Source organism: Saliniramus fredricksonii, assembly GCF_900094735.1.
GTDB lineage: Bacteria > Pseudomonadota > Alphaproteobacteria > Rhizobiales > Beijerinckiaceae > Saliniramus > Saliniramus fredricksonii.
In genome coordinates, this window is sequence record NZ_FMBM01000001.1 from 801088 (window position 1) to 916430 (window position 115343).

94 protein-coding genes and 2 pseudogenes (1 of these 96 running past the window's edge) are annotated in these 115343 nt (G+C 64.2%); 48 read left to right on the plus strand and 48 right to left on the minus strand.

Translation table 11 applies throughout. The annotated features are described in order from the left end of the window. Positions 1–16: 16 nt before the first annotated feature. The 5 genes from GA0071312_RS03685 (at position 17) to GA0071312_RS03705 (ending at position 5979) form a co-directional block, all read left to right on the plus strand. Positions 17–877 carry a shikimate dehydrogenase gene (locus tag GA0071312_RS03685; RefSeq protein WP_074444189.1) on the plus strand — a complete coding sequence of 287 codons (861 nt, stop codon included), beginning with the start codon at positions 17–19 and terminating at the stop codon, positions 875–877. 4 nt (positions 878–881) lie between these two features. Then, positions 882–1505: a dephospho-CoA kinase gene (coaE, locus tag GA0071312_RS03690; protein WP_074444190.1), complete on the plus strand. Its 624-nt coding sequence runs from the start codon at positions 882–884 to the stop codon at positions 1503–1505. A gap of 72 nt (positions 1506–1577) precedes the next feature. Further along, positions 1578–2282 carry a DNA polymerase III subunit epsilon gene (gene dnaQ / locus GA0071312_RS03695; protein ID WP_074443653.1) on the plus strand — a complete coding sequence of 235 codons (705 nt, stop codon included), beginning with the start codon at positions 1578–1580 and terminating at the stop codon, positions 2280–2282. A 177-nt stretch (positions 2283–2459) separates the two neighbouring features. Beyond that, entirely contained in the window at positions 2460–3968 is a 1509-nt protein-coding gene (locus tag GA0071312_RS03700; RefSeq protein WP_165603944.1) for a ferredoxin reductase family protein, read from the plus strand. A 241-nt stretch (positions 3969–4209) separates the two neighbouring features. Then, on the plus strand, positions 4210–5979 hold the full coding sequence (locus tag GA0071312_RS03705) for a hypothetical protein (RefSeq protein WP_074443654.1): 1770 nt from the start codon (positions 4210–4212) through the stop codon (positions 5977–5979). A 54-nt stretch (positions 5980–6033) separates the two neighbouring features. Here the strand turns inward: GA0071312_RS03705 and GA0071312_RS03710 are convergent, their stop codons facing one another. The 4 genes from GA0071312_RS03710 to GA0071312_RS03725 all read right to left on the minus strand — a co-directional run bounded on the left by GA0071312_RS03710 (position 6034) and on the right by GA0071312_RS03725 (position 8610). Continuing rightward, the gene (locus GA0071312_RS03710) at positions 6034–6267 is read right to left on the minus strand and encodes a hypothetical protein (RefSeq protein ID WP_074443655.1); all 234 of its coding nucleotides are present in this window, start codon (positions 6265–6267) and stop codon (positions 6034–6036) included. Positions 6268–6497: 230 nt separating this feature from the next. Further along, positions 6498–7166 (minus strand): heme exporter protein CcmB, encoded by a 669-nt coding sequence (gene ccmB / locus GA0071312_RS03715; RefSeq protein ID WP_074443656.1) that lies wholly within the window; start codon positions 7164–7166, stop codon positions 6498–6500. Beyond that, positions 7163–7864 carry a heme ABC exporter ATP-binding protein CcmA gene (gene ccmA / locus GA0071312_RS03720; RefSeq protein WP_074444192.1) on the minus strand — a complete coding sequence of 234 codons (702 nt, stop codon included), beginning with the start codon at positions 7862–7864 and terminating at the stop codon, positions 7163–7165. The genes ccmB and ccmA overlap by 4 nt, the downstream gene beginning before the upstream one ends. A gap of 56 nt (positions 7865–7920) precedes the next feature. Next, the gene (locus GA0071312_RS03725) at positions 7921–8610 is read right to left on the minus strand and encodes a YggS family pyridoxal phosphate-dependent enzyme (RefSeq protein ID WP_074443657.1); all 690 of its coding nucleotides are present in this window, start codon (positions 8608–8610) and stop codon (positions 7921–7923) included. A gap of 189 nt (positions 8611–8799) precedes the next feature. Here GA0071312_RS03725 and leuS point away from each other — a divergent pair, with 189 nt between their 5' ends. Genes leuS through holA form a run of 3 tightly spaced genes read left to right on the plus strand, consistent with a single transcriptional unit; the run spans position 8800 to position 13038 of the window. Continuing rightward, positions 8800–11418 (plus strand): leucine--tRNA ligase, encoded by a 2619-nt coding sequence (leuS, locus tag GA0071312_RS03730; RefSeq protein ID WP_074443658.1) that lies wholly within the window; start codon positions 8800–8802, stop codon positions 11416–11418. Beyond that, complete coding sequence (gene lptE / locus GA0071312_RS03735) at positions 11405–12010, plus strand: LPS assembly lipoprotein LptE (RefSeq protein WP_083204279.1); 606 nt, start codon at positions 11405–11407, stop codon at positions 12008–12010. Before leuS ends, lptE begins: the two co-directional genes overlap by 14 nt. After that, positions 12010–13038, plus strand: a complete 1029-nt coding sequence (gene holA / locus GA0071312_RS03740; RefSeq protein ID WP_074443659.1) for a DNA polymerase III subunit delta — start codon at positions 12010–12012, stop codon at positions 13036–13038. Before lptE ends, holA begins: the two co-directional genes overlap by 1 nt. 9 nt (positions 13039–13047) lie before the next feature. Here the strand turns inward: holA and GA0071312_RS03745 are convergent, their stop codons facing one another. The 5 genes from GA0071312_RS03745 to GA0071312_RS03765 form a co-directional block, all read right to left on the minus strand. After that, on the minus strand, positions 13048–13944 hold the full coding sequence (locus tag GA0071312_RS03745; protein ID WP_074443660.1) for a ParB/RepB/Spo0J family partition protein: 897 nt from the start codon (positions 13942–13944) through the stop codon (positions 13048–13050). A gap of 114 nt (positions 13945–14058) precedes the next feature. Further along, complete coding sequence (locus GA0071312_RS03750; protein ID WP_083204280.1) at positions 14059–14940, minus strand: ParA family protein; 882 nt, start codon at positions 14938–14940, stop codon at positions 14059–14061. Positions 14941–14959: 19 nt separating this feature from the next. Beyond that, positions 14960–15622: a 16S rRNA (guanine(527)-N(7))-methyltransferase RsmG gene (gene rsmG / locus GA0071312_RS03755; protein ID WP_074443661.1), complete on the minus strand. Its 663-nt coding sequence runs from the start codon at positions 15620–15622 to the stop codon at positions 14960–14962. Continuing rightward, positions 15619–17484 carry a tRNA uridine-5-carboxymethylaminomethyl(34) synthesis enzyme MnmG gene (mnmG, locus tag GA0071312_RS03760; RefSeq protein ID WP_074443662.1) on the minus strand — a complete coding sequence of 622 codons (1866 nt, stop codon included), beginning with the start codon at positions 17482–17484 and terminating at the stop codon, positions 15619–15621. Before mnmG ends, rsmG begins: the two co-directional genes overlap by 4 nt. A 106-nt stretch (positions 17485–17590) precedes the next feature. Beyond that, positions 17591–18283, minus strand: coding sequence for a zinc metallopeptidase (locus GA0071312_RS03765; RefSeq protein ID WP_074443663.1), 693 nt, complete (start codon positions 18281–18283; stop codon positions 17591–17593). A 217-nt stretch (positions 18284–18500) separates the two neighbouring features. On the opposite strand from GA0071312_RS03765, the gene GA0071312_RS03770 reads away from it, so the two are divergent. The 3 genes from GA0071312_RS03770 to trpA are packed head-to-tail and all read left to right on the plus strand — an operon-like array spanning position 18501 to position 21273. Next, positions 18501–19193, plus strand: coding sequence for a phosphoribosylanthranilate isomerase (locus tag GA0071312_RS03770; RefSeq protein WP_074443664.1), 693 nt, complete (start codon positions 18501–18503; stop codon positions 19191–19193). After that, a complete protein-coding gene (trpB, locus tag GA0071312_RS03775; RefSeq protein ID WP_074443665.1) occupies positions 19190–20440 on the plus strand; it encodes a tryptophan synthase subunit beta in 1251 nt (416 codons plus the stop codon). The genes GA0071312_RS03770 and trpB overlap by 4 nt, the downstream gene beginning before the upstream one ends. Further along, the gene (gene trpA, locus GA0071312_RS03780; protein ID WP_074443666.1) at positions 20437–21273 is read left to right on the plus strand and encodes a tryptophan synthase subunit alpha; all 837 of its coding nucleotides are present in this window, start codon (positions 20437–20439) and stop codon (positions 21271–21273) included. Before trpB ends, trpA begins: the two co-directional genes overlap by 4 nt. 12 nt (positions 21274–21285) lie before the next feature. Here trpA and GA0071312_RS03785 read toward each other — a convergent pair whose 3' ends face one another. After that, entirely contained in the window at positions 21286–22116 is an 831-nt protein-coding gene (locus GA0071312_RS03785) for a pyruvate, water dikinase regulatory protein (RefSeq protein ID WP_074443667.1), read from the minus strand. A 533-nt stretch (positions 22117–22649) separates the two neighbouring features. Between GA0071312_RS03785 and hemE the strand changes: the two genes are divergently transcribed. The 4 genes from hemE (at position 22650) to mnmE (ending at position 27001) form a co-directional block, all read left to right on the plus strand. After that, positions 22650–23702 (plus strand): uroporphyrinogen decarboxylase, encoded by a 1053-nt coding sequence (hemE, locus tag GA0071312_RS03790; RefSeq protein ID WP_074443668.1) that lies wholly within the window; start codon positions 22650–22652, stop codon positions 23700–23702. Positions 23703–23718: 16 nt separating this feature from the next. Next, entirely contained in the window at positions 23719–24153 is a 435-nt protein-coding gene (gene hemJ / locus GA0071312_RS03795) for a protoporphyrinogen oxidase HemJ (RefSeq protein ID WP_074443669.1), read from the plus strand. A 219-nt stretch (positions 24154–24372) separates the two neighbouring features. Continuing rightward, positions 24373–25638 (plus strand): transcription termination factor Rho, encoded by a 1266-nt coding sequence (gene rho / locus GA0071312_RS03800; RefSeq protein ID WP_074443670.1) that lies wholly within the window; start codon positions 24373–24375, stop codon positions 25636–25638. A 46-nt stretch (positions 25639–25684) separates the two neighbouring features. After that, complete coding sequence (mnmE, locus tag GA0071312_RS03805) at positions 25685–27001, plus strand: tRNA uridine-5-carboxymethylaminomethyl(34) synthesis GTPase MnmE (RefSeq protein WP_074443671.1); 1317 nt, start codon at positions 25685–25687, stop codon at positions 26999–27001. 46 nt (positions 27002–27047) lie between these two features. Here the strand turns inward: mnmE and GA0071312_RS03810 are convergent, their stop codons facing one another. Then, positions 27048–30617 carry an error-prone DNA polymerase gene (locus GA0071312_RS03810; RefSeq protein ID WP_074443672.1) on the minus strand — a complete coding sequence of 1190 codons (3570 nt, stop codon included), beginning with the start codon at positions 30615–30617 and terminating at the stop codon, positions 27048–27050. A gap of 115 nt (positions 30618–30732) precedes the next feature. Continuing rightward, complete coding sequence (locus tag GA0071312_RS03815) at positions 30733–31626, minus strand: TIGR01459 family HAD-type hydrolase (protein ID WP_074444195.1); 894 nt, start codon at positions 31624–31626, stop codon at positions 30733–30735. A gap of 472 nt (positions 31627–32098) precedes the next feature. Here GA0071312_RS03815 and GA0071312_RS03820 point away from each other — a divergent pair. Continuing rightward, positions 32099–33330, plus strand: a pseudogene (locus GA0071312_RS03820) (IS481 family transposase). A 637-nt stretch (positions 33331–33967) separates the two neighbouring features. After that, a complete protein-coding gene (locus GA0071312_RS03825) occupies positions 33968–34909 on the plus strand; it encodes an IS110 family RNA-guided transposase (RefSeq protein WP_074443674.1) in 942 nt (313 codons plus the stop codon). A gap of 75 nt (positions 34910–34984) precedes the next feature. Here GA0071312_RS03825 and GA0071312_RS03830 read toward each other — a convergent pair whose 3' ends face one another. Both GA0071312_RS03830 and GA0071312_RS19545 read right to left on the minus strand, forming a co-directional pair. After that, positions 34985–35392 (minus strand): hypothetical protein, encoded by a 408-nt coding sequence (locus GA0071312_RS03830; RefSeq protein ID WP_074443675.1) that lies wholly within the window; start codon positions 35390–35392, stop codon positions 34985–34987. Then, the gene (locus tag GA0071312_RS19545; protein ID WP_131817696.1) at positions 35385–35615 is read right to left on the minus strand and encodes a hypothetical protein; all 231 of its coding nucleotides are present in this window, start codon (positions 35613–35615) and stop codon (positions 35385–35387) included. The genes GA0071312_RS03830 and GA0071312_RS19545 overlap by 8 nt, the downstream gene beginning before the upstream one ends. A gap of 374 nt (positions 35616–35989) precedes the next feature. Here GA0071312_RS19545 and drt3a point away from each other — a divergent pair, with 374 nt between their 5' ends. Both drt3a and drt3b read left to right on the plus strand, forming a co-directional pair. Continuing rightward, positions 35990–37267 (plus strand): antiviral reverse transcriptase Drt3a, encoded by a 1278-nt coding sequence (drt3a, locus tag GA0071312_RS03835; RefSeq protein WP_083204281.1) that lies wholly within the window; start codon positions 35990–35992, stop codon positions 37265–37267. After that, positions 37260–38750 carry an antiviral reverse transcriptase Drt3b gene (gene drt3b / locus GA0071312_RS19550; RefSeq protein ID WP_131817698.1) on the plus strand — a complete coding sequence of 497 codons (1491 nt, stop codon included), beginning with the start codon at positions 37260–37262 and terminating at the stop codon, positions 38748–38750. The genes drt3a and drt3b overlap by 8 nt, the downstream gene beginning before the upstream one ends. Positions 38751–38835: 85 nt before the next feature. Here drt3b and GA0071312_RS03840 read toward each other — a convergent pair whose 3' ends face one another. Then, positions 38836–40485 (minus strand): IS1634 family transposase, encoded by a 1650-nt coding sequence (locus tag GA0071312_RS03840; protein ID WP_074443290.1) that lies wholly within the window; start codon positions 40483–40485, stop codon positions 38836–38838. Positions 40486–40654: 169 nt separating this feature from the next. On the opposite strand from GA0071312_RS03840, the gene GA0071312_RS19555 reads away from it, so the two are divergent. Further along, entirely contained in the window at positions 40655–41137 is a 483-nt protein-coding gene (locus tag GA0071312_RS19555) for a hypothetical protein (RefSeq protein WP_131817699.1), read from the plus strand. Between the two features lie 391 nt (positions 41138–41528). On the opposite strand, the gene GA0071312_RS03845 is transcribed toward GA0071312_RS19555, so the two are convergent. Beyond that, positions 41529–43751, minus strand: coding sequence for an alpha,alpha-trehalose-phosphate synthase (UDP-forming) (locus GA0071312_RS03845; RefSeq protein ID WP_338056796.1), 2223 nt, complete (start codon positions 43749–43751; stop codon positions 41529–41531). Positions 43752–44223: 472 nt separating this feature from the next. Between GA0071312_RS03845 and GA0071312_RS20555 the strand changes: the two are divergent. Then, positions 44224–44418 (plus strand): annotated as a pseudogene (locus GA0071312_RS20555) (DUF6894 family protein); the annotation flags it as partial. Positions 44419–44452: 34 nt separating this feature from the next. Here the strand turns inward: GA0071312_RS20555 and GA0071312_RS03850 are convergent. The 4 genes from GA0071312_RS03850 to GA0071312_RS03865 form a co-directional block, all read right to left on the minus strand. Next, positions 44453–45823 carry a glutamate--cysteine ligase gene (locus tag GA0071312_RS03850; protein ID WP_074443678.1) on the minus strand — a complete coding sequence of 457 codons (1371 nt, stop codon included), beginning with the start codon at positions 45821–45823 and terminating at the stop codon, positions 44453–44455. Positions 45824–45985: 162 nt separating this feature from the next. Beyond that, positions 45986–46657, minus strand: coding sequence for a thiaminase II (gene tenA, locus GA0071312_RS03855; RefSeq protein WP_074444196.1), 672 nt, complete (start codon positions 46655–46657; stop codon positions 45986–45988). 97 nt (positions 46658–46754) lie between these two features. Beyond that, complete coding sequence (locus GA0071312_RS03860) at positions 46755–47822, minus strand: tartrate dehydrogenase (protein ID WP_074443679.1); 1068 nt, start codon at positions 47820–47822, stop codon at positions 46755–46757. Between the two features lie 150 nt (positions 47823–47972). Next, complete coding sequence (locus GA0071312_RS03865; protein ID WP_238947130.1) at positions 47973–48818, minus strand: DMT family transporter; 846 nt, start codon at positions 48816–48818, stop codon at positions 47973–47975. A 548-nt stretch (positions 48819–49366) separates the two neighbouring features. Here GA0071312_RS03865 and GA0071312_RS03870 point away from each other — a divergent pair. The 7 genes from GA0071312_RS03870 to rsmA all read left to right on the plus strand — a co-directional run bounded on the left by GA0071312_RS03870 (position 49367) and on the right by rsmA (position 58188). Next, complete coding sequence (locus GA0071312_RS03870) at positions 49367–50374, plus strand: flagellar motor protein MotA (protein ID WP_074443680.1); 1008 nt, start codon at positions 49367–49369, stop codon at positions 50372–50374. A 3-nt stretch (positions 50375–50377) separates the two neighbouring features. Further along, the gene (locus GA0071312_RS03875; protein WP_074443681.1) at positions 50378–51394 is read left to right on the plus strand and encodes a peptidoglycan -binding protein; all 1017 of its coding nucleotides are present in this window, start codon (positions 50378–50380) and stop codon (positions 51392–51394) included. Positions 51395–51519: 125 nt separating this feature from the next. Beyond that, a complete protein-coding gene (lptF, locus tag GA0071312_RS03880) occupies positions 51520–52680 on the plus strand; it encodes an LPS export ABC transporter permease LptF (RefSeq protein WP_074443682.1) in 1161 nt (386 codons plus the stop codon). A 1-nt stretch (position 52681) separates the two neighbouring features. Beyond that, positions 52682–53770 (plus strand): LPS export ABC transporter permease LptG, encoded by a 1089-nt coding sequence (gene lptG / locus GA0071312_RS03885; RefSeq protein ID WP_074443683.1) that lies wholly within the window; start codon positions 52682–52684, stop codon positions 53768–53770. 35 nt (positions 53771–53805) lie between these two features. Then, positions 53806–56316, plus strand: a complete 2511-nt coding sequence (locus GA0071312_RS03890) for an LPS-assembly protein LptD (RefSeq protein WP_238947084.1) — start codon at positions 53806–53808, stop codon at positions 56314–56316. Next, positions 56313–57338, plus strand: coding sequence for a 4-hydroxythreonine-4-phosphate dehydrogenase PdxA (gene pdxA / locus GA0071312_RS03895; RefSeq protein ID WP_074443685.1), 1026 nt, complete (start codon positions 56313–56315; stop codon positions 57336–57338). The genes GA0071312_RS03890 and pdxA overlap by 4 nt, the downstream gene beginning before the upstream one ends. A gap of 7 nt (positions 57339–57345) precedes the next feature. Beyond that, on the plus strand, positions 57346–58188 hold the full coding sequence (rsmA, locus tag GA0071312_RS03900; RefSeq protein WP_074443686.1) for a 16S rRNA (adenine(1518)-N(6)/adenine(1519)-N(6))-dimethyltransferase RsmA: 843 nt from the start codon (positions 57346–57348) through the stop codon (positions 58186–58188). Positions 58189–58190: 2 nt separating this feature from the next. Here the strand turns inward: rsmA and gmk are convergent, their stop codons facing one another. The 6 genes from gmk to GA0071312_RS03930 form a co-directional block, all read right to left on the minus strand. Beyond that, on the minus strand, positions 58191–58835 hold the full coding sequence (gene gmk, locus GA0071312_RS03905) for a guanylate kinase (protein ID WP_074443687.1): 645 nt from the start codon (positions 58833–58835) through the stop codon (positions 58191–58193). A gap of 5 nt (positions 58836–58840) precedes the next feature. Next, complete coding sequence (locus GA0071312_RS03910; RefSeq protein ID WP_074443688.1) at positions 58841–59725, minus strand: YicC/YloC family endoribonuclease; 885 nt, start codon at positions 59723–59725, stop codon at positions 58841–58843. A gap of 167 nt (positions 59726–59892) precedes the next feature. Further along, positions 59893–60153, minus strand: coding sequence for a hypothetical protein (locus tag GA0071312_RS03915; RefSeq protein WP_074443689.1), 261 nt, complete (start codon positions 60151–60153; stop codon positions 59893–59895). A 155-nt stretch (positions 60154–60308) separates the two neighbouring features. Then, the gene (locus GA0071312_RS03920) at positions 60309–60698 is read right to left on the minus strand and encodes a TIGR02301 family protein (protein WP_074443690.1); all 390 of its coding nucleotides are present in this window, start codon (positions 60696–60698) and stop codon (positions 60309–60311) included. After that, positions 60698–61141, minus strand: coding sequence for an NUDIX hydrolase (locus tag GA0071312_RS03925; RefSeq protein WP_074444198.1), 444 nt, complete (start codon positions 61139–61141; stop codon positions 60698–60700). The genes GA0071312_RS03920 and GA0071312_RS03925 overlap by 1 nt, the downstream gene beginning before the upstream one ends. Before the next feature lie 194 nt (positions 61142–61335). After that, complete coding sequence (locus GA0071312_RS03930; RefSeq protein ID WP_074443691.1) at positions 61336–61581, minus strand: hypothetical protein; 246 nt, start codon at positions 61579–61581, stop codon at positions 61336–61338. A gap of 368 nt (positions 61582–61949) precedes the next feature. Here GA0071312_RS03930 and GA0071312_RS03935 point away from each other — a divergent pair, with 368 nt between their 5' ends. Then, positions 61950–63788, plus strand: a complete 1839-nt coding sequence (locus tag GA0071312_RS03935; protein ID WP_108721791.1) for an aminopeptidase P family protein — start codon at positions 61950–61952, stop codon at positions 63786–63788. Between the two features lie 122 nt (positions 63789–63910). Next, positions 63911–64780 (plus strand): NAD(P)-dependent oxidoreductase, encoded by an 870-nt coding sequence (locus tag GA0071312_RS03940; protein ID WP_238947085.1) that lies wholly within the window; start codon positions 63911–63913, stop codon positions 64778–64780. A gap of 467 nt (positions 64781–65247) precedes the next feature. Here the strand turns inward: GA0071312_RS03940 and GA0071312_RS03945 are convergent, their stop codons facing one another. Both GA0071312_RS03945 and GA0071312_RS03950 read right to left on the minus strand, forming a co-directional pair. Beyond that, positions 65248–66330, minus strand: coding sequence for a nickel/cobalt transporter (locus tag GA0071312_RS03945; protein WP_083204283.1), 1083 nt, complete (start codon positions 66328–66330; stop codon positions 65248–65250). A gap of 45 nt (positions 66331–66375) precedes the next feature. Then, on the minus strand, positions 66376–67086 hold the full coding sequence (locus GA0071312_RS03950) for a DUF1007 family protein (RefSeq protein ID WP_238947086.1): 711 nt from the start codon (positions 67084–67086) through the stop codon (positions 66376–66378). Positions 67087–67554: 468 nt separating this feature from the next. On the opposite strand from GA0071312_RS03950, the gene GA0071312_RS03955 reads away from it, so the two are divergent. After that, entirely contained in the window at positions 67555–71148 is a 3594-nt protein-coding gene (locus GA0071312_RS03955) for an indolepyruvate ferredoxin oxidoreductase family protein (protein ID WP_083204284.1), read from the plus strand. A gap of 18 nt (positions 71149–71166) precedes the next feature. Here GA0071312_RS03955 and GA0071312_RS19560 read toward each other — a convergent pair whose 3' ends face one another. From GA0071312_RS19560 to GA0071312_RS03985, 7 genes are all read right to left on the minus strand, one after another. After that, positions 71167–71973, minus strand: coding sequence for a hypothetical protein (locus GA0071312_RS19560; protein WP_131817700.1), 807 nt, complete (start codon positions 71971–71973; stop codon positions 71167–71169). Between the two features lie 60 nt (positions 71974–72033). Further along, positions 72034–73074 (minus strand): alpha/beta fold hydrolase, encoded by a 1041-nt coding sequence (locus GA0071312_RS03960; RefSeq protein ID WP_074443694.1) that lies wholly within the window; start codon positions 73072–73074, stop codon positions 72034–72036. A gap of 94 nt (positions 73075–73168) precedes the next feature. Further along, positions 73169–73606: a thiol-disulfide oxidoreductase DCC family protein gene (locus GA0071312_RS03965; protein WP_074443695.1), complete on the minus strand. Its 438-nt coding sequence runs from the start codon at positions 73604–73606 to the stop codon at positions 73169–73171. Positions 73607–73704: 98 nt separating this feature from the next. Continuing rightward, positions 73705–74466: a DUF1223 domain-containing protein gene (locus GA0071312_RS03970; RefSeq protein ID WP_083204382.1), complete on the minus strand. Its 762-nt coding sequence runs from the start codon at positions 74464–74466 to the stop codon at positions 73705–73707. 139 nt (positions 74467–74605) lie between these two features. After that, positions 74606–76531, minus strand: coding sequence for a TRAP transporter permease (locus tag GA0071312_RS03975; RefSeq protein WP_083204285.1), 1926 nt, complete (start codon positions 76529–76531; stop codon positions 74606–74608). A 174-nt stretch (positions 76532–76705) separates the two neighbouring features. Further along, complete coding sequence (locus GA0071312_RS03980) at positions 76706–77650, minus strand: TAXI family TRAP transporter solute-binding subunit (RefSeq protein ID WP_074443696.1); 945 nt, start codon at positions 77648–77650, stop codon at positions 76706–76708. A 218-nt stretch (positions 77651–77868) separates the two neighbouring features. Then, complete coding sequence (locus GA0071312_RS03985; protein WP_074443697.1) at positions 77869–79671, minus strand: hybrid sensor histidine kinase/response regulator; 1803 nt, start codon at positions 79669–79671, stop codon at positions 77869–77871. Between the two features lie 135 nt (positions 79672–79806). Here GA0071312_RS03985 and GA0071312_RS03990 point away from each other — a divergent pair, with 135 nt between their 5' ends. Beyond that, complete coding sequence (locus tag GA0071312_RS03990; protein ID WP_131817701.1) at positions 79807–83370, plus strand: tetratricopeptide repeat protein; 3564 nt, start codon at positions 79807–79809, stop codon at positions 83368–83370. A gap of 29 nt (positions 83371–83399) precedes the next feature. On the opposite strand, the gene GA0071312_RS20455 is transcribed toward GA0071312_RS03990, so the two are convergent. After that, entirely contained in the window at positions 83400–83534 is a 135-nt protein-coding gene (locus GA0071312_RS20455) for a hypothetical protein (RefSeq protein ID WP_275261857.1), read from the minus strand. 14 nt (positions 83535–83548) lie between these two features. Here GA0071312_RS20455 and GA0071312_RS03995 point away from each other — a divergent pair, with 14 nt between their 5' ends. The 9 genes from GA0071312_RS03995 (at position 83549) to radC (ending at position 92584) form a co-directional block, all read left to right on the plus strand. Beyond that, positions 83549–83830, plus strand: coding sequence for a hypothetical protein (locus GA0071312_RS03995; RefSeq protein ID WP_074443698.1), 282 nt, complete (start codon positions 83549–83551; stop codon positions 83828–83830). A gap of 58 nt (positions 83831–83888) precedes the next feature. Then, a complete protein-coding gene (locus GA0071312_RS04000) occupies positions 83889–86747 on the plus strand; it encodes a [protein-PII] uridylyltransferase (RefSeq protein WP_083204287.1) in 2859 nt (952 codons plus the stop codon). 118 nt (positions 86748–86865) lie between these two features. Next, a complete protein-coding gene (gene grpE, locus GA0071312_RS04005) occupies positions 86866–87615 on the plus strand; it encodes a nucleotide exchange factor GrpE (RefSeq protein ID WP_083204288.1) in 750 nt (249 codons plus the stop codon). After that, complete coding sequence (locus tag GA0071312_RS04010; RefSeq protein ID WP_074443699.1) at positions 87593–88054, plus strand: hypothetical protein; 462 nt, start codon at positions 87593–87595, stop codon at positions 88052–88054. The genes grpE and GA0071312_RS04010 overlap by 23 nt, the downstream gene beginning before the upstream one ends. A gap of 65 nt (positions 88055–88119) precedes the next feature. Then, a complete protein-coding gene (locus GA0071312_RS04015; protein ID WP_074443700.1) occupies positions 88120–89031 on the plus strand; it encodes a glycosyltransferase family 2 protein in 912 nt (303 codons plus the stop codon). Further along, positions 88991–89929 carry a phytoene/squalene synthase family protein gene (locus GA0071312_RS04020; RefSeq protein WP_083204289.1) on the plus strand — a complete coding sequence of 313 codons (939 nt, stop codon included), beginning with the start codon at positions 88991–88993 and terminating at the stop codon, positions 89927–89929. The genes GA0071312_RS04015 and GA0071312_RS04020 overlap by 41 nt, the downstream gene beginning before the upstream one ends. Positions 89930–90045: 116 nt before the next feature. Next, positions 90046–90831, plus strand: a complete 786-nt coding sequence (locus GA0071312_RS04025; RefSeq protein ID WP_238947088.1) for a creatininase family protein — start codon at positions 90046–90048, stop codon at positions 90829–90831. A gap of 143 nt (positions 90832–90974) precedes the next feature. Beyond that, positions 90975–91799, plus strand: a complete 825-nt coding sequence (map, locus tag GA0071312_RS04030) for a type I methionyl aminopeptidase (protein ID WP_074443701.1) — start codon at positions 90975–90977, stop codon at positions 91797–91799. A 92-nt stretch (positions 91800–91891) separates the two neighbouring features. Continuing rightward, entirely contained in the window at positions 91892–92584 is a 693-nt protein-coding gene (gene radC / locus GA0071312_RS04035) for a RadC family protein (RefSeq protein ID WP_074443702.1), read from the plus strand. A gap of 25 nt (positions 92585–92609) precedes the next feature. Here radC and htpX read toward each other — a convergent pair whose 3' ends face one another. Next, positions 92610–93584: a zinc metalloprotease HtpX gene (gene htpX / locus GA0071312_RS04040; protein WP_074443703.1), complete on the minus strand. Its 975-nt coding sequence runs from the start codon at positions 93582–93584 to the stop codon at positions 92610–92612. A 192-nt stretch (positions 93585–93776) separates the two neighbouring features. Here htpX and GA0071312_RS04045 point away from each other — a divergent pair, with 192 nt between their 5' ends. Continuing rightward, on the plus strand, positions 93777–93971 hold the full coding sequence (locus GA0071312_RS04045) for a DUF1674 domain-containing protein (RefSeq protein WP_074444206.1): 195 nt from the start codon (positions 93777–93779) through the stop codon (positions 93969–93971). Between the two features lie 37 nt (positions 93972–94008). Here the strand turns inward: GA0071312_RS04045 and GA0071312_RS04050 are convergent, their stop codons facing one another. Further along, positions 94009–95115 carry a DUF2125 domain-containing protein gene (locus GA0071312_RS04050; RefSeq protein ID WP_083204291.1) on the minus strand — a complete coding sequence of 369 codons (1107 nt, stop codon included), beginning with the start codon at positions 95113–95115 and terminating at the stop codon, positions 94009–94011. 81 nt (positions 95116–95196) lie between these two features. Between GA0071312_RS04050 and GA0071312_RS04055 the strand changes: the two genes are divergently transcribed. The 4 genes from GA0071312_RS04055 (at position 95197) to pdeM (ending at position 102094) form a co-directional block, all read left to right on the plus strand. Beyond that, the gene (locus GA0071312_RS04055) at positions 95197–95799 is read left to right on the plus strand and encodes a gamma-glutamylcyclotransferase (protein WP_275261939.1); all 603 of its coding nucleotides are present in this window, start codon (positions 95197–95199) and stop codon (positions 95797–95799) included. Positions 95800–96008: 209 nt separating this feature from the next. After that, positions 96009–98714, plus strand: coding sequence for an aconitate hydratase AcnA (gene acnA, locus GA0071312_RS04060; RefSeq protein ID WP_074443704.1), 2706 nt, complete (start codon positions 96009–96011; stop codon positions 98712–98714). Positions 98715–98839: 125 nt separating this feature from the next. After that, complete coding sequence (locus GA0071312_RS04065; RefSeq protein ID WP_074443705.1) at positions 98840–101341, plus strand: ligase-associated DNA damage response DEXH box helicase; 2502 nt, start codon at positions 98840–98842, stop codon at positions 101339–101341. A 24-nt stretch (positions 101342–101365) separates the two neighbouring features. Further along, positions 101366–102094 (plus strand): ligase-associated DNA damage response endonuclease PdeM, encoded by a 729-nt coding sequence (pdeM, locus tag GA0071312_RS04070; RefSeq protein WP_074443706.1) that lies wholly within the window; start codon positions 101366–101368, stop codon positions 102092–102094. Positions 102095–102103: 9 nt separating this feature from the next. Here pdeM and glyS read toward each other — a convergent pair whose 3' ends face one another. From glyS to GA0071312_RS04090, 4 genes are all read right to left on the minus strand, one after another. Continuing rightward, on the minus strand, positions 102104–104287 hold the full coding sequence (gene glyS, locus GA0071312_RS04075) for a glycine--tRNA ligase subunit beta (protein ID WP_074443707.1): 2184 nt from the start codon (positions 104285–104287) through the stop codon (positions 102104–102106). 112 nt (positions 104288–104399) lie between these two features. After that, positions 104400–105500 (minus strand): NAD(P)/FAD-dependent oxidoreductase, encoded by a 1101-nt coding sequence (locus tag GA0071312_RS04080; RefSeq protein WP_074443708.1) that lies wholly within the window; start codon positions 105498–105500, stop codon positions 104400–104402. 27 nt (positions 105501–105527) lie between these two features. Beyond that, complete coding sequence (ppa, locus tag GA0071312_RS04085; protein ID WP_074443709.1) at positions 105528–106061, minus strand: inorganic diphosphatase; 534 nt, start codon at positions 106059–106061, stop codon at positions 105528–105530. A gap of 113 nt (positions 106062–106174) precedes the next feature. Next, the gene (locus GA0071312_RS04090; protein ID WP_074443710.1) at positions 106175–106879 is read right to left on the minus strand and encodes a ribonuclease activity regulator RraA; all 705 of its coding nucleotides are present in this window, start codon (positions 106877–106879) and stop codon (positions 106175–106177) included. A gap of 315 nt (positions 106880–107194) precedes the next feature. Between GA0071312_RS04090 and GA0071312_RS04095 the strand changes: the two genes are divergently transcribed. After that, entirely contained in the window at positions 107195–108994 is a 1800-nt protein-coding gene (locus tag GA0071312_RS04095; RefSeq protein WP_074443711.1) for a glycoside hydrolase family 15 protein, read from the plus strand. A gap of 66 nt (positions 108995–109060) precedes the next feature. Here the strand turns inward: GA0071312_RS04095 and phnE (GA0071312_RS04100) are convergent, their stop codons facing one another. The 6 genes from phnE (GA0071312_RS04100) to GA0071312_RS04125 form a co-directional block, all read right to left on the minus strand. After that, a complete protein-coding gene (gene phnE, locus GA0071312_RS04100) occupies positions 109061–109873 on the minus strand; it encodes a phosphonate ABC transporter, permease protein PhnE (protein WP_074443712.1) in 813 nt (270 codons plus the stop codon). Continuing rightward, on the minus strand, positions 109870–110673 hold the full coding sequence (gene phnE / locus GA0071312_RS04105) for a phosphonate ABC transporter, permease protein PhnE (protein WP_074443713.1): 804 nt from the start codon (positions 110671–110673) through the stop codon (positions 109870–109872). The genes phnE (GA0071312_RS04100) and phnE (GA0071312_RS04105) overlap by 4 nt, the downstream gene beginning before the upstream one ends. Then, positions 110670–111491, minus strand: coding sequence for a phosphonate ABC transporter ATP-binding protein (gene phnC / locus GA0071312_RS04110; RefSeq protein WP_074443714.1), 822 nt, complete (start codon positions 111489–111491; stop codon positions 110670–110672). The genes phnE (GA0071312_RS04105) and phnC overlap by 4 nt, the downstream gene beginning before the upstream one ends. Positions 111492–111561: 70 nt before the next feature. Then, positions 111562–112512 carry a phosphate/phosphite/phosphonate ABC transporter substrate-binding protein gene (phnD, locus tag GA0071312_RS04115; protein ID WP_074443715.1) on the minus strand — a complete coding sequence of 317 codons (951 nt, stop codon included), beginning with the start codon at positions 112510–112512 and terminating at the stop codon, positions 111562–111564. A 139-nt stretch (positions 112513–112651) separates the two neighbouring features. Further along, positions 112652–113536 (minus strand): DMT family transporter, encoded by an 885-nt coding sequence (locus GA0071312_RS04120; protein WP_074443716.1) that lies wholly within the window; start codon positions 113534–113536, stop codon positions 112652–112654. Between the two features lie 9 nt (positions 113537–113545). Next, the gene (locus GA0071312_RS04125) at positions 113546–114343 is read right to left on the minus strand and encodes a M55 family metallopeptidase (RefSeq protein WP_074443717.1); all 798 of its coding nucleotides are present in this window, start codon (positions 114341–114343) and stop codon (positions 113546–113548) included. Between the two features lie 223 nt (positions 114344–114566). Between GA0071312_RS04125 and GA0071312_RS04130 the strand changes: the two genes are divergently transcribed. Further along, positions 114567–115343, plus strand: partial view of an ArsJ-associated glyceraldehyde-3-phosphate dehydrogenase gene (locus GA0071312_RS04130; RefSeq protein ID WP_074444208.1) — the 5' portion only. It continues 270 nt past the right edge of the window; only the first 777 of its 1047 coding nucleotides appear in the window; the start codon lies at positions 114567–114569; the stop codon falls past the right edge of the window.

The window sequence follows — 115343 nt, forward strand, 5'->3', positions numbered from 1 at the left end:
GCATGAGGAGAAGACGATGACCCGCAAGGCCTTCGTGGTCGGCCATCCCATCGCGCATTCGCGCTCACCGCTGATCCACAATCACTGGATCGCCCATTACGGGCTCGATGGTTCCTACGAGAAGCTGGATGTGGCGCCGGATGATCTCGCGGCGTTTCTCGCGCATTTCCACGAAGACGGCTTCGTCGGCGGCAACGTCACCATCCCCCACAAGGAAGCCGCCTTTGCCGGCGTGGCGCGGACGACGAAACGGGCCCAGCGCCTCGGGGCGGTGAATACGCTGTGGCGCGAGGGCGGTATATTGTGGGGCGACAACACCGATATCACCGGCTATCTCGACAATCTCGACGCCCGATGCGGGCCCGACTGGGCCGCGCGCGCCGGGTCTGCGCTCGTGCTCGGGGCCGGCGGTGCGGCGCGGGCCGTGGTGGCAGGGCTGATCGAGCGCGGCCTTTCGCCGATATTCCTCGTCAATCGCACGCGCGGGCGGGCCGAGGCACTCACAGATATGTTCGCCGGCTATGGAAAGAGTGATTCCGCGCTCGGCGTTCACGGTTTCGACGCGATCCCCGAAATCCTGCCCCGGGTCGGGCTGATCGTGAACACCACCGCGCTCGGCATGAAGGGGCAACCGCCCCTGCCCCTCGATCTCACGCATTGCCGCGATGATGCCATCGTCAGCGATATCGTCTATGTGCCTCTGGAAACACCATTTCTTGCCATGGCACGGGCGCGTGGCCTGGCCTGCGTGGACGGTCTCGGCATGTTGCTGCATCAGGCCGTACCCGGTTTCGAACGCTGGTTCGGGGTTCGCCCGGCGGTCACGCCTGCGCTGCGAGCCTTGGTTGAGGCCGACATTTTAGCCGGCAAAGGATGAGATGATGACCTTCGTGCTCGGCCTCACCGGTTCGATCGGCATGGGCAAATCCACCACGGCGGATCTGTTTCGCGAAGCCGGCTGCCCCGTCCATGATGCGGATGCCACAGTGCATGATCTCTATGGCGCGGAAGCCGTTGCTCCCGTCGAGGCCGCCTTTCCCGGCACGGCATGCGAGGGGCGCATCGACCGGATGCTGCTCGGCGAGCGTGTGATCGGTGACGATGCCGCGATGAAGCGACTCGAGGCGATCGTACATCCGCTGGTGGCGGCGCGGCGCGATAGCTTCCTCGCGCGGGCGCGCGCTGCCCGCGCCCCCATCGCCGTTCTCGACATTCCGCTGCTTTTCGAGACCGGGGGCGAGCGCCATTGCGACGCCATCGTCGTGGTCAGCGCGCCGGAAGCGGTGCAGCGCGAACGTGTTCTGGCGCGTCAGGGAATGAGTCCGGAGCGTTTCGAGCAGATCCTGGCGCGGCAATTGCCCGATGCGCAGAAGCGGGCGCGGGCGCATTTCATTGTGGATACGAGCCGCGGCATCCCTGCCGCGCGGGCCCAGGTTCGCGATATCATGCGCGCGCTCGCAGGCCGGCACGGTCGGGCGCGGGCGCGAGGATCGCCGCAAGGATAACTGCAAGAATTACCGCAAGAATCATGGCAAGAATCATGGCAAGTCGGGTGAGCCGGAAACCGGAGTGAGAGCATGCTGCGCGAGATCGTCCTCGATACCGAGACCACCGGCACCGACCATGCGGCGGGCGACCGGGTGATCGAGATCGGTTGCGTCGAGATGATCAACCACATCCCGACCGGCGAGAGTTACCACGTCTATATCAATCCCCAATGCCCCGTATCCGCCGGCGCGCTCGCGGTGCACGGGCTTTCCGACGAGTTTCTGGCTGACAAGCCGCTCTTTGCCGATATCGCCGATTCCTTCGCCGGCTTCATCCGCGACGCGCGACTCGTCATCCACAACGCGCCCTTCGATGTCGGCTTTCTCAATGCCGAGTTCCGGCGCATCGGCCATGAACTTATCCGCATGGAGGACGTGCTCGACACGCTCTCCATGGCGCGGCGCAAGCATCCCGGCGCGCCCAACAATCTCGATGCCCTGTGCAACCGCTACAATATCGACAACACGCGACGCACCAGGCACGGCGCCTTGCTCGACGCGGAAATCCTGGCGGAAGTCTATATCGAGCTGATCGGCGGCAAGCAGACTGATCTGGGTCTTGCCGTGACGCAGGCCCGGGCCGAGGTTCTGGGCGCCGAGGCGCGCGCCGGTGCCCCGCGCGAGCGTCGCATTCCCCCGCAGCGCCTCACCGATGCGGAACGCGCGGCACATGCCCGATTCCTCGCCGATTTCAAGGGCGCGCCGATCTGGCAGGATTATATAGCCGGCAATTGAACGCGGTTGCCGGTGCGCCACAGGCCATTCCGGTGACGGATTGCAGGTTAAGCAGTCTTGCGGGTTGAACAGCCGCATCCACGCATGCCCTAATGAATGCGATCGCCGAAGACGGCGATGCGAGCGCGGATTCCCCCGGGCAGGTGCGGTGATGGTTCTTTCAATCCGGAGATGAGAATGGCGGATCCGATACGCGACCAGCAGGGTCCAGCGCTGGATGCGCCGGTGGATTCCCCGGATGACCGGGCATCGACGGCACCCATGGTCGGGCTGAGCGGGCGCGCCCTCGCACTCGGCTATCTCGTCGTCATCGCCGCCGGCCTCGCCCTTGCCGCGAGGGTACCGATTCCACCCAATCATGCCTGGGGTGAAGCGGCAACCGCGCTCGGCATCATCGGCCTGGCGATGATGGCGCTGCAATTCTTCTCTTCCGGTCGCTTTCGCGGCCTCAGCGGGCGTATCGGCATCGACCGCTCCATCGCCTTTCACCGCTGGGCGGCGCGGATCCTGTTGATCGCCGTGATCCTGCACCCCCTGCTCTACACCGTCCCGACCTTCCTCGCCGATCCTGCACGCGGTTTCGACCGGCTCGGCATGATGTTTCTGGGCGAGCGCGCTCGCACCGGGCTGATCGCCTGGCTCGCAATTATCGCGATCGTCGTGCTCGCGGTGCTGCGCGACCGTGTGCGCCTGCCCTACGAAGCCTGGCGTGGTCTTCACGCGGCGCTCGGTGCGCTGGCGGTCGGATTCGGTGTGGCCCATGCGCTGGCGGTGGGCACCTACGCCACCGCCTCATCAATGCAGGTCTACTGGTACGCGCTGGCGGCTCTGGCGCTGTCGAGCCTCGTGGTGGTGCATCTGTGGCGGGGTCTTTCCTTCCGGCGCGATCCCTGGCGGCTGGTGTCGAATATCGAGAAGGCGCGTGGCCTGTGGGAGCTCACCTTTCATCGCGTCGACGGGCGGCCCTTTCCCTATCGCGCCGGGCAATTCGTCTGGCTCGCCACCGCGCCGCGCCGCCAGAGCCTGTTCGATCACCCGTTCTCGATCGCATCGAGCCCGCGCGAGCGCGATCTGCGCCTGATCATCAAGGAGGCGGGCGATTATACGAACCGCATCGGCGACCTCGCCCCCGATACGCTCGCCGGGATCGACGGGCCCCACGGCGCCTTCACTGCCGACGACGCGGAGGCCGACGCCATCCTGCTGCTGGCGGGCGGGGTCGGTATCGCACCGATCATGGGGCTCTTGCGCGATTTCGCCCGCGCCGGTGAAAATCGCCCGATCCGCGTCATCGTCGCTGCCGGCAGCGCGGACCGGCTCGCGGGGCGCGAGGAGATCGAGGGGATGCGCGCGCATCTCGATCTGAAAGTCTGGTTCGTGCTCGACGATCCGCCGGCGGATTGGGACGGCGAGAGCGGCATCGTCGATGCGGCGCTTCTCACGCGCGCGCTGGATGGCCTGAACCCGGCGCGCACACTCTCCATGGCCTGCGGCCCCACCGCCTTCATGACCAGCACCGCCGACACCCTTCTCGATCTCGGGCTCGCGCCGCACAACGTGCATTACGAGCGCTTCGATTACGCCGAGGGCGCGCTTTCGCGCCTCGACATTGCCCAGCGCTGGCGCTTCCGCGCGCTGGGCGCCGCGTTGCTGGTGGGTACGGTGGTGTTTGCGCTGCGGGGGTAGAGTTTCATTCCGTCGGGTGGCTGCCAGATGACGTACGAATTGATGCGTCGGCACAAGGATTCAGCGCGCCCCGTCATGAGCGCGCACTGGCATTGGCATGCACAGGAAAGGGGACGCCGAGTCTGGAGTGACATCAAGCAATGCGGCTTCAATAAAAACAATTTTGGCGTGCTTCACGATTCGTGTGCTATTGCGGAATCTATCGATCAAAGATCCCTAGTTGCCGAGACAGAATATTCCGATGTCAAGCTCCGCGCTGCCCGCTTTCCATTCTACGACGATCAAAGATGCCCTTGTGCGCCTGTTCCCGTTTGGAACCCGTACTATTGAGGGGCAGATCCACGAATTTCCGCTGATTCCCAGTGATCTTTTCGCGGGTGCCGCCTTTCTGATCGAACATGGCGACCTCTATCGCCGGATCGCGCCCGAGGGTCCGCAGTCAAAGGCAACGGGAGTTCGGTTTTCCTTGACCCCGGAAGAGCGTCGAGGCTGCGAAACCATCGGGGAAGAGTGGATCAAGACGTTTCGTGAGGAGAATTCCGAGCTGTTAAACGCACAGGCGATTCAGGCCTATTGGGATGTCCTGATCAAGCATCAGGGTGAACCGCTTCGCCCGGGCGAGAAGCTGTCTGAAGCAAGTGTCGAGATCTGTCATGCGGCGATGGCCCTTCTCGTCATTTCCGACCGTGCCTGCCATGAAATCGGATTTCGCTCGCGCGAGCCGGACTGGTTCTCGCTATTCACGCGCGGTGAAACCCTGAACCATCAAAGCACCATTGAAGACGAGATCAACAATGACCGCTGGCACGTCCGAAACCGGGCCTTTAACGATACCATCTGTATCGTGGCGGATCAGCAGGTAGCCCGGGTGCTCCCCAAATCGCGTACGCCTGCCGTGGGCTGCACCATGCGGACACTGACCGAGAACCTCGCACTGCTCCCGCCGAGCGGCGGCGTCAACATGCACTGGTTTCATCCCGTCGGCGACCCGAAACACGATGGCAATGCCCTCAATGTGCTTGCGATACCGTACCCATATCGGATTGCCGCCTCCGACTTCAAGCCGGGCAACCGCAACATCACGGAGCCGGACGGATCATGGAACTGGTTTACGCTGACGCAAAGCTGGCTTCCCGATAACAAGAAGGCCGTTGCACAATTCGTTCTGGAGTTGATCCGGGAAGCTGAAAAGGATTGCGGCACCGTCCATGGCGTCGTTTTCCCCGAATATGCGCTGAACTGGGAAACCTACACGGAGCTTGTGCAACATATCCGGACCGATGCCCCAGGCGTCGAATTTATCGTCGCCGGCTCATCCGGCGATGAGGAAGGAGCAAAAGGTAATTTTGTCCTGACGACCACGTTCGAGGAAGCGAAGCAGGAACGCAAGGCGCTGACCTATTCTCGCGCAAAACATCACCGCTGGCGACTCGACAAGGCTCAAATCAGGGAATACGGCCTTGCTTCCGCACTCGACCCGCATATTTTCTGGTGGGAGGATATTGCCATCGAACCACGCAAGGTCGGCCTCACGGCCTTCCGGAAGCGTTCGATCTTCAGCACGTTGATCTGTGAGGATCTCGCCCGCAGCGAGCCATGCCACAGCGCGGTGCGTTCAGTGGGCCCCAATCTCGTCTTCGTGCTTCTGATGGACGGGCCACAGATTGCCAGTCGCTGGTCTGCCCGCTACGCCACGTCACTCGCCGACGATCCTGGCTGCGCAGTGCTGACCCTCACCTGCAAGGGGCTGATCCAACGGGTCAACACAATGGGACGGCGTCCGCAGAACAATGCCGTAGCGTTATGGAAGGACGACGTGAACAGTGTCAGTTCCCTCGACCTTCCGAACGGTGCTGCGGCCCTGCTTCTCACCTTATCGGCAGAAAGCACGCAGGAAGCGACGCTCGACGGTCGGACAACAGCGGCAGCTGCCGCGTGGCGATATCACAGTCACGTTCCGATATTTCCGAATGAAAAAGCGAAACAAGCTCTGTCCAGGAGTGCGCCCTGAGCGCAATCCTGAAAGCCTGGTGTCACAACAGCCATGGCTGCACCCAGACCAGGTTCAATGCGAGCTGGACTGTGACGAGGCCTGCGTCCCATCCTCGGCGTTTCGGCTGTGGTTATTGTCCGTTTCAAACGCGGCATGGGTCCGCTCGACCTGTGCGCGCGCGAAACTCCTGTAAACGTCCGGGTCGATGCCGATAGCGCGAAAAAGGTCATCAGCTCTACGGCGCTCCTCGTCAGAGAAACGATCCCTTTCAACCTCCGATACCCAGTTCCGTTTGTCCTGCGTCATGGACCGTTACTCCCTTGATAATGCTATTAGAAATGTCTTTTAAAACCACTTCCGCAAAAACGCGTTACTCATTGCGAATCACTTTCACCCGTTTAGAGCGAACTTGTCACGCAATTTCAACGCACATTTTTGCGATTGCACGATGAAGCAATGACATCTCACGGTCGAGCGCTTTAAGTTTGGGTTAATTCGCATCAGAGTTATGCGCACAAATGCCGCACTCGTTACCCTCACTCGCCCTGCTTCAACGCCGCTGCCGCCGCGATGGTTGCGATCAGGCCGCTGATCAGGGTGATGGCGATCAGGATCAGGAAGGGTGTGGTGAAGGGCACCGTGCCGCCGCGTGCGGCATTGGCGGCGGAGACGCCGAAGATCAGGGTGGGGATCATCAGGGGCAGGACCAGGATCGACAGGATCAGCCCGCCGCGCCGGATCGTTGCGGTCAGCGCCGCACCGACGGCGCCGATGAAGGTCAGTGCCGGCGTGCCCACGAACAGCGTCGCAGCCACGGCGAGCATGCCGATCCCGTCGAGCGCCACCAGCAGGCCGAAAACCGGCGAGACGAGGGCGAGCGGCGCACCGGTCGTCAGCCAGTGCGCCGTGACCTTGGCCAATACGGTCGCGGCCATCGGCAGGGGCGAGGCCGTGATCAGATCAAGGGAGCCGTCTTCTTCATCGGCCTGAAACAGACGGTCGAGCCCGATCAGCGTCGAGAGCAAAGCCGCGATCCACAGGATCGCCGGGCCGATGCGCGCGAGCAGGTTGAGATCCGGCCCCAGCGCGAAGGGAACCAACGTCAGGATCATCAGAAAGAAGACGAGCCCCATCACGCCGGACCCGCCGATCCGGGCGGCAAGGCGCAAATCGCGCGCGAGCAGGGCGAAGAAGGCGCGGGTCACGGGTCACCCCTCCGGCCTGCAGAGGCGCGGGACACGTCGCCGATCTCCCAATCGTCCCAATCCGGCGCGGCTGCGGCGCCTTGCGCCTGCGAACCGGGTTGCGGCGCGGCGATGGCGAGGCTCTGCGCACCGTCGAGGGGCAGTGGCAGATGCGTCGCCGCGATGATGATGCCACCCGCGGCGCGATGTTCACGCATCAGTTCGTAGAGCATCTCCTGCGAGGCGGCATCGAGGGCCGAGGTCGGCTCGTCGAGGAGCCAGATCGGGCGATGCGCCACCAGAAGCCGCGCCAGCGCGACCCGGCGGCGCTGGCCGGCGGAGAGATAGGCAACCGGCATGTCGACCACATGCGGCAGGCCGACCCGCTCCAGCGCGTCATGGGGCGCGAAGCGTTCCTCACCGAGCATGGCTGCAGCGAAGGCGAGATTTTCGCGCGCGCTCAAAGCCGTCTTCAAGCCGTCGCGATGGGCGATCCAGTGCAGCCGCTCCGGCAGGGTCGCCTCGCCGGCACCGCTGAGCGCGATCCGCCCCGCTGCCGCGCGCAGCCGGCCGGCGAGAATGGCGAGCAGCGTCGATTTGCCCGCCCCGTTGCGCCCGGTCACGAGCAGCGCGTCACCCGGGCCGAGAGCGAAGCCGAGCCCGGCAAAGACGAGCCGCCCCGAGCGCCGGCAGGCGAGATCGTGCACCGACAGGTGCAGGGCCGGGCCGGCCCCGCCCCGGCGATCCGCTGCGGGAGTGTTTGCCGGATCACCACTCACCTTGTATCCCGCGCGCCGAAAATCGCGCTGCCGATGCGCACATGGGTCGCGCCGAGCTGGATCGCCGCCGCGTAATCCGCGCTCATCCCCATCGACAGGGCATGAATATGGTTGCGCTGCGCGATTTCGCGCAGAAAGGCGAAATGCGGCGAAGGGGGCTCGTCGAAGGGCGGGATGCACATCAGCCCGTCAATCGCGAGCCCGTATTCGTCGCGGCAGGCGGCGATGAAGGCATCGGCCTCGGCTGGCGCGACACCGCCCTTCTGCGCCTCCTCACCGGTATTCACCTGCACGAACAGATGCGGCACCCGCGCACCCGCCTCGCGCGCCCGGGCGATCTCCTTGGCCAGCGCCTTGGCGAGGGACACCCGGTCAAGGCTCTCGATCACGTCGTAGAGCGCCACCGCCTCGCGCGCCTTGTTGGATTGCAGCGGTCCGATCAGGTGCAGTTCGACATCCGGGAAGCGCTCACGCAGGGCCGGCCATTTGCCGGCGGTTTCCTGGACGTAGTTCTCGCCGAAGACCCGATGACCGGCTTCCAGCACGGGCACGATCGCCTCGGCGGGAAAGGTCTTGGAGACGGCCACGAGCGTGACCTTGCCGGGCTCGCGCCCGCAATCATGGGCGGCCCGCGCGACGTTCTCACGGACCTCCTCGAATCGCGCGATCACATCCTGATCAGCCATCGGCCCGATTTCCCCCTGGTGCAGGCCCGCATGCCAGCACTATTGCGACACCGCGCGGGCCATTTTTCATCCATCCGGCGACCGCGGGCGTTGACCCGAGGGCGCAATCATGTCCTAGTCCGCACACGTCAAGCGGCGCAAGCCGCGTTTCCCCAACTTATACCGATCAGGCGGCAAATCGAGCCCACAATGAAGGCCGAGCGTTACAACCCCAAAGAATCCGAGCCGAAATGGCAGGGCGTGTGGAACGGGAAGGATCTCTTCCGCACCCGCAACGACGATCCCCGCGAAAAATACTACGTGCTGGAGATGTTTCCCTATCCCTCAGGGCGCATCCATATGGGCCACGTGCGCAATTACGCAATGGGCGACGTGGTCGCGCGCTACAAGCGCGCCAGGGGCTTCAACGTCCTGCATCCAATGGGCTGGGACGCCTTCGGCATGCCGGCCGAGAATGCGGCGATGCAGAACAGGGTCCATCCGCAGGAATGGACCTATGCCAATATCGCGACCATGCGCGACCAGCTCAAATCCATGGGTCTGTCGCTCGACTGGAGCCGCGAGATCGCCACCTGCGATCCGGCCTATTACCGCCACCAGCAGGCCATGTTCCTTGCCTTTCTTGAGGCGGGGCTCGTCGATCGCAAGACGGCGAAGGTGAACTGGGACCCGGTCGACCAGACGGTGCTCGCCAACGAGCAGGTGATCGACGGGCGCGGCTGGCGCTCCGGCGCCCTCGTCGAGCAACGCGAACTGACGCAGTGGTTCCTGCGCATCACCGATTACGCCGACGAGCTCCTCGACGCGATTGATGGGCTCGAGCGCTGGCCGGATAAGGTGCGCACCATGCAGCGCAACTGGATCGGCCGCTCCGAGGGCCTGTCGATCCGCTTCGCTCTGGAAGAGACCGCACCCGGCGGGATCGACGAGCTGGAGGTCTTCACCACCCGGCCCGACACGCTCTACGGCGCACGCTTCATGGCAGTGGCGCCCGATCATCCGCTGGCGCGCCGGCTCGCGCAGGACAATCCCGCGCTCGGTGAGTTCGTGGATGAATGCAAGCGCATGGGTACCTCCGCCGAGGCGATCGAGAAAGCGGAGAAGCGTGGCTTCGATACCGGCCTGCGCGCGGTCCATCCCTTCGATCCGTCCTGGACGCTGCCGGTCTATGTGGCGAATTTCATCCTGATGGATTACGGCACCGGCGCGATTTTCGGCTGCCCGGCCCATGACCAGCGCGACCTCGATTTTGCCAATGCATACGGGCTCGGCAACCGGGTCGTGGTGGCCCCAGAGGGCGCCGATCCGGAAAGCTTCACCGTCTCCGACGAGGCCTATATCGGCGAAGGCCGGCTGGTGAATTCGCATTTCCTCGACGGGATGAGCATCGGTGAGGCCAAGGAGGCCGTCGCATCGCGCCTGGAAGCCGAGACGCGGGGCGGACGCCCTGTCGCCAGCCGCAAGGTGAATTATCGCCTGCGTGACTGGGGCATCTCGCGCCAGCGCTATTGGGGCTGCCCGATCCCGGTGATCCACTGCGACAGTTGCGGCACCGTTCCGGTGCCGGAAGATCAACTGCCTGTGGCCTTGCCCGAGGATATCGATTTCGAGAAACCTGGCAATCCCCTCGACCGGCATCCGAGCTGGAAGCATTGCAAATGCCCGAAATGCGGGGCGGATGCGCGCCGCGAGACGGATACGATGGACACCTTCGTCGATTCATCCTGGTATTTCGCCCGCTTCACCGATCCCGCCCTCACGGACCGACCGACCGACAAGGCCACCGCCGATGCCTGGCTGCCGGTGAACCAGTATATCGGCGGGATCGAGCACGCGATCCTGCATCTGCTCTATTCACGCTTCTTCACCCGCGCCATGCGCAAGGTCGGGCTGGTGGGGCTCGACGAGCCCTTTGCCGGCCTGTTCACGCAGGGCATGGTGGTGCACGAGACCTACAAGGACGCCTCCGGCGCCTGGGTGCAGCCCAACGAGATCCGCATCGAGAGCGGCGAGGCTGGGCGCCGGGCCATCCATCTTTCAAGCGGCGCGGAAGTTTCGATCGGCTCGATCGAGAAGATGTCCAAATCAAAGAAGAACGTCGTCGATCCCGACGACATCATCGCCTCCTATGGCGCTGATACGGCGCGCTGGTTCATGCTCTCCGATTCGCCGCCCGAGCGTGACGTGATCTGGACCGAGGAAGGCGTCCAGGGCGCGTGGCGATTCGTGCAGCGGGTCTGGCGGCTGGTGAACGATTCCGCCGCGACGGCTGCGCCCGCCACGCCTCCGGCGGATTGCGCACAGGATGCACTGGCCCTGCGCAAGGCGACGCATCGCACCCTGGCAGCCGTCGGGGATGCGATCGAGAATCTGCGTTTCAACGTCGCGGTCGCCAAGATCTACGAGCTCGCCAATGCGATTTCCGCCACGGTGGCGGCCAAGCAGGGCGAAACCGCTCCGGACATGGCCTTCGCCCAGCGCGAAGCTCTGCAGGTCCTCATCCAGCTGATCGCCCCAATGATGCCGCATCTCGCGGAGGAATGCTGGACGGCCCTGGAATGCGAGGGCCTCGTCGCCGAACAGAACTGGCCGGTTGTCGAGGCCGCACTGTTGGTGGAAGATTCCATCACGCTTCCCGTTCAGGTCAACGGCAAGAAGCGCGGGGACGTCACCGTGGCGCGCGATGCCGATGCAAAGAGCATCGAGGAAGCGGTACTGGCCCTCGAGGGCGTGCAGCGTGCCATGGATGGCAAGCCCGCGCGCAAGGTGATCATCGTGCCGCAGAGGATCGTCAATGTCGTCGTCTGAGAGAAACATCCGCCGCCCCTCCGGTTCGGGTACCGTTCTGTTCGACCGCTGGCGGCATCTGGTGATCGGCGGTGTCGCATTGGGGCTCGCCGGCTGCTTCACGCCGGTCTATGCGCCGACCGCGAGCCTGCCGGGCGGTGTTGCGGAAGAGCTCAAGCGCATCGATGTCGACAGCGTGCGGGTCAGTGGCGGTGACGAAGCGATGGCGCACGAATTGCGCAGCGAGTTGATCTTTGCCCTTGATGGTGAACGGACTGACCAGGTGAAGAAGCGTTATCGGCTGACCGCAATGGTCTCCGCGCAGCGCAGTTCGCCGATCATCAGCACCGCCACGGGGCGTGCGGCTTCCGGAGCGATCACCGCGAATGTGACCTGGCAGATCGAGGATCTGGAGACAGAGAGCATCGTGCTGACCGGTTCGCAACGGGGCGAAGCCAGCTATGATCGCACGGATCAGCGCTTCGCCGCATTGCGGGCGCGGCGCGAGGCCGAACAGCGGATTGCGCGGCAGATGGCGCGACAGATTGCAACACAGGTCGCGATCGATTTCCGCACCGGTCAGCACCAGTTGAGCCGCGCTGACGACAGCTGATGGCAACCGTCAAAGCAAGTGACGCGGAACGCACTCTTGCCAGTCTTGGCGCACAGGTTTCGGTCGTTCTGCTCTACGGACCGGATGCGGGGCTGGTAAGTGAACGTGGGCGTCATCTGACTGAGAAGACCGTCTCCGACGCACAGGACCCGTTCCAGATGGTGCGTCTCGATGGTGATGTCATTGCCGGCGATCCCGGGCGCCTCGCCGATGAGGTCGGGACCATCGCCATGTTCGGCGGTCGGCGCGTGATCAGGATCCGCACTGGCAGCAAGAATCTCGCGCCGGCCGTCGAGGCCGCGCTTGCCGCAGAAACCGGCGATACGCTCGTCATCATCGAAGCCGGCGATCTGGCGAAATCCGCGCCGCTGCGGAGTCTTTGCGAGAAAGCGCGCCATGCGCTTGCCGTGCCGTGTTATCTTGATGATGCACGCGATCTCGGCCAGGTGATCGACAGCAGCTTCCGTGAGGCGGGAATCAGTGTTTCACGTGAAACACGGCAATGGCTCGTCGATTCACTCGGTGGCGACAGACTCTCCACCCGCGCCGAGATCGAGAAAATCCTGCTCTACACCTACGGGCAGGATCGGCTGGAGATCGAAGATATTCAAGCCGTTTCGAGCAATGTCGCGGATCTGAAGACGGATATGCTGGTCGATGCCGCATTTTGCGGACGCATGAGCGATGCAGACAGCACGTTCCGCCGCCTGCGCGCCGAGGGCGCCGGCGCCCATATCCTCCTCGGTGCACTGATCCGCCACGCCGTGGCATTGCTCCCCCATGCCGAGTCAGTTGCGCGAGGCGAACAACCGGGACGCGCCGTCGAGAACTGGCGCGGCTTGTTCTTCAAGCGCAAGCCAGCGGTGAAAACACAGTTGGAAATCTGGGGCCCGAAAAGGCTCCGCGCCGCGATCGAGCGGCTGCAGGGAGCCGTCCTCGAAACGCGGCGCAACGCCGAGCTGAATGATGTGCTGACGTCCCGTGCCATCCTCGACATCGCGCGCGCGGCCCGCAGCAAACGCCACTGAATCGCGGTATCACGCCCCTGCGCTAGCGCGAGCGGAATCGCGCAGTCGGCGGCAGAGCTGGTCGAGTTGGTCGAGCGACGCATAACGGATGCGCAATTCGCCGCCGCTGCCCTTGTGATCGATATTCACCGACAGGCCGAGCACATCTTCCAGGGCCTGCTCCAGAGCACGCGTATCAGGATCCTTCTCGACGCTCTTGCGCTTGCGCGGGCGCCGGCTCGTGTCGTCACCCTCCTGGGCCAGACGCTCGACATCGCGAACATTCATGCCCTGATCACGGATGCGGCGCGCAACAGATTCCGGATTCTCGATCCCCAGAAGCGCCCGCCCATGACCGGCGCTGAGTTCCCCGTCTTCAAGCATCACACGGACAGGATCCGGCAGCTTCAACAGACGCAGCGTATTGGCCACATGGCTGCGGCTCTTGCCGATCACCGTGGCGAGATCCGTTTGCGAATAGGCGAATTCATCCATCAGGCGCTGATAGCCCGCAGCCTCCTCGATCGGATTCAGGTCGGCGCGCTGGACGTTCTCGACAATGGCGAATTCCAGCGAGGTGCGATCATCCGCCTCGACGATGACGATTGGCACATCATGGAGGCCGGCGCGCTGCGCCGCGCGCCAGCGGCGCTCGCCGGCGATGATCTCGAAAGCATCAGCCAGATTCGGAAGGGCTCGAACGACGATGGGCTGAATGACGCCGCGCTCGCGTATGGAATTCGCGAGGTCCGCGAGGTCATCATCCGAAAAACTCTTGCGCGGGTTGCGTGGATTGGGCTTCAGGAATTCGACCGGAACACGCCTCTGCCCACGACCCCGGTCCGTGACATTCTCCTCATCGCCCACATCGCCGATCAGCGCTGCGAGGCCGCGCCCCAGACGCGCTCTTTGACCGTCTTCCGCCATGACCCAACCTCTCCTCAGACTTCCCGCGCACCGCTCGGGCTGCAGATATGCCGATCAGCATGCCGCGACGCGGCTGGAAAACGCGCCAAGCGACTGCCCATATTGTGACATTCGTCACGCCGCCTTGAGGCCGCGCTCACGCTGTATCACTTCCGATGCCAGCCGCAGATAGGCCTGCGATCCGGCGCATTTGAGATCGTATAGCAGAACCGGTTTGCCGTGCGACGGTGCCTCTGAAACCCTGACGTTGCGCGGGATCATCGTCTCGAAGACCTTTGACCCCATGAATTCGCGCACATCCGAGACCACCTGGCCGGAAAGATTGTTGCGCGGGTCATACATGGTGAGCACCACGCCATGGATCTCCAGCCGGGGATTGATCGCATGCTTGACCTGATCCACCGTCCGGATCAGCTGACTCAGCCCCTCCAGCGCGAAAAATTCGCATTGCAGCGGGACAAGGACCGCATCGGCTGCGGCGAGTGCGTTGATGGTGAGCAGGTTCAGCGATGGCGGACAATCGATCAGGATATAGGTGAACGGCTCCGCCCGCAGATGATCACCGAGAGCAAGCCCTTCAATGGCAAGGCGCAGCCGATGCGCGCGGTTGCGTTCCTGCGAAATCTCAAGCTCGAGGCCGAGAAGATCAAGGGTCGAGGGCGCGACATGGAGCCCGGGAACCGCCGTATCCATCACCGCACGACGCAGATCCTGCTCCCCCGAGAGCACATGATAGGTCGAGACATGGCGCATCTTGTGCTCGATGCCGAGACCCGTCGACGCATTGCCCTGGGGGTCGAGGTCGAGAATCAGCACCTTCTCGCCGATTGCGGCCAGAGCCGTGCCGAGATTGATCGCTGTCGTGGTCTTGCCGACACCGCCTTTCTGGTTGGCCAGGGCGAGGATGCGCGGCCGCGCCGTACGGCCCGGCGGCGCCAAGTCTGATGCCTCTTTAGCGGCTTCGTGCAATTCACGGTCCAGAATATCGGTGGTCATGTGGTGGATCCCGATCCTGTCAGGCCGGGCTCAGCTCTGTAATGCGCAGAATGCGCCCGCGCGAATCGCTGATGCTCGGCAAAATCTCATTGTTGAATCTCCAGTATCTGGATGATTCCGTCAATTCGATCTCGGCCCTGTCACCCTTGGGAAACAACCCCATCACACCAGTTTTCAACAGGGGAGATGCCCATTCCAGCAATTTGGGCAGTGGCGCGAGCGCACGCGCCGTCACCACATCGACCGCCCCGGCAAAACCGGCGATCACATCTTCGATTCGCGCATTATGCACGCGCACCGGCGCTCCCGTCAGGCGAGCAACATGGCGGATAAAGGCGCATTTGCGCGCATTGCTCTCGACACAATGGACCACACATGGTGAATCGCCCGAAGCCGGAGACGCGTGTTTGAGCATGATGGCGATGACGAGACCCGGCAATCCGGCACCGGAGCCGAGGTCGAGCCAACGCCGTGCCTCCGGAGCAAGAGCCCGCAATTGCATGGAATCAGCGATATGCCGCGTCCACACGTCATCGAGGGTCTTGCCACCGACGAGGTTCTTTGCATTCTGCCAGCTCTGCAATTCGCTGACCAGCGTGGTGAGGTCGTCCAGTGTTTCACGTGAAACAGCCCTGGCGATGGAATCCGGAACTGACGGTATTGCCCCTTCTGAACGGCTCATTCCGCAGCATCCTGCCCGACCCGCTGCCGCCGCGCATGGCCCGCCAGCAGCGTGATCGCCGCCGGCGTCATTCCCTCCATCCGGGCCGCCTGCCCCAGCGTATGCGGCCGTACCGCTTTCAGCTTTGTCCGGAGTTCGTTCGAAAGACCCGGGAGCCCGTCGAAATCGAGATCGGCAGCCAGCAGAATCCCCTCGTCACGGCGATGCGCGGCGATATCCGCAGCCTGGCGATCGAGATAGACCGCGTAGGTCGCATCCGTTTCCAGCCTCGACGCGACAGATGCCGGCACCGCCGCCAGAGCCGGCCAGATTGCAGCGAGTCGCGCCCAGTCGATATCCGGATAGGAGAGCAGCTGAAATGCATCCCGGCGCACGCCGTCGCGGTTCAGCGTCAAACCGGCCCGTGCCGCCTCGTTCGGCGTCAGACTATGCGCGGCGAGAAGTGCGCGGGCACCGGCCAATGCATCCTGCCGCGCACGGAAATGCGCCGTGCGGCGCTCGCCAACGCAGCCGATTTCCAGGCCTCGCGCGGTCAGCCGCTCATCGGCATTGTCGATGCGCAGGCTCAGGCGATATTCCGAGCGCGAGGTGAACATACGATAGGGCTCGCTGACGCCGCGCGTCACCAGATCGTCGATCAGCACACCGATATAGGATTCTGCTCGATCAAAGATCACGCCGGCGCTGCCACCGGCACGACGCGCCGCGTTGAGTCCGGCCACCAGCCCCTGCGCCGCGGCTTCCTCATAGCCGGTCGTCCCGTTGATCTGGCCGGCGAGGAACAGCCCGGCAATGGCACGGCTTTCCAGGGTTGGCCCGAGATTGCGCGGATCGACGTAATCGTATTCGATCGCATAGCCCGGCTTGAGCATCACGGCGCGTTCGAGACCGGGGATCCTCTGCAGAATGCCCGCTTGGACTTCTTCCGGGAGCGATGTCGAAATGCCGTTGGGATAAACGGTTTTATCGTCGAGGCCTTCGGGTTCGAGAAAGATCTGATGCGCCGCGCGATCGGCAAAGCGCACCACCTTGTCCTCGATCGACGGGCAATAGCGCGGCCCGGTTCCGGAAATGTCGCCGGAATACATCGGGGCCCGATGCAGATTGGCGCGGATCAGATCATGCGCCCTCCCGGTCGTACGGGTGATACCACAGGAGACCTGCGGTGTGATGATCCGCTCGGTCAGATCCGAAAATGGCACCGGATCGTCATCGGCTTCCTGGATATCAACCCCGGCCCAGTCGATGCTGCGCCCGTCGAGACGCGGCGGCGTCCCGGTCTTGAGTCGCCCCAGATCGAAGCCGAACCGGTCCAGCGTGGCGGAGAGGCCGAGCGCCGGCGCTTCACCCGCGCGACCGGCGGGAATCTTGCGCTCGCCGATATGGATCAGCCCACGCAGGAAGGTCCCGGTGGTAATCACCACGGCACCGGTTGGCAGGCTGCGCCCGTCAGCGAGCTTCAGGGCTGCCACGCGCCCATCGCGGACGTCGATATCGTCGGCCTCGCCTTCGATCACGGTCAGGCCCTGGATCGCGGCGATCTCCGCCTGCATGGCGCGGGCATAGAGCTTGCGATCGGCCTGGCTGCGCGGCCCGCGCACCGCCGGGCCCTTGCGGCGGTTGAGCAGGCGAAACTGGATACCGGCCTGGTCGGCAATCCGCCCCATCAGCCCGTCCAGGGCATCGATTTCGCGCACGAGATGCCCCTTGCCAAGACCACCGATCGCCGGATTGCACGACATCGCCCCGATCGTGTCGCGGCGATGCGTGACGAGTGCGGTGCGGGCGCCGAGCCGCGCGGCGGAAGCGGCTGCTTCCGTACCAGCATGCCCACCCCCCACGACGATGACGTCATAATCCATGGTCGAGCTCCGCTCTGTCCTGCTCTGGCTGACGGGAATGCCGTGTGGATACAGGAAAATGCCCCGATTTCAAAGGCTTTCCGCATCGAGCGATGCAGGAATGCCCTCAGAAGCGCAGAACCCGCAACAGCCGCGCCACGTCGAGAAGCGCAACCAGGGCCGATGCGATATAGGTGTAAGCTGCAGCGCGCAAAACCGAGCGCGCTCCGGGGAGATCGCGCTGTTCGAGATAACCACCCTTTTCCAGGATGGGCAGCGCGCGGTTGAAGCTCGCATCCATCTCGACGGGAAGGGTGAGGATATGGATCAGCACTCGCGAGCCGAGCAGCGCCACCACGACACCGATCTGCAAGAGGATGAGCACTGGTGATTTCACCAGAATCGCCACGATTGGTGCGAGCGCGAGAATGATCGCGGCGGCGACCTCAATGGAGCGGACCGAACCGGCGAGCCGCACACGTGTGGCCAGGAGCGTATTGCCGTCGGCATGCTGCATCGCGTGGGAGGATTCATGCGCGGCGACGGCCACTGCAGTCACCGAACGACCATCGTAATTGTCCGGCGAGAGCCGCACCACGCGCTCGATCGGATCGTAATGATCGGCGCCCGGCTGGGCGAGTTCGACGCGCACGTCCCGCAGACCGGCCAGATCGAGCAGATGCCGGGCAAGCTCACCCCCGGTCCCGGGAAAATCCTCACGTTCGACGGCATGCTTGCGCATCGAGGCACGAACCCACCATTGCGGCAGGAAGACGAGCGCGAGAAAGATGGCGGCGATGGTGATCAGGATCAGCGGCATTATACCTTACAAATAGGTGAGGGACAGATGAAAGCGAAGGCCGTATCTGCACCGGCCATGGCGGAAAAACGCCGCAGGGACGCGCGAAGTGTCGGCTGACGACTTTCCTTCGGCCCCGGGTTTCACATATACCGGACAATGATCGCTATCGGAGGGCGCTGGACGCTATTGCTTCGGCGGCAGAAGGCGGTATCCGGGTGAGCGAGGGCAGGGTGCGATGAATAATGAGATCAAGATCTGCGGTTTGCGCGATGCGCCGGCACTCGATGCCGCGCTCGATGCCGGTGCGGATCTGGTCGGCTTCGTGCAGTTTCCCAAAAGCCCCCGCCATATCGCGCTCGACATGGCAGGGCCGCTGTCGCAACGCGCCTCCGGGAAAGCGCTGCGCGTCGCGCTTGCGGTCGATCCCGATGACGCGGCCCTGGAGAAGATCCTCGCCGCCATTGATCCCGACATCCTGCAATTGCACGGACGCGAGAGCCCGCAGCGTGTCACCGAGATCAGGCATCGTTTCGGCGTTAACGTCATGAAGGCAATCGGCATTGCCGATGCGGCTGATCTGGCGCAGATCAGCGTTTACCGCGCCTGTTGTGATCGCATCCTCGTCGATGCCAAGCCGCCGGCGATGCCGGAAGCCCTGCCTGGCGGAAACGGTCTCACCTTCGACTGGCAGCTGATCGCCGGGCTCGACGACAAGGCCGGTCTGATGTTGTCAGGCGGCCTGAATCCGGCCAATGTCGGCGACGCGATCGCCCTCACCGGGGTGGATGCGGTGGATGTCTCCTCGGGCGTGGAAAGCGCGCCCGGCGAGAAGGACCCGCAACGCATTGCACAATTCATCGAGGCCGCCCGCGCGGCCTTCCGGCAGCGCGCGGCGCCGTCGGCGAACGAGAAGGCGAAATCGGCGTGAACGCACCGCAAACCCCCAATTCCTTCCGCAACGGACCGGACGAGACCGGCCATTTCGGACGTTTCGGCGGCCGTTTCGTCGCCGAGACGTTGATGCCCAACATCCTCGAACTGCAGGAAGCCTATGAGGCCGCCAAGGTCGATCCGGCTTTCGCGCAGGAGATGGAGGGCTATCTCAAGCATTATGTCGGGCGCCCCAGCCCGCTCTACTACGCCGAGCGCTTCACCGAGTATCTGCGTGGGCAGGCGAAGGCGGCCGGCAAGAGCGGCGGCGCCAAGGTCTATCTCAAGCGCGACGAGCTCAACCATACCGGCGCGCACAAGGTCAACAACGTGCTCGGCCAGATCCTGCTGGCCATGCGCATGGGCAAGAAGCGGATCATCGCAGAGACCGGCGCCGGCCAGCATGGGGTGGCGACGGCGACGCTGTGTGCGCGGTTCGGGCTCGATTGCGTCGTCTATATGGGCGCTGTCGATGTCGAACGGCAGCGCCCCAACGTGTTTCGCATGAACATGCTCGGTGCCGAGGTCGTGCCGGTGCAATCAGGCTCGAAGACGCTCAAGGATGCGATGAACGAGGCCCTGCGCGACTGGGTCACCAATGTGGATACGACATTCTACTGCATCGGCACGGTGGCCGGCCCGCATCCCTATCCCGCCATGGTGCGCGATTTCCAGGCGGTGATCGGCACCGAGGCAAAGGCGCAGATGCTCGAAGCCGAGGGGCGCCTGCCCGATTCGCTGATCGCGGCAATCGGCGGCGGCTCCAACGCCATCGGCCTGTTCCATCCCTTCCTGGATGATGCCTCCGTCGAAATCTACGGCGTCGAGGCGGCGGGCCACGGGGTGGAGAGCGGCGAGCATGCCGCCTCCCTGTCCGGCGGCAAGCCCGGCGTGCTGCACGGCAACCGCACCTATCTCCTGATGAACGATGACGGCCAGATCACCGATGCGCATTCGATCTCGGCCGGGCTCGATTATCCCGGCATCGGCCCCGAGCATTCATGGCTTCACGAATCGGGCCGCGTCAAATATATCCATGCCACCGACAAGGAGGCGCTGGACGCCTTTCAGCTGATGTCGAAGCTGGAAGGCATCATTCCCGCCCTGGAACCCTCCCACGCCATCGCCCGGGCTGCGGATATCGCCATGGACAAGCCGCAGGACCACCTGATGATCATCAATCTGTGCGGGCGCGGCGACAAGGACATCTTTACCGTGGCCGAACATCTGGGGGAAGGGTTGTGAGCAGCCGCATCGAAAGCCGTTTCGCGCAATGCCGCGCCGAGGGGCGCGCGGCGCTCGTGACCTATGTCATGGCCGGCGATCCGGATCCCGAAACCTCGCTCGCGGTGATGCGGGCCCTGCCGAAAGCCGGGGCGGATATCGTCGAATTCGGCATGCCGTTCACCGATCCGATGGCCGATGGCCCGGCGATCCAGGCGGCGGGTTTGCGGGCGCTGAAAGCGGGGCAGGATACGGTGAAGACGCTCGATCTCGTGCGCCGCTTCCGCGAGGAGGATGCCGAAACGCCGGTCATCCTGATGGGCTATTTCAACCCGGTCGAGCAATACGGCGTCCCGCGCTTCATCGATGATGCGAAAACCGCCGGCGTCGACGGGCTGATCATCGTCGATCTGCCGCCGGAAGAAGACGACCAGCTCTGCATCCCGGCCCTCGAAGCCGGGCTCGCCTTCATCCGTCTGGCCACCCCGACCACCGACGACAAGCGCCTGCCGGCAGTGCTCAAACATACCGGCGGCTTCGTCTATTACGTCTCGATCACCGGCATTACCGGTGCCGCGACACCCGATTTCGACAAGGTTTCCGGCGCGGTCGGGCGCATCAAGCGCCATACCGATCTGCCGGTGGTGGTCGGTTTCGGCGTGAAGAACGGCGATCATGCCGAATCGATCGCGCGGGGGGCCGACGGCGTCGTGGTGGGCTCCGCCCTGATCGCGGCGCTCGAAGCCACCTATGACGCGCAGGGCCGCGCCACGGCGCAGAGCATCCCCGCCGTCGAGTCACTGGTGCGCGATCTCGCCGCCGGCGTGCGTCGCGCGGCCCGCCAGCCGGCCTAGAGGATCACGCTGTCAGGTCGCGATGAATTTCATCTTGTGGGCGCGGTAGTGATCGATGATGGCCGCTGCCGTCTCCTCGATGGAACGGCGCGTCACGTCGATCATCGGCCAGCGATTGCGCGCGAAAAGACGTTTGGAATAGGCGATCTCCTCGGCGACCGCCGCGCGATCGGTGTAATCCGTCTTCTCGGAAGCATGCAGGCTCAGGATCCGGTTCTCGCGGATCTGGACGAGGCGCTCGGGCGAGGCGATCAGCCCGATCATCAGCGGTTTCCTTGCACTTTCCACATGGGGCGGCAGGGGGATTCCCGGTACCAGCGGGATATTCGCGGTCTTGAGCCCGCGATTCGCAAGATAGATCGCAGTCGGCGTCTTCGAGGTGCGGCTGACGCCGAAGAGCAGCACATCAGCCTCTTCGATATCCGCAGGCAATTGCCCGTCATCATGCATCAGCGTGAAATTCATGGCGTCGATGCGCTTGAAATAATCCGCATTCAGCATGTGCTGGGCACCCGGACGCGCCGTTGAATCGGCGCCGAGATAGGCCTTGAACAGGCTGTGTACGGGCGAGAGCACCGCCAGGCAGGGCGAGCCCGTATCGCGGCAGGCTGCCTCGAGCCGTTCCGAGAGCTCGCTCTCGACCAGGGTATAAAGCACGATTCCCGGCGCCGCCTCGATCTCCGCGATGACACGGTCGAGCTGCTGCGGTGAGCGCACCAGCGGATAGACATGCTCGATCGCGGAAACGCCTTCATATTGCGCCGTCGCGGCACGGGCGACCGTGATCAGGGTCTCACCGGTCGAATCGGATACGAGATGAAGGTGAAAGAAGCTGCGTCCCATTTGTCGCCCCGCCATGTACCGATCCGTCGCGATCGCTGCCACAAGCCGCGAATCACCTGACCATGCATTCCACGAGCCGGGTTTTCCCGCAAGCATCACGCATCCTGTGGACGGATTCGGAGAGCAGGCGAGCTCGGACCGGCAGGCTGCGCGAGTCGGGGATGATCATCAACAATCGCGATTCCGTGGAAGCCAGAATCGACCCCGATGGGGGAATCGGGTGAATCGCGATTCGCTCCGGGCTGATACGCGCGGCGGATCGACGCGTTAATACTTTGTTAAGGAATGGTTTCGTTAATCAATCGTTAATGCTTTGGGACAGGTTCGATCCTCCACAACCCATGCCCAGCCGGTTGTGGATGAGCTGTGGATGGTTTTGTGTGGACGGAATCAGGCTGCCAAGGAAAAACCAATAAAGATTCAGGATTCTAATTTGTTTTTTTGATTCCGGATCAAGGCGTTGATCGCATCGCCTTCGGGGCTTATCGAAGGTGTATGACAGGCGTCGCTCGGCGACGCATTGCGAGGGAGTGATGCTGTTGACCGAGACGACGCAAAGCCGGGCGATCATGCGGGTTCTCGATGGCGAAGCAGTCTGGCCGCCCCCGATCTGGGTGATGCGCCAGGCCGGACGCTATCTGCCGGAATACCGCGCCAAGCGCGCGGAGGCCGGCGGCTTCCTCGACATGTGTTACAATCCCGATTTCGCCGTCGAAGTGACCCTGCAGCCAATCCGGCGGTTCGGCTTCGATGCCGCAATCATGTTTTCCGACATCCTCGTCGTGCCACATGCGCTCGGCCAGAATCTCTGGTTCGCCGAGGGTGAGGGCCCGCGTCTCGATCCGGTGACGACGCGCGCGGATCTCGCCAAGCTGCGCGAGCGTGACCCCGCAGAACATCTCGCGCCGGTCTTCGAGACGTTGCGCCGCCTGCGCCGGGAATTGCCAGCCGAGACAACGCTGCTCGGTTTCTGCGGAGCACCCTGGACCGTGGCAAGTTACATGATCGCGGGCAAGAGCACGCCGGATCAGGCGCCGGCGCGCATCGCCGCCTATCGTGATCCGGAATTCATGGCTGCGCTGATCGACATGCTGGTCGAGACCTCGATCGATTATCTGACCGCCCAGGTCGATGCCGGTGCGGATGCGATCCAGCTTTTCGAGAGTTTCGGTGCCGCGCTCTCGGCGCCGCTTCTGGAGCCGCTCTCGTTGACGCCCATGCGCCGAATTGTCGAGGGGCTGAAGGCCCGGCGTCCGCAAGCCAGGGTCATCGTCTTCCTGCGCGGGGGCGGGCCCAATCTCGCCAAACTCGTGGAAGCGGGCTTTTCCGATGCCGTCGCTCTCGACTGGTCGCTGGATCTCGCACGGGTGTTGCCGACGCTGCCGCCGACGCTTCCGACCCAGGGCAATCTCGATCCGCTGGCGCTGGTAGCCGGTGGCAAGGCCCTGGATGAGGGGGTGGATGCAGTCCTGGCCGCCGCGCGCGGGCGCCCGCATATCTTCAATCTCGGCCACGGCATCGTGCCGCAGACGCCGGTCGAGCACGTCGCGCAGATGATCGCGCGGGTGCGGGCGGCGCAGGTCTGAGGACCAGGACACGGCGATGAGCGATCCCTATCTCTGGCTGAAATTCATCCATATCCTCGCCATCATCTCCTGGATGGCGGGCCTGCTCTATCTGCCGCGGCTGTTCGTCTATCACGTCGATGCCGAGATCGGTTCGCGTCAATCCGAGACCTTCAAGGTGATGGAAAGGCGGCTGATGAAGGCGATTACCACGCCGGCCATGATCGTCAGCGTGATTACCGGTTTGTGGCTGGGCTTCATGGCTGGATGGTGGTCCTCCGGCTGGCTGCATGCCAAGACGCTGCTTGTCGTCTTTCTGCTGGCAAGCCACATCTATCTGGCGCGGGTGGTGAAAATCTTCGCGCGCGACGCCAATACCCGCCCGGGGCGCTGGTACCGCATCATCAACGAAGTGCCGACGGTGCTGATGATCGGCATCGTTTTTTTCGTGGTGATGAAGCCTTTCGGCTGAGCCATTGACGGCCGCGTGTGATTTTTTCTTGTGATCTGCGCCAAAACGGTTTAAGCGTTTCAAATCTTCCCTGATAGACAGGTTGCGTTGCATCGCCTTGATGGAACCCGCCCATAGCGGCAGGTCCTCGACCCGGCGTAAAATTCCCCCGCAAGGCAGAATGTCGGACGGTTCCCCACCGTTACTTCTTTTCCCGAAACTGATCGAGAGTGTTCCCCGATGAGGGAAATCAAACTACAGGATTTGAAGATCAAATCCGCGACCGAGCTGACATCCTTCGCCGAAGAGCTCGAAGTCGAAAATGCGAGCACGATGCGCCGCCAGGAGCTGATGTTCGCCATCCTCAAGCAACTCGCCACCCGCGACGTCGAAATCATCGGTGAGGGTGTCGTGGAAGTGCTCCAGGACGGGTTCGGCTTCCTGCGTTCCGCCGAATCGAATTACCTGCCTGGCCCCGATGACATCTACATCTCCCCCTCGCAAATCCGTCGTTTCGGCCTGCGCACGGGCGATACGGTCGAAGGGCCGATCCGGGGTCCGAAGGAGGGCGAGCGCTATTTCGCGCTGCTCAAGGTCAGTACCGTCAATTTCGAGGATCCGGACAAGGTTCGCCACAAGGTCCATTTCGACAATCTGACGCCACTCTATCCGGATGAGCGGCTCAAGCTCGAGATCGAGGACCCCACGCGCAAGGATTATTCGGCGCGCATCATTGATATCGTCTCGCCGATCGGCAAGGGTCAGCGCGGTCTGATCGTCGCGCCGCCGCGTACAGGCAAGACCGTACTCCTGCAGAATGTTGCGCAATCGATCACCAGCAATCATCCGGAATGCTATCTGATCGTGCTCCTGATCGACGAGCGCCCCGAGGAAGTCACCGATATGGAGCGCTCGGTGAAGGGCGAGGTGATTGCCTCGACCTTTGACGAGCCGGCCACGCGCCACGTTCAGGTGGCGGAGATGGTGATCGAGAAGGCCAAGCGCCTGGTCGAGCATGGCCGTGATGTGGTCATCCTGCTCGATTCGATCACGCGTCTGGGCCGTGCCTACAACACCGTGGTCCCCTCCTCCGGCAAGGTGCTGACCGGTGGTGTCGACGCCAATGCCCTGCAGCGCCCGAAGCGCTTCTTCGGTGCCGCGCGCAACATTGAGGAAGGCGGCTCGCTGACCATCATCGCCACGGCGCTGATCGATACCGGATCACGCATGGACGAGGTGATCTTCGAGGAGTTCAAGGGCACCGGCAACAGCGAGATCATTCTCGACCGCAAGGTTTCCGACAAGCGCGTCTTCCCGGCTCTGGACATTACCCGCTCCGGCACCCGCAAGGAAGAACTGCTGGTCGATCCGCAGGTGCTCAAGAAGATGTATGTGCTGCGGCGTATCCTTAATCCGATGGGCACGGTCGATGCGGCGGAATTCCTCCTGGACAAGTTGCGCGCGACCAAGTCCAACGCGGATTTCTTCGATTCAATGAACACCTGACGGGCCGCAGCCGCGGTCCGTTGGAGAACGCTCCCAGATCAGGCGCATGGCCGAACGCGTATCAGGCGACGACACCATTTTCGCTCCCGCCTCCGGTTTCGGGCGGGCCGGTATCTGCGTGATCCGGATTTCCGGATCTCAGACACGGGCCGCACTTGAAGCGATCGCGGGAGAGGTTCCGGCAGCGCGGGTCATGCGGCTGCGCGTGTTGCGTGATCCCCTTGACGACGCGGCGCTCGACCAGGCGCTGGTCGTCTTCTTCCCTGGCCCGGCGTCGTTTACGGGTGAGGATGTCGCGGAATTCCATATTCACGGCGGTCTCGCCGTGCGTCAGGCCGTGCTCGCCGCACTTTCGCAGATCACCGGGTGCCGGCCCGCAGAGGCCGGCGAGTTCACCCGCCGCGCCTTTCTGAACGGGCGCATGGATCTTTCCGAAGTCGAGGGCCTGGCCGATCTGATCGATGCCGAGACCGAGTTCCAGCGCCGTCAGGCCTTGCGGCAGCTCGAAGGCGGGCTCGGCGACGAGGCGGAACGCTGGCGCGAGGAAGCAATCGCATGCCAGGCCTTGCTCGAAGCCGCTCTCGATTTCGCTGATGAAGGTGATATCGCGGAGAATATCGAGAGCGAAGCCTTCGGCGTTGCGCTCGTGCTGCGTAATCAGATCGAAGCACAGCTACGCAATGCCCGGCGCGGTGAGCGCCTGCGCGAAGGGTTCCACGTGGTCCTCGCCGGCCCGCCCAATGCAGGCAAGTCGACACTCCTGAACGCGCTCGCGCGCCGTGACGTCGCCATCGTCTCCCCGATTGCCGGCACCACGCGCGACGTGATCGAAGTGCGCTGCGATCTGGACGGCCTGCCGGTGACCATCGTTGATACGGCGGGCCTGCGCGAAGCCGGGGACCTGATCGAGGAAGAAGGCATGGCGCGTGCCCGCGGGCAGATGGCGCAGGCCGATCTCGTGCTCTGGCTCGACCCGGCCGATGACCCCGCGCCGCTGCCGGACGATCTCGGGCCGCATCTGCATGTCGTGACCAAGGTCGACCGGGTCGTTGCGCCGGTCGAGCGCGGGGATATCGCCATCGCGGCCCCGTCGGGGGAGGGCATGGATGCGCTGCTCGCGCGCCTGCGCGAGGCGGCGGAATCGCTCTTCGGTGAAGGCGATGCGCTGATCACCCGCGAGCGCCACCGCATCGCGCTGATCGAGGCCTGCGAAGCGTTGCGGCGCGGTTGCGAGCAGAGGGAAACGGAGCTCTTCGCCGAGGATATGCGGCTCGCAGCGCGGGCGATCGGGCGGATCAGCGGGCGCGTCGATGTCGAAGACGTGCTCGACCACTTGTTTTCGAGCTTCTGTATCGGCAAGTGAACGGAAGCGCTCCGCCGCTGTTTCACGTGAAACACAGGCGGGCGGATCAGTGGAAATTGCGCCCCCGTGGCATGGAGGCGACGACGGCCTGTTTCGACGGAATTTCCCTCTCTTCCCCTGGACTGACATCCTGTGCCAGGCCCGGTTCCTCGCGTATCAGGGCCGCAATCTTCACAGCCCTGGCCGGACGTCGCGGTGGCGCGCCACGCTGGTCGATCCCGGGGTATTTGACCTCGTCACCGCGCGCCAGGGCTTCCGGTGCAGGCAGGCGGGCAACTTTCTGCATCAGCCCGGTGAGATCAATCAACTCCTCCACCGCGAGATGGGTGACGCCATTGGCCCGTTGCAGCCGCCCGCGCGCCCCCACGAGCCGGGCGCCGAGCACGACCGGGCGGAACCGTTCGAAGACCTTTGGCCAGACGATCAGATTGGCGATGCCGCTTTCATCCTCCACCGTCATGAAGACAACCCCCTTGGCCGAGCCGGGCCGCTGGCGGATCAGCACCAGACCGGCACAGCCGATCCGGGCGCCGTGGCGTCCACGGTCGAGATCCGCGCAGCTTTTGAAGCGATCGCCAGTCAGATCGCGGCGCAGGAAAGACATCGGATGCGCCTTCAGTGAGAGGGTCAGCGCGCGATAATCCGCCACCACCTTCTCGCCGGGCGGCATGGCGGGCAGATCGGCATCGGGCTCGCGCTCCGCCATGCGGGCAGCGGCAAAGAGCGGTAGATCATCCTTGTCACCGGTACGCCGCAAGGCCTTCACCGCCCAGAGCGCATCGCGCCGCTCCAGCCCCAGTGACTGGAACGTATCCGCCTCCGCCAGGCGCTCCAGCACAGCGGGAGAGAGCCCGGTGCGCAGCCACAGATCGCGCACCGAATCGTAACCACCCCCGCGCCGTTCCACGATCATGCGCATATCCGCCTCGCGCAGGCCCTTGATCATGCGAAAACCGAGCCGGATGGCGTGATCGCTCAGGATATCTTCGCGCATGGCGGCATGCCGGCGATGCAGTCGCGGATGGGCGGGTTCATCCGCTTCCAGCGTGCAATCCCAATCCGAGGCATTGATATCGGGATGCGCCACCCGCACCCCGTGCTCGCGGGCATCACGCACGATCTGGGCGGGGGCATAGAACCCCATCGGCTGGGCGTTGAGCAGGGCGCAGGCAAAGACATCCGGGTAGCGCGCCTTGAACCAGCAGGAGGCATAGACCAGCAGTGCGAAACTCGCCGCATGGCTTTCGGGAAAGCCGTATTCGCCGAAACCCTCGATCTGCTTGAAACAACGCTCCGCAAAGGCGCGGTCATAGCCGCGCGCTTCCATGCCGTCGACCATCTTGCGGGCGAAGGTGGAGATCGTGCCCACACGCCTGAACGTGGCCATGGCCCGGCGCAGCCGGTCCGCCTCGCCGGGGCTGAACCCGGCTGCGACGATGGCGATGCGCATGGCCTGTTCCTGGAAGAGCGGCACGCCGAGGGTCTTGCCGAGAACCCGTTCGAGTTCGTCCGGGGGGCCGTGTTCCGGAGCCGGGGCGGGATAGGCCACAGGCTCGCGACCCTCGCGCCGGCGCAGATAAGGATGCACCATGTCGCCCTGGATCGGTCCGGGCCGCACGATTGCCACCTCGATCACGAGATCGTAGAAGCAGGCCGGCTTCAGCCGCGGCAGCATCGACATCTGCGCCCGGCTCTCGATCTGGAAGACCCCGAGCGTGTCGGCGCGCGCGATCATGGCATAGACGCGCGGATCTTCAGCCGGGATGGTCGAGAGCTGCAGCCGCTTGCCGTAATGCGTCTCCAGCAGATCGAAGGCGCGGCGCAGGCAGGACAGCATGCCGAGTGCGAGCAGGTCGATCTTGAGAATGCCCAGCGCATCGAGATCGTCCTTGTCCCATTCCACCGTGGTGCGCCCCTCCATCGCGGCATTGGCCACGGGGGTGACCTCGTCGAGGCGGGTGCGGGTGATGACGAAACCGCCGGTATGCTGGGAGAGATGGCGGGGAAAGCCGGTCAGTTCGTCGGCGAGCCGCAGGGCCATGGCGAGGCGCTCCTCCTGCGGATCGAGACCGAGCCGGGTCACCTCCTTTTCCTCCACCCTGCCCGAAGACCAGCCCCAGATCGAGCCCGACAGGGCGTCGAGCGTATCCTGCGACAGGCCGAATACCTTGCCGACCTCGCGGATGGCCGAGCGGGCGCGATAGGTGATCAGGCTGGCAGCCAGCCCGGCCCGCTCGCGGCCATAGCGCGCATAGACGTATTGCATCACCTCCTCGCGCCGCTCATGCTCGAAATCGATGTCGATATCCGGCGGCTCCTTGCGCTCCGCCGAGACGAAGCGCTCGAAGAGCAGGTCGTGTTTTGTCGGATCGACCTCGGTGACGCCGAGGCAGAAACACACGCTCGAATTCGCCGCCGAGCCGCGCCCCTGGGCGAGGATTCCCCTGGAGCGGGCAAAGCGCACGATATCGTGCACGGTGAGAAAGTACGGCGCATAGCCGAGCTGCCCGATCAGGGCGAGCTCGTGCCGCAGCGCGGTGTCCACCTTGTCGGGAACGGTTTCGCCGAAGCGCTCCCGCGCGCCCTGGCGGGTAAAATGTTCGAGCGCTTCCTGCGCCGTATCGAATCCGGCGCGGGCTTCCTCCGGATATTCGTAGCGCAGATCATCGAGGGAGAAGTCGAGCCCGTCCATGAAGCGGCCCGTCTCGTCAATCGCTTCCGGCATGGTATGAAACAGCCGGGCCATCTCCGCCGATGGCTTGAGATGGCGCTCCGCATTGGCCTCGAGCCGCTGCCCCGCAGCATCGAGGGTGATGCCGAGCTGGATACAGCTGACCACATCCTGCAACGCACGCCGTTCCGGCTCATGATAGAGCACATCCCCCACGGCGATCAGTGGCAGCCCGTGCGCCTGCGCCAGCGCCTGCCGCGCCGCCATGCTATGACGTGGCGCGCGCCCGTAGCCTGCACTGACCCCGATCCACAGTCGGCCGGGTGCGATGGCTTTCAGTGCGGCGATGGCGGCGCTTTCTCCCCTCTCCCGCCGTGGAGAGGGGTCGGGGGTGAGGGGCGTGGATGACGAATCTCCGCCAGCGATGGCGTCTGCGCCCGTCATGGCGGTCGGGTCTGGCTCTGAATCCCCCTCACCCCCATCCCCTCTCCACCAGGGAGAGGGGCGTTCCGGCGCGCCTTTCATGGAGGCGTCCCCATCCATCACGATGAACTGCACATCCTGCGCATAAGCGGCGAGGTCGGCGCGGGTGATGTGGCAGGCGCCCTTGGGGGCGCGGCGCTTGCCGAGCGTCAGGAGCCGGCACAGGCGGCCATAGGCGGCGCGGTCGCGGGGATAAGCCAGCAGATCCGGCGTGTCGTCGGCGAAGACGAGGCGCACGCCGATGGCGAGTTGCAGATCGGCGAAACCGTCGCGGCTCTGATCGGCGCGCCATTCCCGCAGGGCGACATGGGCGCGCACCACGCCGGCGAAGGAATTATGGTCGGCGATGCCGATCCCCGACAGGCCGAGCGCGGCTGCCTGCGCGACGATCTCCTCGGGATGCGAGGCGCCGCGCAGGAAGGAGAAATTCGTCGTGACGGCGAGTTCGGCATAGGCGCGCATGACACCGGATCCGCTGCAAAACAGGGAAGCGGTTCTAGCAAATGTTCGCGAAAAGTTCCATCTGATTCAGCTTCGATGCTGGCACCCGCGACGACCCGTCGCGACCCGCGCGTCCTTACCAGACCAGCTTGTCGAGAATGGCTTCCGGCTGATGCGTCTGCGCCGCGATCCATTCCCCGGCGCTTTCGGAGGAGAGCGCGATGCGGTCGAGGCCGAGCTCGTGGGTGTGGATGCCGCGGGCGATCAGCAGCGCATCGGCGCCATAAGCCTGCGCGCCGGCGATATCGGTGCGGATCGCATCGCCGATGGCGAGGATGCGCGCGGCCGGGGCGTCAGTGGGCAGGCCGCGCTTTACCAGCTTTTCCCGGGCAGCCTCATAGACCGGGCGATGCGGCTTGCCGTTATAGACCACGTCACCGCCGATCGCCTCATAGGCCTGGGCGATGGCGCCGGCGCAGGGGATCAGCTCGTCACCGCGCTCCACCACGATATCCGGATTGGCGCAGACCATGAGCAGGCCGCGCGCGCGCATGGCCTCGAGCAGGGGCGCGTAATCGGCGACCTTGTCGGCATCATCGTCATAAAGCCCTGAACAGACGACGTAATCGGCATCGTTCACCGCGCCGGCGAAAACCGCCGGCAGCCCCTCGAAGATCGGCTTGTCACGTTCCGGGCCGAGGTGGAAAACCCGCTCGCCGGCACGCTCCTGAACGATGGCGCGGGTGAGATCCCCGGAGGTGAGGATGTCGTCATAGGCGCTGCGCGGCACGCCGAGCCGGTCGAGCTGGGCGATGACGGAATGGCCGGGGCGCGGCGCGTTCGAGATCAGGATCACCGGCTTGTCGGCGGCGCGAAACAGCGTCAGCGCCTGCGCGGCGGCGGGATGGGCGCGCATGCCGTTATGCAGCACGCCCCAGACATCGCAGAAGATCGCGTCATAGGAATCCGCGATCTCCCCCAGCCCGGTGATGAAGCGGGTAACCCCGGTGCGCGCAGCCGCATTCGCCATGACATCCTCGCCAGTCATTTGCCGATCAGGCGCGGGTAGGCGCTTGCGTGGGCGAAGTCAACTGCGCGCCGGCTACAGATGATGCCATGCCGCCTTGCCTGCATGTGGGCAGGCATGCAACGAGGCTTTGCGCCAGTGCGATTCCCCTTCATGACGGGCGCGCCCCGGCTCCCCTCTCCCCGGAGGAGAGGGGCTGGGGGTGAGGGGGTATCAGGATAGAGCACGCGCCTGATGAAGCGCGCAGCTGTCATCGACGTTGAAGACTAATCATCACCGCCCCTCACCCCCGACCCCTCTCCGCGAGGGAGAGGGGAGATTCGCCTGCATGAAGGCCGCACCCGGGCTCCCCTCTCCCCGGAGGAGAGGGGCTGGGGGTGAGGGGGTATCAGGGGTACAAACCGGCAAGATGGGTGACGGACTGGACCGGCAACATGGGTAACAGGTCAAACTGGCTGGCGAGGGGGACTTGCCGATGCCTTGGAGAGAGACCTGCACCATGGATGCACGCCTTGGATTTGTTGCGGATTGTCTGGAGGGTGGCTTGCCGATGGCGGCTTTGTGCGCGGTTTACGGGATCAGCCGGAAGACGGGCTACAAGTGGCTTTCGCGGTATCGCGCGCAAGGTCCGGCGGGCCTTCTGGACCGATCGCGGGCACCGCTCTGCCCGGCACAGGGGCTTGATCCGGCTGTCGAGGCGGCGATCGTGGAGCTGCGCGGGCGCTATCCGTTCTGGGGTCCGCGCAAGCTGAAGGCGCATCTGGAGCGTGAGCGGGGTGATGTGGACTGGCCTGCGGCGAGCAGCATCGGGGACCTGCTCGCGCGCCGCGGGCTGGTGCGTGAGCAGCGTCGCCGCCGACGGGGCCGGCCCGTGTTGCAGCCCTTTACGGAGGCGCGCGGTCCCAACGACGTGTGGTGCGCGGATTTCAAGGGCTGGTTCCGTACGCGCAACGGGGCACGCTGCGATCCGCTGACGATCAGCGACGCGCATAGCCGTTTTCTGATGTGTTGCGACATCGTTGCGCCGACCGGTCGGGGTGTCGCGCCGGTCTTCGAGCGGGTCTTCCGGGAATACGGCCTGCCGCTGGCGCTGCGCACGGATAACGGGTCGCCCTTCGCCTCGCAGGGGGCTGCGGGCCTGACCCGTCTGGCGGTGAGCTTCGTGAAGCTCGGCATCCGGCTGGAGCGGATCGACCCCGGCAAGCCACAGCAGAACGGGCGTCACGAGCGCATGCACCGCACGCTCAAGCAGGAGACCTCGGCTCCCGCTGCTGCGACGCCGCGTGCGCAGCAGGCGCGGTTCGACCGCTTCCGCGAGGCCTACAACACGGTGCGTCCGCACGAGGCGCTGGGCCAGGAGCCTCCGGCTGCGCATTATGCGCCGTCGCCGCGTCCCTATCCCGATCACATTCCCGAGCCTTGGTACGATGCCGACCACGCCGTGCGCCGGGTGCGCCCGAAAGGCGAGATCAAGTGGCGCGGCGGGTTGGTCTTCGTCAGCGAGTCAGCGAGGCCGTCGTGGGAGAGCCCGTCGGCATCGCCGAAACCGAAACCGGCGACTGGATCGTCCGCTTCTGCGACATCGATCTCGGCATCATCAGCCGCAAGACCGGACGGCTCCACCGCTTTGCCGCACCCCGGCCGGGGTGCGGCAAAGCGAAACCGGAACAAACAGAGGAAACTGTCACCCATGTTGCCGGTCCATAATGTTACCCATGTTCCCGGTTGCACACAGGATAGAGCACGCGCCTGATGAAGCGCGCAGCCGCCATCGACGTTGAAGAATAATCATCACCGCCCCTCACCCCCGACCCCTCTCCGCGAGGGAGAGGGGAGATTCGCCTGCATGAAGGCCGCACCCGGACTCCCCTCTCCCCGGAGGAGAGGGGCTGGGGGTGAGGGGGTGTCAGAATGGAGCCCGGGCGTGATGAAGCGCGCAGCCGCCATCGACGTTGAAGAATAATCATCACCGCCCCTCACCCCCGACCCCTCTCCGCGAGGGAGAGGGGAGATTCGCTTTCATGAAGGCCGCACCCGGGCTCCCCTCTCCCCGGAGGAGAGGGGCTGGGGGTGAGGGGGTATCAGGATAGAGCACGGGCCTGATGAAGCGTGCAGCTGTCATCGGCGGCGGAGATTGCCCCGGCGCCGCCCCTCACCCCCGACCCCTTGTAACTTGAATCGCGCCGTTTCTGGTACAGTGCCGGAGGCGGTGGCGAGTGTGAGACCGATGCCCCTCAGGGATACCGAGCCCGTTGGAGAGCCTGGGTCCGCGCTCGCCGTTCCATTGAACCCGAACAGTCGCTTGGGCCGCCATATGAGCCCGTTTGTGCAAGGATGGGGAACAATGGAAGCCACTGCCCTCTTCGTCGGTATCGACGTCTCGAAAGATCGTCTCGATGTGCATGTGCATGGGCGTGACGAATGGTTCGACGTGCCGCGCGATACCGAAGGCATCGCCGCGCTGGTCGAACGGCTGCGTGCCCTGACGCCGCAGATCATCGGGATCGAAGCCACCGGTGGCTTCGAGAATGTCGTCGTGGCCAGCCTGGCCGTGGCCGGATTGCCCGTCGTCGTGGTCAATCCGGCGCAGGTGCGCGCCTTTGCCAATGCGCTCGGCAAACGCGCCAAGACCGATGCCATCGATGCCGCCGTGATCGCACGTTTCGTCGCGGCGACACAGCCGGAGATCCGGCCTGTCAAGGACGAAGAGACCCGCCTGCTGGCAGATCTCGTCGCCCGCAGGCGCCAGATCCTCGCCATGATCAAGGCAGAGAACCAGCGGCGCGCAAACGCGCCGCCACGCATGCAAAAGAGCATCGACCGCCTGCTGAAGGCGCTCGGCCGCGAGATCGACAGCGTCAATGGCGACATCGATACCGGCATACGCAACTCTGCGCTCTGGCGCGAGAAGGAGAACCTGCTGCGCTCCGTGCCCGGCGTCGGCCCCACCATCGCGCGGACCCTCATCGCCGAACTGCCCGAACTGGGGACCCTCGACCGCCGCGCCGTCGCTTCCCTGGTCGGCCTCGCCCCATGGACCCGGCAATCCGGACGCTGGCGCGGCAAGAGCTTCATCGGAGGCGGGCGCGCGAACGTGCGAAGCGCCCTGTTCATGGGAGCCCTCGTCGCCGCACGCCACAATCCCGTGCTCCGGGAATTCCGAAACAGGCTCGTCGCACAAGGCAAACCAAAGATCGTCGCCATCGTCGCCACAGCCCGAAAGCTCCTCACAATGCTCAACGCCATCATCCGGGACAAAACGCCATGGCAAAAACAAAACGCTTGACCCGAAAGACAGTCGCTCTCCACGGCGGGAGAGGGGAGAGCGCGCTGCATCACCGCTTACAACACCAGCGGGTGATCAGGCGTGGGCGGGCTCCGGTGCTGGTGCTGGGGGGTGGTTTGGCGGGGCTTGGTGGAGTTGGTCCAGGGTTTCGCGGATGGTGTGGAGGCGGGTGACGATGATGTTGGTGGCGGTGCGCAGGGCGTCGCGATCGTCGCCGTCCTCGAGGTCGGCGAAGGCCATGTCGAGGGCGAGGAGGAGGGCGCGCAGTTCGCCCAGATCATCGGTGATGCCGAGCAGCGTGAGCTCGGCGCTGGCGGGCAATCCCCCGTCTGCAGGGGATGCCGCTGGCTTTTCACCGGGCGCGGCACCGAGCGGCGCGCAATGCGCCTCCAGCAGGGATTTGAGCCGCGCGACCTCCTGCGGCGCGCGGCCGGCGAAGAGGCGGCGCAGCCAGGCGATGTCATCAGGAGACAGATCAGCCATGACGCCCCCCTTCCTGCGCAACAATGCGCATGGCGTCGCCGGCATCGGCGCAAGCGCGGGAAACGGGGGAGATGGAGGAAAAGCGCGCGGATGCGGCGCCGTCTGCCGGAGCCGTGACCGGGTCATCCGGGCGCATGCACAGACAGCCCCCGCAAAAACCCCCCGGCCCCATAAAGGCCCCTTCCGCCGCGAAGGCGGTTTTGGTATCGCTGATTGTAGCCATTGGAAAAGTCTCCGTTTTCTGATGGTCAGAGCCGGGCAGGAGGCTGCCACTTCCTGTTCGGCTCGCAATCTTTTATAGGGGTTTTGGGGTGGGGGTGCAACGGGGGTTGTGGGGTGGGATCTCGGGGACGTGAACAGCCGCCACTTGCCCACTCGGTAGCGATGACGTGCAAAACCGTCGCTGCGTGTCAACGAATGGCAGTGCACGCACGCTTGACGACATTGATGGTTACCGTTTAGAAAGATGATATCAGCGGCGAGGACCTTAACGAAATACCGAAAAGGACTTCTTGTAAATTGCGCTGCATCTTTCCAAAGAAACAACGCATACGTTTCTACTCACATCATTCCTCCTGTTTCTGTTAGAAACCCAACATGCTTCGATCTCCATACGCAGAGAAAGCCCTAGAGCAAAACTTCCGTGTCGGCGATTCCGGTAGATGGAAAGTCGATCTTGGGAAAGATAAGAATTCTATCGCAACATCGGCTGCTGAACGGGCAGCATCAGATCCGCCACAAATATTTATAGATTCAAAGCGCGATAAGTCAGGAAAGGTAATTTACTTTGCTGGTGATATCGAAACAGATTTAATCCTACGTGCGACCTACCGACGTCTCTTAAAGCAGTACCGTGTTCATCTCCCCAACCGAGAGGACATCGTAAACGGAATTATCGAAGCCACAAGCGAAGCGTGTCCCTATCGTGTAACGAAATGTGACGTGAAGTCGTTTTATGAAAGCTTGGATGCGGAACCAATCGTTCGAAAATTTTTAGAGGACACCCGGACTGACCCTAACCTTAAGGCAGTTTTAAGGCAAACCTACATCGCGGCATCGATTGCCAGATCCGTAGTTCCGCGAGGGTTAGCGATTAGTACCGTTATCGCAGAAATAGCTTTACGGGACTTCGACCGGGTTATTCGAAAAACTCATGGGATTCATAGATATTTTCGATATGCGGATGATATAATTATTTTTTCCTTACCTGATGTGGAAATACTTTCTATTGTTGAAAAAGAACTTAATGCCATTGGACTGCAACTTAACGAAAAAACTGAAACCAGTGTCGTTCGGTCAATTGCAAAATGGAAGGAGCCTAAACTTCCTCCCGTGGCTAAATATTCATATCTCGGATACGATTTTGTTGCTGATGAAAAAGTATCAAGCGACAGTTCGCGGGAATTTAATATTTCAATTTCTGCGACAAAGTTACTAAAAAGAAAAACTAGGATTTTTTTATCTTTACACGCGTTTTTAAAAGATGGAGACGCAAGGCTATTGATTGATCGGCTAAATTATATTAGCACGAATCAATCTGTTTACAAAACCCGTCACAGTCATGGAGCAAGAAAACAGAAAATTAGAACAGGCATTCACTACAACTACGCGCGTTGTGGTCATTACCCGGCGTCAAAGAACGGGCGCATTCGATCCAAACACAACGCGCATGAGTTAATTGCGATCGATGTTGTTTTGCGAAATATTCTTTGGGGCTCACAAAGTGAGTTTGCAAAAGCTATCTCGTCACTTCCATCGCATATTCAGGATGATCTTAGGCGTATATCTTTCGCTCAGGGGTTCAAAAAAAGATTGATGAAGCGTTTCACAAGGCAACGCATGGCGGAAATATGTAAGGTATGGGGACATGAGTGAAATAGATAGCCGCATGCGTGAAATCCGCGCGATCCTCACCGAAACGTTGCCGTACGAACTCCCTTTTGGTTTCACAAACGACAATCTTTTTCTGTCAGAGTTAAAAATTGATGCTCTAGATCCAGAACAGAGAAAAGTTGTAAATCGACTCCGACATGACCATTCTGATTTTACAAAGCCCTTTCTTTATAAAATAAACCGGTCACATCGCTCGCGGAACACATTGGCAATTATCCACCCGGCGCACCAATTAAAAATTGCCAAATTCTTAGCAGAATTTGAGAATACAATTCTACAATCCTGCTCAAGAAGCACCTTCTCTCTGCGTCATCCAGCTGGAACGCTACGCATCTATCGGAAGGATAGTACCGCCGATGTTCGAAAACGTTGGTCCCTGGGGTTGCCCAATCAACAATTCGGCAAAGTCATTAAGACACCTTACTCACCGTCTTTTTTTGCTTACCAGAAATATCTTCTTCTAAATCTCTTTTTTTCTTCGAATGAGTTAGTTCGGCTTGAGAGTCGATTCAGCCATTTAAGAACTCTCGACGTTTCGAGATGTTTTTTCAATATTTATACTCATTCAATTACGTGGGCACAAAAAGACAAAGATTTTTCGAAGAAAAATTCGAGGAATTATTCTTTTGAACAACGATTTGATTTGGTTATGCAAAAAGCAAACTACAATGAGACTGCTGGCATCGTGGTTGGACCCGAAGTGTCCCGCATTTTTGCTGAGATAATATTTCAGCGTATCGATCTTGATTTGGAGCGACATGCCGCTGAAAGGGGGCTTATATCAGAAAAGGACTACGCTGTTCGCCGTTATATCGATGATTTTCATCTCTTTGGTAAGAATTTGGACACATTAAACATTCTAGAGGATCTTCTAGCTGATGCGTTGGAGGAATATAAATTATTTCTAAATATCGATAAGCGCGAAGATCTTCAAAGACCATTTGTTACGAAAATTTCTCGCGTCAAGCACGAAGTTGGACAAGTATGTGAAAGCCTTGAAAGTGCCCTTACACAGGCAATTGCAGTTGATCCAGGTAAGCTCGTGGTTCGTTCAGATGCACAAATATTTGGCCGAAAAGCCCTTGATGCGCTTCGCTTTTTAGGTGGTTCTGAAAGAAATGCTTTCGTTAACTCCTTTGCGGATGTATTTGGCACAATTGGTCGAATTATTGACGCATTTGAGAAAATTAAATATGATCGCGATCACGAAGACGATGCTATTTTAGAGATAATCGGTCGTCTGAAATTAGTTATCAGAATTCTCTTTTATCTTCTTTCCGTTGATTTTAGAGTTCCACCTTTAATTCGAGCAGCGTTTATTATTAAAAAAATTGTAAATCTTTTAAATCGTTTTTCACCTTCAGACAAGAATATTATAAAGGCTCATATCGCTTATGAACTCAGTCAACTTCTGGAGAGTAACTATTCTGAAAAGACGGGACCACTGCCGCTTGACCCAACTTAAACACCTGATTTCCGATAATTATGGATTTTCAATGGGATAGGGGGCGCCTTCGCGCTTTTAGCACCACGGTCGGAGGGTCGTGCGGTCAAGCAGCTTCGGTTTCGGCGATGTTCGGCGGCAGCGCCACGCCGACGGCGCGGAATACCGGCCCGACCTGACCGCTTACCGGGGTACGGATGGCAATGCTGCGTCCGTCCTTTTCGATTTTGCCGCTCTGCAGGCGGTCGAGATCACGCAGGAGCGGGCGCCACTCGGGTTTGATCCCGGCTTCGGTGCAGCGGTCGAACAGCTCCTTGTGCAGCATCAGGGCGAGGAAGGAGCAGAAGACGTGGCCGCGGATGGCGGCATCGGATGAATGGAAGATCGGACGTGTCGAGAGCGTCGCCTTGGCGACACGAAACAGCGTCTCGACGGTGAGCAGGTCCCGGTAGCGCAGCATCGCCTGAAGCGGAGAAATCCTCGCGTTGGTGCGCAGGACGAAGATCCCGTCATAGCGGGCTTCCTCGGCGATCTTGCCGGCATCGATCTCGAAGGCATCACGCGTCGTGGTGTTGAGATAACGCCTGTAGGCGGAGTTGCCGACGAGGGCCTTGTCGCCCTTCTTCAACTGCGTATCGAGGGCAGCGATGATGGCCTGGCGGTCCTCGCGGTCCTTCTCGGCCTGCGCCTCGTTGCGGCAGACGATGTAGCGGACCCCGTCGACGACGACCTCCTTGGCGAAGAGCTGCGTCTCGCCCTGGCTGCGCTCGACGAGGAGCGGCGTGAGGGGTTGCGGATCGTCGAGAACCCGGCGCATGCGTGCGTCGGTGCGCTCGCGCACACCCAACACATATTCCAGACCCTGTTCCTCTAGCGCCGTGATCGTGGCCTGCGAGATCATGCCCCGATCCGCCACGATGCAGGCTCGGGTGATACCGAAACGGCTGCGCAGCCGCTGCACGATCGGCAGCAGGATGGCGACATCGGCGGTGTTACCTGGCATCATCTCGGTGCAGACCGGGCGGCCATCGGCATCGACGATGACGGCGAGGATCATCTGGTTGAGATCAGGGCGATGGTCCTTGGAATAGCCCCGTGCCCCCAGCGTCTCGCCGCCTTCGCCGTGGAAGGACAGGGAGGTCGTGTCCATGAAGACGATGGAGAGATCGGTAAACAGGTCGCGCCGGCGCGCAAACAGCGCCTCCTCGATCACGTCCTTGACGGTACGCGGCGAAAAGGGCGTCGCATCCTTCTGCTCGTCCTTTGGCAGATCTTCTCCGAGCCAGGCCATGGCCCGATAGAAATGGTGCAGCGACAGATCGTCGGCACCGGGAATGTCGTAATCCTGCATCCAGGACGCGCAGTCGCGATCCGAGCCGGAGACGAACAGACGGTGCAGCGTCGCGGTGAACACGGCCCGCTCCACCGGGAATTCGAAGCCGCGTTCCCCAAGCTGATCAGCGATCACCTGATCGATGCCGAGTTGCTGCCACAGGCGCCCGAAGAGCAGCGGCCCGCCGATGCGACGAGCTTCGTATCGCGCCACATCACCGTTGTTGATGGCATCCAGGACCATGGCCCGTTCCGTGAACCGTCCGACCGAGGCGGCCAGGCGATCGAGATCCTTGCTGGCGAGAACCGTTTCCTTGCGTCCGAGATTGCGGATGATGCGCTGCTTCGTGCGGCCACCCTCGCGGACATTCTCCACAAGGTAGATGTAGGTGTAGCCATTGATGGTCTTCTCGCGCACGAACATGCCGAATTAGCATCTCAGAAACCTCCATTCGTCAAGCAATGAAACGCCTATTCTTACATTATTTAGCACCACACAAACTGACGCCCACCGACCCCACCTCAATAACATCAATGGCTTACGGAAAAATGTTCCCGCTTCGTCCAATTCAACTGTTCAACTTGGGCTTGAGATGCTGAACACATTCCTGCTTGGCCTTATGACGGAGCCAGTCTCATTTTGCGTACAAAGTGGCACCCGGGAATTGATTGAAAATGTCCTTATTGGCAAACATAAAGGCTATTTTTCGATTCTGTTCGCATTACATTATATGAATAGCGTTTCACCTGATGATCTCGACCAGCTGGACGTATCGACAGAGAACTCTAGGCGAGAATTCTTTTGCCATGAAGTCGCTAATCTAATTATTTGTGAAAAATGTGAGCCTAAGATCAATGCAGAGGATTATCTAATTTTTTGCGATTTTTTATCCTGTCCTGCTATCGACATAGATTTGCGCTGGAATACTTTTTGCAAAAAATTAGGCGGGCAGCCGATTTCAAAGAGAAAGTTCGAAGATCTGATGTTGCGACTGCGCCACACAAATTGGAAAGAGCCAGGGCGTGAATTCGAGCTCTTAATTAGGAGGTTGCAGCCTGCTTATTTTTCAGCATAATCTATGGGTGGTGGCGGATTTCTTGCGCTAGATAGTGAAAGCCGGCTCTTCGGCGGACACTGAGCCACTGTGCCGAGTCAGAATCACTCAACCCTCGGGAGCGGTGAGGCGAATTCGGCATGGTGGCACGCTACACACATGAGCGTGTCTTCTGTCACCAATTTTCCCCTAAACCAAGCGCGCCGTTAGACCAAGCCCGATGGAAAATTGATTCTCGTCCCAATGGATTGGGAGCAGCAATGCAACGCATACTGGTTTGTTATTGCTCAGATACCTCAGAGACCTCGCTCTTGTTCGCATATTGCACAATTCACTAGCTAGGCGGGATGATTGCTTGCATGACGTACGCCTGTGACTGTGAATGCCCGACATGGCGCACCTCCGCACCCCATCACCCCTGCGCCCGCCCCCGCTCCTTCTCAATCAACCGCATGATCCGCTGCTTCTTCCTCAGGCGGGCGGCGTCGAGGAGCATTTGGCCGGCCCAGCGGTAGACGTTGCGGGCTTCGACCTGTTCGCGCATCACGCGCATGCGTTCGCGCTGCTCGCTCGCCTCCATGGTGAGCGCCCAGTAGAAGGCCTCGCCCATGGCGTGGGCGTCGTAGGGGTTGACGATGAGGGCTTCGCCGAGTTCGCGGGAGGCGCCGGCGAAGGCGGAGAGGATGAGGACGCCTTGCTCGTCGTCGCGGGCGGCGACAAATTCCTTGGCGACGAGGTTCATCCCGTCATGCAGGGATGAGACGATGCACAGCTCGGCGGCGCGGAAGAGCTCGAACACCTCCTCCGGGTCATGGTGGCGCGCCACCAGCTGGATGACGTCGAAGGGCCCGCCATGGCGTTCGCTGATCTCGCGGGCGAGCGCCTCGGCCTCCTCCTGGAGGGATTTGTAATTGGCCAGCTTCGAGCGCGTCGGCGCCGCCGCCTGCATGAAGCAGAAGTGGCCGATCAGCTCGGGATGGGCGGTGAGCAGGGCATCGACGCCGTGCATCCGGTCGAGGATGCCCTTGGTATAGTCGAAACGCTCGATGCCGACCGCGAGCTGCACATCCTCGGGCAGGCCGAGGCGCTTGCGCACGGCCTTGCGGGCCTCCGGCACGGGCTTTTGCCCCTCCATCGCCGCAGGCGGCCATTCGATCGAGATCGGATAGGGCCGCACGAAGGCCTCGTAGCCCTTCAGCGTGATCGAATCGCTCTCGCGGTCGATGCGGCTCTCGATGACGCGGTCGACGGTCTCGATGAAGTTGTTGCAGTGGAACTGCGTGTGGAAGCCGAGGATCGAGGAGCCGAGCAGCCCGTCGATGATCTCTTCCTTGTAGGGGCAGATGCCGAAGGTCTCGGAATTCGGCCAGGGGATGTGCCAGAAGGTGATGATGGTGGCATCGGGCAGCCGGTCGCGGATCATGCGCGGGGCGAGCGCGAGGTGGTAATCCTGGATCAGCACGATCGGATCGGGGCGCTTGGCCTCCGCCACCACGGCCTCGGCGAAGCGCTCGTTGACCTTCTGATACATCCGCCAGTCCGGTTCGCGGAAGACGGGGCGCACGAAGGCGATATGGCAGAGCGGCCACAGGCCCTCATTGGCGAAGCCGTAATAATAGCCCTCCTGCTCCTCATCGGTCAGCCAGATCCGGCGCAGGGTATAGGCGGGGCTGGAGGGCGGCACCATCACCCGGTCGTTGCCGTCCACCGCCTCGCGATCACCGGTGCCCGAGCCATGCGCGATCCAGGTGCCGCCACAGGCGCGGGTGACGGGCTCAAGCGCCGAGACGAGGCCGGAAGCGGGGCGCTGCACGATCATCTCGCCGTTCTCGTCGCGATTGTGGATATAGGGCTCGCGGTTGGAGACGACGATCACCTCCGAGCCCGGCAGCTCGTTGGCGAGCGCGATGCGCAGGGTCTCGGGGTTCCACTCGGTATGCACCGTATCGATGCTGCGGCGGGCGAAATCGAGCTCGGACAGCGCGGCGCGGATCTCGGTGCCGATCTCGGTGGGCGTGTGCTTGATATCCTCGGCCCGGCCCTCGCGGGCATCCTCGATGGCGCGGCGCACGGAGATCGTCCATGAGCGCATGATCCAGAAGGCGACGAGGGAGGCGAGCGCGGCACCGCCAAAGGCGACGCCGATGGCGGCAAGCAGCAGGAAGATCCGCGCCTGGCTGCGCCGCTCCTCGACATCGGCATAATCATGCAGGATGACGAAGCGCACATCCTCCGCCGGCGCGGAAAGCGGATAGGCCGCGACCATGGCCCGGATCCCGGCGTAATCGGCCCGGGTGAAGACCTCGCCGGCGCCGACGGCGATCTGCTCGCAGGCAAAGCCTTCGGGCATGTCCGACGAGGCGAGACGCAGGGTGCCGCTCTCGCACAGCCCGACGGCGAGGACGCCCTCATCCTCCGCCAGGCGCTCCATCAGGACGGTGAGCCGCGGGCCATCCTCCGGCCCCTGCAGCGAGAGGACCTGATCACGGGCCGCATTGAACAGCATCTGCGAGCGCATCTCCACATCGCGCTGCGCCCATTGGTTGACGAAAGCTGTGGCAAAGGGCCAGATGGCCAGAACAACGACGAGGGTGATCGCAAGGGCGATCGCGCCGTATCTCATCGTGACGCGCAAAACCGGAACTCCCGCATCTGGACCATCCGCCGCGTGACGCGGTCGGGACCTTGATCTGATTTATCCCGCAGTTTCAACGTCGAGGCAAGAAATTCGTTTCCATCCGGATTTTATCTGAGGCGATTCTGGGTGGGATGTAGGCATATTCAGTATAAATCCGCATGAAGAATGCATCAGGGGCGATGCGTAAGTATAAATCTGGTAACGTGACGGGGTTTATACTTTGCCCGCGACGGCACGTCTGCCGGTTCCGTCGCTGCGCCGGGCGGCAGGCCGTGGCGGCGGCGCCTTTGCGGGATTGCCTGTGGATAACGAGGATATCGGGGAGAGGGCACAAAAGACACGGTTTTTCCGTCGCTTCGCATCCGCATTCATCGAATCGTCATGCCAGCGCGGCGCTATGGGGGGCGACAAGACATGCCGCGCCCGGCTGAACAAGGCGTCGGGGGCGTCGCGTAGACGGAGGTGATCCGTGAGCGTCCATTACCTGCATTGCAGCAACGGCGTCGATCTGATCGTCGATCGCACCCCCTATCGGGCCCGGCGAATCGGAGACGCGTATCGCGAAGCGCTCAGGCGCGCCCGCCACATCATGGCGGCGGCTTCCTGGCAAAGGAATTGGGATGGCTGGTGCGTCCACATCTGCGACGAGGCCGGCGAAATCGCCTGCGTGCCCTTCTGCGAAGCGCAGGTGATCCCTTTCAGAAGGCACATTCCTCAAAAGCCGGCAGCACCGAGCCTTCCCAGCGCCCGTGATACAGCGCCAGCAGCGCCTGGGCCCGGTTCGTCCCCGTCGCGACGATCTGCTCGAGCGGATCGAGGAAGCGGGTTTCGTCGCGTCCCAGTCTGTCAATGATCGCACGCGCCTCCAGACCCTCGCGGGCGATGCGCAGGGTCTCACGGGCGATCTCGTGGACACTGTGGCCGCCGATGCGCGCGCAAAGCCCTTCGCGGGGGACGGCATCCCGCAGGGCCTGGCGCTCATCGGCGCTCCAGCCCTTGACGAGATCCCAGGCGGCATCGAGCGCGCCGTGATCGTAGAGCAGCCCGGTCCAGAAGGCGGGCATGGCGACGAGATGGCCGCGCGGGCCGGCATCCGCGCCGCGCATCTCCAGAAACCGCTTGAGGCGCACTTCGGGAAACACGGTCGAGACGTGGTTGGCCCAGTCGGAGCGGCTGGCACGCACCCCCGGCAATTGCGGCAGCTTGCCTTCCATCAGATCCCGGAAGCTCTCGCCGGCCACGTCGTGATAGATGCCGTCGCGCATGACGAAATACATCGGCACATCCATCACCCAATCGACATAGCGCTCATAGCCGAACCCGTCCTCGAAGGCGCAGGGCATCATGCCGGTGCGGTGGGGATCGGTATCGGTCCAGATCTGCGAGCGCATCGAGAGAAAGCCGTTGGGGCGGCCCTCGGTGAAGGGTGAATTGGCGAATAATGCCGTGCAGATCGGCTGCAAAGCCAGCGAGACCCGTAGCTTCTTCACCATGTCGGCCTCGCTCGCATAGTCGAGATTGACCTGCACGGTGGAGCTGCGCAGCATCATGTCGAGGCCGAGTGTCCCGACCTTCGGCATGTAGCCCATCATGATGCGGTAGCGGCTTTTCGGCATGACCGGCGTATCGGCGCGGGTCCAGAGCGGGCTCATGGCGAGATCGAGGAAGCCGATGCCAAGCGGTTCGGCCACGCGTTGCAGCGCTTCGAGATGCGCGTCGAGCTCGGCCTGGGTCTCGTGCACATCGCTGACCAGCCCGCCCGAGAGTTCGAACTGGCCGCCCGGTTCGAGCGAGATCGCGCCGCCACCTTCGCCCTCGAACAGGCCGATCAGATTGCCGCCATCGGTGATCGGCTCCCAATCGGTCTCGCGCATCAGCCCCGCGAGCAGGGCCTGCACGCCGTGATCGCCCGCATAGGGGACGGGGCTTTGATCGGCGCGGTAGAACGGGATCTTCTCGTGCTCCGTGCCGATGCGCCATTGCGCCTTCGGCTTCTCGCCGGCTTCCACCCAGGCGACGAGCTCGTCGCGGGATTCGATCGGCGTCGCGTCGGATACGTCACGGGCCATGCGCAGCTCTTTCTTCCAGCGCTTTCTTCCAGCGCTTGCACGATCGCCCGGGACGGGCGCAGATTCTGGGTGCTTGATACGGCGCCCGCCCGGCAACCGCAATCGCGCAGGATTGCCGATACCCGTACGGGCGCTGCATTTTATTGCATGAACGCAAGACTATCAGACGGGCCAATCTTCCAGACGGTAGGCGGAATCCCAGAACATGTATTCGAGCTGCGTTGCGCGGCGATATGAAAAATGCATCCGTGCAAGATTGTTCGCCGATGCCGCAGCCGCTGCGGCATCGGTGGTGGCGATCATGGCGCGCACCGCATCGTGGAATTCCTCGCCGGCATAGGTGTCGATCCAGGCCTGGTAGGGGTTGTTCTCACTGGCGCGGGCATGGATGTCGCGCCCGATCTCGGCATAGATCCAGAAACAGGGCAGGAGGGCGGCCAGCACCACCTCGTAGGGCTCGCTCCAGGCGGTGGCCAGCAAATAGGAGACGTAATGGCTGCAGCCGGGCGAGACAGGGGTCGTCTCGAACATGTCCTGCGTGATGCCGAAATCATCGAAGAACGAACCGTGCAGCGAGCGCTCGACCACAATCGCGACTTCGGCACCCTTGGAGAACTGCACGATCTGGTCGGGATGCGGGGCTTTCGCCGCCGCAATGGCGAGCGCGCGCCCGAAACCGATCAGATAGTGCGCATCCTGCACGATATATTGCGTGAAACGCGCCTTCGAGAGCGTGCCGGCGGCGAGCTCCTCGTTGAAGGGCATGGTGCGGATGGTCTCATAGAGCGTGAGATTGTCCTGCCATGCCTTCGTGGAGAATGCCCCCGGCTTCATCGGGGAGAGCGGGTCGGTCGCGGCGGGGGAGCGGGCGATATCGGGGATCTGTGTCATCGGGCACGAGGCTCCTTCATGATCGATACGGCAATATCGCTCAGATGGCCTCTTCCACCGCCTTTCCGCAAGTGACCGTATCCGCATTTCCACCCAGATCGCCCGTGCGCAGGGTCTTTTCCGCGAGAACCCGCTCGATTCCGGCGACGATCTCGGCTGCCGCTTCGCGCTCGCCCAGATGATCGAGCATCATCGCGCCGGACCAGATCTGCCCGATCGGATTGGCGATTCCCTGCCCGGCAATGTCGGGGGCCGAGCCGTGGACCGGTTCGAACAGCGAGGGGAAGGCGTTTTCGGGGTTGATATTGCCCGATGGCGCAATGCCGATCGTGCCGGTGCAGGCGGGGCCGAGATCGGAGAGGATGTCGCCGAACAGGTTGGAGGCCACGACCACGTCGAACCAGTCGGGATGCAGCACGAAATGGGCGGTGAGGATGTCGATATGGAACTTGTCCCAGGTGATGTCGGGATATTGCGCCGCCATCGCCTCCATGCGCTCGTCCCAATAGGGCATGGTGATGGAGATGCCGTTCGACTTCGTCGCCGAGGTCACGTGCTTGCGCGCGCGGCGGCGCGCCAGCTCGAAGGCGTATTTGAGAACGCGATCCACGCCCACCCGGCTCATCACCGTTTCCTGGATCACCACCTCGCGTTCGGTGCCGGCGAACATGCGCCCGCCGACGGAGGAATATTCGCCTTCCGTATTCTCGCGCACCACGTAGAAATCGATATCACCCGGCTCGCGACCCGCCAGCGGCGATTGCACGCCGGGCATCAGCTTCACGGGTCTCAGATTGACGTATTGATCGAATTCGCGGCGGAATTTCAAAAGCGAACCCCAGAGCGAAACATGATCGGGCACGGTATCGGGCCAGCCTACGGCACCGAAGAAGATCGCGTCATGCCCGCCGATCTGCGCTTTCCAGTCATCGGGCATCATCTGCCCGTGCTTCGCGTAATAGTCGCAGGAGGCGAAGTCGAACCAGTCGAGCTTGACGGTGAAACCATGGCGTTTGGCGGCCTTTTCGAGAACACGCACGCCCTCCGGCACCACTTCCTTGCCGATTCCGTCACCGGGAATGACTGCGATCGAATAGGTCTTCGTCATGGGCTTCCTCCGCGAATGCGTTGTTTGCGGCGCGCGCACGCCGGATCCTGTCTTGCCGCGATACTGCCCGATCCCGCCGGGCCGCGCGAGACGGCGCCACGCGGAAACCGCGTTGGTCTGTGTTCACGGATTCGCCGCGCCGTGCATTGTCTACTGCCCGCGCTTGCGCTCCGCCAGCGCAATGCCACCCAGGACGAAGGCGAGGGCGGCGGCATGGTAGATCCGGAAGGGTTCGGCGAGGATCATCACGGCGAGACCGGCGCCGAAGATCGGGACGAGATTGACGAACAGGCCCGAGCGCCCCGGACCGATCAACTCGACCGCACGCATGAAGCACAGCTGCGCGATCAGCGAGGGAAACAGCGAGACATAGAGGATGATCAGCCAGCCGTTCAGGGTCGGCCATCGAACCTGCCCCATGGCGATCTCGATGCCCAGCAGCGGAACCGCGGTGATGAAGGCGATGATGGCGAGGATGGCGAAGAAGGCGAGCCCCGAGACCTGCGGTCGGTTGCGCAAGCCGAGTGTGTAACCGGCATAGAGTACACAGGCGCACAGCATCAGCAGGTCGCCCGGATTGAAGGCGAATTGCAGGAGCGTCGCGAGTTCCCCGCGCGTGGCCACGAGCGCCACGCCGGTGAGCGTCACGATCGTGCCCGCCACCTGCAGGGGCGTGATGCGCGTACCATAGACCAGCAAGGCGCCGATCAGCACGATGATGGGCATCGCGCCCTGGATGATGGTGAGGTTGACAGCGGTGGTATAATGCGCGCCGACATAGAACAGGGCGTTGAAACCGGTGAAGCCGAGCGCGCCCATGCCGATGATCATGGGCAGCTTCTCGCGCAGAAGCGGCCATTCGCGCACCAGCTCCTTGTGTGCAATCGCGACCGCGATGACGATGACCACGGTCCAGCGCAGACAGGTCAGCGCCATCGGCGAAATCTCGCCCACGGCGAGACGGCTGGCCACGGCATTGCCGCCCCACATCAGCATGGTCAGCGCGAGCAGAAGATAGGCCTGCCCGAAGAGCCAGCCGATCGGGGTCGTCACGAAGCGCAGGAGACGCGGGGTCGGGCCCTTCCGGCCATCCGCAGGACCGCTTTCGGGGTCGGCATCAATCTTGCCGTTATCATCCGGATGGCGGGAATCGGTCATGGCGTTCCATCATCGCTTGTCGCGGCATGCGCGCTTGCCATGATCGGGCTTACGCGCCCGGTGCCCCGATGGCAACAATCGCGCGGCCACCAAACGCGCACACCCGCTTCCGCCGCACCGCCTTGCGCCGGTGCGCCGGCGAATCGAACGGGTCGCGACGACGCGCGTCAGGCCATGGTCAATGCGGGCGTGCCTGTGCTAAAGCATCATCGTGTCAGGTGGTTACCGGCTGACGGGACAATGATGCGGCAAAAGATCGTTCGGGTGTGGGGCCGGCTCCGTCGGTTCGGATCACGCTCTGAATCCGGGAAATATCTGTCGGCGGGCCATCGTGGAAGCGTGGTCGCCAGGCGGGCAGCGATGGCCGTGATCTGCGGTCGAACAACATGGCGGTTGGAAATATGGCGGTCGAGACGCCCAAACCCTTGAGCGCACCCCGGATCTATCTGATCCGCATGGCGGTCTTTCTGATTCTGGCGGGTTTTCTGGCCTTCATCCTGTATCGGCCGATCTGGAACGCCTTCCTGAGCAATCCGGGCCTCAACGGCCTGATCGTCGGGGTGCTGCTGGTCGGCATCATCCTCGCCATCAGGCAGGTGGCGCGGCTGTTCCGGGAGGTGCGCTGGGTGAATTCGCTGGATCTGCGCGACGGCGCCTATCAGGGTCGCGCCCCGGTCCTGCTGGCCCCGATCGCCCAGACCATCGGTCGCAAAACCGGCAATGGCGCGGTCAGCATCGATGCCGGCACGATGCGGACCCTGCTCGACACGATCGGCGCGCGCCTCGACGAGAGCCGCGAAATCGTGCGCTATCTCGCGGGTCTGCTGATCCTGCTTGGTCTGCTCGGGACTTTCTGGGGGCTGATCGAGACCGTGGGGGCTGTCGGGCGCAACATCGCCGATCTTCCCACGGGCGGCGACGCGGCGGTTCTCTTCGACGAATTGAAAAACTCCCTCGCCTCGCCGCTGATCGGTATCGGCATCGCCTTTTCATCGTCGCTTTTCGGCCTCGGCTCATCACTCGTCGTCGGCTTTCTTGATCTGCAGGCGGGCCAGGCACAGAGCCGTTTCTTCACCGAGCTCGAGGATTATCTTACCGCTCACGCGGTAGAGGAGCCGGTGATCGAGGCACCGCGCGGCATGCCTGCGGCGACGGGCTTCGGCGGCGCGGAGCTGGCAGGCGCCCTCGACAAGCTCACCACCACCATCAATGAAGGCGGCGGCGGGCGGCAGGCGACGCAGGCCATGGCCAACCTCGCCGAGGGCATCCAGGGGCTCGTGCAGCACATGCGTTCCGAGCAACAGATGATCCGCGACTGGGTGGAGGCGCAGGCCACCCGTGAGAAGGAACTGAAGGCCGTGCTGGAGCGGCTCTCGTCACAGGACAAGGGCTGAGCCATGGCGCTGGCGCCCCGCTCCAGACGCGATCGCGGTCTGAATTACTGGCCGGGCTATGTCGATGCCCTGTCGACGCTTCTGCTCGTGATTGTCTTCCTGCTCTCGATTTTCGTGCTCGGCCAGTTCTTCCTGACCCAGGAGATCTCCGGGCGTGATACCGTGATGGACCGGCTCAACCGCCAGATCGCGGAACTGACTGATCTGCTCGCCCTGGAGCGCTCGACGCGGCGTGAGCTGGAAGACACGCTGGGCTCGCTGGAGAGCACGCTGTCCGAATCCGAGGCCGAACAGGCCCGCCTGCAAGCCATGCTTGATGCCGGGGAAGGCGTTTCGGATCGGGCCGAGGAGCTGGCCGAGGCACTCGTGGGCGAGCAGGAAGCGACCTCGCGCGCGGAAAACCAGATCGACATCCTCAACCAGCAGATCTCGGCTCTGCGTCGGCAGATCGCCGCGCTGGAATCCGCGCTTGATGCCAGCGAGGCGCGTGATCGCGAGAGTCAGGCGCGGATCGCCGATCTGGGCAGCCGGTTGAACGTGGCGCTCGCCCAGCGTGTGCAGGAACTCGCCCGTTTCCGCTCCGATTTTTTCGGGCGTTTGCGCCAGATTCTCGGCGAGCGCGACGATATCCGCATCGTCGGCGACCGCTTCGTCTTCCAGTCGGAGGTGCTCTTCCCGCTCGGGACCGCCGAGCTGCGCGAGGGCCCGCAACCCGAACTCGATCGCGTGGCTGCGGCGATCCTGGAACTTGCCGAGGAAATCCCGCCCGATATCGCCTGGGTGCTGCGCGTCGACGGGCATACCGATGACCGGCCGATCGCGACGGCGCGTTTTCCTTCGAACTGGCATCTCTCGTCGGCCCGTGCCATCGAGGTGGTGGAATATCTGATTGATGCCGGGGTGCCGCCGGAGAATCTGCTCGCAGCCGGTTTCGGCGAGTTCCAGCCGATCGATACGGGTACGACCGAAGAGGCCTATGCCCGCAATCGCCGCATCGAATTCAAGCTCACCGAGCGCTGATCGTCGCGCAGCCCGGTACAGCCGAGATCCAAGCTCGCGCATTGGTGAGCGGAGCGCATGGAGCCCGCGCTTGCCAGCGGCGCGAGGCTGGGCTAGCCAGATCAGCAGTGGGAGTGACACGCTGCATGCCGCTCGTCGAACGCTATATCCTCAAGATTGCGGTCACCGCCTTCCTCGTCTGCCTGCTTGGTCTGACGGCGGTGATCTGGCTGACCCAGGCGCTACGCGAAGTGGATCTGCTCACCGGGCAGGGGCAGACGCTTGTCGTCTTTCTCACCTTCACATTGCTGTCGCTGCCGGCCCTCGTCGCCATCATCGCGCCGGTGGCTCTGTTCATTGCCATTCTCTATACGCTGAACAAGCTCAATGGCGATTCGGAGCTCGTGGTGATGAATGCGGCGGGCATGTCGTTCTGGCGGATCATGCGCCCCTTCGGCTGGCTGACCGGTGGCGTGGCCGCCATGGTCGGCGTCATGGCTGTGGTGCTGGTGCCGGCCAGTTTCAATGAACTGCGCTTCCTGATCACCCAGATTCGCGCCGATTTCGTCGCCAATCTGGTGCGTGAGGGGCAATTCACGGAGATCGACCGGGGCGTTACCTTCTCGTTTCGCGAGCGCTCCGGCGAAGCCTTGATGGGGATCTTCCTGCAGGATCGCCGCGATGAACGGCGCACTCTCGTCTATATCGCCGAAATCGGCCAGATCGCTCAGGTGGACGAGGAGAGCTATCTCGTGCTCGAACGCGGCAGCGTGCATACGCTCACTCCCGGTGCCCGTGACAGCTCCATCGTCGCCTTCAAGCGCTATGCGGTCGACCTATCCGCCTTCGCGCCGCAGGGAGATCTCACCTTCTTCAAGCCGCGCGAGCGCTCAACCGGCGAATTGCTCACGATCGACGACAGTGACCCGGTCTACGCCGCCTTTCCGGGACGGTTCCGATCCGAATTGCATGATCGGCTCAGCGCCTGGCTCTACGTGCTCGCCATGGCGGCGATCGCGTTCGCCGCTCTCGGTGACGCACGTACCACACGCCAGGGACGCGGGCTCGCCATAGCGGCTGCGATCGGCGGTGTCGTTGCCCTGCGCGTGGCGGGGTTTGCCGCGACGAGTGCTGCAGCGCGCTCGGATATCGCCGTGGTCATGGTCTGGGCCATACCGGTCCTTACCCTGATCGGCGCTTTCGTGATCATGAATCACGGCGCGCGCTTGCGGCGCATGCTGCCCGCACCCAAGCTACCCGCCCTGCCGGCGCGCCTGCGCTCTGCGCCTCCCGGCGGAGTCGGTTGAAATGCCCGTCGGTTACACACTCGCACGCTATATCGGTCGGCAGTTCCTGCGCAGCATCGCCACTGTCTTCTTCACGGTGTTCGGTCTCGTCTATATTCTCGATTTCGTCGAACTGGTGCGCCGTGCAGGCGATGTCGCAGGCGCAACACCCCTCTGGATGGCTCAGCTGGCACTTCTGCGCACACCTTCCGTGACCGAGCAGGTCCTGCCCTTCGCCATCCTGATCGGCGCAATGACGACGCTTCTGACCCTGTCGCGCAAGCTCGAGCTGGTGGTGGTCCGCGCTGCCGGAATCTCGGTCTGGCAATTCCTGTTTCCGGGTCTCGTCATTGCAGGCGGGATCGGCATCTTCTCGATCCTCGCCTACAATCCGGCGGCAGCGATCCTGAAGCAGTATGCCAGCGAGGTCGAGACGCGGATTTTCTCATCCTCGCCGCAGGCGCATACGGGTCGCGACATCTGGATTCGCCAGCGTCAGGAAGACGGCTCGGCGATCATCCGCGCCGGCAGTGTCATGGAAGGGTCGACCGAGATCGCCGCAGTAACGGTTTTTCGCTTCGATCTTCAGGGGGGCTTTCGCGAGCGAATCGAAGCAGGATCGGCGGTATTGCGCTCCGGATATTGGGAAATGCGCGATGCGCGCGTGATCGCGATCGAAGGCGAACCGGAACGCTTCGACAGATACCTTTTGCCATCGGGTCTCGAACCGGACCAGTTGCGGAGAAGCTTCATGCCGCCCGAATCAGTTCCGTTCTGGAGCCTGCGCGAGAGGGCCGAACAGACCCGTCGCGCCGGGCTCGACGCAACCGCCTATCAGCTGCGCTACGAGAGTCTGCTCGCCCGGCCCCTGCTCTTCGTCGCCATGGTTCTCGTCGCGGCTTCCGTTTCTTTAAGATTCTTCAGGTTTGGTGGTGTGGGGCCGTTGGTTCTGGGTGGCGTCGCGGCGGGTTTTCTGCTTTACGTCGCTACCGAGCTGATGGAGGATCTCGGGGCTTCGGGTCTGGTTGGAACGACCCTCGCCGCGTGGTTCCCCGCTGTGGTGGGCAGTTTGCTCGGCGTGCTGGCCTTGCTTTATCAGGAGGATGGTTGATGATCCTCCGGGCAGGTTCGAGGCAGGGAGCGGGAATGAGACGGGTCGGTAGCGCGATCGCCACGCTGGCGCTCGTGACAGCGTTGAGTACGGGAATCGTGTCGCTCCCCGCGCAGGCGCAGGGCGGGCTCGACGACGTCGTCGCCGCACGCGCAGCCGGTGAAGGCCCGCAGCGTCTGCTGCTCGAGGCCGATGAACTCATCTATGACAACGACCGGAATCGCGTCATCGCCGCCGGCAACGTCGAAATGTATTACGGCGGTCGTTCACTGCAGGCAGATCGTGTTACCTATGACCGCAATACCAGCCGCGTCTTCGCCGAAGGCAATGCCCGTCTCGTCGATGCCGATGGCACTGTCGGCACCGCCTCCTTCTTCGAGCTCACTGATGATTTCCGCAGCGGCTTCATCGATTCGCTGCAGGTCGAGCAGGATATCAGCGATGACGGTTTCGGGCGCCCGGGAACGGGGCGCTTCAGCGCGCGCCGGGCCGAGCGGATCGAGGGCGAGCAGACCATCTTTCATCGCGGCACCTACACGGCGTGTGACACTTGCGAAGAGAATCCCGGCAGGCCGCCCTTCTGGCAGGTGCGCGCTGCGCGGGTGATCCACGACAAGGAAACGAAGACGATCTATTACGAGAACGCCGCGCTGGAATTCCTCGGCGTTCCCGTGGCCTATCTGCCGTATTTCTGGTCGCCGGATCCGACGGTCAAGCGCAAGACCGGCTTTCTCACCCCGACGATTTCCCTGAACGAGGCGCTGGGCCCTGGTGTGACGGTCCCGTTCTTCTGGGAGACGGGCCCCAATCACGATCTCACCTTCCGTCCGCAATTCCTCTCCCGGCAAGGCGTATTGGGCGACGTGGAATGGCGCCACCGGCTCCTGACCGGGTCTTACGGCATCCGCGCGACCGGTATCTTCCAGCAGGACCGCACGCAGTTCAAGGCGCCGCCATCCGGCCCCGGCGATCGGAATTTTCGAGGCTCGATCCAGACCACCGGGCGGTTCGGGATCAACCGGCGCTGGCATTGGGGCTGGGACATTACCGGCGTCACCGACAAGTGGTATCTCGACAATTACGGCATCAATGCCGCAACGCTGACCAGTCACTATAACCGCGAGGCCGTCTCGCAGGTCTACCTGACCGGTCGCGGTGAGCGTTCCTTCTTCGATCTGCGCGGCTATTACTTCAAGGCGCTCGCGACGCGCGATTTCCAGCAGCATCAGCCGGTGGTCCATCCGGTCCTGGATTACAACAAACGGATCGACGCGCCGCCTGCCATCGGGGGTGAGCTGGCGCTCGACGTGAATTTCGTCAGCCTGTCGCGTGAAACATCCCAGTTTCGTGCCGCCGACCCGCGAGATCCGAATGCGCGCGGTCGTTTCGGTGGCATTTTCGACACCTGCGCATCCGGCGCCTTCAACCGTGACCAATGCCTGCTGCCCGGCGTCGCCGGTTCATATTCTCGCCTGACCAGCCAGGTCTCGTGGCGCCGCCAGATCATCGACGGGCTCGGGCAGAGCTGGACGCCGTTTGCCTATCTGCGCGCTGACGGGATCTGGTCGTCGCCGCGCACTTCCGGCTTCCAGAACGCCGAAACCGCCAATCTGATGGGCTCGAGCGACCGTTTCCACGGGCGCATGACTCCGGGCGTGGGTCTCGAATACCGGTTGCCGATGATCGCGCGCGCGGGCAATTTCGGTGTTCACGCGCTGGAGCCGATTGCGCAGATCGTGGCGCGGCCGAATGAGAGCCGGATCGGGCGGTTGCCCAACGAGGATGCGCAGAGCCTCGTCTTCGATGAAAGCAATCTGTTCAGCTGGGACCGTTTTTCCGGCTACGACCGCGTCGAGGGCGGGGTGCGTGGCAGTTATGCGCTGCGTTACGGGCTGACCGGGCGCGACGGCTTCAGGGCGGAAGCCCAACTCGGACAATCCGTACAACTGGCCGGACGCAACTCGTTCCGGTCAGGCGATCTCGTCAATACCGGACGCGATTCCGGTCTCGAATCACGCTTTTCGGATTATGTCGGGCGGGTCAGCCTGAGCCCCAACGAGATGTTCTCGATCGATGCGCGCGGGCGCTTTGATCGCAGCACTTTCGATATGAAGCGCCTGGAAGCGGGTGCACGCGTCAATTTCGACCGATTCCAGGGTGCGGTGACTTATGCGCGTTTCGCGCCGCAGCCGGAACTGGGCTATCCGGATCGCCGCGAGGGCTTGCAGGTTTCGAGCCGGGTCGAGCTCTCGCCGCACTGGTTTGCGACGGGTTCGGTGATGTTCGATCTGTCGCGCTATCTCGACGACCGGCGCAGTGGCGCGCCGGAATCCGACCGCTTCTCCGTCGCTTCCATGTCGCTCGGTCTCGGTTATGCGGATGAATGCACGACTTTCACCGTGACCTACAGCGCCCGCCCGCAAGACGGCTCGCTCGGTACGCGCGATCAGAATCGAACCATCATGCTGCAGCTCGAATTGCGCTCGCTTGGCGGTGTCGGCGTGACGCGCAGTCTTGAAGAGGACCAACAAGGCATAGCGCCGTGACGCGGGCCGCGCCGATCGCCCTCACCCTTGGCGATCCCGCAGGTATCGGCCCGGAGATCGCCTGGCGCGCCTGGCGGATCTTGCACCACGATCCGGGCCTTTGTTTCTTCATGCTCGCCGATCCGCAGCATCTGGCGCGCAGCATCGAAGCGCAGGCTGCGGATATCCCGCTCGCAACCATCAACCGGGCGGATGAAGCGGCAGCCGTTTTCGCACGCGCCCTTCCGGTGATGTCCTTGCAAAACCCGGCGCAGGCCGCGCCCGGCAAGCCCGATCCGGCCAATGCGGCTGCCGTGATCGAATCGATCGAGCGGGCGGTCTCACTTGCGCGGGCGGGTGAGGTCTCCTGCGTGGCGACCAATCCGATCGCCAAGCATGTGCTCTACGAAGCCGGTTTCCGCCATCCCGGCCATACGGAATTCCTCGCCGCGCTCTGTGCGGATGCGGGCGCGGATGGCGCGACGAAACCGCCGCGTTCGGTGATGATGCTGTGGAGCGAGGGGCTCGCCGTGGTGCCGGTCACGGTGCATATCCCGCTGGCGGAGGTGCCGACGCAGCTCACCCGCGATCTGATCGTCGAGACCGGGCGGATCGTGGACCGTGATCTGCGCAGGCGTTTTCGCATCGATGCGCCGCGACTCGCCATTGCCGGGCTAAACCCGCATGCGGGCGAGAACGGCACGATGGGGCGCGAGGAGGTCGATGTCATCGCGCCGGCCATCGCGCAATTGCAAGGCGAGGGGATCGATGCGCGCGGGCCCTATCCCGGCGATACGCTGTTTCATGCCCGCGCCCGCGCCGGTTTCGATGCCGCCTTGTGCATGTATCACGACCAGGCACTGATCCCGATCAAGACCATCGCCTTCGACGAGGCGGTGAACGTCACGCTCGGCCTGCCCTTCCTGCGCGTCTCGCCGGATCACGGCACGGCCTTCGACATTGCCGGCAAGGGCGTGGCGCGGCCCGACAGCCTGATCGCTTCCCTGCGCCTCGGCGCGCGCCTCGCCACCGGCAAGGCCTGAGAGCGCCATGGCTGCGATCGACGATCTGCCGCCCCTGCGTGATGTGGTCCAGCGTTTCGATCTCGCGCCGAGGAAGGCGCTGGGGCAGAATTTCCTCTTCGATCTCAATCTCACCAGCCGCATCGCCCGCTCGGCAGGGACGCTCGAAACGGTGATCGAGGTCGGGCCCGGCCCGGGCGGGCTGACGCGGGCGCTGCTCGCAGCCGGCGCGAAGCGCGTCATCGCCATCGAGCGTGATTCCCGCTGTATCGCGGCCTTGCAGGAGATCGCGGCGCATTATCCGGGGCGGCTGGAGATCATCGAGGCCGATGCCATGCGCTTCGATCCGCGCCCGCTTCTGGGGGATGCGCGGGCGAAGATCGTCGCCAACCTGCCCTATAATGTGGGCACGCAGCTTCTGCTCGACTGGGTGACGGCGCCGGAATGGCCGCCGTTCTGGGAATCGGCGACGCTGATGTTTCAGCGCGAGGTCGCCAGACGCATCGTCGCCGATGAAGATGATCGCGCCGATTACGGACGCCTCGGCGTGCTATGCGGCTGGCGCACGCATGCGACGATCCTGTTCGACGTCGCGCCGTCTGCCTTCGTGCCACCGCCCAAGGTCACCTCCAGCGTGGTGCATCTCACCCCGCGCCCGGATCCCGCGCCCTGCGATCTCGCCATGCTGGAGAAGGTGACACAGGCTGCGTTCGGCCAGCGCCGCAAGATGCTGCGCCAGAGCCTGAAGGGGATCCATCCCGATCCCGTCGCTCTGCTGACGCCGCTGGGGATCGCGCCGACGGCACGCGCCGAGGAGCTCGGCGTGGCCGGTTTTCTGGCGATCGCCAACGCGCTGGCCGGAACACGCTGAATTCAGGTCTCTTCCGAGAGCAGGTTTTCGACAAAGCCGGCAAGGGCGGGATGGCGCTCGCGCCGCAGCCGCTCCGAATCGAGGATAGCGCGCAATTCGCCGAAGGTACGCTGCAGATCGTCGTTGATCAGCACGTAATCATAGGTCTGCCATTGCGCGATTTCCTCGCGGGCATTGGCCAGGCGCCGGGCAATCACCTCCGGCGAATCCTCGGCGCGTCGCTCCAGCCGGTTGCGCAGCTCGGCCATGGAGGGTGGCAGGATGAAGACGCTGGAAACGTCATCGGGCATCTTTTCGACGATCTGCTTCGTGCCCTGCCAGTCGATATCGAACATCATGTCTTCGCCAGCCGTGAGCGCCTGCTCGACCGGTTTGCGGGGCGTGCCGTAGAAATTGCCGTGCACCTCCGCCCATTCGAGGAGATCGCCGCGCTCGCGCATCTCCAGGAAGTCGTCGCGGGCGATGAAGCGGTAATGCACGCCGTCGATTTCCGAGCCACGCCGGGCCCGGGTCGTCACCGAAACGGACAGCCGGATGCCGTGATCCTGCTCGATCAGGTTGCGCGTCAGCGTGCTCTTGCCGGCGCCGGAAGGCGAGGAGAGAATCAGGAGCACGCCGCGGCGGGGGATGAGGGCGGTATCGGGCATCGGCGTCACTCCACGTTCTGAACCTGCTCGCGAAACTGGTCCACCACGCTCTTCAGTTCCAGCCCGACCCGCGACAAGGTCACATCCGAGGCCTTGGAGCACAGCGTATTGGCCTCGCGTCCGAATTCCTGGGCGAGAAAATCGAGCCGCCGGCCCACGGCGCCGCCCTCGGCCAGAAGCGCCCGCGCGGCGGCAATATGGGCATCAAGCCGGTCGATCTCTTCCTGTATATCGGCGCGGGTGGCGATCAGCACCGCTTCCTGGTGCAGGCGGTCGGCATCGAAACCGGTCCCCGCCTCCATGATGCGGGCGATCTGCCCGGCAATGCGGGCGCGGATGACCTCCGGCGTGCGGGCCGGGTTGTCACGCGCCGCTGCAACGAGCCTTTCCATGGCATCGAGCTGCGCGGTGATGACCTGCGCGAGCGCCGCGCCCTCGCTGCGGCGGGCTGCGGCGAGGGTTTCCGCCAGTTCATCAAGCGCTTTGTCGAGATCGGCCTGCAGCGCCCGCGTGATGCTTTCGTCATCGGTTTCCACGATATCGATGACACCGCGCACGGCGAGCAGGCCGTCAAGGCTGGCGGGACCCACAGCCTGCGAACGCGGGGCGCGTTCGACGGCTTCGACGAGGGTTGCGAGAATATCGTGATTGACGCGAAGGCGCGGCGCAGTTTCCGACCGCGTCAGAGTGAGACCAACCTGGCACTGGCCGCGCGTGAGCACCTTGCCGAGGCGTTTGCGCGCCTCTTCGCCCAGCGCATCCCATCCCGAAGGCATGCGCAGCCGGATATCGAGGCCGCGCCCGTTCACGGATTTCGCCTCGAAGGCAAAGCTGTAGGGTCCGCTCGTACCCGTCATCCGGGCAAAGCCGGTCATGCTCGCAATGGTCATTCAACCGCCTCCCGGATGCGCTGCACGGATCTGCGTCGTCATCGCCGACATGATCGTCATCGGTGAAACGGCGCTTTTGCACCGGCGGCGGTGCCAAGGCAAGCCGGCCGTACTGCCGGAACCCTCAAGAGCGGACATGAAGCGGGTATGAGCGACCCGGGCGCGCGTCAATGGCGCGGTGCGATCGAGAAACCGCCGGCGCGGATGCGATCGGGCAAGCCCTGGGCGAATTCCGCCGCCGCTTCCTCGCCATAGGTGGCGACAAGTTCCTGGAAGGCGGCGAAGATCGCGGCCTGCGCCATGCAATCCGCGTCGAGACCGTCGAGCTGCGCTTCGGCGAAGGCTTCGGTGACATAGCCGAGCGCCACGCGCTTCTCTTCGGCGACGTCGGTGATCGGTGCCGACTGATAATCGTAATCTTCAAGCATGAAACCGTGTCTCTCCCACCTTCCCACAGCCGCGACCTTAGAGCCGCGACGTGCCGGCTTCCAGTCTCGCCTTACGAAAAGGTTAACGCGACCCGCTTGTTTTGTGGAAAAGGCCTGACGCTACGGCAAGAAGAGCGGCTTCGTTGCAGCGCGTTTCAGTTTCCGTAGCGTGTCGCGATCATCCCGGCGAGCGCATCGCCTTCTTCCAGAAAGCGCGCGATGGCGATTTCTGCTGCGGGGGTGCAGCGCCGGTAGGTCAGCGCGAATGCCGCGTAACCGCGATTATAGGCCCCGGCGAGACGCTCGGCGCGCTCCGGCCCCTCAGCCTCCAGCAGATCCTGCATGCGTTCGGGCCATTCCGACGCATCCTGTGCCGCGCACAGGTCGCGCAGGAAGGCGAGCGACCCCATGACCTCCGCCAGACGCATGAGATCGGCCTCATAGGACGGCGGCCGGGACGGCGCGCCGTCCTGCGCCGATCCCGAGACCGGCCCCGTGAGCATGAATGCGGCTGCGAGAAGGAGGATGAGAATCGCGTGTTTCATCACGATTGCCGCCGCACGAGGGCACCCGCCCCCGCGACGATCTCGGACAGATGCGGCGTCGTGGGCAGATCCGACAGCGCCGCCGGATCGGCCCAGATTACCGCGCCCGCTTCGGGGCCGGGGCGTGGCTCGCCGGAGACCCAGAGCGCGGCATGGGCGCAGATCACGTAATGCACGCGCACGGCCCCCGCTTCGTCGCGCTGGATGATCTCGATCGGCCGGATCATCCCCAGCACACGCGCCGTCACGCCGACTTCCTCATGCAACTCGCGCAGAGCGGCCTCGGCGAGGGTCTCGCCAGGCTCCACCAGACCGCCGGGCAGGGTGTAGAGATTGTCCATCGGCGGGCGCGTGCGCGTCGCGAGCAACACCCTGTCGCCGCGCAGCACGCAGATGCTGGCGGCAAGAAGGGGGCCTGCGGGATAATCGCGCTGTAGCGTCATGCCCATGCACCTCGAAATCGCGCCGCGGAGCCCGCAGCATCGCCCATCCGCCGCTTTGTCGCAAAGTCCGATCTGGCCGGCAAGGACGGATTGCCGCGATTGGCCGCCCCCGAACGCGCGAAAGCCCCGTCCTTGAGGGGCGACGGGGCTTTCACGATGCCGCTTGCGCGAGTGCCGTAACAGGCAGAGACGACTTACTTCACGAACGGAAGCCGCGCATCGTCGCCGAGGCGCATCTTGCGATACTCTTCGCTTGTCGTGATGGATTCGTAGAGATGCGGGGCGTAGAGCATCAGCTCACGCTCGAAGCGACGCATCTGGGCGCGCTCAAGGCTGTTGAGCAGGCGCTGGAAGAAACCCTTGCGCACGGGCTCTGCCGTGGTTTCGGTGGTGATCGCATCGGCGGTAGGGGCGTTCGGGTAATTGAGGGCATAGGCCATGGGGGACATCTCCTGAGCTGGTTACGCTCTGATCATTCCCGAGCGTTTCCGTTGTCGTTGCATCGCAATATAAGTCAGCATCCCTGCCCTAGCTATGGAGTCTGGGACATGTTTGCCATGCGTTTCATGCATGCACATGCGCTGAATGTCTCAAACATGCTCGTTTGACGCATGACGCGGCACGTTGCCGACAAATATGGCAGGCCACAGCCGCATCTGCCGTGTTGCGGTGCAGCATGAGTTCGAATTATCGTCATCGGGATTTCGTTTCCGGGTCTTGCCGCGCGAGGTTCAGGCCGGTTGCGGCCTGATCGAAACCTTGCATCTGCCACGCATCCGACCCAGAACAGGACAAGGCATCGAAGCAGATGAGGTCTTGCGTGAGTGGTCCGTTCCAGACATTCGACGATCCCGTGGCCGGCGGACGCGATCCGGGGCGGCTGGCGCGGCTGCGCGCCGCGCTCGCCTCACGCGGCCTGAGCGCCTTCATCATCCCCCGCGCCGATGCGCATCAATCCGAATACACGCCGCCGCATGACGAGCGGCTGGCATGGCTGACGGGTTTTACCGGCTCGGCGGGGCTCGCCGTGGTGCTTGCGCGTGCGGCGGCGCTGTTCACCGACGGACGCTACACCCTGCAGGCGCCGCAGCAGATCGACATGACGCAGTGGCAAGTGGTCGATTCGACGCGTACCAGACCCTTCGTCTGGCTTGCCGGGCACCTCGGCGAGGGTGATGTCGTCGGCTTCGACCCGTGGCTGATGACCGCGCGGGACGTGGCGCAGCTGCGCCGGGAGGTCGAGACTGTCGGCGGATTGCTGCAAGCCGTGCCCGATAACCCGCTCGACGCGCTCTGGGAGGACCAGCCGCCCCCGCCGCAGGCGGCGCTGTGGGCGCATGATCCGGATCTGACCGGCGAGAGCGTCCCGGACAAGCTGGCGCGGATCCGTACGGCGATCGGCGAGGCGCGCTGCGATGCCCTCGTCGTCAGCGACCCGCATAATCTGTGCTGGGCCTTCAATCTGCGCGGCGCGGATGTCGCGCATACGCCGATCGTGCTCGGCTTTGCGCTGATCCCCGCCGAAGGCCGTCCGGTTCTCTTCATCGCGGGCGGCAAGATCGATGCGGCGATGCGTGCGGCGATCTCGGAGCATGCCGATCTCGCCGAGCCCGAGACCCTGCTCGAAACCCTCACCGCCCGCGCTTCCGGTGGTGCGAAGCTGCGCATCGACAGCGCCACCGGCGCGGAGATCCTGCGCGAAACCGTCGTTCGGGCCGGCGGCGAGGCCGATGTCGCGGCTGATCCGATCACGCTGATGAAGGCCCGCAAGAACCCGGTCGAGATCGCCGGAAGCCGGGAAGCGCATCTGCGCGACGGCGTTGCGGTCTCGCGCTTCCTTGCCTGGTTCGCCGATACCGCCCCGCGCGGGGAGCTCACCGAGATCGACGCCGTGTGCAAGCTGGAAGAGATGCGCGCGCAGACCAATGCGCTCGTCGAGATCGCCTTTCCCACCATTGCCGGAGCCGGGCCCAACGGGGCGATCGTGCATTACCGGGTCAGCACGCAGAGCAACCGGGCAATCGGGACGGGGGAGCTGTTCCTGATCGATTCCGGCGCGCAATACAACGACGGCACCACCGATATCACCCGCACGCTGGTCACCGGTGAGCCGACACCGGAGATGCGTGCGCATTACACCCGGGTGCTCAAGGGCCATATCGCCATCGCCCGCGCCGTCTTTCCCAAGGGAACGACGGGCGCGCAGATCGATGCGCTGGCGCGGCTGCCGCTCTGGGAGGCCGGGCTCGATTTCGACCATGGCACCGGGCATGGCGTCGGCAGCTTCCTCTCCGTGCATGAAGGCCCGCAGCGCATCTCGAAGGCAGGCAATGTCGCCCTGGACCCTGGGATGATCCTCTCCAACGAGCCGGGCTATTACAGGGCCGGCAGCTACGGCATCCGGCTGGAGAACCTGCTCCTTGTGGAGCCGCGCGAGATCGCCGGCGGCGAGCGCGAGATGCTCGGATTCGAAACCCTCACCCTCGCGCCGTTCGAGCGCCGGCTGATCGAGCCCGCCCTGCTGGGGCGGACGGAGCGCGCCTGGATCGACGCCTATCACGCCCGCGTCTGGGAGAAGCTGGCGCTATCGGTCGACGACGCCACCCGCGCCTGGCTGGAAGGCGCCACGCGACCGCTGGCTGTTTGACGCTTGCGAACCGGTGGCGTGATCGGTCGATGGCGCAAACGGCCTTTGGCCTGAACGCCCTGTGCGGCGCGCCCTGTGGCGCTTAAGCTTTCATGCGTGAGGCACCAGCGCGTGGAGGCGATATGGACAAGAGCATGATTCCCGATCTTTCGGGCAAGGTCATCGCGATCATTGCGCCGGGCAATATGGGCGCGGGCCTCGCCACGCGCGTCCGCGCTGCCGGATTTAGCGTGCGCACATTGCTGGCCGGGCGCGGCGAGGCGACACGCATGCGGGCCAGCCAGGCGGGCATGCAGGATGCTTCCCCGCCGGACATCGCCGCCTGCCCCGTGATTCTCTCCGTGGTGCCGCCGGGGCGTGCCCATGTGCTCGCACGCGAACTCGCCCCCGCTCTCGCCGCAGCGCCGGTCAAGCCGCTCTATGTCGATTGCAACGCGGTCTCGCCCGAGACGGTGAAGGTGATCGCCGAGACGATCACGGCGACGGGTGCGGCTTTCGCGGATGCCGGGATCATCGGCTTGCCGCCGACGGCTGACGGCCCGCTTCCGGTGATCTATGCCAGCGGCGAGGCCGCGCCCGGGCTGGCTGCGCTGAACCATGCCGGTCTCGACATCCGTGTGCTCGACGGTCCTGTCGGCGCCGCCTCGACCCTGAAGATGTGCTATGCGGGCATTGGCAAGGGGCTGACGGCGCTCGCCTGCGCGATGATCCTCGCCGCCGAACGCGCCGGTGCCGGTGAGGCCCTGCATGCGGAGATGGAGCGCAGCCAGAAGATGCTGCTGGGGCGCCTCGAGGGCAGCATTCCGGACATGTTTCCCAAAGCCTATCGCTGGGTCGCCGAGATGGAAGAGATCGGCGGTTTTCTGGATGAGGAGCGGCCCGAATCCGGAATCTATCGCGGTATGGCGGGTTTCTATGACCGCCTCGCCGGCGATTTCGATGCGCAGGGTCCGGAGATCGCGGCGCTGAAGCGGTTTCTGGACAAGAAGTAATCCGCAGGCCCGGCCAGACGGAACCGGAATGAGCTGCTATCGGGTGCGCGCGAAATGCCGGTCGGATGACCTCGCCCGGCTGCGCGGTCCAAAATATTGAAACGATGAAAATTTTACGCCTTTACCAAATGGCGCGTCGATGCCGTTTCAGAGCAGGCAAAACCAATGCATGCGAACTCATATTATGATATCATACATTTATGAGGTATTATTTGAACAAATATCAGTTGCGTGTTCGTAAGCCACGCCCCCCGCCCGGTCTTGGGCGGGACGTGGTCGTTTCCACACCGGAGGAGAATGACGCTTTCGAGCAGGCCTTATGGCGTCAGACGCTGGCGCGCGCCATTCGTCAGGCGCGCCAGGAGGCGCGCGGGCGCAAAGATCCCGTGCTCAAGCAGAAACTCCGCCGGCTCTACCGCACGCTCTGGGGCGGTCGGCGGGTCTCGCCCGGCGCCGGTGATCCGGCCCTAGAGCGCGCCGCTGCCCGGCTGGCCGGCGAGCAGCGCGAGGCCGATCACCAGCACGAAGGCGGCAGCGGCGAGCTCGAAGCCCGAACCGACGACCACGCCCCGATCATTGCGCCCGCCGGCGATGCGCAGGGCGAAATCCTTCATGAAGACGGCGGTGAGCGCGATCACGCTGGTGGTGATGGCGGTGCCGACGGCCATGGCGAAGGTCGCGGCGATCCCCGCGCCGATGAGATCCTGCGAGGCGGCGAAGACGAGCAGGACGAGGGCTCCGGCGCAGGGCCGCAGGCCGGCGGCGAAAACCACGCCGGCATATTCGCGCCAGCGCCGCAGCCGCATGAATTCCTCGGGCGGGGGCAGATGCACGTGGTCGCACCCGGCGGGGTTGTCCAGCCGCGCCCCGCGCCGATGCAGGATGAGATCGGTGAAGTGCCCGGCCTTGCGCCAGGTCAGCCAGAGCCCGAGCAGGGCGACGACGAGGAAACTCGTGAATTCAACCCGCCCCGTCAGCCGGTCCATACCGACTGCCGTGAGGCTGAAGACCGCTATCGCGGCGCCGACCATGGCGATGGCGATGACGGCCTGCAGGAAGGCGGCGGCAAAACACAGGCCGATCCCGCGCCGCAGAGCGCGCTCTTCCGCGACGAGATAGGCTGAGATCACGGCCTTGCCGTGACCGGGCCCGGCAGCGTGAAAGACGCCGTAGGCGAAACCCACGCCCATCAGGGCCCAGAACGCCCCACCGCCCTCGGGCAGGGCGCGCACGCCGGCCTGGATGCGCTGGTAGAACAGCCCCTGCAGAGCCAGCACCGTGTTCATCAGCGCATTGCCCGGCGGCGCCGTCTCGCGCTGCGTCATGCCGAAAGGCGCGGCCGTGGGCGCCGGCGCGGGCGCGGGTGGCACGAGGAGATACAGAATCAGATTGAGCGCACCGCCCACGGCGAGCACGGCGATCAGCGCGAAACCGAGGCGCAGCGCGAGACGGCGCCACCCTGCCGGGCCGGTACGTCCGCGCCGATAAGCGGCACCACCTGTATCGGTGCCGAAAGATGCCGGCGGCGGGGACGGGCTGGCTCTGGTCATGTCACTTCGCCATCATGGATACGGACGTCCTTCGCGCGGAGGCGTTCACGGGCAGGCGATCAGCGCACGATTTGCGAATTGGTCGCCGAAATCGGAGGCCGCCGTCAAGGTGGCGAAGAAGGCCTCCGACAGGCTCGCGGTCTCTTCGATCTCCGAGGAGGCCGGGCGCGTGATCGTCATGGTGCAGCCTTGCGGCCCGCCGACGAGGCTGATGGCGTCGTCACCCTCGTCGATGGTGAAGGAGACGAACAGCGTCGGATCGTAGATTTCCATGACGAAGGCCGTGCGCGGTCGGGCTGGTTCACTCAGCGGCAGGGTGAAGCTGAGCGTGAGTTGCCCGCCTTCATAGACCATGTCGTAATCGACGGGTGGCGCGAAGGCGCGGTCATCGCCATCGATTCGCGCTTGCGTGAAATAGCCGAATTCGACCAGCGAGGTAGCGTTGATCTCGGCCAGTTCACGCAATTCTTCCGGGCCGACCGCGCCGTAATCCTCCTCCAGCCCCTGCACGGCCCAGGCGGAATAGAATTCGTCGAAGGTCCAGATATGCCGCAGCCCGGCGACACGCCGGGATTCGTCATAGAGGATTTCGGCATGCGCGGTGACCCAGACATGCGGATGCGCCCGCGCGGGGTGCGTGGCCAGCACCGACATGCCGGTGAGCAGCGCCAGCACGGTCAGCATGCGCAGCGCGATCCCGCATGACGGCATCCGGGGCCGGGACGAGGTTGCATGGCGCGCTCGACTCTCGATCATGGCAATCCGTTTCTTTCCCGACCGCAGCCCCGCGCTCCGGCAACGCGCTCCACCATCGATGAAACTGCGCCGCTATGGTTAAGCACGGGTTAATGCTTCGTATCACATGCGGGCGATCTCGCACACTGCACTGGTGCTGCGCGAGTGGGGCGAAAGCATGACGGGGTGATGCGGCGCGGGCATGGTACGCACGCGAACATGGCACGCATGCACGCGGGCAAGCCGCTTTTCCCGCGCGATGCACCCTTGCGGGCGGGACGAAATCCTTCCACTTTCGTATGAGACCAATAAGCAACCGGCACGCGCCCGCGATTGACGGTTATCGTTGAATATGTCAGCATCACTGACATATCATGCGCGTTTTTACGGATGCGCGCCCGGAAACGCTGAGCGCGGACGAGACCGGTGGCAAGCCGGCGGAACGCGGGAAGCCGAGGGTCGCGAACGGCGACCGAGGAGGACGAACGTATGAGCAAGGCTGGCATCAACGAGAAAGCCGTGCAAGACAAGGCCGTACAAGACAAGGCCGTGCAAGATAAGACTGCGAAGACAGCGAAGACCGCAACCTCTGCGCCGGCCAATGCATTGCGCGACGTCTCCCTCGACGACAAGTACGATCTCGGCAAGGACCGCGTCTTCCTTACCGGCACACAGGCGATCATCCGCCTGCTGCAGATGCAGCGCGAGCGTGACCGGCTGGCCGGGTTGAACACGGCGGGTTTCGTCTCCGGCTATCGCGGCTCGCCGCTGGGCGGGCTCGATCTCAATCTGGCACGGGCGAAGAAGCATCTCGCGGCCTCCCACATCACCTTCCAGCCCGGCCTCAACGAGGAGCTCGCGGCGACCGCCATCTGGGGCACGCAGCAGGCGGAACTGCGCGGGGAAGGCAAGTATGACGGCGTCTTCGGCGTCTGGTACGGCAAGGGCCCGGGCGTTGATCGCTCCGGCGACGTCTTCCGCCATGCCAACATGGCCGGCAGCTCGGCCAATGGGGGCGTGCTCGCGCTGATGGGTGATGATCACATCGCCGAATCATCGACCGTGGCGCACCAGTCGGAATTCCATTTCGTCGACGTGATGAGCCCGATCCTGAACCCCGCCGGGGTGCAGGAGATCCTCGATTACGGCCTCTACGGCTTCGCCATGAGCCGCTATACCGGGACCTGGACCGCATTCAAATGCGTCAAGGACAACATCGAATCGACCGCCTCGGTGGATGGTTCGATCGACCGGGTGAAGATCGAATACCCGGATGATTTCGCCATGCCGCCGGGCGGGCTCAACATCCGGCTGGGCGACAGCATCCTCGAACAGGAAGCGCGCCTGCAGGATTACAAGCGCGATGCCATGCTCGCCTTCATCCGCGCCAACAACCTCAACCGCACCATCCTGACCGGCGGGCGCCATCCGAAGGTCGGTGTGATCACCGTCGGCAAATCCTATCTCGACGTGCGCCAGGCCATGGACGAGCTCGGCCTCGACGAGGTCAAGGCCAATGATATGGGCCTGCGGCTGTACAAGATCGCCTGCCCCTGGCCGCTCTCGCAGCGCGAGCTGATGGATTTCGCCCAGGGGCTCGATCTCGTCATCGTGGTCGAGGAAAAGCGCTCGCTGATCGAGGTGCAGCTGCGCGAGGAGCTCTACGGCACCGCCAACCAGCCGGTCTGCATCGGCAAGCGCGACGAGCAAGGCGACTGGCTCTTCCCCGTCAAGGGCGCGCTCGATTCCAACGACATTGCCATCGCCATTGGCGAGCGGCTCCTGCGCTACCACAACAACGATGATCTCGCCGGGCGCGTGGCGCGTCTGAAGGAGGCGCAGGACATCCTCGCAAAGACCAGCGACGTCTCCAACCGCACCCCGCATTTCTGCGCCGGCTGCCCGCATAACAGCTCGACCAAGGTGCCCGACGGCATGCGCGCCTATGCGGGAATCGGCTGCCACTACATGGTCCAGTGGATGGACCGCAACACCTCGGGCTTCACCCAGATGGGTGGCGAGGGGGCCAACTGGATCGGCGAGGCGCCATTCTCCACGCGCAGCCACGTCTTCCAGAACCTGGGCGACGGCACCTACAACCATTCCGGCGTGATGGCACTGCGCTGGGCGGTCGATACGAAGACCAACATTACCTATAAAATCCTGTTCAACGACGCCGTCGCCATGACCGGCGGCCAGACGCATGAAGGCGGGCTCACCGTCGACATGATCGCCCGGCAGGTCCGTGCCGAGGGCGTCGAGCGCATCGCGCTGGTGACCGACGAGCCGGAGAAATACCCGTCGACGGCGGATTTTCCCGCCGGCATGACGATCAACCATCGCGACGAAATCCAGAGCGTGCAGCAAGAGCTCGCCGAAATCGGCGGCGTCTCGGTGATGATCTACGACCAGACCTGCGCCTCGGAAAAGCGCCGCCGCCGCAAGCGGGGCACCTTCCCCGATCCCGACAAGCGCGTGATCATCAATGAACTCGTCTGTGAAGGCTGCGGTGATTGCTCGGTCCAGTCGAACTGCGTCGCGGTGCAGCCGCTTGAGACGGAATACGGGCGCAAGCGCCAGATCGACCAGTCCAACTGCAACAAGGATTTCTCCTGCGTGAAGGGCTTCTGCCCGTCCTTCGTGACGGTGCACGGGGCCAAGCCGAAAAAGGCGAAGGTCTCGGGCTCCGGCAATGCATTGCCCGAAACGATCCCCGATCCGCAGATCCCTGCGATCGACACGACCTGGAACTGCATCGTCACCGGCGTGGGCGGCACCGGCGTCGTCACCATCGGGGCCATCATCGGCATGGCCGCACATCTCGAAGGCAAGGGCTGCGGCATGATCGACATGGCCGGCCTCGCCCAGAAGGGCGGCTCGGTCTACAGCCATGTGCGCCTCGCCAAGTCGCCGGAAGAGATTCACGCCATCCGCGTCGCGGCGGGGACGGCGGATCTGGTGCTCGGCTGCGATCTTGTGGTGAGCGGCACCAAGAAGGTGCTGGCTGCGGTTTCACCCGGGCGCACGGCACTGGTCGTCAACACGGCGGAGGTCTATCCGGGCGACTTTACCCGCGATGCCGATTTCTCGCTGCCGGCGGAGCGCCTCAAGCGCGAGATCAAGCGCATCGCCAATGGCGAGAAGGTCGATTTCGTCGATGCCACGGCGATCGCCACGGCGCTTCTGGGTGATGCCATCGCGGCCAACATGTTCATGCTGGGCTTTGCCTATCAGCGCGGCGCGGTGCCGCTGCATGCCGATGCGATCGAGCGCGGCATCGCGCTCAACGGCCAGGCCGTGGCGATGAATATCGAAGCCTTCCGGCTGGGCCGCAAGGCGGCAGCGAGCCCTGAGGGGCTGGCCAAGGTGGTCGCCTCGCTGAAGGCGCCGACCAGGGCGCGCGAGATTTCGCAGACGCTCGACGAGACCATCGCGCGGCGCGTCGAATTCCTCACAGCCTATCAGGATGCGGCCTATGCCGCGCGCTATCAGGCGCTGGTCGAGAAGGTCCGCGCTGCCGAAGCGAAGGCCGTTGACGGCAAGGAGGGGCTCACCGAGGCCGTCGCGCGCAACCTGTTCAAGCTGATGGCCTACAAGGATGAATACGAGGTCGCGCGGCTCTATTCCGACGGCTCCTTCCTGCGCCAGGTGGACCAGACCTTCGAGGGGCAGAACCTGCGCTTTGAATTCCACCTCGCCCCGCCGCTTCTGGCCCGCAAGGATCCCAATACCGGCGTGCCGCGCAAGATCACCTTCGGGCCGTGGATGCTGAAGGCCTTCGGGCTGCTGGCGAAGTTCAAGGGCCTGCGCGGCACGAAGCTCGACGTCTTCGGCTACACGCAGGAGCGCCGCACCGAGCGGCAGCTGATCACGGATTACGAGGCCATGCTGGAGGAGATCGTGGCGAAGCTCTCGCCCGAGAACCACATCACCGCCCTCGGCCTCGCCGCGATCCCGGCCAAGATCCGCGGCTTCGGTCATGTCAAGGAGCGCCACCTCGAAGCCGCCAAGGCGGAAGAGGCGGCCCTGATGGAGCGCTTCCGCAACCCGCAGAAAGCGCCGGCAGCCGAAGCGGCGGAGTAATTGGTGGAGTGAGGCGGATCAAGCTTCACTCGGGGGCGGTGTATTATCGCCCCCGGCTTGCGGCGGGTTCGTTTTCGCCTGGCTGGCGGCAGGTGGCGCTGAACCTGGAATCGGTCCATCTGATCCAGAGGGTTCCGCGCCTGGGAAGCCAGTCAAGGGAAAATGCTCGGAGTTGACAGCAACAAATCCTCTCACAACGACCCTACCGAACCAGTTCCGCGTCCTGTCGCGTGCGATGACTAGTGCGATTCCAGAAAATAAGAAGATAAACTGAAAAACTATTATTGATTCATTTATCAATTTATATTGCCCATACATAAATAAAACTATAAAATTTAAAATACATGAAACCCCTATGTTTTTCCCCATGCGTTCTAATGTGTTTATTGTAGATATTAGATTTCCGAGAAAGTCGCTCTTTGCCTCTATTTCTCGACGCATATAATATATAATTGCTAACTTATTTTCTTTTTCTAAAAGATCTTTGCCAAATCTTCGTTTAATTATATCAAAAGCAATAAGAAGAAATGTATCGGGCTTCTTATCAAATTGAATTGGGTTTCTATAAAACATTCTTTGTAATGGATCATATTGCAGTTTGCGTACATATTTATCAAATTTGCCATCGATACTTAATATTGAGTCCATAAAAAAACCTATGATATAACTTGTTAGAAGAAATAGAGATATTGTTGCGGCATTTATATTGATACCTATATTTATATTTGTTTCTAAATAATAAATATATAAAATAGGCAGCAAAATGACGATGCCTGGAAACAAATGACTAGCTAATTCTTTGAAACTCCATGTGATGCCATTCATGACGCGCGCCCCCGCTTCACTGTGTTCACACCAGTGAATTTAATGCATGGAACGTCGATATCAATCTTTTATTGTGCTTTGCTCCTCGTGCGCTCCTCCCCCCGACACAAACCCGTCCGCCCGCGGCATGCTCGGTTCCGGTCCGGTCGCGGGTGGTTTCGTATCGGGCTGCGACGTGGATGCACCTGTCTCCACGCCCGCGATGAAATCGACGATGCGCGCAGCCGCCTCGCCGTCGAGCAGCGGGGCGTGGCCCTGGCCGGGGACGCTATGTGTCTCGCAGGCCGGATGGCGTTTTTCCATTTCGCGCAGCGTCTCGTTTGAAAGGATGTCGGAATGCGCGCCGCGCAGGACGAGGAGCGGCGCGTGGGAGAGGGCCGCGAAAAGCGTCCAGAGCGGCGGCAGCGGCTTTTCCAGATCGAGCCCGGCCAGCCCTTTGAGTAGCGCGGGATCATAGACGGGCACCAGCTTGCCGTCCTTCTCCTGCCATGTCCCCCGCGCAAGCTTCATCCAGCCTTCATCGTCGAGACCGGGGAATTGCTTGTCGGAAATCGTCTGCATGATTTCCACAGCCTGGGTGAAATCGCGCGGCACGGGCAGCTTGCCGACATAGCCGCGTATGCGCATCAATCCCTTCGGCTCGATCACGGGGCCGATATCGTTGAACACCGCCGCGCGGATTGCCGTTGGACGCGCCGCCGCGATCGCCATGGTGACGAGCCCGCCGCGCGAGGTGCCGACGAAGTTCGCCTGATGCACGCCCATCGCGGTCATCGCGGCGAGGCAATCATCCATCTCGATGCCGATATCGTAATTGCGCCAGTTGCGATCATGCTGCGACAGGCCGCGCCCGCGATAATCCAGTGCGAGCACACGTCTCGGTGTTTCGGCACCGGACAGGGCGCGCGCGAGATCATGAAAATCGTAAGCCGTGCGCGCGATTCCCGGCAGGCAGACGACCGGGGTCAGGGCCGAGTCGATCGGGCCATAGTCACGCAGATGCAGCACCAGCCCGTCTGCCGCCGACACGAAACGTGAGCGATATCCGGCATCGTCGCGCCCGTTCGCCATATCCGCCGCCGCGACATTGTCTTCCTGCATCGCCGTGATCCTCTCGCTCGCGCCTCATGGCCGCAGAGGATGCGTTCTGTGAAGGGGATTCGCAAGAACGGCGATGCCCGCTGGCGCGGTGCAATCAGTCCCGGCGCTGCGATGCCGGATCGCAGGCGCCGTCATCCGTGCATGGGGCTGGTTCCCGTCTGCCGCCGAAGAGGCGCTGCAACTGTGGGCGTATGGGCAGGAACACGGCATAGGCGCCATCCAGCAGGCTCGCCAGCGGCTCACGGCGCAGGATGCGTCCGATGATGCGAAACCCGTCGAGCCGGGCCATGATCTCGGCGAAGGCGCGGCCGCCGGAAATCAGCTTTCCCTGCGCATCCATGACGTGAAACCGCGCCATGGCATCGGCGCGCGCGAGACCGGGAGCGACGTCCTGATCGGGCGCGAGCTTGGCGACATCGCTCCAGCGCAGGCGCTCCGCGCCCTTGCGGCGACGATAGAAGGCAATTTCGCGCGCGCAGAGCGGGCAGTCACCATCATAGAAGACGGTGAGCGTGGGGGAGTTCGTATCCATGACAGGGCAAATGGAGCAGGCGCGCGACCCGGGCAGGGTGCGCGGGGCATCGCATGCTGCGTCAATTCAGCGCTTCCGGGCCGTCGCCACGGTGATGCTCAATGCGCGGCGAGAAGCCCGTCCCCGCGCGCTGCACCGAGGATTCGCCCCGGTACGGCGTCATCATGATGCTGCACCAGGACGACGAATCGACCCGTGGCATCGGCAAGCCGGGCGGATACCCGCATCGCGGTTCCATCCCATTCCGCGACGCGGCTCATCGCGCGCACGACGTTGCCGTAATGCGCCTCACGCCCCTTGTTTTCCCCGCGCTCGATAGCGACGCTGATCAGGGGCTCGACCTGCAGCAACCAGATCTCGCCGCCGGCGTCATGGTCGCCATGCAAGGCGATGGTGAGATCGCGCCCCTCGCGTGTCACGGAGACCGGCACCGGCAGCCGTGTCGCGTGGCGATCGGCGGCGGCCAGCGAGGCCGCGATGGCGCGCGGATCCGAGCCGATGCAGGCGTAGAGGCCGTTCACCACCATCTGCGGCGTGAAGACGCCGCGATCACCGCGTGTCTCGGCATAGGCGCGCTGGCGCTCGGAGAAAGCCGGCTGCGCGAGCGTATCCTCCCAGCCCAGATAATCCCAGTAATCGACATGCAGGGTCAGGGCGATCAGATCGGGGTCGCGCGCGAGTTCGATCAGTTTCGCATCCGCCGGCGGGCAGGCCGAACAGCCCTGGCTGGTGAAGAGTTCGATCACTGCGCGCGGGGTCTGGGCCTCCGTCGCGGCGGCGGCAAAGGCCGGGGCGGCGAGCGCCAGGAAAGCACCCGCCCGAAAACCGTTGCGCAGGATGCGCAGGACCGAATGCGACATGATCGGGAGCCGAAGGGATGCGGAGAACATGACGCCAGTTAAACGCAACCGGGCCGGATATGGAAATCACGTTGGCTTGAGCCGTGCGCCAGCCGGCTTCTCGCCGAAGTATCGCGCGGCAGCGGGGAGCGCCCGGGGATCACTCCCCGGGCTGTCTCTCCCGCGTCGCCGGCGCCACGGGTTGCGTTTCCGGCGCATCGATGAACGGGATTTCGGCCTCCCCGCGTTTCGGGCGCGCCAGCAGCAACTGGCTCGCGACCGTCAGGCCGACGAGGGATGCGCCGGCAATGTCGGTATAAAGCCCCGGATTGATCAGCACGAAGGCCGCTGCGAGCAGCAGCAGGCGTTCCCAGAAATGGGTATGGCCGAAGAAGAAGTAGTTGTGCAGCGCGGCGGCCAGACAGGTGACGCCGATCGTGGCCGTGATCACCGTTCCGAGAATGACCTGCCATTCGCCGATCATCAGCAGCGAGGGGCCGAAGACGAACATGAACGGGATGATGTAGCCTGTCAGGCCGAGCTTCACCGCCGCCCACGAGCTCTCCATCAGGCCGGCCCGTGAGATGCCGTTTGCCGCATAGACCGCCATGGCGACGGGCGGCGTGATGGCCGAGAGCACGGCGAAATACAGCACGAACAGATGCGCCGCCTCGACCTCCACGCCGAGCCGCACCAGCGCGGGAACGAGCAGGGCGACCTGGACGATATAGGCCGGCGTCGTCGGCAGGCCCATGCCCAGCACGATCCCGGCGAGCATGGTCAGGATCAGCGCCGGCAGCAGCAGGTTCTGCGAGGCCGCCATCACGACATTGGTGAAGGCGAGGCCGAGGCCGGTGAGCGTGATCGTGCCGATGACGATACCGGCGCAGGCACAGGCCAGCGCCACCACCAGCGTGTTGCGCGCACCCGCTTCCAGCGCCTCGATGATGGCCCTGGGCGTGAAGGTGTAGCGGGTGGTGGAGCGCAGCCAGGTGGTCGGAATCACCGAGCCGATGCCGCAAAGCGCGGCATAGGCGGCGGAATAGCCCGACAGCAGCACGCCGACGATGATGAACAGGGGCAGGAACAGATGCCCGCGCTCGCGAAGCACCTTGCCGAGTCGCGGCAGGTCAGGCTTGGGAATGCCCTTCAGGCCGATGCGCTTGGCCTCGAAATGCACCGCCATGAACACGGCGACGTAATACAGGATCGCCGGCAGGATGGCGAAGGCCGCCACGGTGAGATAGCTCGTACCGAGGAATTCCGCCATGACAAAAGCGGCGGCTCCCATGATCGGCGGCATCAGCTGTCCGCCGGTCGAGGCCACCGCTTCCACGGCGCCGGCGAAGGCCGGGCGATAGCCGGTCCGCCGCATCAGCGGAATCGTGAAGGTCCCGGTCGTCATCACATTGGCGACGGCACTGCCCGAGACGGTACCGAACAAGGACGAGGTGATGACCGCCACCTTTGCCGGGCCGCCGGAAGTGTGGCCCGCCAGCGCCAGGGCGAAATCCATGAAGAGCTGCCCGGCTCCGGAGCGCTCGACGAAGGCACCGAACAGGATGAACAGCATCACATAGGTGGCCGAGACATAAAGCGGGATGCCGAAAATGCCCTCGGTGGTCAGATAGAGCTGGTCGAGCATGATGCCGACGCTCTGGTTGCCCCAGGTCAGACCATAGAGCAGGAACAGCGCCGCCGTGACGGTCAGCGCGAGTCCCGTCGCCCGGCGCGCGGCCTCCATCACGACCAGGATCAGCGTGATGCCGAAAACATAGTCCAGCGCCGTCGGATCATCGACGTAATACATCCGCATGCGGATGTATTCGAGGTTGAACATCGGATAGAGCGACGCGGCTGCTGCAGCGACCAGCAGCGCCAGATCGAACAGATTGGGGCTCTTCGCCTTGCCGTCGCGTCCGGGCAGGATCAGGAAGGCCAGCGCCAGGGCGAAGGCGAGGTGCATGCCCCGCATCACATAGGCATCGGGGGCGCCAAAGAAGGCGACGTAGAGATGGAACACCGACATCGAGACCGCGACGATGGTGATCAGCCATCCGGTGAGCTTCTGCGGCAGATACAACATGGCCCCTCCTCCATCGCGGGGGCGCGCCGCATGCTGATAGGGCGCTTTGCCTCCTCGCGGATGCCAACGTTTCGGTTGTCACGAATGCTGCGCGTCAAGGGTGTGGCGCCCGGGACGCAAACCGCCGCCCCGATGAATCGCGGGCGGCGGCAGATATTCACGTCACGGGTGCGATCACATCGCGCCGTGTTCCTCGTAGTAACGCTCGGCGCCCGCATGCATCGGCACGCCGGTATCGGTCGCCATCACTTCGAGGCTGGTATCGGCCATCACGCGCACGATGGAGGTGAGGTCCTCCATGTTCTCGTGCATGCCCTCGACCAGATTGTAGACCACGTCCTCGTCGAGATCGCAGCGCGCGATGATGTGCGTGGCATAGCCCACCGCCTGCACGTCCTCGTCCTGGCCCGGATAGCTGCCGGCCGGAATCGTCAGCTTGGTGTAGCCCGGATTAAGCTCGCGCATGGCCTCGAACGTGTCATCCGGCATGTTGACCAGCTTGATGTCGCGCGAGGAGGCCAGATCCATCACGGCGGAAGCCGGAACGGTGGTGCCGAGCGTGAAGACCTCGGCATTGTTGTCGCGCATCAGCGAGACGGCATCGGTGTAGGAGACGTGGCTCACACGGTCGAGATCGTCATAAGTCAGGCCGGCGACTTCCAGCGCCTGCGCCGTCACGAACTCGGCCGTGTTGCCGCGCGGCTGGATCGCCACGGACTTGCCCTCGAAATCGGCGATCGAATCGATGCCGGCATCGGCGAGCGCCACGATCTGGAAATACTGCGGATACAGGGTCGCGACGTTGCAGACGTTCTCCTGGGGATTTTCGAACGGCGCGCGACCGGCAAGGCCATCGACCGTGGAGATCGAGTTGCCGAAGCCGATATCGGCCTTGCCTTCGGAAACGGCGCGGACATTGGCAACGCCGGCACCCGGCAGAACCTGAAGGTTGACGCCGTATTCGCCCATGATGTTGGCGAATGCGCCACCGAGCGGATACCAGGAGCCGCCCTGCGGGCCGGTCATGATACGTGCTTGCTGCGCCTGCGCAGCCGGAGCAGCGAGAATGGCGAGGCTGACGCCTGCGGCGAGCGCGGCGAGTTTCATCTTGCTGGACATGCGTGTCCCTCCTGAACGGGTTTCCTCGAAGCGAAAGTCGTCGGTTCAAATGCCGACGTGTTTTCCGAAGCGATTCCTCCCATGTTCCGCAACGGAAGAGCAAGAATCGACTTCGTGTAACTTCGCCAAAGGTATAAGGGACGCAGCGCGAAAACTCCGCAACCGACACAGGATTGCGAAAATTCCTTTGCGTAACTTCTTGATGGTTCGCAGAAGGATCAGGCGGCGGGCAGACGCAATGTCATGCGCGTGCCGGCGCCGGCGACGCTGGCGATCTCGAGCGTACCGCCGGCATGTTCGGCGAAAGCGCGGGCGGTCGCGAGGCCGAGCCCCGTACCCTCACCGACCGGTTTCGTGGTGAAGAACGGCTCGCCGGCACGTGCAAGCGTCGCTTCGTCCATCCCCGTCCCTGCATCGGTGACGGCGATGGCGATGATGCGTGCTGCCGTGTCGGCGCCCTCCGCAGCGGCGGCTTCGGGAGTCTCATGCTGCGCCGTGATCCGGATGGGGCCGCCATCGGGCATGGCGTCGCGGGCATTGAGCACGAGATTGACCAGGGCGGTCTCGAATTCGGCCCGGTCGCCCGTCACCTGAGGCAGATCGGCGCCGGATTCGCAGATCAGGCGATGGGCCGGGCCGATCGTGCGTTCGAGCAGATCGCAGGTTTCAGCCAGGGCTGCGGCGACGTCGAAACGCGCCGTCGGCATCTGGTCGCGCCGCGCGAAGGCGAGCATGCGTTCGATCAGACGCGCACCGCGCTCGGCCGAAGCGTCGATCATGCCGGCAATGCGGCGGACCTCGTCCGGATCGTCCGCGCGCTTGGCCACACGCGATGCACCACCGCGCATCGCCTGGACGATGTTCTTGAAATCATGGGCAACACCGCCGACGATCCGTCCGAGCGCATCGACGCGCTGGGCATGGGCGAGCCGGCTCTCGGCCTCGGCGCGCCGCTCGGCCTCGAACCGGGCATCGGCGAGTGCCACCCGCTCGCGCCGCGCGGCCCGCTGGATCCGCGCCGTCAGCACCAGCAGCGCCATGGCCGCGATCCAGGCGATGGCGGCATGCGCCACGAGTTCGCGCAGCCATGCCGCACGCATCGTCTGCCGGCTCATGCCGTAGACCACGTAGAGGGGATAGCCGGTTACCTTGCGGTAAGCATACAGCCGGCGGTTGCCGTCATGCGTCGAGACGGCATCGATCAGACCCTGATCCGGGTTCTCCGCCAGGGCCGCCCCAACGACCTCCTCCGCCGGCAGGCGCCACGATCCATCCCGCTCGCCCGGATTGCCTCCGGCGTCACGGGTTGCGTCTCCGGAGGGAATCCGGGCGAGCACGGCGCCGCCACTGCGCACCAGGGCCGCCGCGTCCGCGTCGCTCTCGCGCACTGCGCGGTAGAAATCCTCGAAATAATCAGGCGCGAACGAGGCCACGATCCATCCGCCCGCCTCGGGTGCGCGGCTGCGGGCACGGCTGACGGGAAAGACCCTTTCTCCGCGCGGACGCGCGGTGACGGTCTCGCCGATATAGACCCGGTCGCCATGATGGGCTTCGGGCCGGGTATAGTCGCGGTCGCTGGCATCGATGGGAGTCAGGGGGAATTCCGCGCTGCCGGCCACGATCCTGCGGTCGGGCGAGACCAGCACGATGCCGCCCGATGGCGGCGAGCGCCGGTTGAGCGTGGCGAGGAGGGCATGCAGCCGCCGTGATTCCGCGATGCTCTCCCAATCGCTTTGGCCCATGCCGTAATCGATGGCTTCGAGAATCGCCTCCTGGGTATCGAGGCTGCGCAGGACGTGCTCATGCATCATGTCGACCATGCGCTGCACCCTGTCGCGCGCTGCGGTCTCGACGCCGTGCCAGCTCCACCAGGCGGCGAGGCCGAGGACCAGCAAAGGCAGCAGCACCGAAGCCGCCCACAGGGCGGCGAAAGGTGCGCGCGATCGCAGATCGGCCCGGGCGGCTTGCCGGATCGTCTCTTCTTGCCCGGCGCCGTCGGCGCCTTCGGGTTTGCCGTTCATGCCATCTGGATAGCGGCTCGCACGGGGCCGCGCAATCGCGGACCGGGTTAAGGCCCCGTTAGCCGCGTTGCGCTAGAAAGAAGCGACCGTACGGGATCCATACGGTGAGCGTGCCCTGCGTAACGGGATATGTCGATGCGTCTGTTCCCCGGGCTTCCCGCGCATTGCGCGATCGGGAAAGCCGGACCGATCCGGGCTTGCCGCGCCGCGATTGTCATGATGATCGCGTGCTGCGGGCTCGTGCTCGCCGCCGTCATGGGCGCGCCGGGCCTTGCCATGGCCGAAGAGCCGGGCGAGGTCAGTGTGCGCGGCCAGCAGGATGAGGGCTTCGGACGCATTCAGCTGCAATTCGGCGAGCCGGTCCGGGTCGAAGCACGCGCCGCCAACGGTGTCATGGTGATCGCCTTCGAGGAACCCACCGTCATCCGCAGCGAGCGGCTGGCGCAACAGATGCCCGCCTATGTTTCCGTCGTGCGCCATGATCCGGACGGAACGGGCATGCGCATGGCGCTCACCCAGAATTTCAACGTCAACGTGATTCATGCCGGGGAGCTCGTCTTCGTCGACATCCTGCCCGAGCGCTGGAGCGGCATGATGCCGGGTTTGCCCCCGGAAGTCGTTGCCGATCTGGCCCGGCGCGCCCGCGCCGCCGAAGCGCTCATCGCGGAAGAGCGTGAGCGGCAGGAGGAAGTTCCGATCCGCCCGCTGCCCGTGCGGGTGGCAGAACTGCCGACACTGACCCGGCTTGTCTTCGAGCCGCCGGTTCCCACGGCCATCAGCCGCCGGGTCGAGGAGGACGTGTTCGAGCTTCGCTTCGGCGACCCCTTCCGCCTCGAGGCCGAGCGCCCGCTCGCCGCCATACCCGGCATCGACGCTTATGAAGAGAGTGATCCCGACGGCAATCTGACGGTCCGTCTTTTGCTCGAACGGGGCTTCGATGCACGCGGCTTCCACGAGGATGACAGTTATATCGTTGATATTGAACCGCGCGAAGGTTTCGAGGAGGTCGTCGCGTCCGATCTGCCGGCCCTTCCGGCGTCATCCCCCGATGATGAACTCCCCGGCGCGGATCGCCGCGCCGGGATGCCGGACCCGATCGATCCGGAACCGGATGATGCGGGTGATGACGCCCCGGTTGCGGCGGATGTCGAAGATCCCGCACCCGCGTCATCGGTCACCAGCATCGAGCAGCTGATCCGCGAGCAGCTTCCCGAGCCCGAGAGCGGCGAGACCGAGGATGCGCGGGGGCGCTTCCTGCCCGGCCCGGATGACGGCGTTCCCGAATCATTGCGGCTCGATTTCGATTTCGGCGAGGCTGTCCCTGCCGCAGCTTTCACCCATGGCGGCATTCTGCGGGTGATCTTCGACAGCCGCAAGCCGCTCGCGCTCGATCCGCAACCGGAAGCGAGCGAGGCCGTGGCACGGCTTGACGGGATCCTGCGCGAGGGGCGTTTCGTCACTGTGCGCTTTGCGCTCCCGGAGCCGCGGCTGGCCCATCTGACACCGCATGATCGGGGCTGGACGCTCGGTATCGACGCCGATCCCGACCGCGCCGCGATGCCTGTGACAGTGCGTCCCGATATCGACGATTCCGGGCGTCATGTCGTCGCCGTTGATCTGCCGGAGGTTTCCGCGGTGCACTGGATCGACGCACCGGAGACCGGGATGCGCATCGCCGTTGCCACTGCGGCAGGGGAGCCGCGCAATCTGCCGCGCGATCAGCGCTTTCTCGAATTTCAGCTGCTCCAGACCGTGCAGGGCGCGGCCGTCGCGGCCATTGCGGATGATTTGCGCGTCAGGGTGCGCGATGACGAGGTCGTCGTATCGCGGCCGCGCGATCTGCTGATCAGCGGTACATCGCCCGCAGCGGGAGAGGCCGCCCCGGGCGAGATCTCGGGAGAAGCCGTTTTCGAAGCGGGTCCGTGGCGTGATGCCCGCGGCGGCGCGGTACGCCAGCGCCTGCACGAACAGATGGAGGCCGTGATCGAGGCCCGCCCGTCGCAACGCGGCGATGCCCGTCTCGATGTCGCGCGTTTCATGCTGGCCAACGGCCTCGCCACGGAAGCCGCAGGCGTCCTCGACGTCGTCGCCCAGGACGAGCCCGACCGCAGGACGGAAAGACGCTGGCTGCTCCTCAAGGCCGCTGCGGCCATGGCGATGGAGCGTCTCGATGAAGCGCGCGCGCTTCTCTCGCATCCCGAACACGACAGTGATCGCGAAATCCTGCTCTGGCGGGCCTGGCTCGATGCCCGCGAAGGCCGCGCGCAGCAGGCGATCGCCGGTTTCCGACACGGGCGGCCATTGCTGGAGGCCTATCCCGACGATCTTCAGGGCGCCATGCGCCTCAGCCTTGCCGAGAGCGCGCTCGCAGAGGGTGAAATCAACCTGGCACGCCGTGAGGCGACGGCGCTGGCTCAATTGGCCCCCGGCTCCGTTGAGCCGGATGCGCTGCATCTGCTCGAAGCCCGGATCGACATCGCCATCGGCCAGCCGGAACAGGCACTCGCCAATCTGGCCCGCCTCGCCGAAGAAGCCGCGCGCCCCTATGCCGCGCAGGCGGAATTGCTGCGTCTCGAGCATGGCCTGGCACGCGGCGCGGTCGATACCGACGAGGCCATCGCGGCACTGGAGCGTCTCATCGTCTCCTGGCGCGGTGACGAGGTGGAGGTCCGCACCCTCGGCCTGCTCGGGCAGCTCTATGCCGAGGAAGGGCGCTGGCGTGATGCCTTCGTCGCTGCACGCAATGCCGGCGCCTTCTTTCCCGACCATCCGGTTTCGCGGGAATTGCACGATGAGACAGCGCGCATCTTCGACGAGATCTTTCTCGGCGGGCGCGACGAAGCGCTCGACCAGGTCGAGGCCGTGGCCCTGTTCTTCGATTTCCGCGAATTCCTGCCGATCGGAAGACGTGGCGACGAGATCGTGCGCCAGCTTTCCAACCGGCTGGTCGAGCTCGACCTCATCGACAAGGCCACGGAATTGCTGCGGCATCAGGTCGATAACCGCCTTGACGGTTCGGCACGCGCCACGGTCGCGGCGCGTCTCGCCACGCTCTATCTGATGGAGGGCGAACCGCTGGCCGCACGCGAGGTGCTGGCGGAGACGCGCTTGCCGGAACTGCCGGAATCGATTCGCCAGGCCCGCATCCTGCTCGAAGCGCGGGCACTGTCGGATCTCTCGCGCACGGATCTCGCCCTCGAAATCCTTGCCGATACCGAAGGGCCGGAGGTCGACCGCCTGCGCGCGGACATCCTCTGGACGGCGCAGCGCTGGCGCGATGCCGGCGAGGCGCATGAAGCGCTGGCCGGTCGGCGCTGGCAGGATGGGGACGAACTCAGCCGGCGCGAGCGCACGGACATCCTGCGCGCCGCGATCGCCTATACGCTCGCCGACGAGGCGATCGCCCTCGACCGGCTGCGCGCGAAATTCCTCGATCAGATGATGGCTTCGGAGGATGCCGACGCGTTCGCCGTGGCCTCGGCTCCCGATTCCCTCGACACCGAGGCCTTTCGGACCCTGGCGACGCGCGTCACATCGAGCGATACCCTGTTCGACTTCCTCGAAGAATACCGCAAGCGTTTCCCCGAAACCGCGCTGCCGTCACGCCCGGGCGACGCCACGGGCGTGACCGGAAGCCCGGTCCCGGAAGATGAGCAGGCGCGGCTGAGCCCGGGCGCGGCGCCCGCAGATCGCGGCTGACGCACGTGCGGCAGCAATCCAGTTTATCATCATTCTAATTCTAAATTGCTGATATTGCTGATATTTTTCTTGACGCGGCTGTCGCTGGCGGCAATGCTGATCCATCTTCCGTCATCATCGCAACGCGGGCCTTGAACCCGCTGCTTGAGGTAGCGACGTGTCATTGAACGATCCGAGCGTGGACTCTTCCTGCGTCTCGCATGATGGTCCCTCCGAAGACCGTCATCGCGACGACGACTCATCCGGTCTGCAACCGCATGCGGAGCGCTCTGCCTTGTTGCGGGCGCTGGCCCATCGCGACGAATGCCTTGCCCGAAAACGCAATTATGCCGGTCGCAGCCTGCATGTCCGGCGCAAGCTCGATGCCGCCCTGCGCGCCGCGGAATCGGATGTCGCAATTCTGCGCTACGCGCTCGGTGAAGCTGTTGATGGCACGCGGGCGCAAGGCGGTTCACGCTAGAGCGGCAGCGGGGCGAAATCGCCGATGCGTCCTGCCGCAAAATCCTTTATGAAGGGGTATGGTCCGCGATCGCCTCGATTCCCTCCTCGTCACACTCGAAGCCGAACACCGGAAGAAGCCGTTCGGTGATGCGGGTGCGTTGCGCGCGCGTGTCGTGCCCGAGCTGCGCGCGCTTCTCGCCGATGGCCGCCGCCATGCCCAGGAGCGGCTCTTCGCCGAGGGTGACGGGCTTGCCTGTGCGCGGCGCCTGTCACGGCAGATGGATGCGGTGGTCGAAACGATCTACGAGATCGTCAACCGCATTCTCTATCCGGTCGAGAATCCCTCGACCAGCGAACATCTTTCGATCGTCGCCACCGGCGGGTACGGGCGCGGCGCGCTGGCGCCGGGATCGGATGTCGATCTGCTCTTCCTGCTGCCCTACAAGCAGACCGCCTGGGGCGAGAGCATGGTCGAGGCGATGCTCTACATCCTCTGGGATCTGCGGCTGAAGGTCGGTCACGCCACCCGTTCCGTCGACGAATGCCTGCGCGAGGGGCGCAGCGATTTCACCATCCGCACCGCGCTGCTCGAAACCCGTCACCTTGCCGGCGATGCGGGGCTCTACAGCGCGCTGAAACAGCGCTTCGATGCCGAGCTCGTCGAGGGATCTGCGGCGGAATTCGTCGAGGCGAAGCTGCGCGAACGTGACGCGCGGGTGCGCAAGGCCGGCGCCTCGCGCTATCTGGTGGAGCCCAACGTCAAGGACGGCAAGGGCGGCCTGCGCGATCTGAACACGCTGTTCTGGATCGGCAAATACGTCTACCAGGTCGAGGATGTGAAGGCGCTGGTCGGCGCAGGGCTGTTCACCGCGCAGGAATTGCGGCTGTTCCAGCGCTGCGAGGAGTTTCTCTGGCGGGTGCGCTGCCATCTGCATTTCGAGACCGGGCGCGCCGAGGAGCGCTTGAGCTTCGATCTGCAACGGATCATTGCCGAGCGTCTCGGTTTCTCCGAGCGTGGCGGCCTCTCCGCCGTCGAGCGCTTCATGAAGGCGTATTTCCTCATCGCCAAGGATGTCGGCGATCTCACCGCGATCGTCTGCGCGGCGATGGAGGCGCGCCAGGCCAAGCGGATACCGATGCTCGATCGCTTCATCGGCAGTCTGGGCGGCCTGCGCGGCGCAACACGGCGACGCCGCGCGATCGGCCCCTTCGTGGTCGAGAACAACCGCCTGAGCGTGCGCGATGAAGAGACCTTCAGGAGTGATCCGGTCAATCTGATCGCGCTGTTTCGCGAGGCCGACCGGCATGATCTGGCGATCCATCCGGATGCCTCGCGGCTTGCCACGCGCTCGCTCAAGCTGATCACGCCCAACCTGCGCCGGGATGTGCGCGCCAATGCGCTGTTTCTCGATATCCTGACCTCGCACAACAAGCCCGAAAGCGTGTTGCGGCGCATGAACGAGACCGGCGTGCTGGGCCGTTTCATCCCCGATTTCGGGCGGATCGTGGCGATGATGCAGTTCAACATGTATCACCATTATACGGTGGACGAGCATCTCATCCGCGCGATCGGCCATCTCGCCGCCCTCGAAGCGGGGCGGCTGGGCGACACCCATCCGCTCTCCGATCGGATCATCCATACGATCAGCCACCGCCGGGCGCTCTATATCGCCCTGTTCCTGCACGACATTGCCAAGGGGCGAGAGGAGGATCACTCCATCGTCGGTGCCCGCATCGCGCGCAAGCTGGGGCCACGCCTGGGCCTGACGCGGGCCGAGACCGATACGGTGGCCTGGCTGGTGGAGCATCACCTTCTGATGTCGACCATCGCCCAGAGCCGCGATCTCTCGGATCCGCGCACGATCGCGGATTTCGCCGGCGTGGTGCAGACGATGGAGCGGCTCAAGCTGCTCCTGCTGCTCACCGTCGCCGACATTTCCGCCGTCGGGCCCGGCGTCTGGACCGGCTGGAAGGGCGAGCTTCTGCGCACGCTCTACAGTGAGACCGAGCTCGTTCTGGGCGGCGGCGATGCCGATCTGGCGCGACCGGCGCGCATCGACCAGGCCAGGGCGCGGTTGCGCGCGCAATTGCCGGAATGGAGCGATGCCGAATTCGCTGCCTATGCCGAGCGGCATTATCCGGGCTACTGGCTCAAGGCCGACGAGCGCTTTCGCGAGCGCCATGCCCGCTTCATGCGCGAGGCCGACGCGGCGGGTCAGAGCGTCGCCACGGGATTCGAAACCGACGGCTTTCGCGGGGTGACCGAGATCACCGTGGTCTCACCGGACCATCCGCGCCTGCTCGCCATCGTCACCGGCGCCTGTGCCGCCGCCGGCGGCAACATCGTCGATGCCCAGATCTTCACCACGGTGGATGGTATGGCGCTCGATACGATCTTCCTGTCGCGGGCGTTTGATCGGGACGAGGATGAATTGCGCCGTGCCGAGAAGGTTGCCGGCTCGATCGAGCGCGCGCTCAAGGGCGAGGTGAAGATCGCCGATCTCGTCGATGGCCGGCGCCAGCCGCGCGAGCGCACGAAGCCCTTCGTGGTGATCCCGGAAATCGTGCTCGACAACACCGCATCGGGCCGTTTCACGGTGATCGAGGTGACCGGGCTCGACCGGGCCGGCCTGCTCTACGATCTGACCACGGCATTGGGGCGGCTCAATCTGAATATCGCCTCGGCCCATATCGCCACCTTCGGTGAAAAGGTCGTCGACGTTTTCTACGTGACCGATCTCACCGGCGGCAAGATCATCCGCCCCGCCCGTCAGAACGCCATCCGCAAGGCCCTCCAGGACGTGATCCAGGGAGCCTCTGCGGGCGAACGCAAAGCTGAGGGCAAGGCTGAGGGCAAGGCCGAAAGCAAGGCCGACGGCAAAAGCGCAGCCCCCGGCGGCACCAATGCGGCGCGCGGGGCGCGACGCAGTGCTTGATTTCGGCCCCCGGCGCCATGATATCAGGCGCAACGATGCCAAACCGCCGCATCAGCGGCCCGTGAACCGCCGTTGACGCGGCCCATGCCTTTCGAGAGCGAGTGATTACGGACGAGCCATGACAGACAGCCATCCGAAAGACCCCAACCACAATCCCCAATCCGGCAATGCCGATCCCGCGAATGGCGGCCCTGCTCCGCGCCATCAGGAAGCCGGGGCCGCTTTCGCCAGCCAGGCCTATGCCGCAGCCGCCCAGGAGGGCGCCCAGGAGGGTACCCGGCAGGACGAGGGTCATGGCGCGACGGCCCCTCGCGCCGGCGGGGTCGATGACGCGGCTCCCGGCACTGACGCCCTCGCCGCCGCCGAAGCCGAGAAGGCCGAGATGAAGGACAAGCTCCTGCGCACCCTGGCCGACATGGAAAACCTGCGTCGGCGCACGGAAAAGGAAGTCGCCGATGCGCGTGCCTATGCGGTGACGGCCTTTGCCCGCGATATGCTCACGGTGGCCGACAACATTCATCGCGCCCTTGACGCCGTGCCTGCGGAAGCCCGCGTGCAAATGGATGATGCGCTCAAGGCGCTGATCGAGGGGATCGAGCTCACCGAGCGCGATCTGATGAAGAGCATGGAGCGCCACGGTGTGCGCAAGCTCTCACCCGAAGGCGGGAAATTCGATCCCAACCTGCATCAGGCCATGTTCGAGGTGCCGGATCCCAGCGTGCCGAGCGGTCAGGTCGTGCAGGTGGTCCAGGACGGCTATGTGATCGGTGAGCGCGTGTTGCGCCCGGCCATGGTCGGCGTCGCCAAAGGCGGGCCGAAGCCGGCTCCGGCCGGGCACGGGAACGGTGGATCCGACAGCGCGGCCTGAGGGCCGCGCCCCGCGCGCGCGCCGAAAGGCGGCCTGCTTCGTCGCCGGCAGCGCCCTGCTCGCAGCCTCTCTCGTGCTGCCGGGATGTACGCCCCGGATTGATGAGGAGCAGGCGCGGCTGTGCCGGATGACGCTGCCGGCGCTCAATCCGGACGGGGCCGATATCCGCATCACGCGTCTCGTTCCCGCGCGCGACGGCCCGGGTATCCGGATCGACTATACCGTCACCCCGAGCGCCGAAATCGGTATCCGCAGCCGCGCGGGACCGCAGCGCGCCTGGGTGATCTGCCGGTTCGATCCGGTCCCGTTCTCGACGAGCGCGCCGCGTCTTGCGGCGATCGAGACGCAGAACGGCCCCGTCACTGGTGCTTCGGTTTATCTGATGCAGCGTTTCTGGCTGCGTACGCCCGAGGCGGCAACCGCCGATCCCGGTCGTTGACCGCGTGGTCGCAAACGCTTATCCGGGGAACTGATCCGGCGCGTGTGGCGCCACCGGGAGTCGTGATGAACCAGGATCCGGACAAGGTCCCGGCAAAAGAGCAGGTCCCGGCAGGGGAGCAGGTCCCGGCGGCGCGGCGCCGCCTGCCTGTCAGCTGCACCATCATCGCCTGCGACGAAGCCGACCGGATCGGGCGTTGCATCGAATCGGTGCGCGATCTCGTCGACGATGTCGTCGTCGTGGATTCCGGCTCGCGCGACGATACGGTTGCGGTGGCCGAGGCGCATGGTGCACGGGTGATCTTCAATGCATGGCCGGGCTACGGTCCCCAGAAGCGCTTCGCGGAAGATGCGGCGCGGCACGCCTGGATTCTCTCCCTTGATGCCGATGAATGGCTGCCGCGCGAAGCCCGTGAGGAGATCGCAGCGCTCTTCGCGCAGGGGGAGCCCGCTCTGGCGGGTTTCCGGTTTCGCATTCCCACCGTCTATCCGGGCCGCGCGCGACCGCGCCCCTTCGCTGGCTATCATGCGCATGTGCGGCTGTATGACAGGCGCCGCGTGCGCATTCCGGCATCGCTCGTGCACGATGCGATCACCTTCGATCCTGCGACGATGCGCCTGGCAAAGCATCCGATCCACCATGAGAGTATCCGCTCGCTGGCCCATCTCGTGGAAAAGAACATCGCCTATTTCCATCTGCAGGCTGTGGAGATGCGGCGTTCGAAGCTGACCACCCTGCCCCGCCTGCTGGTGGAGCCGGTTGCCGTATTCGCGAAGTATTATTTCCTGCGGCGTCATGTCACCGGGGGCTTGTTCGGCCTGCGCTACGCCCTCACCGTTGCTTATATTCGCAGCTATCGCCTTGCCGTGCTCGCCGGTTTCTTTCATGCCCGAACCGAGGCGACACGGCTGGGGCTTGAAGCGGGGCGCGGGGCGGATGCCGCGCAGCCCCCTGCGCAATCGCGTGCGACGGAGTAGACGACAGGTGGACGCGGATTCGTCAAGGTCTGGATTCGACGCTTTCGCCCATTGCGAGAGCCTGGTGCGTGACGGCGATCCGGATCGCTATTTCGCGACCCTCTTCGCCGATGCGACGGCCCGCCCGCATCTCTTCGCTCTCTACGCCTTCACCCTCGAGATCGCGCGGGTGCGCGATGCGGTGAGCCAGGCGCTTGCCGGCGAGATCCGGCTGCAATGGTGGCGCGATGCGCTCGCGCCGGAAGCGGCGACCGGCGCGCTGAGCGGCGATGTGCGCGCCAATCCCGTCGCTGCGGCGCTGCTCGACACGATCGCCCGGTTCAATCTGCCGTTGCAACCACTGCTCGATCTGATCGATGCGCGGCTGAATGATCTCTATGACGATCCGTTTGCGGATCTGAACCAGCTCGAGGGCTATTGCGGCGAGACCTTCAGCGCGCCACTGCGCCTCGCCGGGCTGATCCTCACCGATGGCGCCGATGCGGGCGATGCCGATGCCGCCGGTCATGCCGGTGTGGCGCTGGGCATGACGGCGCTGATGCGTGCCTTTCCCGTGCATGCAAGGCGCGGTCAGCTGATGCTGCCGCCTCTGGATGTCCTGGGAGAGCAGGGCCTCACCCGCGGCGATATCGTCGCCGGGCGTGCGGATTCGCGGAAACTCGCCGCCGCCATGGCGCGGATGCGCGACCAGATCCGCCGCCATCGCGACGCGGCGCAGACGGCTCTGTCCGCCTGCGATCCGCGCATCGGGCCGCTCTATCTGCCGCTCGCGCTGATACCGCTCTATCTCGATCGCATGGAGCGCGGCGATTACGCGCCCTACGAGACCCGCGTGGAAGTGCCGCGCTGGCGCCGGCTCTGGCATCTGTGGCGGCAGGCGCGCAAGGGCTGGCGCTGATCCGGTGCGGCGCATGGCGGATGTGCGCAGACGCACAGGCTGCAAATCCGGCAAGCGGAATTGTCTGGCTCTCCATCCCATGCTTGGTTCGATCCGTGATCAGCGGAGGACGGGCGATGGCGGATGATCCGACAATGCTGCCGGAGACAGCCTGGGAACGGCTTCGGGCGGAGGAGATCAATGCCCGCGCGGGTGACGATGCGATCGTTTTCCTCCCCGTGGCCTCGACCGAGCAACACGGCCCGCATCTTGCCACGGGGGTTGATACCCTGCTGTGTACGGCGGTTTGCGACCGCGCCGCCGGCCTGCTGCTGGCGCGGAGAGAGGCCTGTATTCGCGCCCCGGCCATGCCTGTGGGGCTGGCCGCGCATCACATGCCCTTCGGCGGGTCGCTGACCCTCTCGCTTGCGACCTGGCACGCGCTTTTGCAGGATATGTGTCGCGCCATCGCGGATGCCGGATTTTCGCGCATCGTGATCGTCAACGGCCATGGCGGCAATGCCAGCGCGTTGAATGCCCTTTCCGGGGAATTGTCCCGAGCGGTTCCCGCGCGCATCGCCGTGACCACCTATTTCGGTCTCGCCCAGGACGAATTTGCCGCGATCCTGGAGGATCAGCGCGGTGTCCTGCATGCGGGCGAGGCGGAAACCTCGATGATGCTGGCTCTCGCTGAAGATCTCGTCAGGGACGATGCGCTGCCGGGCGCCTACGGCCCGCCGGCGCAGGATGCGGCATCGGTGCTCGGCGCGCCGATGTATCGCTGGCGTGACTTCACCGCGCTGACGCGCACGGGCGTCATCGGCGATGCCAGGCATGCAACTGCCGGAAAGGGCGAGAAGCTGATCACGGCTGCGGCGCGGGCGCTCGCGGGCATGGCCAGCGATCAGGCGCTGTGGGCGTAAGCACCGCTGTCGGAACCGGATGCCGTCCCGGCGCGCCCGGCACACCGCATCCAGCCGATATTGCATCCCCGACAATGACCGCAACAACCTTGAATCCCACGCCGGAGTGGCTATGGTCCCTCGTGAACCAGCCGTGAGCCGCCATGACCATCGACGAAACCACCGAACTCGACACCGCAACCCGCAAGGTCCCCCTGCACGGGCCCGAGGCCTTCGAGGGGATGCGCCGGGCCGGTAATCTCACCGCGCAGGCGCTTGATCTCGTGGCGGAGATGATTCGCCCCGGCGTCACCACCGAGGCGATCGACGCGCTGGTCTTCGACTTCGCCATGGATCATGGCGCCTATCCGGCAACCTTGCTCTATCGCGGCTATCCGAAATCGAGCTGCACCTCGATCAACCATGTGGTCTGCCACGGCATTCCCAATGAGAAACCCCTGCGCGAGGGTGATATCGTCAATGTCGACATCACCCTGATCGTGGATGGCTGGCACGGTGATTCGAGCCGCATGTATTTCGTCGGGGATGTCTCGCGCAAGGCGCAGCGGCTGTGCGACATCACCCATGAATGCCTGATGCGCGGCATCGCCGCCGTGAAGCCCGGCGCCACCACCAACGATATCGGCGCGGCGATCCAGGCCTATGCCGAGGGCGAGCGCTGTTCGGTGGTGCGCGATTTCTGCGGTCACGGGCTCGGGCGCGTCTTCCACGATGCGCCCACGATCCTGCATTTCGTCGAGCCCAATTACGAAGTGAAACTCGCGCCGGGCATGATCTTCACCATCGAGCCGATGATCAATCTCGGCCGCCCGCATGTGAAGGTGCTCGGCGACGGCTGGACGGCGGTGACACGCGATCGCGCGCTCTCGGCCCAGTTCGAGCATTCCATCGGCGTGACGGAGACGGGCTGCGAGATCTTCACGCTCTCGCCCAAGGGCTACGACAAGCCGCCCTATCAGATTGCATGATTTTGCATTTTGCAATCTTGACGCTTTCGCAACCGGAATCCGGCGCCTAGAATAGGCGCGAGAATCACGCTTGCGCGCCGGAGTTCGCCACCATGTCCGCCCTCGAGGACGAGACGCCGCATTATTACGGCCATCGTGATCGTCTGCGCGCGCGATTCGGCGAAGTGGGCGGCGATGCGCTGCCCGATTACGAATTGCTCGAACTGGTGCTGTTCCGCTCGATCCCGCGCCGCGACGTCAAGCCGCTGGCCAAGGAGCTGATCCGCCGCTTCGGCGGCTTCGCCGAGACGATCACCGCCTCGCGCAAACGGCTCGGCGAGATCCCCGGCCTCGGTGAGGCGACGATCACCGATTTCAAGATCATCGAGGCCTCGGCCCGGCGTCTGGCCAAGGGTGCCGTGGCCAAACGCCCGGTCCTGTCCTCATGGAGCGCGGTGATCACCTATTGCCGCACGGCGATGGCCTTTGCCGAGAAGGAGCAATTGCGCCTGCTCTTCCTCGACAAGCGCAATGCGCTGATCGCCGACGAGGTGCAGCAATCGGGCACCGTCGATCACACGCCCGTCTATACCCGTGAGGTGGTCAAGCGTGCCCTCGAGCTCTCGGCCACGGCGATCATTCTCGTGCATAACCACCCCTCCGGCGATCCGACGCCGTCTCAGGCGGATATCCGCATGACGAAAGAGATCGCCGATGTCGCCAAACCGCTCGGCATCGCCGTCCACGACCACATCATCGTGGGCCGCGAGGGGCATGTCAGCCTCAAGGGGCTGAAGCTGTTCTGACAGCCTTCACGGTCCGCAGAGGCCTTTACCCCCAGGGCCCGCGACGGCGTCCCGCCCGCCCGCCCGCCCAGGGCGCACCCGGCGGCGGGCCGGCATGGCCGCGACGCACGGGAGCGGCACCGGGGGCGGCCATGCCCACCGGGGCGCTCATCCCGCCGATCCCCATCTGCTGCGCGAGACCTTCCAGAGCGGCGATGCGGTTGGCGGTATCGGGATGCGTCGAGAACATGTTGTCCATCGCCTCGCGCCGCAGCGGGTTGATGATGAACATCGAGGCCGTGGCCGGATGTCGCTCGGCATTTTCGTTGGGGATGCGCGCGACGCCGCCGGCGATCTTTTCCAGCGCCGAAGAGAGCCAGAGCGGGTTGCCGCAGATCTCCGCGCCCATCCGGTCCGCCACGTATTCGCGCGAGCGGCTGATCGCCATCTGGATCAGCATCGCCGCCATGGGCGCGAGGATCATCATGGCGAGCATGATGAAGGGATGCGGGCGGTTGTCGCCGCGCCCGCCGAAGAGGAAGCCGAATTGCGCCAGCGTCGAGAGCGCGCCGGCGATCGTCGCCGAGACCGTCATGATCAGTGTGTCGCGGGATTTGACGTGGGCCAGCTCGTGCGCCATCACGCCGGCGAGCTCCTCGCGCGAGAGCATCCGCATCAACCCGGTCGTCGCCGCGACGGCGGCGTTTTCCGGGTTGCGTCCGGTGGCGAAGGCGTTGGGCTGCGGGTTGTCGATGATATAGACCTTCGGCATGGGCAGCTCGGCGCGCTGTGCGAGTTCGCTGACCATACGCACGAATTCCGGCGCGCTCGCCTCGTCCACCTCGCGCGCCCCGTGGGCCCGCAGGGCGAGCTTGTCGGAATTCCAATAGGCATAGACATTGGTCCCGGCGGCGATGACGAGGGCGATCAGCATCCCCGCCTCACCGCCGATCATCAGTCCGACGACGCCGAACAGGGCGGTCATCGCAGCCAGCAGCAAGCCAGTCTTGAAGTAGTTCATCGACGGGTCCCATTCTGGTGAAAACCGCCCTATATGTGGGGTGTGTACCGGTCTTACGGCAAGGTCATGGCAGGATCTGAGGTGGGATTCCGGTGCTTCAGGATACTGGTTTTCGACGAGGACGACATGCAATCCGACAGTATCACGACAGATCTTCCGGCAGAGGAGCCCGCAGAGCCGCCTGCAGCCGAGATGCCCGGTGCGGCACCCGGCAAGCCGTTGAGCGCTGCCGCACGCCGGGCGCTCGAGGAAGCGGCCGAGCGCCGCGCGGAGATCGACGCCCGCGCCGCCGGGATCACGAAGGATCCCGAGCGCCTCGGGCGCGGCGGGCTGGAGCCCGTGCGCTACAACGATTGGGAGATCAAGGGCACCGCCTGCGATTTCTGAGCCATTGCCCTGCGATTTCCGACGCGCATGGTTCGTATCAGAAGACCGGTTGCAGCCGCACCTGCGGGATCGGGATCGGCCCCATGAAGACGCGGCCGTCACGCAGATCGAGCGGCGGGAAACGGCGCAGGTCTTCCGGCCCCATCGTCGTCTCGTCGCGCGGCGCCAGCGCGTCGAGCATCATCATTGCATTGCCCTGCTGCTGGCCGCCTCCGAGCAGGCGCCCGACCAGATCCTCGATCCCCGCTGCTGACGGCTCGATCCGGCCCTGAAGGCGCAAGGCCTCGTCCAGACCCAGTTCCCCGGCGATCTGCACATGCGCATCGCCCTTGCGGATATCGATCATCTCGAGAATGAGTGTCCCGCCCGCATCGCGCCAGTTCACGGCCATCTGGCGCGGCGAGCCGGCACGCAGGCTGCGCAGACTGGTGGTGCGCGCGCCGATCTCGACCCGGGCCGGGCGATCATCGCCGACCAGGCGGTCAAGTGCCGGTGCGCGGGCGTCGCTGGCGCGCATCACGATGTCGACAGCACCGGTACCGGGTGCGAGATCGGGGGCGGGGCGCAAATACAGCTCGACCCGTTCGGCGGAGGCCTCCATCGGAACCGTGCCCGTCCCCCGGACCGTGATCTCGGGTGCACGCAGATCCAGTGCGAACTGCTCCGTCCCGCGTCCCAGCTCGGTGATGCTGGCCTGCAGGCTTTCCCAATCGCCCTCGAACGCGGCGACGCCGTCCGTGCCGCGGAAAGGACCTGCGGCTTCGATGATGACGTGGCGCGGCTGATAGACCTGCGCCACGGCCCGCGTCGGCCCGAGCGAGAAGGTGGTGCCGTCGGAGCGGGTGAAGATCAGACTCGCACAGGAAATCGCGATGCGGAACGGGTAGCCGCCGATATTGCGATCGGCGCAATCCCAGTTGCGCCCGAGATTGGCCTCGCGCACCAGCCGGGCCTCGATCTCGCCGTCGACACGCTCGCGCACGTAGAACCAGGCCGCACTCCATACCACGATCAGTGTCACGAGCAGGATATAGGGCGCAAACAGCCAGAACCGGCGCGTCCGGCGACGCGGCGCCGGTGGCGCGGCATCCCGGTCGGAATCGTGATCGGGAGAATCTGGCGGTGAATCGTCTGGGCTCGACATCGAATGCTCCAATTCCGGGCGGGCGCCGGGTCGATCGATTGCGATACGCCCGCGAACCTGATAGCGCCTCTCGTGCAGGAAATCGAGGGCGAGAACGTGACCGACGGACAGCTTGCGACAGACGATCTCTGGGTCTTTGGCTACGGCTCGCTGATGTGGCGCCCGGGCTTTCGATACGAAGAGTGCCACCGGGCCGAGCTTCTGGGTTTCCATCGGGCCTTGTGCGTCTATTCCTACGTCCATCGTGGCACGCCGGATCGCCCGGGCCTCGTGCTCGGCCTCGATCGTGGCGGGGCCTGTACCGGTATGGCTTTCCGGGTCGCCGCGCGGGAAACGGAGGCGGTGATCGCCTATCTGCGGGCGCGCGAGCAGGCGACCATGGTGTATGAGGAAAGCCGGGTGAAGGTCTCCCTTGAAGACGGGCGCGAGATCGAGGCGCTCACCTACGTGGTCGATCGCGCGCACGAGCAATATGCCGGGCGTCTGCCCACAGGCGAACTCCTGCGCCTGATTCGGCAGGGGGTCGGGCAATCCGGCGAGAATCCCGAATACGTCATCGCCACGGCGGCGCATCTGCAGGAAATGGGCGTGGCCGATCCGCTGCTCGACGGTTTGTCGCGGGCGCTGACCGGTGAGCACTCCGACGACGGCAGCGAAGACGGCCCGCAACACCCCAGACCTTAGAATCATTCCTGATGAGGTAGATTGCGCGGCGCGTTTCGGTTATACGCCGCACAGTGCGCCGCGTTACCAGTGCGCGCCGGTCCGGCCCCAGGGCCCCGGCGCGCCGATCGCGATGGGCGTCCGGGCGCTCCCGGAGCGGCGCGGGTGGTTTTCATGGGAATGCCATCTTTGTCGAATCTGTTGGGTCATCCAGCAAGCGAGGAACGCTCATGTCGCTCGATAGCTTCAATTGCCGCCGCGAAATCACCGTCGGCGACCAGAAATACACCTATTTCTCCATTCCGGAGGCGGAGAAGAACGGTCTCGAAGGCGCCTCGCGCCTGCCGTTCTCGCTCAAGGTTCTGCTCGAGAACCTGCTGCGCCACGAAGACGGGCGCACGGTCACCAGGGACGATATCGCCGCCGTCGCCGCCTGGCTCGAAGACAAGGGCTCGGCCGGACGCGAGATCGCCTATCGCCCCGCCCGCGTGCTGATGCAGGACTTCACCGGCGTTCCGGCCGTGGTCGATCTCGCCGCCATGCGTGACGGCATCACCCAGCTCGGTGGCGATCCGGCCCGGATCAACCCGCTCGTGCCCGTCGATCTCGTCATCGACCATTCGGTGATCGTCGACGAATTCGGCACACCGAAGGCCTTTGCGCATAATGTCGAGCTGGAATATCAGCGCAATGGCGAGCGCTACCGCTTCCTGAAATGGGGCCAGTCCGCCTTCGACAATTTCTCCGTCGTGCCCCCCGGCACCGGCATCTGCCACCAGGTCAACCTTGAATACATCTCCCAGGCCGTCTGGACCCGCAAGGACGAGAAGACCGGCGAGACCATCGCCTATCCGGATACGCTGGTGGGCACCGATTCGCACACCACCATGGTCAACGGGCTCGCCGTGCTCGGCTGGGGTGTGGGCGGCATCGAGGCGGAAGCGGCCATGCTCGGCCAGCCGGTTTCCATGCTGATTCCGGAAGTGATCGGCTTCAAGCTGACCGGCAAGCTCAAGGAAGGCGTCACCGCCACCGATCTCGTGCTGACCGTGACGCAGATGCTGCGCGCCAAGGGCGTCGTCGGGAAGTTCGTCGAATTCTACGGGCCCGGTCTCGACGACATGCCCGTCGCCGACCGCGCCACCATCGGCAACATGGCCCCCGAATACGGCGCCACCTGCGGCCTGTTCCCGATCGACCAGCGCACGCTCGATTACCTCAACGTCTCGGGCCGTGAGGAATCCCGTCTCGCCCTCGTCGAGGAATATGCCAAGGCGCAGGGCATGTGGCGCGATGCAAAGACGCCCGATCCGGTCGTCACCGATGCGCTCGCGCTCGATCTCGGCGATGTGGTTCCCTCGCTGGCAGGCCCCAAGCGCCCGCAGGACCGCGTGCTGCTCACCGATGCCAAGCCCTCCTTCGAAGACGCGATGGAGAAAGAGTTCAAGAAGGCGATCGATCTCTCAAAGCGCTACAAGGTCGAGGGCGCCAATTTCGATCTGGGCGACGGCGATGTCGTGATCGCCGCGATCACATCGTGCACCAACACCTCCAATCCTTCCGTGATGATCGGCGCCGGCCTGCTCGCGCGCAATGCAGTGAAGAAGGGCCTCAAGACCAAGCCTTGGGTGAAGACCTCGCTTGCACCCGGTTCGCAGGTCGTGGCGGAATATCTCGAAGCTGCCGGCCTGCAGGGCGATCTCGACGCGCTCGGCTTCAACCTGGTCGGCTTCGGCTGCACCACCTGCATCGGCAATTCCGGCCCGCTCGATCCGCCGATCTCCAAGGCGATCAACGACAACGATCTCGTCGCGGTCTCCGTGCTCTCGGGCAACCGCAATTTCGAGGGCCGCGTCAATCCGGATGTGCGCGCCAATTATCTCGCCTCGCCGCCGCTGGTCGTGGCCTATGCGCTGGCGGGCACGATGTTTGCCGATATCGTCAACGAGCCGCTCGGCCATGATCCCGACGGCAAGCCGGTCTATCTGAAGGACATCTGGCCCTCCGCCAAGGAGATCCAGGACTTCATCGACAAGACCGTCACGCGCGAACTGTTCAAGACCCGCTATGCCGATGTCTTCAAGGGCGACGACAACTGGCAGGCTGTCGAGGTCGAGGGCGGCATGACCTATGCCTGGCAGGGTGGTTCCACCTATGTCCAGAACCCGCCCTATTTCGACGGTATCACCAAGGAGCCGGCGCCGATCACGGATATCGAGAATGCCCGGGTGCTGGGCCTGTTCCTCGATTCGATCACGACCGACCACATCTCGCCTGCGGGCAATATCCGCGTCGCCTCGCCGGCGGGGCAGTATCTGCAGGAGCATCAGGTCGCCGTGGCCGATTTCAACCAGTACGGCACCCGTCGCGGCAACCACGAGATCATGATGCGCGGCACCTTCGCCAATATCCGCATCAAGAACCAGATGGTGAAGGACGAGGAAGGCAACGTGGTCGAGGGTGGCTACACCATCCACCACCCCTCCGGCGAGCGGATGTACATTTATGATGCCGCCATGCGTTACGCTGAGGAAGGCGCACCGCTGGTGATCTTCGCCGGCAAGGAATACGGTTCCGGCTCCTCGCGCGACTGGGCGGCCAAGGGCACGCGGCTTCTGGGCGTACGCGCGGTGATCGTGGAGAGCTTCGAGCGTATCCACCGCTCCAACCTCGTGGGCATGGGCGTGCTGCCGCTCGTCTTTGACGAGGGCCACACCTGGCAGTCGCTGGGCATCACCGGCGCCGAGCAGGTCTCCATCAAGGGGCTCGCCGGCGACCAGCTCAAGCCGCGCCAGAAGCTCACCGCGCAGGTCACCTTCGCCGATGGTTCGGTGAAGGACGTGCCGGTGATCTGCCGTATCGATACGCTGGACGAGCTGGAATATTTCCGCAACGGCGGCATCCTGCACTACGTCCTGCGCCAGCTCGCCGCCTGATCGGCGCGCGATCGCGATATTGATGACGACCGGGCGACAGGTGCGCCCGGTCGATTCGTTTTCCGGGCGCTCTTTCTCGTTGTTGCGGGCTCCCCGTCGCGCGCAAACGCGCTACTCTCTGAACCGTGTCACACGATCCCGATCCTCTCCTGCCCCTGCGCTTTCGCGACTGGTTCGCCGGTCGCGGCTGGCAGCCGCGCGACCATCAGCTGGAACTGCTCGCCCTGGCGCGGGCGCGAAGCAGCGCGCTTCTCGTCGCCCCCACCGGCGCGGGCAAGACGCTGGCCGGGTTCCTGCCGAGCATGGTCGATCTGGCCGATGCCCCGTTGAAACCGCGCGAAAACCGGCTGCACACGCTCTACATCTCGCCGCTGAAGGCGCTCGCCGTCGATGTGGCCCGCAATCTCGAGACCCCTGCGCGGGAGATGCGGCTTGATCTCGCCATCGAGACCCGCACCGGCGACACGCCTGCCCACAAGCGGGCACTCCAGATGGAGCGTCCGCCGCAGATCCTGCTCACCACCCCCGAGCAGCTCGCCCTGATGCTCGCTCATCGCGAGGCGCGCAATCTCTTTGCCGGATTGCAGCGCGTCGTGCTCGACGAATTGCACGCCCTCGTCACCTCCAAGCGCGGAGATCTGCTCTCGCTCGATCTCGCCCGGCTCTTCGCCCTCGCCCCCGATTTCACGGCAGTGGGGCTCTCGGCCACGGTGCGTGAACCGCAGGCGCTCGCGCGCTATCTCACGCCCGACGATGCCCGCCCGCCGCAGATCGTCACCGTGGAAGGCGGGGCGCGTGCCGAGATCCGGATGCTGGAATCCGACCATCCGCTGCCGCAGGCCGGGCATACGGCGGCGGCGTCGATGCCCGCGATCTACGAGCTGATCCGCCGCCACAGGACGACGCTCGTCTTCGTCAATACCCGCATGCAGGCGGAATTCGTCTTTCAGGCTTTGTGGCGGCTCAACGAGGAGACCCTGCCCATCGCCCTGCATCACGGCTCCCTCGATGTCGCGCAGCGCCGCAAGGTCGAGGCGGCAATGGTCGAGGGGCGGCTCAAGGCGGTGGTCTGCACCGCGACCCTCGATCTCGGCATCGATTGGGGGGATGTCGATCTCGTGATCAATGTCGGCGCGCCCAAGGGCGCGAGCCGGATCCTGCAGCGGATCGGGCGGGCCAATCACCGGCTCGACGAACCCTCGCGCGCCTATCTCGTGCCGGCTAACCGTTTCGAGATCCTCGAATGCCGCGCGGCGCTCGATGCGGTGGAGGAAGCCGCCCAGGACACGCCCGACATGCATCCCGGCGCCCTCGACGTGCTGGCCCAGCATGTGCTCGGCATGGCCTGTGCCGAGGCTTTCGATGCCGATGACCTCTTTAGCGAAATCCGCATGGCCGCGCCCTATCGCGATCTCGACCGCGAGACCTTCGACGACGTGCTGCGCTTCGTCGCGACGGGGGGTTATGCGCTCACCGCCTATGAGCGTTTCGCGCGTATCGTGCAGGGCAAGGACGGGCTGTGGCGCGTACGCGATGCCCGTACCGCACAGCAATACCGCATGAATGTGGGCACCATCGTCGAGGCCACGATGGTGAAGGTGCGGCTTGGACGTCCCGGTCGCGCCGGCCAGCCGGTGGGGCGCGGCGGGCGCGTTCTGGGCGAGGTCGAGGAATATTTCGCCGAGACGCTCTCGCCCGGTGATACCTTTCTCTTTGCCGGCGAAGTCTTGACCTTTCACGGTCTCACCGAGGATGCGGCCATCGTCTCGCGTGCCGCTGCGGGGACGGATCCGAAGATCCCCAGCTATGCCGGGGGCAAATTCCCGCTCTCGACCTATCTCGCGGCGCGGGTGCGCGGCTATCTGGCCGATCCGCAGAGCTGGGCGCGGCTGCCTGCGCAGCTCGTCGCACTGCTCGATCTGCAAAGGCTGCGCTCGCGCCTGCCGGGCCCGGACGATCTGTTGGTCGAGACCTTCATGCGCGCGGGGCGCTCCTATCTCGTGGCCTATCCCTTCGAGGGCCGGCTCGCGCATCAGACGCTCGGCATGCTGCTCACGCGCAGGCTTGAACGCGCCCGGATGAAGCCGCTCGGCTTCGTCGCCAATGATTACGGGCTCTGCGTCTGGGGGCTGCGCGATATCGGCCTGATGGAGAAGACGAAACCCGGTTTCATCGCGGATCTCTTCGCCCAGGACATGCTCGGTGACGATCTTGAGGAATGGCTTGAGGAATCGGCGCTGATGAAGCGGACCTTCCGCTATTGCGCGGTGATCGCCGGGCTGATCGAGCGGCATTATCCCGGCCAGAAGAAGACCACGCGCCAGGTCACCTTCTCCACCGATCTCGTCTATGACGTGCTGCGCAAGCACGATCCGCGCCACATTCTCCTGCGGGCGGCGCGTCAGGATGCGGCGACGGGGCTGCTTGACCTCAAGCGCCTCGCCGTGATGCTGGAGCGGATCAAGGGGCGAATCATCCACCAGCCACTCACCCGCGTCTCGCCGCTCGGCGTTTCGATCATGCTCGAGATCGGGCGCGAGAGTGTCTATGGCGAAGGCGCGGATGATCTGCTGGCCCAGGCGGAAGAGGAATTGATGCGTGAAGCGGCGGGGACCGGGAATGCCTGACCATGCTTGTCTAGTAGCCGGCTCATGAAATTGGCGACCAAATCTATAGCCGACGAACGATACACCGCCGAGAGTGCCTTCAGCCTCGGCCGTCTCGCTGCGATCTGCGATTTATCCGGCGCGCTCTGGCTGCCCGACGAGCGCACGCTTCTGGTGGCTGATCTGCATTTCGAGAAGGGCGCCGCGCGTGCGGCGCGCGGCTACCTGCTTCCGCCCTATGATACCCGCGAGACATTAAGCCGGCTTAGTAAGGTCATCGCCCAACATGATCCTTGCCGCGTGATCGCCCTGGGCGATTCCTTCCATGATCGCCATGGGCCGGCCCGGCTCTCCGGTCCGGCGCTCGCCACGGAGCGCGCCATGCTGGCCGATCTGATGCGCGGGCGCGAGTGGCTCTGGCTCACCGGCAATCACGACCCCGCCCTGCCCGATTCACTCGGCGGTGACGTCGCCGCGCGCACGGAACTCGCCGGCGTGCGCCTGGTGCATGAGCCCTCTCTCGACAGCGGGCCTGAAATCGCCGGCCATCTGCATCCCGTCGCGAAGCTCACGGGCCGGGCCGGGCGGCTGCGCGCGCGCTGCTTCGCCCGCAATACGACGCGCTGCATCATGCCCGCCTTCGGCGCCTTCACCGGCGGTCTCAACCTGCGCGACGCCGCCTTCGCTCCATTTTTCCCCGACGGCGCCACCGCGCATGTGATCGGGCGTAAGCGCGTCTATGCGGTTGCCCGGGACCGGCTCGTGGCGGATTGAGCAACGCCCTCAGCCGCGATCACCGCCCTGAATCAGGCTGAAATCTGCCACGGCGCGGGTGGCCTCGCGCAGGGCGTGGAGCAGGCGCAGGCGGTTGTCGCGAAGCGCGGGATCCTCGGCATTGACGGTGACCTTGTCGAAGAAGGCATCGACCGGCGCGCGCAATTGCGAGAGGGCACGCATCGCGGCTTCGAAATCCTCCCTCGCGATCGCCGCTTGCGCCTCGTCGCGGCTGCGTGCGAGTGCCACGGCCAGCGCCTTTTCCTCGATCTGGCCGCGTTCCTGGATCAGGGCGAGATCGGGGGCGGTGTCGAAGGGCTTGCCGTCCTTCTTTTCCTCGATGCGCAGGATATTGGCCGCGCGCTTGAAACCCGCAAGCAGGTTGGCGCCGTCTTCCGTATCGAGGAAATGGCCGAGCGCCTCGACCCGGCGCACGGCGGAGGTAAGATCATCCTGGCCGGGCAGGGCGAAGACCGCATCGATCAGATCGTGGCGCGCGCCGTGATCGCGCAGATACACCTTGAGGCGATCCACCAGGAAGGCGAGCAGATCGGCCTCGTCGGAGCGCGCGGGCGCGCCGCCTTCCTTGCCTGAATCGCGTTTGCCGACGCCGGACGTGACCGCGACGCCCTGCGCGGCGAGGCGTTCGCCCCAGGCGATGAAGAGCGGCTCGAATACGCGCGAAAGCGCGAGACGCACGCCGTTATCGAGCAGGAGCCGGATCACCCCGAGCGCCGCGCGGCGCAGGGCATAGGGGTCCTTCGAGCCCGTCGGCTTCTCGTCGATCGCCCAGAAGCCGGTCAGCGTGTCGATCTTGTCGGCCAAAGCCACCGCGATGGTGACCGGGGCTTTCGGTACGGCGTCGGTGGGGCCGAGGGGGCGGTAATGATCCTCGATGGCGGCGGCGACCGCGTCATCCTCGCCCTGTGCCTGCGCATAATAGCGCCCCATCAGACCCTGCAATTCGGGGAATTCGCCGACCATCTCGGTGACGAGATCAGCCTTGGATAGCTGCGCGGCGCGCGCGGCGCGCGCGGGATCGGCATCCACGATCGGAGCCAGTTCGCGCGCGAGATCGCCGATGCGGGCGATGCGGGCGGCCTGGGTGCCGAGTTTCTCGTGGAAGATGATCGAATCGAGGCGCGGCAGACGCGCTTCCAGCCCGGTGGCGCGATCGGTCTCCCAGAAGAATTTCGCATCGGAGAGCCGCGCGCGCACCACGCGCTCGTTCCCCGCCACGATCTGCGCGCCGCCATCGCTGGCTGCAATGTTGGCGACCATGATGAAACGATTGGCGAGCCGCCCGTCCGGGCCGGCGAGCACGAAACATTTCTGGTTGGTGCGGATGGTGGCGCGAATCACCTCGTCGGGAATGGTGAGAAAGGCCTCGTCGAAGCTGCCCATCAGGGTCACGGGCCATTCGACCAGTCCGGCTACCTCTTCGAGCAGCGCATCGTCTTCCACCAGCGTCAGCCCCTGGGCGAAGGCGAGATCGCGCGCGTCATGGGCGATGATATCCTGTCGCTGCTGCGAATCGGCGATGACCTTCGCTTTCTCCAGAGCAGCGACGTAATCGTCGAGGCGGCGCACGGGGATCGGCGTGGGCGCGAGGAAGCGGTGGCCGTAAGTGACATCGCCCGCCGCGATGCCGCCGATCTCGAAGGGTACGACCTCCGGTTCTTCGGTCTCGGGGCCGAATGTGCACAGGATCGAACGCAGCGGGCGCACCCATGTCAGAGAACCGGGGGTGGCCGATTGCGCACCCCAGCGCATGGATTTCGGCCAGGGGAAATTGCGAATGATCTCCGGCAGGATCTCAGTGAGCACCTCGGGCGTGGGCAGGCCGGGGCGCTCGATCACGGCCACGTAGAAATCGCCTTTCTTCGCGTCGCTGCGGATCGCGGCATCCTCGATCCGCGACAGCCCCGCGCCCTTGAGGAAGCCCGCGAGCGCGGCTTCCGGCGCGCCCACGCGTGGGCCCTTGCGTTCCTCGCGCCGATCCTCGCCCTTCGCGGGCAGGCCGGCTATGTGGAGTGCGAGCCGGCGCGGCGTCACCAGCGTGCGCGCGCCCTCATAGAGAAAGCCCCGCTCGACCAGCGCATCGGTGACCCGCCTGCGCAGATCCTCCGCAGCCTTGCGCTGCATGCGCGCGGGAATTTCCTCGCTGAACAGTTCGAGCAGAAGATCGGGCATGGGAGGGCGTGCCTGGGCTGGGTGTTGCAAAAGCTGTCGACCACGGGGCTATAGCGGGTCGAAGGCAGGCGCGGCAAGAGCGAACGGCATTGCGCGCAGACGCGGACGTCGCTCAGGCCGCTGCCCGGTTTTCGTCGAGAGCCGCCACCACGACATCCGCGATCGACAGGCAGGAGGTCAGCCCGGGGCTCTCGATGCCGAACAGGGCGACATGGCCCGGCAGACCATGCTCCTGCGGCCCGCAGATCATGAAATCCGCCGCCGGCTCGCCGGGGCCGGTGAGTTTGGGGCGGATGCCGGAATAATCCGCCGTCAGGGCGCCATCGGGCAGGGCGGGCCAGTAGCGCCGGATTGCGGCATAGAAACTCTCCGCGCGCTGCGGATCCACCTCGTAATCTTCGCTCTCGACCCATTCCACATCCGGGCCGAAGCGCATCTGCCCGCCGAGATCGAGGGTCACATGCACGCCGAGTCCGCCATCGACCGGGGCGGGATAGATCAGGCGCGAGAAGGCCGGGCGTCCGGTGCAGCCGAAATAATTGCCCTTGGCATAGACGAGCGGCGGGATCAGCTTTTCGGCGAACCCCTCCGTCGCCCGTGCAAGCCCCTGCGCGCCGAGCGCTGCGGCATTGATGACGGCATCGAAGGGCATTTCCTCATCCGCCACCGTCGCCTGCCAGCGCCCCTCATGACGGCGCAGATGCGTGACAGCGGTCTCGAAGGCGACCATGCCGCCGTGATCCTCCAGATCACCCTGCAAAGCCAGCATGAGGGCATGGCTGTCGACGATGCCGGTCTGCGGGCTCCACAGGGCGCCGACGCAGGAAAGCTCCGGCTCCATGGCCCGGGCATCCGCCCCGTCAAGCAGCGTGAGCCCTTCGACACCATTGATCGCACCCTGCTGCGCGATCGCCTCGATCTTGCTGCGCTCGGCCTCATTGGTGGCGACGATCAGCTTGCCGGGGCGGGCATGGGGCACGCCGTGGCTCTCGCAGAAGGCATAGAGCCGCCGGCGGCCGGCGACGCAATGATGCGCCTTGCCGGAGCCGGTGGGGTAATACATGCCCGCATGGATCACCTCGCTGTTGCGCGAGGAGACGCCGGAGCCGATCGATCCGGTCGCTTCCGCCACCACGATGCTATGGCCGGCCATGGCGAGCGCGCGCGCACAGGCGAGCCCGACGACACCGGCGCCGATGACGAGGATTTCCATCAGTTTCGCCCTCGCCTCATCTGCTGCTCACCCTTCCTTGCGGGCCCGGTCGATCGATTCCCTGATCATCCTGCGCGCCTCGGCGGCATCGCCCCAGCGCACGATCCTGACCCATTTGCCGGGTTCGAGATCCTTGTAATGCGCGAAGAAATGCTCGATCTGCTTGAGCGTGATATCGGGCATGTCGGACACGTCCTTGACGCCGTCATAGCGCTTGGTCAGCTTGGAGGTCGGCACGGCGACGATCTTCTCGTCCTGCCCCGCTTCGTCTTCCATGATCAGGACGCCGACAGGCCGCACCGCGATCACCGCGCCGGGCACGATGGCGCGTGTGTTGGCGACGAGCACATCGCACGGGTCACCGTCATCGGAGAGCGTATGCGGGATGAAGCCGTAATTGCCCGGATAACGCATCGAGGTATAGAGAAAGCGATCGACCACCAGCGTGCCGGCATCCTTGTCGAGCTCGTATTTGATCGGCTCGCCGCCGATCGGAACCTCGATCACGACATTGACTTCATCCGGGGGGTTCTTGCCGATGGAAACGGCGTCGATACGCATCGCGATAGCCTCCTCACTCGTGAGATCACATCAGACGGGGTCAAATGTGAAGGACGCGTGGTCCTAACCTTTTCGCGCCTGCGAGACAAGCAGGCACAAGGTCGGATACGGGCTCACAGACCGTCCTTCTGCGCCTCGTAGCGGGCCCTGGTCTCCTCGTTGGGCGGGTACAGGCCGGGAAGCGCCACGCCGCGTTCGACCTCGCGCATGATCCACATTTCGAGCCGCTCCTGCTCGACAGCGGCATGGGTGACCTCCTCGACCATGGCGGCGGGTATCACCACGGCGCCGTCCGAATCGGCGACGATCAGATCATCGGGGAACACCGCCACGCCGCCGCAGCCGATCGGTTCCTGCCAGCCGACGAAGGTCAGCCCCGCCACCGAGGCCGGCGCCGCAACGCCGCTCGCCCAGACCGGCAGGCCGGTATCGGAAACACCGGCCCCGTCACGCACCACACCATCAGTGATCAGCCCGGCGACGCCGCGCTTGTGCATGCGCGCGCACAGGATGTCACCGAAGATGCCGGCATCGTCGATTCCCATCGCATCGACGATGGCGACGGCCCCTTCCGGCATGTCTTCGATCGCGGCGCGGGTGGAGCGCGGCGAGGACCAGGATTCGGGCGTGGCGAGATCCTCGCGCATGGGCACGAAACGCAGGGTGAAGGCGGGGCCGACGAGGCGTTCATGCGCATGATAGAGCGGTCTGGGGCCCCGCATCCAGGAGCGCCGCAGACCCTTCTTCAGGAGGACGGTGGTCAGCGTCGCGGTGGTGACGGCGCGCAGCGCGTCGAGAATGGCTAAATCATGCGGCATGGCGACCTCCGGATCAGCAAGCGCGGGCGGGTGCCCGTTTCCATCAAGCGATACGCAAGAGCGCAGCGTACCGCAATCCGTACGGCCCTGCCCAGATGGCGCTTTTCTCGGCAATCCGTATGGGCGGGATGGGGTGAAGGGTCTGCAGCATGCTCGAGCTGCGCTCTTGATTGCCGTTCAGGTGCGTCTTTCAAACCGTGAGCCGGTATCCATCTGACGCAATGATGCTCCGGCTGCGACGCCATTGAGGATTTGTTCGTGTGATCCAGGTAGTATCAGCAAGATCACGAATCGCGCCAACCGGAGGGCCAGCCCATGAGCTCGCTCGATCTCGCCGTGATCGGCAATTGCATGAGTGCCGCGCTGATTGACCGGCGCGCCCAGATCGTCTGGGGATGCTTTCCCCGCATCGATGGCGATCCCGTCTTCTGCGCCCTGCTGGACGGGGAGGAAGTCGGCAATGGAAAGCATGCGAAGCGTGGCGTTTTCGCCGTCGAGCTGGAAGGCATGACGCGATGCGAGCAGCATTATCTCGGCAACACCGCCATCCTGATCTCGACGCTCCATGACGATGACGGCAATGCCGTCGAGATCACCGATTTCGCGCCGCGCTTCATCCATTACGACCGCACCTTCCGCCAGCCCGGCATGGTGCGCCGGGTGCGCCCCATCGCAGGGCGCCCGCGCATCCGCATCCGGCTGCGCCCGATGTTCGAATGGGGCGCGCGCGCCCCCGAGATCACGCGCGGCTCCAATCACATGCGCTTCGTCGGCCCCGGCCAGGCGCTGCGGCTGACCACTGACGCGCCGATCGCCTATGTGGCGGAGGAGCGCCCCTTCGTGCTCGAATCGCGCATTTCCCTGATCTTCGGCCCGGACGAGCCTCTGCGCAGTTCCGTCGATGCCACGGCGCGCGATTTCTTCGAACGCACGACGGATTACTGGGCGAACTGGGTTCGCTCGCTCTCGATCCCGTTCGAATGGCAGGAGGACGTGATCCGCGCGGCGATCACCCTGAAACTGTGCAATTTCGAGGAGACCGGCGGCATCGTCGCCGCGCTCACCACCTCGATCCCGGAAGCACCGCATACCCAGCGCAACTGGGATTACCGCTATTGCTGGCTGCGCGACGCGTATTTCGTCGTCCATGCCCTCAACCGGCTCGGCACCACCCGCACCATGGAGGGCTTCCTCGCCTTCATCGCCAATATCGTCGATGATTCGGAGGATGAGAAACTCGCCCCGCTCTTCGGCATCACCCGCGAGAGCAAGCTGGAGGAACATGCGGCATCCGCCTTGCCCGGCTATCGCGGCATGGGACCTGTGCGCTACGGCAATGCCGCCTATACGCAGATCCAGAACGACGTCTATGGCAGCGTCGTGCTCGCTTCCACGCATCTTTTCTTCGACAAGCGCCTGCATCGCGCCGGCATGCATCACCTGTTCGAGCAGCTGGAGAAGCTCGGCGCCAAGGCGGTCGCGGTCTATGACACGCCCGATGCAGGGCCGTGGGAATTGCGCACCATGGCGGCGATACACACCTTCTCCGCCGTGATGTGCTGGGCCGCCTGCGACCGGCTCGCACGCATTGCCACTCATATCGGGTTGCATGAGCGCGCCGAGCACTGGCGCAACCACGCAGATCTGATGCACGCTGCCATCTGCGAGCGCATCTGGAACCCGCGGAAAGGCCATTTCGTCTCGACCTTCGAGGGTGAGGATCTCGATGCGACATTGCTGCTTCTGGCCGAGCTCGGCTTCGTCGCCTGCAGCGACGAGCGCTTCATCATGACCGTGGAGGCCATCGACCGGCAATTGCGCCGGGGGCATCTGGTCAAGCGCTATGCCGTCGCCGATGATTTCGGCCGGATGGAGACGGGCTTCCTGATCTGCTCTTTCTGGTTCGTCGATGCCCTCTGGGCGATCGGGCGCTGTGACGAGGCGCGCGCCATGTTCGAGGAAGTGCTGAAGCTGCGCAATTCCTTCGGGTTGCTCTCGGAAGATGCCGATTTCGAAACCGGCGCGCTCTGGGGCAATTTCCCGCAGACCTATTCCATGGTTGGCCTGATCAATTCCGCCGTGCGGCTCTCACGCACATGGGAGGAGGCATTCTGAGGGGCGTGCCCCTCAGGATTTTCGCAACAGCGATGCGCTTTCGTCCGTCGGGTTGGTACCGACACGTCAGATGATCGCGTGGCGTACCTTGGCCGAGACCCATTCCGAGAAGACGACCGTGGCAAGGATCAGCAGCAGGATCACCGTCACCTGCGGCCATGCCAGCACGTTGAGGGAAGACTGCAGCTTGAGCCCGATACCGCCGGCGCCGACAAGCCCGAGAATGGTGCTCTCGCGGATGTTGATATCCCAGCGAAACACCGAAATCCCCCAGAAGGCCGGCATGACCTGCGGCACGATTCCGTAATTCAGGATCTGCGCCTCGCTCGCCCCGGTCGCTGCGATCGCCTCGACCTGGCGAACATCGGTCTCCTCGATCGCCTCATAGAGAAGCTTGCCGACGAAGCCGATGGAGCGCAGGGCGATCGCGATGATACCCGCCAGCAATCCCGGACCGATGATCGCAACCAGCAGCAGCGCCCAGATCAGCGCATTGATCGAACGCGATGCCACGATGATGAACAGGGCGATCGGACGCAGGATGGTGGCGGAGGGCGTGGTGTTTCGCGCGGCCATGAAGGCGATCGGCACCGCCATGATCACGCCGCCGATCGTGCCGATCGTGGCGATGTTGATCGTATCCCACAGGGGCTGCATCAGTTCCGGCAGATAGGACAGGCGCGGTGGCCACATGCGGCTGCCGATATCCGATGCCTGCCGGGGCGCGTCCTGGACGAAGGCCCAGATCGTGTTCTTCGTCATCAACTGCCAGCACCAGACGAACAGAGCCACGAGCCCGAGCCAGCCCATCCACATGAACAGCCGTGTGCGCGGCGTGCGATGGCTCCAGACCTCCTTGTAATGCGTGATCTCGCTCATTGCAGAAACTTTCGAAGATAGCTGGAGCCGTATTCGGCGATCATGACGATACCGATGATGATCAGGAGGATTGCGCCGGCGCTGTCATATTCGTAGCGGTCCATCGCGGTGTTGAGAGTCGCCCCGATGCCGCCGGCACCGACGATGCCGATCACCGCGCTCTCGCGAAAATTGATGTCGAGCCGGTAGAGCGACAGGCCGATCAGCCGTGGCATGACCTGCGGCTGGATGGCGTAGTTGATCAGTTGCAGCCAGGAGGCTCCGGTCGAACGCACCGCCTCGGCCTGGGTCTCGTCGATCTCCTCGATATCATCCGCGAGCAGTTTCGCGATGAAGCCGATCGTCGCGAAGGACAGCGTCAGGAACCCGGCAAAGGGGCCGAAACCGAACATCGCCACGAGGAAGATCGCGATGATCACCTCCTGCAGCGAGCGGCTCACCGCGATGATTGTTCGGCAGACATAATAGACCGGCGCCGGTGCCAGGTTGCGCGCCGCGCCGATGCCGACAGGGATCGAGAGGATCACGCCGATCACTGTCGAGGTGAGCGTCATCGTCAGGCTTTCGATCAGCCCCCGATAGATATCGTTCCAGCGGCTGGTGAAATCGGGCTGCAGAAAGCCCATGATGAAGCGCTGGCCGCGCTCCAGCCCGACGATCACACGCTCCCAGTTGACCTCAAGCGTGCCGATGGCGAGGACAAGATAGACCAGAATGGCGATCTGCAGACCGATGCGCCAGGTGCGGTCCTTGATGATCTGTGGCGGACGGCGCCAGGTTGTCGGATAGGTGGTGCTCATACCGCAATCGCCTCCAGACGCCGTTTGGCGTCGGCCTCGGCATCCGCCTGCTCCTCGTCACCACGACGCATGGCGTTCCAGTCCTCTGCGCCGTAGATTTCGGTCAGGGCGGCTTCATTGAGTTGCTCTGGCGGCCCGTCGAAGACGACGCGCCCGGCGCGCAGGCCGACGATTCGCTGCATGAATTGCTGCGCCAGCGGCACGTCGTGAATATTGATGATGGCCGGAAGGCCGCGCTCGGCGCAGATCTCGATGAGAAGCCGCATGATCTGGCGCGACGTCTTGGGATCGAGGCTTGCGGTCGGTTCATCGACGAGCAAGAGCTCCGGCTCCTGGGCGAGCGCACGCGCGATACCCACGCGCTGGCGCTGACCGCCGGAGAGCGCGTCGGCCCGCTTGTCGGCCTGGTCCATCAGACCGACACGGTCGAGCAGGCGATAGGCGAGCTGGATGTCGGAAGGCGGATATTTCCGCAGGAAGCTGCGCCAGAACGGAACGTAGCCGAGCCGTCCCGAAAGCACGTTTTCCATCACGGTCAGGCGCTCGACCAGCGAATATTCCTGGAAGATCATGCCGATGCGGCGGCGTTGCCGGCGCAGTTCGGACTTGCCGAGCCGCACCAGATCGACATCACTGAGCACGACCTGACCGGCGCTCGGCTCTACCAGCCGGTTGATGCACCGGATCATGGTGGATTTGCCCGCGCCCGAAGGTCCGATGAGACCCATGATCTGGCCCTTGGGGATGGTCAGTGTCACGTCGCTGAGCGCGGCGTCGCCCGTTTTGTAGGTCTTCGTCAAGCCTTCGAGGTGCAGCATGGCGGCATCTTTCCAAAAAAGAGGCATGGGCGACAACCTGCCGCCCATGCTGGTTCTTGCAACGAAAGGTTCAGTTACATTCGTAGACGACGCCGTTGGCTTCATCAATGGTGCGGATCACCGCCCAGTCTTCCTGGAACGTGATCGGAATGAACTGGTCCTCACCGTTACGACCGAATTCCTCGGCCAGAGCAGAGCCTTCCCACTCGAAGCTGAAGAAGGCTTCCTGGATCTTTTCCTGCAGATCCGGGGCCAGGTTGTAGACCGTGCCGTAACCCGTGGTCGGGAAGGTCTGCGACTGATAGATCGTCACGAGCTGGTCTTCGCTGACGACGTCGCGGTCGATCATCCGGCCCTTGACCGAATTGGCGATCGAAGCGGCGATGTAGTCCTTGTTGGCGACGCCGAGGATCGAGCTGTCATGCGCACCCGAGAAGGTCGGCTCGAAATCGGTGCCGGCTTCCATGCCGAACTCGGCCATGAGGATGGCGGAGGGAGCCTTGAAGCCCGAATTGGAGGTCTCCGAGGTGAAGGCGAGCGTCTCGCCCCGAATGTCCTCGACTTCCTCGATGCCGGAGTCCGGATAGGTGATGATTTCCATCTCGTAACCGAAGGAGCCGTCTTCAGCCGCCATCATGGCGAAGGGACGGAAACCGGCGCAGGCCACGGCCAGCGGGTTCGAGCCGGTGTTGAAGCCGGCAACGTGCAGGCGACCGGCGCGCATGGCCTCGATCTGGGCGGCGTTCGACTGGACCGGGAAGAACTGGACGTTCTTGCCCGTCACTTCGGCCATGTGATCGAGAAAGCCCTGCCAGACTTCGGCATAGACAGCCGGATCTTCGACCGGCGTATAGGCGAAGATCAGCGTGTCCGGATCAATCCAGTCCGCAGAATCTTCCGGAATGTCGGCGATGAGATCGCCGTCATTGTCGACATAGCGGCTGCCGAGCTGGAATTCGGCCTGGGCGGGAAAGGCGACGGCGAGCGCGGCGAGCGCGGTCAGGGTTGCAAGTGCTTTCATAATTCTCCCCTAGGTGTTGGATGACGGCGTTGATAGCGGCTTTGGATGACAGTTGCATGACAGCCTGCCATGCGTGACGCTCTGGTCAGGAGCCGGCTCATGACCTTGCGCGATCAAGTGTCGTTGCGTCAGGCTCGATTCACGCGCCAGCCTGGCCGCCGCGTCGCTCGCGGTAGCTGATGTAGATCCCCGCACCGGCGATCACGCAGGCGCCCAGGATCGTATAACGATCCGGGAGCGTGCCGAAGGCGATGAAGGCGAGTGCGCCGGCCCAGACGATCTGGCCATAGGCATAAGGTGCGACCAGCGATGCGCTGGCATCGCGTAGGGCGAGGACCACGAGGCCGTGACCGGCGCTGGAGACGAGCCCCATCGCCAGCGCAACCCAGAGCTGGTCTGCCTGTGGCGCGACCCAGAAGAACGGTACGGCGAAGCTGGCGATGACGAAACCCACCAGGGCCGACCAGGCGAGCGTCGTCACCGGTGCGTCGCGCGCGCTGACATAGCGCGTGATCGTCCCCGCGATGGCCCAGGAGGTTGCCGCCAGCACGGGGAAGAGCGATGCGATCCGGAAGGCGTCGGTGCCCGGGCGCATCACGATCAGTACCCCGCAAAAGCCGATGACGGCCGCAGCCCAGCGTCGCCAGCCGACCACTTCATGCAGGAAGACGACGGCAAAAGCCGTCAGCAGGATCGGCAGGATGAAGAAGATCGCCGTCGCATCGGCCACCGGCAGAAACACGATGCCGCTCATGAAGAAGACCGCAGAGCCGAGCATGCCCAGTCCGCGGACGATCTGCAGACCGGGGCGCCGCGAGGCGAAGCCCTGCACGCCTCGGGTCGCGAGCAGAAAGCCCAGAATCAGCACTGCGAAGACAATGTAGCGCATCCAGGCGATCATCAGGGGCGGCAGTTCGGGGGTCAGCATCTTGGCGAAAACGTCGCCACAGGCGAAGAGCGCCGTACCGGCGACCATCGCGAGAATACCGCGCAGAGGATGGGTCGTGCTCGGTGCGACCGCCATCACGCCGTATCAGGTGAGGTAATTCAGGGCACGCAGGATCTCGAAATAATCCTGCGCAGGGAGGCGGATGGTGCGGTCGCCGAGATGTTCGGCACCGGGATACCAGCGATGGCGTTCGGCCAGCAGCGGGTCATTATAGGTAATCTCGAGCACCGGCGATTGCGGCACGGCGAGAAGCTGCCTCTCCCCGCTCCGCGAAAGCGCCTGCGCCGCGCCGGCCTCGATCGCCGCGCAGGCGCCGGCGGGGGTCATCGACAGGGTTGACTGGCCGTAACCCTGCTTGACCGCGCAACGCCCCACTTGCGGCGCCACGTCCGCGATCTCCGCCATCAGCCCGGCATCCCCGCTGACGAAGACCGTCGGCACGCCGAGCATGGCGCCTGCGAGCGCGTGGATCAGGAATTCCGAGGCGCGCCGCCCATCCAGGCGGATTTCGGCGGCAGCGAGGGAGAGTGTATGGGCGAGCGCATTCGCTTCCGATCCCGCCGCTGCGTGATAGCCGATCATCATCAGCGCATCGAAGCTTTCATCGAGCCCCTGCACCATGCACAGCGGATGGCCGGCCCAGGCACGTACGATGCGGATATCGGGGGGCAGCCGGTCGAGGATCAGATTGCGGCCCGAGGCGTGGGCGTCCTTGACGACGACCTCCGTCGCGCCTGCCGCGCGGGCACCCCGGATCGCGGCGAGTGCCTCGTTGGTCATGATCTCGCGGAATTCCGCGTAATCCGCATGCGTGCGCCGCGCCTCGTCCCAATGGGTGATGCCGGCGCAGCCCTCGATATCGACGCTGATGAAGACCTTCATGAAACAGCCCCCCGTTTCAGGCAGCATCGGCCTTGCGCAGGGCCCTGTCGAGCGGCGTGAACGCCGAAAGCCGGAAGGGGCGGATGCACATCGCCATCAGCAACCATCGGCACTCCGGCTGTCATCCGGATGTCACATGCACGCGTCATCGAACGCGCAGGCTCTTTCCATGAATATCGAAAAAGCCTATGCGAAGCATGAGATGGCAAGCGGAGGGACGATCATGCGCGTGGGCATCAACGGCATGGGGCGGATCGGGCGCCTGGTTCTGCGCGCGGCCCTGGGTGCGGCGGAGCGCCCGCAGGACGATCCGCGCCGCGACAACCGGCTCGACATCGTCCATGTCAACGAGATCAAGGGCGGGGCGGAGACGCTCGCGCATCTGATCGCCTTCGATTCGATGCAGGGCCGCTGGCGGTCCGAAATCGCCGGAGACGATGCGCAGGGCGTCATCAGCATCGATGGCAAGCGTATCGGCGTCTCGGCCCATGCCGCGCCCGCAGAAATCCCCTGGGGCGATCTCGGCGTCGATCTCGTCATCGAGGCCACCGGCAAGTTCCTGAAGCGGGAGACGCTGGAAGGCCATTTCGCGCGCGGCGCGAAACGCGTGCTGGTCGCGGCTCCCGTCAAGGACGGCTCGGCGCTCAATCTGGTGATGGGGATCAACGACCATCTCTATGATCCGGGCGAGCACCGCCTCGTCACGGCGGCATCGTGCACGACGAACTGCCTCGCTCCGGTGGTGAAGGTGGTGCATGAGGCGATCGGCATCCGCCACGGCCAGATCACCACGATCCACGATCCCACCAATACCAATCTCGTGGTGGACGGCGTCCACAAGGATCTGCGCCGCGCGCGCTCGGCCATGCTCTCGTTGCAGCCGACGACGACGGGTTCGGCCACTGCGATCGCGCTGATCTATCCCGAACTCGAAGGCAAGCTCGACGGTCATGCCGTGCGCGCTCCGGTGCTCAATGCCTCGCTGACCGATTGCGTCTTC

Bases quoted from the DNA above. Each gene is read 5' to 3' on its own strand.
- GA0071312_RS03685 (WP_074444189.1), top strand. From the start codon at position 17: ATGACCCGCAAGGCCTTCGTGGTCGGCCATCCCATCGCGCATTCGCGC.
- coaE (WP_074444190.1), top strand. From the start codon at position 882: ATGACCTTCGTGCTCGGCCTCACCGGTTCGATCGGCATGGGCAAATCC.
- dnaQ (WP_074443653.1), top strand. From the start codon at position 1,578: ATGCTGCGCGAGATCGTCCTCGATACCGAGACCACCGGCACCGACCAT.
- GA0071312_RS03700 (WP_165603944.1), top strand. From the start codon at position 2,460: ATGGCGGATCCGATACGCGACCAGCAGGGTCCAGCGCTGGATGCGCCG.
- GA0071312_RS03705 (WP_074443654.1), top strand. From the start codon at position 4,210: ATGTCAAGCTCCGCGCTGCCCGCTTTCCATTCTACGACGATCAAAGAT.
- GA0071312_RS03710 (WP_074443655.1), bottom strand. From the start codon at position 6,267: ATGACGCAGGACAAACGGAACTGGGTATCGGAGGTTGAAAGGGATCGT.
- GA0071312_RS03725 (WP_074443657.1), bottom strand. From the start codon at position 8,610: ATGGCTGATCAGGATGTGATCGCGCGATTCGAGGAGGTCCGTGAGAAC.
- leuS (WP_074443658.1), top strand. From the start codon at position 8,800: ATGAAGGCCGAGCGTTACAACCCCAAAGAATCCGAGCCGAAATGGCAG.
- lptE (WP_083204279.1), top strand. From the start codon at position 11,405: ATGTCGTCGTCTGAGAGAAACATCCGCCGCCCCTCCGGTTCGGGTACC.
- holA (WP_074443659.1), top strand. From the start codon at position 12,010: ATGGCAACCGTCAAAGCAAGTGACGCGGAACGCACTCTTGCCAGTCTT.
- GA0071312_RS03745 (WP_074443660.1), bottom strand. From the start codon at position 13,944: ATGGCGGAAGACGGTCAAAGAGCGCGTCTGGGGCGCGGCCTCGCAGCG.
- GA0071312_RS03750 (WP_083204280.1), bottom strand. From the start codon at position 14,940: ATGACCACCGATATTCTGGACCGTGAATTGCACGAAGCCGCTAAAGAG.
- rsmG (WP_074443661.1), bottom strand. From the start codon at position 15,622: ATGAGCCGTTCAGAAGGGGCAATACCGTCAGTTCCGGATTCCATCGCC.
- mnmG (WP_074443662.1), bottom strand. From the start codon at position 17,484: ATGGATTATGACGTCATCGTCGTGGGGGGTGGGCATGCTGGTACGGAA.
- GA0071312_RS03765 (WP_074443663.1), bottom strand. From the start codon at position 18,283: ATGCCGCTGATCCTGATCACCATCGCCGCCATCTTTCTCGCGCTCGTC.
- GA0071312_RS03770 (WP_074443664.1), top strand. From the start codon at position 18,501: ATGAATAATGAGATCAAGATCTGCGGTTTGCGCGATGCGCCGGCACTC.
- GA0071312_RS03785 (WP_074443667.1), bottom strand. From the start codon at position 22,116: ATGGGACGCAGCTTCTTTCACCTTCATCTCGTATCCGATTCGACCGGT.
- hemE (WP_074443668.1), top strand. From the start codon at position 22,650: ATGCTGTTGACCGAGACGACGCAAAGCCGGGCGATCATGCGGGTTCTC.
- hemJ (WP_074443669.1), top strand. From the start codon at position 23,719: ATGAGCGATCCCTATCTCTGGCTGAAATTCATCCATATCCTCGCCATC.
- rho (WP_074443670.1), top strand. From the start codon at position 24,373: ATGAGGGAAATCAAACTACAGGATTTGAAGATCAAATCCGCGACCGAG.
- mnmE (WP_074443671.1), top strand. From the start codon at position 25,685: ATGGCCGAACGCGTATCAGGCGACGACACCATTTTCGCTCCCGCCTCC.
- GA0071312_RS03810 (WP_074443672.1), bottom strand. From the start codon at position 30,617: ATGCGCGCCTATGCCGAACTCGCCGTCACGACGAATTTCTCCTTCCTG.
- GA0071312_RS03815 (WP_074444195.1), bottom strand. From the start codon at position 31,626: ATGGCGAATGCGGCTGCGCGCACCGGGGTTACCCGCTTCATCACCGGG.
- GA0071312_RS03825 (WP_074443674.1), top strand. From the start codon at position 33,968: ATGGAAGCCACTGCCCTCTTCGTCGGTATCGACGTCTCGAAAGATCGT.
- GA0071312_RS03830 (WP_074443675.1), bottom strand. From the start codon at position 35,392: ATGGCTGATCTGTCTCCTGATGACATCGCCTGGCTGCGCCGCCTCTTC.
- GA0071312_RS19545 (WP_131817696.1), bottom strand. From the start codon at position 35,615: ATGGCTACAATCAGCGATACCAAAACCGCCTTCGCGGCGGAAGGGGCC.
- drt3a (WP_083204281.1), top strand. From the start codon at position 35,990: ATGCTTCGATCTCCATACGCAGAGAAAGCCCTAGAGCAAAACTTCCGT.
- drt3b (WP_131817698.1), top strand. From the start codon at position 37,260: ATGAGTGAAATAGATAGCCGCATGCGTGAAATCCGCGCGATCCTCACC.
- GA0071312_RS03840 (WP_074443290.1), bottom strand. From the start codon at position 40,485: ATGTTCGTGCGCGAGAAGACCATCAATGGCTACACCTACATCTACCTT.
- GA0071312_RS19555 (WP_131817699.1), top strand. From the start codon at position 40,655: ATGCTGAACACATTCCTGCTTGGCCTTATGACGGAGCCAGTCTCATTT.
- GA0071312_RS03850 (WP_074443678.1), bottom strand. From the start codon at position 45,823: ATGGCCCGTGACGTATCCGACGCGACGCCGATCGAATCCCGCGACGAG.
- tenA (WP_074444196.1), bottom strand. From the start codon at position 46,657: ATGAAGCCGGGGGCATTCTCCACGAAGGCATGGCAGGACAATCTCACG.
- GA0071312_RS03860 (WP_074443679.1), bottom strand. From the start codon at position 47,822: ATGACGAAGACCTATTCGATCGCAGTCATTCCCGGTGACGGAATCGGC.
- GA0071312_RS03865 (WP_238947130.1), bottom strand. From the start codon at position 48,818: ATGCTGATGTGGGGCGGCAATGCCGTGGCCAGCCGTCTCGCCGTGGGC.
- GA0071312_RS03870 (WP_074443680.1), top strand. From the start codon at position 49,367: ATGGCGGTTGGAAATATGGCGGTCGAGACGCCCAAACCCTTGAGCGCA.
- GA0071312_RS03875 (WP_074443681.1), top strand. From the start codon at position 50,378: ATGGCGCTGGCGCCCCGCTCCAGACGCGATCGCGGTCTGAATTACTGG.
- lptF (WP_074443682.1), top strand. From the start codon at position 51,520: ATGCCGCTCGTCGAACGCTATATCCTCAAGATTGCGGTCACCGCCTTC.
- lptG (WP_074443683.1), top strand. From the start codon at position 52,682: ATGCCCGTCGGTTACACACTCGCACGCTATATCGGTCGGCAGTTCCTG.
- GA0071312_RS03890 (WP_238947084.1), top strand. From the start codon at position 53,806: ATGAGACGGGTCGGTAGCGCGATCGCCACGCTGGCGCTCGTGACAGCG.
- rsmA (WP_074443686.1), top strand. From the start codon at position 57,346: ATGGCTGCGATCGACGATCTGCCGCCCCTGCGTGATGTGGTCCAGCGT.
- gmk (WP_074443687.1), bottom strand. From the start codon at position 58,835: ATGCCCGATACCGCCCTCATCCCCCGCCGCGGCGTGCTCCTGATTCTC.
- GA0071312_RS03910 (WP_074443688.1), bottom strand. From the start codon at position 59,725: ATGACCATTGCGAGCATGACCGGCTTTGCCCGGATGACGGGTACGAGC.
- GA0071312_RS03915 (WP_074443689.1), bottom strand. From the start codon at position 60,153: ATGCTTGAAGATTACGATTATCAGTCGGCACCGATCACCGACGTCGCC.
- GA0071312_RS03920 (WP_074443690.1), bottom strand. From the start codon at position 60,698: ATGAAACACGCGATTCTCATCCTCCTTCTCGCAGCCGCATTCATGCTC.
- GA0071312_RS03925 (WP_074444198.1), bottom strand. From the start codon at position 61,141: ATGACGCTACAGCGCGATTATCCCGCAGGCCCCCTTCTTGCCGCCAGC.
- GA0071312_RS03930 (WP_074443691.1), bottom strand. From the start codon at position 61,581: ATGGCCTATGCCCTCAATTACCCGAACGCCCCTACCGCCGATGCGATC.
- GA0071312_RS03935 (WP_108721791.1), top strand. From the start codon at position 61,950: ATGAGGTCTTGCGTGAGTGGTCCGTTCCAGACATTCGACGATCCCGTG.
- GA0071312_RS03940 (WP_238947085.1), top strand. From the start codon at position 63,911: ATGGACAAGAGCATGATTCCCGATCTTTCGGGCAAGGTCATCGCGATC.
- GA0071312_RS03945 (WP_083204283.1), bottom strand. From the start codon at position 66,330: ATGACCAGAGCCAGCCCGTCCCCGCCGCCGGCATCTTTCGGCACCGAT.
- GA0071312_RS03950 (WP_238947086.1), bottom strand. From the start codon at position 67,086: ATGATCGAGAGTCGAGCGCGCCATGCAACCTCGTCCCGGCCCCGGATG.
- GA0071312_RS03955 (WP_083204284.1), top strand. From the start codon at position 67,555: ATGAGCAAGGCTGGCATCAACGAGAAAGCCGTGCAAGACAAGGCCGTA.
- GA0071312_RS19560 (WP_131817700.1), bottom strand. From the start codon at position 71,973: ATGAATGGCATCACATGGAGTTTCAAAGAATTAGCTAGTCATTTGTTT.
- GA0071312_RS03960 (WP_074443694.1), bottom strand. From the start codon at position 73,074: ATGCAGGAAGACAATGTCGCGGCGGCGGATATGGCGAACGGGCGCGAC.
- GA0071312_RS03965 (WP_074443695.1), bottom strand. From the start codon at position 73,606: ATGGATACGAACTCCCCCACGCTCACCGTCTTCTATGATGGTGACTGC.
- GA0071312_RS03970 (WP_083204382.1), bottom strand. From the start codon at position 74,466: ATGTCGCATTCGGTCCTGCGCATCCTGCGCAACGGTTTTCGGGCGGGT.
- GA0071312_RS03975 (WP_083204285.1), bottom strand. From the start codon at position 76,531: ATGTTGTATCTGCCGCAGAAGCTCACCGGATGGCTGATCACCATCGTC.
- GA0071312_RS03980 (WP_074443696.1), bottom strand. From the start codon at position 77,650: ATGTCCAGCAAGATGAAACTCGCCGCGCTCGCCGCAGGCGTCAGCCTC.
- GA0071312_RS03985 (WP_074443697.1), bottom strand. From the start codon at position 79,671: ATGAACGGCAAACCCGAAGGCGCCGACGGCGCCGGGCAAGAAGAGACG.
- GA0071312_RS03990 (WP_131817701.1), top strand. From the start codon at position 79,807: ATGCGTCTGTTCCCCGGGCTTCCCGCGCATTGCGCGATCGGGAAAGCC.
- GA0071312_RS20455 (WP_275261857.1), bottom strand. From the start codon at position 83,534: ATGACACGTCGCTACCTCAAGCAGCGGGTTCAAGGCCCGCGTTGCGAT.
- GA0071312_RS04000 (WP_083204287.1), top strand. From the start codon at position 83,889: ATGGTCCGCGATCGCCTCGATTCCCTCCTCGTCACACTCGAAGCCGAA.
- grpE (WP_083204288.1), top strand. From the start codon at position 86,866: ATGACAGACAGCCATCCGAAAGACCCCAACCACAATCCCCAATCCGGC.
- GA0071312_RS04015 (WP_074443700.1), top strand. From the start codon at position 88,120: ATGAACCAGGATCCGGACAAGGTCCCGGCAAAAGAGCAGGTCCCGGCA.
- GA0071312_RS04020 (WP_083204289.1), top strand. From the start codon at position 88,991: ATGCCGCGCAGCCCCCTGCGCAATCGCGTGCGACGGAGTAGACGACAG.
- GA0071312_RS04025 (WP_238947088.1), top strand. From the start codon at position 90,046: ATGGCGGATGATCCGACAATGCTGCCGGAGACAGCCTGGGAACGGCTT.
- map (WP_074443701.1), top strand. From the start codon at position 90,975: ATGACCATCGACGAAACCACCGAACTCGACACCGCAACCCGCAAGGTC.
- radC (WP_074443702.1), top strand. From the start codon at position 91,892: ATGTCCGCCCTCGAGGACGAGACGCCGCATTATTACGGCCATCGTGAT.
- htpX (WP_074443703.1), bottom strand. From the start codon at position 93,584: ATGAACTACTTCAAGACTGGCTTGCTGCTGGCTGCGATGACCGCCCTG.
- GA0071312_RS04045 (WP_074444206.1), top strand. From the start codon at position 93,777: ATGCCCGGTGCGGCACCCGGCAAGCCGTTGAGCGCTGCCGCACGCCGG.
- GA0071312_RS04050 (WP_083204291.1), bottom strand. From the start codon at position 95,115: ATGTCGAGCCCAGACGATTCACCGCCAGATTCTCCCGATCACGATTCC.
- acnA (WP_074443704.1), top strand. From the start codon at position 96,009: ATGTCGCTCGATAGCTTCAATTGCCGCCGCGAAATCACCGTCGGCGAC.
- pdeM (WP_074443706.1), top strand. From the start codon at position 101,366: ATGAAATTGGCGACCAAATCTATAGCCGACGAACGATACACCGCCGAG.
- glyS (WP_074443707.1), bottom strand. From the start codon at position 104,287: ATGCCCGATCTTCTGCTCGAACTGTTCAGCGAGGAAATTCCCGCGCGC.
- GA0071312_RS04080 (WP_074443708.1), bottom strand. From the start codon at position 105,500: ATGGAAATCCTCGTCATCGGCGCCGGTGTCGTCGGGCTCGCCTGTGCG.
- ppa (WP_074443709.1), bottom strand. From the start codon at position 106,061: ATGCGTATCGACGCCGTTTCCATCGGCAAGAACCCCCCGGATGAAGTC.
- GA0071312_RS04090 (WP_074443710.1), bottom strand. From the start codon at position 106,879: ATGCCGCATGATTTAGCCATTCTCGACGCGCTGCGCGCCGTCACCACC.
- GA0071312_RS04095 (WP_074443711.1), top strand. From the start codon at position 107,195: ATGAGCTCGCTCGATCTCGCCGTGATCGGCAATTGCATGAGTGCCGCG.
- phnE (WP_074443712.1), bottom strand. From the start codon at position 109,873: ATGAGCGAGATCACGCATTACAAGGAGGTCTGGAGCCATCGCACGCCG.
- phnE (WP_074443713.1), bottom strand. From the start codon at position 110,673: ATGAGCACCACCTATCCGACAACCTGGCGCCGTCCGCCACAGATCATC.
- phnC (WP_074443714.1), bottom strand. From the start codon at position 111,491: ATGCTGCACCTCGAAGGCTTGACGAAGACCTACAAAACGGGCGACGCC.
- phnD (WP_074443715.1), bottom strand. From the start codon at position 112,512: ATGAAAGCACTTGCAACCCTGACCGCGCTCGCCGCGCTCGCCGTCGCC.
- GA0071312_RS04120 (WP_074443716.1), bottom strand. From the start codon at position 113,536: ATGGCGGTCGCACCGAGCACGACCCATCCTCTGCGCGGTATTCTCGCG.
- GA0071312_RS04125 (WP_074443717.1), bottom strand. From the start codon at position 114,343: ATGAAGGTCTTCATCAGCGTCGATATCGAGGGCTGCGCCGGCATCACC.